The sequence below is a fragment of the Robertmurraya mangrovi genome, from assembly GCF_034427655.1.
Lineage (GTDB): Bacteria > Bacillota > Bacilli > Bacillales > Cytobacillaceae > Robertmurraya_A > Robertmurraya_A mangrovi.
Map to the genome: position 1 here is coordinate 1 of NZ_JAXOFX010000013.1, position 115,343 is coordinate 115,343.

The 115,343-nt window shown below is 37.1% G+C and carries 107 protein-coding genes and 1 rRNA gene (1 of these 108 running past the window's edge); 4 read left to right on the forward strand and 104 right to left on the reverse strand.

The genetic code is table 11. The features are described from left to right. The 6 genes from SM124_RS16790 to hflX all read right to left on the reverse strand — a co-directional run. A 16S ribosomal RNA gene (locus SM124_RS16790) occupies positions 1 to 102 on the reverse strand; the annotation flags it as partial. Positions 103 to 475: 373 nt separating this feature from the next. After that, complete coding sequence (locus SM124_RS16795; RefSeq protein WP_322447677.1) at positions 476 to 1,069, reverse strand: cell wall hydrolase; 594 nt, start codon at positions 1,067 to 1,069, stop codon at positions 476 to 478. Positions 1,070 to 1,436: 367 nt separating this feature from the next. Continuing rightward, on the reverse strand, positions 1,437 to 2,771 hold the full coding sequence (gene glnA, locus SM124_RS16800) for a type I glutamate--ammonia ligase (protein ID WP_322447678.1): 1,335 nt from the start codon (positions 2,769 to 2,771) through the stop codon (positions 1,437 to 1,439). A 121-nt stretch (positions 2,772 to 2,892) separates the two neighbouring features. Next, entirely contained in the window at positions 2,893 to 3,297 is a 405-nt protein-coding gene (locus SM124_RS16805) for a MerR family transcriptional regulator (protein ID WP_322447679.1), read from the reverse strand. Positions 3,298 to 3,540: 243 nt separating this feature from the next. Then, positions 3,541 to 4,812: a methionine gamma-lyase family protein gene (locus SM124_RS16810; RefSeq protein ID WP_322447680.1), complete on the reverse strand. Its 1,272-nt coding sequence runs from the start codon at positions 4,810 to 4,812 to the stop codon at positions 3,541 to 3,543. A 13-nt stretch (positions 4,813 to 4,825) separates the two neighbouring features. After that, positions 4,826 to 6,079 carry a GTPase HflX gene (hflX, locus tag SM124_RS16815; RefSeq protein ID WP_322447681.1) on the reverse strand — a complete coding sequence of 418 codons (1,254 nt, stop codon included), beginning with the start codon at positions 6,077 to 6,079 and terminating at the stop codon, positions 4,826 to 4,828. A gap of 231 nt (positions 6,080 to 6,310) precedes the next feature. On the opposite strand from hflX, the gene SM124_RS16820 reads away from it, so the two are divergent. Next, positions 6,311 to 6,919, forward strand: a complete 609-nt coding sequence (locus SM124_RS16820) for a trimeric intracellular cation channel family protein (RefSeq protein ID WP_322447682.1) — start codon at positions 6,311 to 6,313, stop codon at positions 6,917 to 6,919. A 35-nt stretch (positions 6,920 to 6,954) separates the two neighbouring features. Here the strand turns inward: SM124_RS16820 and spoVK are convergent, their stop codons facing one another. The 3 genes from spoVK to miaA form a co-directional block, all read right to left on the reverse strand. After that, positions 6,955 to 7,905 (reverse strand): stage V sporulation protein K, encoded by a 951-nt coding sequence (gene spoVK, locus SM124_RS16825; protein ID WP_322447683.1) that lies wholly within the window; start codon positions 7,903 to 7,905, stop codon positions 6,955 to 6,957. Positions 7,906 to 8,199: 294 nt separating this feature from the next. Next, positions 8,200 to 8,433, reverse strand: a complete 234-nt coding sequence (hfq, locus tag SM124_RS16830) for an RNA chaperone Hfq (RefSeq protein ID WP_322447684.1) — start codon at positions 8,431 to 8,433, stop codon at positions 8,200 to 8,202. Positions 8,434 to 8,601: 168 nt separating this feature from the next. After that, entirely contained in the window at positions 8,602 to 9,552 is a 951-nt protein-coding gene (gene miaA, locus SM124_RS16835; protein ID WP_322447685.1) for a tRNA (adenosine(37)-N6)-dimethylallyltransferase MiaA, read from the reverse strand. A gap of 573 nt (positions 9,553 to 10,125) precedes the next feature. Here miaA and mreBH point away from each other — a divergent pair. Then, positions 10,126 to 11,133: a rod-share determining protein MreBH gene (mreBH, locus tag SM124_RS16840; RefSeq protein ID WP_322447686.1), complete on the forward strand. Its 1,008-nt coding sequence runs from the start codon at positions 10,126 to 10,128 to the stop codon at positions 11,131 to 11,133. Between the two features lie 40 nt (positions 11,134 to 11,173). Here the strand turns inward: mreBH and SM124_RS24120 are convergent, their stop codons facing one another. Then, on the reverse strand, positions 11,174 to 11,716 hold the full coding sequence (locus tag SM124_RS24120; protein ID WP_407691419.1) for a hypothetical protein: 543 nt from the start codon (positions 11,714 to 11,716) through the stop codon (positions 11,174 to 11,176). 288 nt (positions 11,717 to 12,004) lie between these two features. Here SM124_RS24120 and SM124_RS16850 point away from each other — a divergent pair, with 288 nt between their 5' ends. After that, entirely contained in the window at positions 12,005 to 12,922 is a 918-nt protein-coding gene (locus tag SM124_RS16850) for a class I SAM-dependent methyltransferase (protein ID WP_322447687.1), read from the forward strand. A 118-nt stretch (positions 12,923 to 13,040) separates the two neighbouring features. Here SM124_RS16850 and SM124_RS16855 read toward each other — a convergent pair whose 3' ends face one another. From SM124_RS16855 to mutS, 4 genes are all read right to left on the reverse strand, one after another. Further along, on the reverse strand, positions 13,041 to 13,319 hold the full coding sequence (locus SM124_RS16855) for a hypothetical protein (protein ID WP_322447688.1): 279 nt from the start codon (positions 13,317 to 13,319) through the stop codon (positions 13,041 to 13,043). A gap of 91 nt (positions 13,320 to 13,410) precedes the next feature. Beyond that, entirely contained in the window at positions 13,411 to 13,854 is a 444-nt protein-coding gene (locus SM124_RS16860; RefSeq protein WP_322447689.1) for a hypothetical protein, read from the reverse strand. Positions 13,855 to 14,029: 175 nt separating this feature from the next. Then, positions 14,030 to 15,919, reverse strand: a complete 1,890-nt coding sequence (gene mutL / locus SM124_RS16865; RefSeq protein ID WP_322447690.1) for a DNA mismatch repair endonuclease MutL — start codon at positions 15,917 to 15,919, stop codon at positions 14,030 to 14,032. A 196-nt stretch (positions 15,920 to 16,115) separates the two neighbouring features. Beyond that, complete coding sequence (gene mutS / locus SM124_RS16870) at positions 16,116 to 18,749, reverse strand: DNA mismatch repair protein MutS (protein WP_322447691.1); 2,634 nt, start codon at positions 18,747 to 18,749, stop codon at positions 16,116 to 16,118. A 139-nt stretch (positions 18,750 to 18,888) separates the two neighbouring features. Between mutS and SM124_RS16875 the strand changes: the two genes are divergently transcribed. Beyond that, positions 18,889 to 19,533 carry an alpha/beta family hydrolase gene (locus SM124_RS16875; RefSeq protein ID WP_322447692.1) on the forward strand — a complete coding sequence of 215 codons (645 nt, stop codon included), beginning with the start codon at positions 18,889 to 18,891 and terminating at the stop codon, positions 19,531 to 19,533. A gap of 52 nt (positions 19,534 to 19,585) precedes the next feature. Here SM124_RS16875 and SM124_RS16880 read toward each other — a convergent pair whose 3' ends face one another. The 90 genes from SM124_RS16880 to fliF form a co-directional block, all read right to left on the reverse strand. Continuing rightward, positions 19,586 to 20,002 carry a VOC family protein gene (locus SM124_RS16880; RefSeq protein ID WP_322447784.1) on the reverse strand — a complete coding sequence of 139 codons (417 nt, stop codon included), beginning with the start codon at positions 20,000 to 20,002 and terminating at the stop codon, positions 19,586 to 19,588. A gap of 1,000 nt (positions 20,003 to 21,002) precedes the next feature. Beyond that, positions 21,003 to 21,548: an outer spore coat protein CotE gene (locus SM124_RS16885; RefSeq protein ID WP_322447693.1), complete on the reverse strand. Its 546-nt coding sequence runs from the start codon at positions 21,546 to 21,548 to the stop codon at positions 21,003 to 21,005. 293 nt (positions 21,549 to 21,841) lie between these two features. Next, positions 21,842 to 22,270 (reverse strand): YlbF/YmcA family competence regulator, encoded by a 429-nt coding sequence (locus SM124_RS16890; RefSeq protein WP_322447694.1) that lies wholly within the window; start codon positions 22,268 to 22,270, stop codon positions 21,842 to 21,844. 1 nt (position 22,271) lies between these two features. Then, entirely contained in the window at positions 22,272 to 23,813 is a 1,542-nt protein-coding gene (miaB, locus tag SM124_RS16895) for a tRNA (N6-isopentenyl adenosine(37)-C2)-methylthiotransferase MiaB (RefSeq protein ID WP_322447695.1), read from the reverse strand. Between the two features lie 262 nt (positions 23,814 to 24,075). Further along, positions 24,076 to 24,942: a 2-oxoacid:ferredoxin oxidoreductase subunit beta gene (locus SM124_RS16900; protein WP_322447696.1), complete on the reverse strand. Its 867-nt coding sequence runs from the start codon at positions 24,940 to 24,942 to the stop codon at positions 24,076 to 24,078. Positions 24,943 to 24,944: 2 nt separating this feature from the next. Continuing rightward, positions 24,945 to 26,678 (reverse strand): 2-oxoacid:acceptor oxidoreductase subunit alpha, encoded by a 1,734-nt coding sequence (locus tag SM124_RS16905; protein ID WP_322447697.1) that lies wholly within the window; start codon positions 26,676 to 26,678, stop codon positions 24,945 to 24,947. Between the two features lie 371 nt (positions 26,679 to 27,049). Next, entirely contained in the window at positions 27,050 to 27,310 is a 261-nt protein-coding gene (spoVS, locus tag SM124_RS16910) for a stage V sporulation protein SpoVS (RefSeq protein ID WP_003181955.1), read from the reverse strand. Between the two features lie 244 nt (positions 27,311 to 27,554). Further along, positions 27,555 to 28,352: a 2',3'-cyclic-nucleotide 2'-phosphodiesterase gene (ymdB, locus tag SM124_RS16915; RefSeq protein ID WP_322447698.1), complete on the reverse strand. Its 798-nt coding sequence runs from the start codon at positions 28,350 to 28,352 to the stop codon at positions 27,555 to 27,557. 355 nt (positions 28,353 to 28,707) lie between these two features. Continuing rightward, positions 28,708 to 30,273: a ribonuclease Y gene (rny, locus tag SM124_RS16920; RefSeq protein WP_322447785.1), complete on the reverse strand. Its 1,566-nt coding sequence runs from the start codon at positions 30,271 to 30,273 to the stop codon at positions 28,708 to 28,710. Positions 30,274 to 30,617: 344 nt separating this feature from the next. After that, positions 30,618 to 31,658: a recombinase RecA gene (recA, locus tag SM124_RS16925; RefSeq protein ID WP_322447699.1), complete on the reverse strand. Its 1,041-nt coding sequence runs from the start codon at positions 31,656 to 31,658 to the stop codon at positions 30,618 to 30,620. 327 nt (positions 31,659 to 31,985) lie between these two features. Next, positions 31,986 to 33,218: a competence/damage-inducible protein A gene (locus SM124_RS16930; RefSeq protein WP_322447700.1), complete on the reverse strand. Its 1,233-nt coding sequence runs from the start codon at positions 33,216 to 33,218 to the stop codon at positions 31,986 to 31,988. 18 nt (positions 33,219 to 33,236) lie between these two features. Beyond that, positions 33,237 to 33,815 (reverse strand): CDP-diacylglycerol--glycerol-3-phosphate 3-phosphatidyltransferase, encoded by a 579-nt coding sequence (pgsA, locus tag SM124_RS16935; RefSeq protein ID WP_322447701.1) that lies wholly within the window; start codon positions 33,813 to 33,815, stop codon positions 33,237 to 33,239. 141 nt (positions 33,816 to 33,956) lie between these two features. Beyond that, a complete protein-coding gene (locus SM124_RS16940; RefSeq protein WP_322447702.1) occupies positions 33,957 to 34,865 on the reverse strand; it encodes a helix-turn-helix domain-containing protein in 909 nt (302 codons plus the stop codon). A gap of 11 nt (positions 34,866 to 34,876) precedes the next feature. Continuing rightward, positions 34,877 to 35,668 (reverse strand): DUF3388 domain-containing protein, encoded by a 792-nt coding sequence (locus SM124_RS16945; protein WP_322447703.1) that lies wholly within the window; start codon positions 35,666 to 35,668, stop codon positions 34,877 to 34,879. Positions 35,669 to 36,172: 504 nt separating this feature from the next. After that, the gene (locus tag SM124_RS16950; RefSeq protein WP_322447704.1) at positions 36,173 to 36,436 is read right to left on the reverse strand and encodes a DUF3243 domain-containing protein; all 264 of its coding nucleotides are present in this window, start codon (positions 36,434 to 36,436) and stop codon (positions 36,173 to 36,175) included. Between the two features lie 103 nt (positions 36,437 to 36,539). Further along, complete coding sequence (gene ymfI, locus SM124_RS16955; RefSeq protein ID WP_322447705.1) at positions 36,540 to 37,265, reverse strand: elongation factor P 5-aminopentanone reductase; 726 nt, start codon at positions 37,263 to 37,265, stop codon at positions 36,540 to 36,542. Between the two features lie 78 nt (positions 37,266 to 37,343). Beyond that, positions 37,344 to 38,630, reverse strand: coding sequence for an EF-P 5-aminopentanol modification-associated protein YfmH (gene yfmH / locus SM124_RS16960; protein ID WP_322447706.1), 1,287 nt, complete (start codon positions 38,628 to 38,630; stop codon positions 37,344 to 37,346). Beyond that, complete coding sequence (yfmF, locus tag SM124_RS16965) at positions 38,630 to 39,910, reverse strand: EF-P 5-aminopentanol modification-associated protein YfmF (RefSeq protein ID WP_322447707.1); 1,281 nt, start codon at positions 39,908 to 39,910, stop codon at positions 38,630 to 38,632. The genes yfmH and yfmF overlap by 1 nt, the downstream gene beginning before the upstream one ends. A gap of 422 nt (positions 39,911 to 40,332) precedes the next feature. Further along, positions 40,333 to 41,427, reverse strand: a complete 1,095-nt coding sequence (locus SM124_RS16970; RefSeq protein WP_322447708.1) for a GGDEF domain-containing protein — start codon at positions 41,425 to 41,427, stop codon at positions 40,333 to 40,335. 187 nt (positions 41,428 to 41,614) lie between these two features. Further along, the gene (locus SM124_RS16975; RefSeq protein WP_322447709.1) at positions 41,615 to 42,574 is read right to left on the reverse strand and encodes an ABC transporter permease; all 960 of its coding nucleotides are present in this window, start codon (positions 42,572 to 42,574) and stop codon (positions 41,615 to 41,617) included. 1 nt (position 42,575) lies between these two features. Next, positions 42,576 to 43,634, reverse strand: a complete 1,059-nt coding sequence (locus SM124_RS16980) for an ABC transporter permease (RefSeq protein WP_322447710.1) — start codon at positions 43,632 to 43,634, stop codon at positions 42,576 to 42,578. Further along, on the reverse strand, positions 43,634 to 45,163 hold the full coding sequence (locus tag SM124_RS16985; protein WP_322447711.1) for an ABC transporter ATP-binding protein: 1,530 nt from the start codon (positions 45,161 to 45,163) through the stop codon (positions 43,634 to 43,636). Before SM124_RS16985 ends, SM124_RS16980 begins: the two co-directional genes overlap by 1 nt. A gap of 186 nt (positions 45,164 to 45,349) precedes the next feature. Then, positions 45,350 to 46,441, reverse strand: a complete 1,092-nt coding sequence (locus tag SM124_RS16990; RefSeq protein ID WP_322447712.1) for a BMP family lipoprotein — start codon at positions 46,439 to 46,441, stop codon at positions 45,350 to 45,352. 85 nt (positions 46,442 to 46,526) lie between these two features. Continuing rightward, a complete protein-coding gene (locus SM124_RS16995) occupies positions 46,527 to 47,252 on the reverse strand; it encodes a GntR family transcriptional regulator (RefSeq protein WP_322447713.1) in 726 nt (241 codons plus the stop codon). A gap of 306 nt (positions 47,253 to 47,558) precedes the next feature. Then, entirely contained in the window at positions 47,559 to 49,916 is a 2,358-nt protein-coding gene (locus tag SM124_RS17000) for a DNA translocase FtsK (protein ID WP_322447714.1), read from the reverse strand. 215 nt (positions 49,917 to 50,131) lie between these two features. Further along, on the reverse strand, positions 50,132 to 50,347 hold the full coding sequence (locus SM124_RS17005) for a YlzJ-like family protein (RefSeq protein WP_322447715.1): 216 nt from the start codon (positions 50,345 to 50,347) through the stop codon (positions 50,132 to 50,134). After that, positions 50,344 to 51,093, reverse strand: coding sequence for a ClpP family protease (locus tag SM124_RS17010; RefSeq protein WP_322447716.1), 750 nt, complete (start codon positions 51,091 to 51,093; stop codon positions 50,344 to 50,346). Before SM124_RS17010 ends, SM124_RS17005 begins: the two co-directional genes overlap by 4 nt. A gap of 156 nt (positions 51,094 to 51,249) precedes the next feature. Beyond that, positions 51,250 to 52,929 carry a ribonuclease J gene (locus SM124_RS17015; RefSeq protein ID WP_322447717.1) on the reverse strand — a complete coding sequence of 560 codons (1,680 nt, stop codon included), beginning with the start codon at positions 52,927 to 52,929 and terminating at the stop codon, positions 51,250 to 51,252. 251 nt (positions 52,930 to 53,180) lie between these two features. Further along, positions 53,181 to 54,047 (reverse strand): 4-hydroxy-tetrahydrodipicolinate synthase, encoded by an 867-nt coding sequence (gene dapA, locus SM124_RS17020; RefSeq protein ID WP_322447718.1) that lies wholly within the window; start codon positions 54,045 to 54,047, stop codon positions 53,181 to 53,183. Positions 54,048 to 54,116: 69 nt separating this feature from the next. Next, positions 54,117 to 55,358 carry an aspartate kinase gene (dapG, locus tag SM124_RS17025; RefSeq protein ID WP_322447719.1) on the reverse strand — a complete coding sequence of 414 codons (1,242 nt, stop codon included), beginning with the start codon at positions 55,356 to 55,358 and terminating at the stop codon, positions 54,117 to 54,119. A gap of 70 nt (positions 55,359 to 55,428) precedes the next feature. Then, positions 55,429 to 56,478: an aspartate-semialdehyde dehydrogenase gene (asd, locus tag SM124_RS17030; protein WP_322447720.1), complete on the reverse strand. Its 1,050-nt coding sequence runs from the start codon at positions 56,476 to 56,478 to the stop codon at positions 55,429 to 55,431. Positions 56,479 to 56,797: 319 nt separating this feature from the next. After that, positions 56,798 to 57,391 carry a dipicolinate synthase subunit B gene (locus tag SM124_RS17035; RefSeq protein ID WP_322447721.1) on the reverse strand — a complete coding sequence of 198 codons (594 nt, stop codon included), beginning with the start codon at positions 57,389 to 57,391 and terminating at the stop codon, positions 56,798 to 56,800. Beyond that, positions 57,388 to 58,290, reverse strand: a complete 903-nt coding sequence (dpaA, locus tag SM124_RS17040; RefSeq protein WP_322447722.1) for a dipicolinic acid synthetase subunit A — start codon at positions 58,288 to 58,290, stop codon at positions 57,388 to 57,390. Before dpaA ends, SM124_RS17035 begins: the two co-directional genes overlap by 4 nt. Before the next feature lie 307 nt (positions 58,291 to 58,597). Continuing rightward, positions 58,598 to 58,852, reverse strand: a complete 255-nt coding sequence (locus SM124_RS17045; RefSeq protein WP_322447723.1) for a YlmC/YmxH family sporulation protein — start codon at positions 58,850 to 58,852, stop codon at positions 58,598 to 58,600. 355 nt (positions 58,853 to 59,207) lie between these two features. Next, entirely contained in the window at positions 59,208 to 60,443 is a 1,236-nt protein-coding gene (locus SM124_RS17050; protein WP_322447786.1) for a M16 family metallopeptidase, read from the reverse strand. Positions 60,444 to 60,520: 77 nt separating this feature from the next. Then, positions 60,521 to 61,474, reverse strand: a complete 954-nt coding sequence (locus tag SM124_RS17055; RefSeq protein WP_322447724.1) for a polysaccharide deacetylase family protein — start codon at positions 61,472 to 61,474, stop codon at positions 60,521 to 60,523. A gap of 164 nt (positions 61,475 to 61,638) precedes the next feature. Continuing rightward, positions 61,639 to 63,759 (reverse strand): polyribonucleotide nucleotidyltransferase, encoded by a 2,121-nt coding sequence (gene pnp / locus SM124_RS17060; RefSeq protein WP_322447725.1) that lies wholly within the window; start codon positions 63,757 to 63,759, stop codon positions 61,639 to 61,641. Between the two features lie 285 nt (positions 63,760 to 64,044). Further along, complete coding sequence (gene rpsO / locus SM124_RS17065; protein ID WP_322447726.1) at positions 64,045 to 64,314, reverse strand: 30S ribosomal protein S15; 270 nt, start codon at positions 64,312 to 64,314, stop codon at positions 64,045 to 64,047. A 126-nt stretch (positions 64,315 to 64,440) separates the two neighbouring features. Then, entirely contained in the window at positions 64,441 to 65,391 is a 951-nt protein-coding gene (gene ribF / locus SM124_RS17070; RefSeq protein WP_322447727.1) for a bifunctional riboflavin kinase/FAD synthetase, read from the reverse strand. A 78-nt stretch (positions 65,392 to 65,469) separates the two neighbouring features. After that, positions 65,470 to 66,381 carry a tRNA pseudouridine(55) synthase TruB gene (gene truB, locus SM124_RS17075; RefSeq protein ID WP_322447728.1) on the reverse strand — a complete coding sequence of 304 codons (912 nt, stop codon included), beginning with the start codon at positions 66,379 to 66,381 and terminating at the stop codon, positions 65,470 to 65,472. A gap of 321 nt (positions 66,382 to 66,702) precedes the next feature. After that, positions 66,703 to 67,074 carry a 30S ribosome-binding factor RbfA gene (rbfA, locus tag SM124_RS17080; RefSeq protein WP_322447729.1) on the reverse strand — a complete coding sequence of 124 codons (372 nt, stop codon included), beginning with the start codon at positions 67,072 to 67,074 and terminating at the stop codon, positions 66,703 to 66,705. Between the two features lie 99 nt (positions 67,075 to 67,173). Continuing rightward, positions 67,174 to 67,455: a DUF503 domain-containing protein gene (locus SM124_RS17085; protein WP_322447730.1), complete on the reverse strand. Its 282-nt coding sequence runs from the start codon at positions 67,453 to 67,455 to the stop codon at positions 67,174 to 67,176. Further along, entirely contained in the window at positions 67,455 to 69,665 is a 2,211-nt protein-coding gene (infB, locus tag SM124_RS17090; RefSeq protein ID WP_322447731.1) for a translation initiation factor IF-2, read from the reverse strand. The genes SM124_RS17085 and infB overlap by 1 nt, the downstream gene beginning before the upstream one ends. A 19-nt stretch (positions 69,666 to 69,684) precedes the next feature. Then, positions 69,685 to 69,987 (reverse strand): YlxQ family RNA-binding protein, encoded by a 303-nt coding sequence (locus tag SM124_RS17095; RefSeq protein ID WP_322447732.1) that lies wholly within the window; start codon positions 69,985 to 69,987, stop codon positions 69,685 to 69,687. Beyond that, a complete protein-coding gene (gene rnpM, locus SM124_RS17100) occupies positions 69,987 to 70,268 on the reverse strand; it encodes an RNase P modulator RnpM (protein ID WP_322447733.1) in 282 nt (93 codons plus the stop codon). Before rnpM ends, SM124_RS17095 begins: the two co-directional genes overlap by 1 nt. 15 nt (positions 70,269 to 70,283) lie before the next feature. Further along, positions 70,284 to 71,423, reverse strand: a complete 1,140-nt coding sequence (gene nusA, locus SM124_RS17105) for a transcription termination factor NusA (RefSeq protein WP_322447734.1) — start codon at positions 71,421 to 71,423, stop codon at positions 70,284 to 70,286. A 150-nt stretch (positions 71,424 to 71,573) separates the two neighbouring features. Then, positions 71,574 to 72,044, reverse strand: a complete 471-nt coding sequence (gene rimP / locus SM124_RS17110; RefSeq protein ID WP_322447735.1) for a ribosome maturation factor RimP — start codon at positions 72,042 to 72,044, stop codon at positions 71,574 to 71,576. 490 nt (positions 72,045 to 72,534) lie between these two features. Then, positions 72,535 to 76,857 carry a PolC-type DNA polymerase III gene (locus tag SM124_RS17115; RefSeq protein WP_322447736.1) on the reverse strand — a complete coding sequence of 1,441 codons (4,323 nt, stop codon included), beginning with the start codon at positions 76,855 to 76,857 and terminating at the stop codon, positions 72,535 to 72,537. A 158-nt stretch (positions 76,858 to 77,015) separates the two neighbouring features. Beyond that, positions 77,016 to 78,719, reverse strand: a complete 1,704-nt coding sequence (locus SM124_RS17120; RefSeq protein ID WP_322447737.1) for a proline--tRNA ligase — start codon at positions 78,717 to 78,719, stop codon at positions 77,016 to 77,018. Between the two features lie 88 nt (positions 78,720 to 78,807). Further along, a complete protein-coding gene (rseP, locus tag SM124_RS17125; RefSeq protein ID WP_322447738.1) occupies positions 78,808 to 80,067 on the reverse strand; it encodes an RIP metalloprotease RseP in 1,260 nt (419 codons plus the stop codon). Positions 80,068 to 80,080: 13 nt separating this feature from the next. After that, positions 80,081 to 81,226, reverse strand: a complete 1,146-nt coding sequence (locus tag SM124_RS17130) for a 1-deoxy-D-xylulose-5-phosphate reductoisomerase (RefSeq protein WP_322447739.1) — start codon at positions 81,224 to 81,226, stop codon at positions 80,081 to 80,083. A 74-nt stretch (positions 81,227 to 81,300) separates the two neighbouring features. Further along, positions 81,301 to 82,089, reverse strand: a complete 789-nt coding sequence (locus SM124_RS17135; RefSeq protein WP_322447740.1) for a phosphatidate cytidylyltransferase — start codon at positions 82,087 to 82,089, stop codon at positions 81,301 to 81,303. 19 nt (positions 82,090 to 82,108) lie between these two features. Next, on the reverse strand, positions 82,109 to 82,891 hold the full coding sequence (uppS, locus tag SM124_RS17140) for an undecaprenyl pyrophosphate synthase (protein WP_322447741.1): 783 nt from the start codon (positions 82,889 to 82,891) through the stop codon (positions 82,109 to 82,111). Positions 82,892 to 83,243: 352 nt separating this feature from the next. Then, positions 83,244 to 83,801 carry a ribosome recycling factor gene (frr, locus tag SM124_RS17145; protein WP_322447742.1) on the reverse strand — a complete coding sequence of 186 codons (558 nt, stop codon included), beginning with the start codon at positions 83,799 to 83,801 and terminating at the stop codon, positions 83,244 to 83,246. Continuing rightward, positions 83,801 to 84,526 (reverse strand): UMP kinase, encoded by a 726-nt coding sequence (pyrH, locus tag SM124_RS17150; protein ID WP_322447743.1) that lies wholly within the window; start codon positions 84,524 to 84,526, stop codon positions 83,801 to 83,803. The genes frr and pyrH overlap by 1 nt, the downstream gene beginning before the upstream one ends. A gap of 278 nt (positions 84,527 to 84,804) precedes the next feature. Then, positions 84,805 to 85,686: a translation elongation factor Ts gene (gene tsf, locus SM124_RS17155; RefSeq protein WP_322447744.1), complete on the reverse strand. Its 882-nt coding sequence runs from the start codon at positions 85,684 to 85,686 to the stop codon at positions 84,805 to 84,807. A 257-nt stretch (positions 85,687 to 85,943) separates the two neighbouring features. Continuing rightward, entirely contained in the window at positions 85,944 to 86,645 is a 702-nt protein-coding gene (rpsB, locus tag SM124_RS17160; protein ID WP_322447745.1) for a 30S ribosomal protein S2, read from the reverse strand. 145 nt (positions 86,646 to 86,790) lie between these two features. Continuing rightward, positions 86,791 to 87,384, reverse strand: coding sequence for a hypothetical protein (locus SM124_RS17165; RefSeq protein ID WP_322447746.1), 594 nt, complete (start codon positions 87,382 to 87,384; stop codon positions 86,791 to 86,793). 9 nt (positions 87,385 to 87,393) lie between these two features. Next, positions 87,394 to 87,705 carry a hypothetical protein gene (locus tag SM124_RS17170; protein WP_322447747.1) on the reverse strand — a complete coding sequence of 104 codons (312 nt, stop codon included), beginning with the start codon at positions 87,703 to 87,705 and terminating at the stop codon, positions 87,394 to 87,396. 36 nt (positions 87,706 to 87,741) lie between these two features. Beyond that, complete coding sequence (locus SM124_RS17175; protein ID WP_322447748.1) at positions 87,742 to 89,100, reverse strand: flagellar assembly protein A; 1,359 nt, start codon at positions 89,098 to 89,100, stop codon at positions 87,742 to 87,744. 30 nt (positions 89,101 to 89,130) lie between these two features. Then, complete coding sequence (locus SM124_RS17180) at positions 89,131 to 89,895, reverse strand: FliA/WhiG family RNA polymerase sigma factor (protein ID WP_322447749.1); 765 nt, start codon at positions 89,893 to 89,895, stop codon at positions 89,131 to 89,133. A gap of 252 nt (positions 89,896 to 90,147) precedes the next feature. Beyond that, the gene (locus SM124_RS17185; protein WP_322447750.1) at positions 90,148 to 90,480 is read right to left on the reverse strand and encodes a hypothetical protein; all 333 of its coding nucleotides are present in this window, start codon (positions 90,478 to 90,480) and stop codon (positions 90,148 to 90,150) included. After that, complete coding sequence (locus tag SM124_RS17190; RefSeq protein WP_322447751.1) at positions 90,480 to 90,977, reverse strand: chemotaxis protein CheD; 498 nt, start codon at positions 90,975 to 90,977, stop codon at positions 90,480 to 90,482. Before SM124_RS17190 ends, SM124_RS17185 begins: the two co-directional genes overlap by 1 nt. Next, entirely contained in the window at positions 90,970 to 91,611 is a 642-nt protein-coding gene (locus SM124_RS17195; RefSeq protein WP_322447752.1) for a chemotaxis protein CheC, read from the reverse strand. The genes SM124_RS17190 and SM124_RS17195 overlap by 8 nt, the downstream gene beginning before the upstream one ends. Positions 91,612 to 91,615: 4 nt before the next feature. Beyond that, positions 91,616 to 92,086 (reverse strand): chemotaxis protein CheW, encoded by a 471-nt coding sequence (locus SM124_RS17200; RefSeq protein WP_322447753.1) that lies wholly within the window; start codon positions 92,084 to 92,086, stop codon positions 91,616 to 91,618. Positions 92,087 to 92,160: 74 nt separating this feature from the next. Continuing rightward, positions 92,161 to 94,212 carry a chemotaxis protein CheW gene (locus tag SM124_RS17205; RefSeq protein ID WP_322447754.1) on the reverse strand — a complete coding sequence of 684 codons (2,052 nt, stop codon included), beginning with the start codon at positions 94,210 to 94,212 and terminating at the stop codon, positions 92,161 to 92,163. 20 nt (positions 94,213 to 94,232) lie between these two features. After that, positions 94,233 to 95,336 carry a protein-glutamate methylesterase/protein-glutamine glutaminase gene (locus SM124_RS17210; RefSeq protein WP_322447755.1) on the reverse strand — a complete coding sequence of 368 codons (1,104 nt, stop codon included), beginning with the start codon at positions 95,334 to 95,336 and terminating at the stop codon, positions 94,233 to 94,235. 8 nt (positions 95,337 to 95,344) lie between these two features. Then, positions 95,345 to 96,211 (reverse strand): MinD/ParA family protein, encoded by an 867-nt coding sequence (locus tag SM124_RS17215; protein WP_322447756.1) that lies wholly within the window; start codon positions 96,209 to 96,211, stop codon positions 95,345 to 95,347. Then, a complete protein-coding gene (flhF, locus tag SM124_RS17220; protein WP_322447757.1) occupies positions 96,195 to 97,409 on the reverse strand; it encodes a flagellar biosynthesis GTPase FlhF in 1,215 nt (404 codons plus the stop codon). Before flhF ends, SM124_RS17215 begins: the two co-directional genes overlap by 17 nt. After that, entirely contained in the window at positions 97,406 to 99,442 is a 2,037-nt protein-coding gene (gene flhA / locus SM124_RS17225; protein ID WP_322447758.1) for a flagellar biosynthesis protein FlhA, read from the reverse strand. The genes flhF and flhA overlap by 4 nt, the downstream gene beginning before the upstream one ends. 30 nt (positions 99,443 to 99,472) lie before the next feature. Continuing rightward, complete coding sequence (gene flhB, locus SM124_RS17230) at positions 99,473 to 100,555, reverse strand: flagellar biosynthesis protein FlhB (protein WP_322447759.1); 1,083 nt, start codon at positions 100,553 to 100,555, stop codon at positions 99,473 to 99,475. 2 nt (positions 100,556 to 100,557) lie between these two features. Beyond that, complete coding sequence (gene fliR, locus SM124_RS17235; RefSeq protein ID WP_322447760.1) at positions 100,558 to 101,334, reverse strand: flagellar biosynthetic protein FliR; 777 nt, start codon at positions 101,332 to 101,334, stop codon at positions 100,558 to 100,560. 4 nt (positions 101,335 to 101,338) lie between these two features. Continuing rightward, positions 101,339 to 101,608 (reverse strand): flagellar biosynthesis protein FliQ, encoded by a 270-nt coding sequence (gene fliQ, locus SM124_RS17240; RefSeq protein WP_322447761.1) that lies wholly within the window; start codon positions 101,606 to 101,608, stop codon positions 101,339 to 101,341. 15 nt (positions 101,609 to 101,623) lie between these two features. Then, on the reverse strand, positions 101,624 to 102,289 hold the full coding sequence (fliP, locus tag SM124_RS17245; protein ID WP_322447762.1) for a flagellar type III secretion system pore protein FliP: 666 nt from the start codon (positions 102,287 to 102,289) through the stop codon (positions 101,624 to 101,626). Beyond that, on the reverse strand, positions 102,286 to 102,957 hold the full coding sequence (locus tag SM124_RS17250) for a flagellar biosynthetic protein FliO (RefSeq protein WP_322447763.1): 672 nt from the start codon (positions 102,955 to 102,957) through the stop codon (positions 102,286 to 102,288). Before SM124_RS17250 ends, fliP begins: the two co-directional genes overlap by 4 nt. A gap of 25 nt (positions 102,958 to 102,982) precedes the next feature. After that, positions 102,983 to 103,345, reverse strand: a complete 363-nt coding sequence (locus SM124_RS17255) for a response regulator (RefSeq protein WP_322447764.1) — start codon at positions 103,343 to 103,345, stop codon at positions 102,983 to 102,985. A 21-nt stretch (positions 103,346 to 103,366) separates the two neighbouring features. Further along, the gene (fliY, locus tag SM124_RS17260; protein ID WP_322447765.1) at positions 103,367 to 104,674 is read right to left on the reverse strand and encodes a flagellar motor switch phosphatase FliY; all 1,308 of its coding nucleotides are present in this window, start codon (positions 104,672 to 104,674) and stop codon (positions 103,367 to 103,369) included. Next, positions 104,664 to 105,662: a flagellar motor switch protein FliM gene (gene fliM, locus SM124_RS17265; protein ID WP_322447766.1), complete on the reverse strand. Its 999-nt coding sequence runs from the start codon at positions 105,660 to 105,662 to the stop codon at positions 104,664 to 104,666. The genes fliY and fliM overlap by 11 nt, the downstream gene beginning before the upstream one ends. Positions 105,663 to 105,707: 45 nt before the next feature. Beyond that, positions 105,708 to 106,130, reverse strand: coding sequence for a flagellar basal body-associated protein FliL (gene fliL, locus SM124_RS17270; protein WP_322447787.1), 423 nt, complete (start codon positions 106,128 to 106,130; stop codon positions 105,708 to 105,710). Next, complete coding sequence (locus SM124_RS17275; RefSeq protein WP_322447767.1) at positions 106,117 to 106,341, reverse strand: flagellar FlbD family protein; 225 nt, start codon at positions 106,339 to 106,341, stop codon at positions 106,117 to 106,119. Before SM124_RS17275 ends, fliL begins: the two co-directional genes overlap by 14 nt. 48 nt (positions 106,342 to 106,389) lie before the next feature. Further along, positions 106,390 to 107,625 (reverse strand): flagellar hook protein FlgE, encoded by a 1,236-nt coding sequence (locus SM124_RS17280; RefSeq protein ID WP_322447768.1) that lies wholly within the window; start codon positions 107,623 to 107,625, stop codon positions 106,390 to 106,392. 71 nt (positions 107,626 to 107,696) lie between these two features. After that, entirely contained in the window at positions 107,697 to 108,083 is a 387-nt protein-coding gene (locus tag SM124_RS17285; protein WP_322447769.1) for a TIGR02530 family flagellar biosynthesis protein, read from the reverse strand. Between the two features lie 13 nt (positions 108,084 to 108,096). Then, positions 108,097 to 108,741, reverse strand: a complete 645-nt coding sequence (gene flgD, locus SM124_RS17290) for a flagellar hook assembly protein FlgD (protein WP_322447770.1) — start codon at positions 108,739 to 108,741, stop codon at positions 108,097 to 108,099. Positions 108,742 to 108,750: 9 nt separating this feature from the next. Further along, positions 108,751 to 109,923 (reverse strand): flagellar hook-length control protein FliK, encoded by a 1,173-nt coding sequence (locus SM124_RS17295; protein ID WP_322447771.1) that lies wholly within the window; start codon positions 109,921 to 109,923, stop codon positions 108,751 to 108,753. A gap of 29 nt (positions 109,924 to 109,952) precedes the next feature. Beyond that, positions 109,953 to 110,549 carry a MotE family protein gene (locus tag SM124_RS17300; protein WP_322447772.1) on the reverse strand — a complete coding sequence of 199 codons (597 nt, stop codon included), beginning with the start codon at positions 110,547 to 110,549 and terminating at the stop codon, positions 109,953 to 109,955. 8 nt (positions 110,550 to 110,557) lie between these two features. Continuing rightward, positions 110,558 to 111,001, reverse strand: a complete 444-nt coding sequence (fliJ, locus tag SM124_RS17305) for a flagellar export protein FliJ (RefSeq protein WP_322447773.1) — start codon at positions 110,999 to 111,001, stop codon at positions 110,558 to 110,560. Between the two features lie 4 nt (positions 111,002 to 111,005). Beyond that, a complete protein-coding gene (gene fliI / locus SM124_RS17310; RefSeq protein ID WP_322447774.1) occupies positions 111,006 to 112,319 on the reverse strand; it encodes a flagellar protein export ATPase FliI in 1,314 nt (437 codons plus the stop codon). A 1-nt stretch (position 112,320) separates the two neighbouring features. Beyond that, complete coding sequence (gene fliH, locus SM124_RS17315; protein WP_322447775.1) at positions 112,321 to 113,097, reverse strand: flagellar assembly protein FliH; 777 nt, start codon at positions 113,095 to 113,097, stop codon at positions 112,321 to 112,323. Next, positions 113,081 to 114,097: a flagellar motor switch protein FliG gene (fliG, locus tag SM124_RS17320; RefSeq protein ID WP_322447776.1), complete on the reverse strand. Its 1,017-nt coding sequence runs from the start codon at positions 114,095 to 114,097 to the stop codon at positions 113,081 to 113,083. Before fliG ends, fliH begins: the two co-directional genes overlap by 17 nt. Before the next feature lie 14 nt (positions 114,098 to 114,111). Next, positions 114,112 to 115,343, reverse strand: the 3' portion of a protein-coding gene (fliF, locus tag SM124_RS17325; protein WP_322447777.1) for a flagellar basal-body MS-ring/collar protein FliF. It continues 370 nt past the right edge of the window; 1,232 of the gene's 1,602 nt are visible here — the last part of the coding sequence; its start codon lies off the right edge, out of view; it ends in the stop codon at positions 114,112 to 114,114.

A 115,343-nucleotide genomic window follows, 5' to 3' on the forward strand; every position in this document is an offset into this window, starting at 1 on the left:
GCCGCTAAGTTTCAAAAGCAAGCTTTTAAAACTTCGCTCGACTTGCATGTATTAGGCACGCCGCCAGCGTTCGTCCTGAGCCAGGATCAAACTCTCCAATAAAGAGTAAGATTTAGCTCTTAAAAAATAAAATTAAACGTTGACGTATGATTTGTTCAGTTTTCAAAGAACAATCTTTGCTATCTTCTCTCGAAGACAGCTTAACTATAATAACATTTTGCTTAACACTTCGTCAATAACTTTTTTCTGAACGTTAAATTCAGTAAGTTGTTCACCGAAGCAGATTTACATCTTAACACCCCAAACATAAAGAGTCAACGAATTATCCGTGGTAATAAAAACCATCTACCACTTAGAAGAATTCAATTAAAGCAATATATATTATAGAAGTAAACTTTTAATCAACTTAAAAATAAATGCACCACAATTGTACTAGAAACATACAATTGAAGTGCATTGTAAAGAACACCCTAATTTATTTCGCAAATCTATGATTACCAATCGTCACTGTTACTTCACGCGAAAACACCCATTTACTTGATGCTGTTTTTGGATTAAAGAAATATAAAGAGCCTCTTCCTTGTCCTCTAAAAGCAATCGCTTCTTCTACAGCTTTTTTAGAGTCTGCATCTGCCGCTAAACTAATTGTTCCATTTTGAACTGGTTCAAAGGCATAGTGACCTTTTACATTTTCATAAATAACTCCCTTAATTGAATTAGGGAAGTCCTCGCTGTCAACTCTATTCAGGACCACCGTTGCAACTGCAACTTTTCCAGCGTAAGGTTCACCCTTAGCCTCAGCTGACACTAGGCGTGCTAGAAGTTCTTTATCCGCATTAGAGATAGATTTCGGAATCACGATTCTTTCCCCAGCAAACAATAAATCACTAGTTTTGTTATTAACCTTCTTTAAGTTATTTACTGATACACCAAATTTATTTGCTACAGTCCAATACGTTTCCCCTGCTTTTACTTGATAAGATGACGCAGCCGAACCAGTCTCCGCATTAAAGCTAAATAATGATAAAGATAGAGTTACACCTACTAATAGTTTTTTAATTTTTTTCATCCAAATAACCTCCTAATATACTCACACATGAATTTACTAGAAGGTTAACAGATGTAATATTGTAATACATGTTCTAAAATATGGTATCAGGTTGTACATTGAGACAATCAACCAATATAACAACAATCCCAGAAGCCTCGCAGTTATAAATTACCATGAATTCTAAGCATAAAATCTACTAAAAACCTTAATATTACTGATGTTACAGTACTATTACAACACTTATCCAGCAGATTCATCCTTAATGCCGGACACGAAATCTGCACTCTCGATACTCATTCCCATAAAATTAAACTCTCTCCATTAATTCTTCCAACTACAAACAAACCCCTTAACACAAATTGTGCAAGGGGTTTGTTGATGGTTATTAGAACATTTGCATATATTGTTCTCTTTCCCAAGGATGAACTTGCGTACGGAACATATCCCACTCAATTTCTTTCGCCTCAACAAAGTGTTCGAAGATATGTTCACCTAAAGCAGAGATAATAACCTCATCCGCTTTTAGTTTATCTAGAGCTTGAGCTAATGTAGCTGGTAGATCTTCAATTCCTTCAGCTAAACGCTCTTCTTTATTCATAACATAGATGTTACGGTCAACTGGAGCTGGAGGAGTTGCATTATTTTTAATTCCGTCAAGACCAGCTTTTAATAGTACTGCCATTGCTAAATAAGGATTAGCTGCAGGGTCTACACTACGCACCTCTACACGAGTACTAACTCCACGTGAAGCAGGGATACGAATTAACGGCGAACGGTTTTGAGCTGACCAAGCAACATAACAAGGTGCTTCATAACCAGGAACTAAACGCTTATAAGAGTTTACCGTTGGGTTTGTTACCGCTGTAAAGTTTGGAGCATGCTTTAGGATACCAGCGATAAATTGACGAGCCGTATTACTTAGCTCAAGGTTTCCTGTTGTATCATAGAATGCATTTTGTCCTTCTTTAAATAAGGAAACGTTACAGTGCATTCCTGATCCATTTACTCCAAATAGTGGTTTTGGCATGAACGTTGCGTGTAAACCGTGTTTACGAGCGATCGTTTTAACCACTAGTTTGAATGTTTGAATTTGGTCACATGCAGTTAAAGCATCTGCATATTTAAAATCGATTTCGTGTTGTCCTGGAGCTACTTCGTGGTGAGAAGCCTCAATTTCAAAGCCCATTTCTTCTAACTCAAGAACGATATCACGACGGCAGTTTTCCCCTAAGTCTGTTGGAGCTAAGTCAAAGTATCCACCATTGTCATTTAACTCTAATGTAGGCTCCCCTTTTTCATCTAACTTAAATAAGAAGAACTCCGGCTCAGGCCCTAGGTTGAAATCAGAGAATCCTAAGTCTTCCATTTCTTTCAGAATGCGTTTTAAGTTATTACGTGGATCACCAGCAAACGGTGTACCATCCGCATTGTAGATATCACAAATTAGACGAGCTACCTTTCCTTTTTCAGCTGTCCAAGGGAATACTACCCAAGTATTTAAATCAGGGAAAAGATACATATCAGACTCTTCAATACGTACAAAACCTTCGATAGAAGAACCATCAAACATCATTTTATTATCAAGTGCTTTTTCAAGCTGACTGATAGGAATCTCAACGTTTTTGATTGTTCCTAAAATGTCTGTGAATTGAAGGCGAATAAATTTAACGTTTTGCTCCTCTGCCAATCGTTTAATATCTTCTCTAGTGTACTTAGCCATTTTACAATCTCCTCCTGTTATATGCTTATTAAAATATATTTAGACAGTTTTCGTACCAAGTGTTTCGCAAGAGAAAAACTCTTCTAAACTAGCAACAACATCGTTTACGAAAAAAGCTATATTAATGAAAAAAGCGGGACATATCTCCTTGACGCAATGATGAACGATTAAAACGCCCTGCTTGCATTAATTCTGATCTTAAGATTTTTCTTAGTTCTTCATCTGTTAAATTTCGTTTTGCTTTTTCAGCTGCTTTTAAATCTTCATTTAGTTGTTGTTGATGTTTCAAATTAAACAGTTCTTTGATTCCAGCAAGGTTGATCCCTTGGTCAATCAAATCTTTTATTTCTAATAACTTATCAATGTCATTCAAAGAAAACATCCTTCTGTTTCCTTCTGTTCTAGCTGGAGAAATCAATTGGTGTTCTTCATAATAGCGAATTTGACGAGCTGTAAGTTCAGTTAGTTGCATTACGATACCAATCGGAAACAATGGCATTGAACGACGAATTTCACTCCCTGTCATCCAACCTCTCCTCCATTCATTTTCGCTTTCTTGTTTTTTATTATATGTAATGTCAGATATTCTGTCAACGATATGTAAGGTTTTCTAACATGGTTTTTTATAAATTTTTTTTGATAGAAAAAAATGAATTATACTTTCATGCTTTGTTGATGTATTTATCCTTAAAACACCTAATTAAACCTTTATTTTTACAAAAAAAATACAAGAACAGCTCATCATATAGCTATCCTTGTATAGATTGACTCAATTTAAGTGAATTAATTCTTTTTCTAATAACTTATTCAAAGCAATGCAAATCGCAATTTTCACGTGTGAGTATGTTAGACCACCTTGAACATAGGCCACATACGGAGGTCTTGTTGGACCATCTGCTGTTAATTCAATACTTGCACCTTGAATAAATGTACCTGCAGCCATAATAACATCATCCTCATAGCCTGGCATATAAGCTGGATATGGGGTCACATGAGAGTTAACGGGTGAAGCAAATTGAATCGCCTGGCAAAAGGCCACCATTTTGTCTCGGTCATCAAATTGCACAGACTGAATTAAATCGGTTCGATTTGCATCCCATCTCGGATTTGTATTCATGCCTAATTTCTCTAACATTGCAGCTGTAAAAATAGCTCCTTTTAAAGCCTGCGCCACCACATGTGGTGCTAAGAAAAATCCTTGATACATTTCCTGAAGACTGTAAAGGGAGGCCCCTGCTTCTGCCCCAATCCCAGGAGAAGTCATTCGATAAGAACAAGCCTCCACATACTCTTTCTTTCCTACAATATATCCACCTGTTTTGGCAATCCCGCCACCAGGATTTTTGATAAGAGAACCGGCCATAAGATCCGCACCTACATGACAAGGCTCTAAGTCTTCAACAAACTCGCCGTAGCAGTTGTCCACAAACACAACAACATCCGGTTTAATTTCCTTTACAAACTGAATCATTTCTCTTATTTCTTCTATTGTAAAAGAAGGTCGGTTAGCATACCCTTTTGAACGTTGAATACCAATCATTTTTGTATTCGGTTTAATAGCCTCTTGAACGGCCTTATAATCGATTTGCCCTTCTTCCGTTAATGGAACGGTATTATAAGAAATACCAAACTCTTTTAAAGACCCTGAACCTGTACCTCTAATTCCAACAATCTCTTCAAGCGTATCGTAAGGCTTCCCAGTCATATATAGTAGTTCATCACCTGGGCGTAAAACCCCAAACAGAGCAATCGAAATCGCATGCGTTCCAGAAATTATTTGCGGACGAACTAAACCTAATTCCCCTCCAAATACCTCTGCATAGATTTTTTCCAGAGTGTCACGTCCAATATCATCATATCCATAACCCGTAGTTGGAATAAAATGAGAATCACTCACTCTGTTTTGTTGGAAGCTACTTAGAACTCTAAATTGATTTCTTTCCACTCTTTGGTCAATTTCTTTATGTAAAGGCGCTACTTGTTCCTCTACTTCATTCACTAACTGTTTTAATTTATCCCCAAAAGTTAAATGTTCGTACATGTTGTTCTCCTATCTAAACGGTATATCTATTTAACTGACCATAAATTTGATGGTCTTTTAACGCGTACCCTTTACAAGTATACACTTGTTTTTCTTCATGAAAAGAGAGCTCACGTAAAATCGTTTCATTTTTTAATTGTGATAGCAATTTTCCTTCTGTTGAAGGGACTTCCACTTGATACGGCTCCATTAGGCCAATCACCGTTTGTTCAATCTTTTGCTTTAATTTCAATCGATCGTCTTCTTCAAAAGCACTTATTAAAACCGTTTCTGTTTTTGCTGTAGGAACAAAATCAGGATGCTGACTGTCCCTTTTATTATAAACGGTAATCTGTGGGATTTGTTGGATTTCAAGGTCCTCTAACAGCTTTTGGACCGTTTGTTCATGTTGAAAATAATCCGCATTAGACATATCGACTACATGAAGCAGCAAGTCCGCTTCTCTTACTTCTTCAAGCGTTGAACGGAACGCTGCAATTAAAGTAGTCGGCAAATCTTGAATAAATCCTACTGTGTCGGTCATAAGTGCGCCAAAACCACTCGGTAAAATCATTTTTCTAGTCATCGGATCAAGCGTGGCAAACAATTGGTTTTCTTCATAAGAGTCGGCTTCTGTTAAACGATTAAATAATGTGGATTTCCCTGCATTCGTGTAACCAACGAGAGCAATTTGGAATGTTTTATTCTTTTTACGTCTTTCTCTATATCGATCACGATGCTGAACCACAACAGAAAGCTGCGTTTTAATATCATCAATTCTTCTTCTAATGTGACGGCGGTCGGACTCTAGTTTCGTTTCCCCTGGTCCCCTCGTACCAATCCCCGCCCCTAGTCTCGATAACTGTGTACCTTGACCTCCTAAGCGAGGTAATAAATACTGAAGCTGGGCTAATTCAACTTGAAGTTTCCCCTCTTTTGATCGTGCCCTTTGAGCAAAGATATCAAGAATTAACTGCGTACGGTCGATAATTCTGGCGCTGATCGAAGAAGACAAATTCCTCACCTGACTCGGAGATAACTCATCATTAAAGATAATTAAATCCGCTTCTAATTGTTCTTCAAGCGCTTGTAACTCCTCTACTTTCCCTTTTCCTATGTATGTGGCCGGATGGGCTCTATCCCTTTTTTGTGTAAGAGTTGCTAACACTTTCCCTTTGGCCGTTTCCGTTAAAGATTCTAATTCTTCTAATGAATATTCATAATGGAGGTCATCCTCTACCGTCTGACATCCAACTAAAATGACTTTTTCAAATTCCTTTTGTTCCAAATGAGACTCCTACTTTCTATTTAAATGTAGAATTGACCATTTTTTAAAATCATATCAAAAATATATCAATAATCCTAATTTGATTTATGAAGTATCGTACAACGTATAGCTTGAATACTTTAGTTTTAGAGAGAAAAAGTCTTGAATTTCTTTATATGCATGATAAAATCATATAGGTTTGTTCTGATTATTACCATTATAGAGAAAACAACTTAGAGGAGAAACACGAGAATGACTTGGGATGTATTAAGTATGATTGGTACCGTCGCTTTTGCTATCAGTGGAGCGGTGATTGCCATGGAAGAAGAATATGATATTTTAGGAGTCTATATCCTTGGAATTGTAACCGCTTTTGGCGGTGGAGCGATTCGTAATTTACTCATTGGAGTTCCAGTATCTGCTTTATGGGAACAAGGAATCTTTTTTCAAATTGCCTTATTATCGATTACAGCCATCTTTTTATTTCCTAATAACCTACTAAAACATTGGCAAAAATGGGGTAATTTCTTTGATGCGATCGGTCTTGCTGCTTTTGCTATTCAAGGTGCCATTTATGCATCGAATATGAACCATCCATTAAGCGCGGTCATCGTTGCTGCCGTTCTGACTGGTAGCGGAGGAGGAATCATCAGAGATTTACTAGCCGGTAGAAAGCCTTTAGTATTAAAGGCAGAAATCTATGCTCTTTGGGCGATTATCTGCGGATTTGCCATTGGTTTGAAAATAGCGAATACACCAACAGAGCTCTACACACTGTTTGTGTCAGTTACCGCACTACGAGTTCTATCATATACCTATAACTGGAAACTCCCTATAAAGAGATTATCCGCTCATTCATAAGAAGAAGACTCAGTACCGACCCTGAGTCTTCTTTTTTACATATCTTCTTCAAACATTAAATCATTACTTCTTAACGTCAATAAATCATGTCGATCATAATTATTTTGCATGAGCAATCGCATCGCTTGAGAACGGATTGATTTTTCGATTACATTTCGGATATATCTTCCGTTCGAGAAACTCGATTGTGCCACCGTAGATTTGTACCAAATCAAATGCTCACGTAATTTCTTCTCTGCCTCATGACTGAGAACATACTCTTTTTCTTTGAGCATTCGTTTTCCAATTTCCATTAACTGATCGGTTGTATAATCCGGGAAATCAATTACGAGTGGAAATCTAGAATGAAGCCCTGGGTTAAGAGTTAAAAACTGATCCATTTCTCTCGAATATCCAGCGAGGATTAAAATGAAATCATGCTGTTTGTCTTCCATATGTTTAACCATCGTGTCGATTGCTTCTTTTCCGAAATCCTTTTCTCCCCCTCTTCCTAAGGAATAGGCTTCATCTACAAAAAGAATTCCTCCAATGGCCTTTTTAATTAAATCCCGCGTTTTTTGAGCCGTGTGACCAATATACTCTCCTACTAAATCAGCCCGCTCAGCCTCAATGAGATGCCCCTTTGAAAGCACATTCATTTTTTGAAATAGCTTTCCAATCAATCGAGCCACGGTTGTTTTACCTGTTCCTGGGTTTCCTTTAAACATCATATGAAGAGCCTGTTTTCCCGCTTTCAGTCCAGCTTCTTCTCGTTTTTTATTCACATATATCCAAGCATAAATTTCTTTTATCATTTTTTTCATTTCATCCATTCCAACAAGGGCACCAAGCTCGTTTTCAATCTCCTTTAAAGCTGCATGCTCTGGAGGAATGACCTTTGGAGCCACATGAGTCTCTGGAAGTTCCCTTGGTAAAGGCTTTCTCTTTTGTGAGTTTAGTACGATGCTAATTTGTCCATTATTTTTCATACGAATGGGTTGGTCCAAAGCTTTCACCTCACATTTATAAACAGTATACGCTCTAGTTGTATTGCTTGTGACAAAAGCCTAGTTGCTTGTAATCAGATCTATTCAAGCACTTTCATTAATAGAGAATTATTCATCATTTGTCGGTTTATGCGGTTTCCCGAGAAATAGGCATTTATTCTATATGTATTCAGCTAAGTCCATTTTCAGTAGGTACTTTTTATTTTATTTTTTTCGAGGAATGTTGAATGTTATTTTTCTAATCCCACTAAAAAAGCCCGCTTCTTTATAGAAGGGGCCTAAGTGCATGTAAATTTATTGTTGTGCTTCCATATCAATTTGAACATTACGTTGCGGGGCAAAAGTAGAAATAGCATGTTTATATACAAGCTGTTGCTTCCCTTCCGATTCGAATAGAACCGTAAAGTTGTCAAAGCCTTTAATTTGTCCTCTAAGTTGGAAACCGTTTAACAAAAATACGGTTACACCTGTTCCGTCTTTACGGAGTTGATTTAAAAATTGGTCTTGGATATTAATGGATTGTTTCATAGTAGATCCTCCTCTTTTATCTCTAAAAATGATTCTCCCATGATTATTGCTTTTTCGTAAACAGCCTCTAGTCCATTTTAGAAATAGAGATGTTTGTGATAAAAGTACTCTTCCTTCTTTATTATGAACGATTATCAACGACAAAAGCAACTTTGTAAAATACTAATACTATGTATTCGATTTTATTTCGAGCTTTCCTTCAATATACATGGAAATTTCGTTAATTTTTTTCTCAAAATCCACTTCCGTCATATCAAACCACTTGACTTCCATTTTATTTCTAAACCAAGTTAACTGCCTTTTAGCATAACGACGGGAGTTTTGTTTTAAATTCTCAACTGCATCATCCAAACTAATTCTCTCGTAAAAATAGTCATACAACTCTTTATATCCTATCGCCTGGATAGATTGACAGTCTTTAAGCCCAGCTTGAAACAACTGTTCTACTTCTTCTAGTAACCCCTCCTTAATCATAAGATTCACTCTACCATTAATCCTGTTGTACAATTGTTCCCGGTCCATGGTTAATCCTATTACAGCCGTATCATAAATCAGTTCTGGACTTTGTTCCTTCTGGTACTCAGTCATCGTTTTACCTGTGCAATGAAAAATCTCCAATGCACGTATGACACGTCTCACATTGTTCGGATGTAATTTCTCCGCGCTCTCTGGGTCCACCTTTTTCAGCTGTTCAAAAACCACTTCATTTCCTTCCAAATCAGCTTGAATCTCTAATTCTCTACGGAAATGTTCATCTGAAGGAGCATCCGAAAACTGATAGTCATATATAACGGATTGTATATACAAGCCCGTTCCACCAACGATCATCGGAAGCTTGCCTCTGTTCGTGATATCTGTGATTTTTTCTCGGACTAATTGTTGGAACTCGGCGACCGAAAAGGATTCTTCAGGATTTTTTATATCGATTAAATGGTGAGGGATCCCTTCCGTTTCCTGTGGTTTAATTTTTGCCGTCCCGATGTCCATACCTTTGTATATTTGCATCGAGTCCCCACTGATGATTTCAGCATTGTATTTTTTAGCTAGTTCAATACTCATTTTTGTTTTCCCAACCGCCGTTGGTCCAATCAGTACGACTAATTTCTCTTTGTTACTCAATTTTTCCACACTGCCTTTACTAGACTACTGAATTTTAATCCAGAAATCATACATATGTATTAGCTAATTTTTAAAATCGGAGTGATTTTCCCTCCATCATCAAGAACTAGCCTTCTGTTTTAATATCGTAACATAAATCTATAAAGCAGTTGAACATCTATATATGATGCCCAATTTTATTTCACTTTATTCAATTAGGTGTTTGTTTTATTTAATGTAAGTGGGTTACCTCTATAAAATTGGGTATGTAGGGAGCCATTTAGATTACTTAGCTGTGTTGATTGGAGCGGATGGTGCTTGACTCCTGCGGGAGCAGCGGTGCAGGGGAGACCCCGCAGGTGCTAGCACCGAGGAGGCTCCCCGACCGCCCCGCGGAAAGCAAGCACCAGGAGCGGAAATCAACACTCGAACTTCGAAGAGCCAATATATCTCACTCTTAACATTCATACCAAAGTTTTCTTGTTAGATTACAAATTAATTACCGTTCGATAACATTCGTCAAAATACCCCCATATTCGTGTTAAGGTATTAGAAAAATTTAAAGTGAAATATTATTCGAATGGTGGGAATGGCATGTTAACGAGTTCTGAGATTGGTATAGATTTAGGTACAGCTAATATATTGGTTTACAATAAAAATAAAGGAATTACTTTAAATGAACCTTCTGTTGTTGCTATAGATACTATTACAAAAAAAGTATTAGCGGTCGGGCACGAAGCAAAAGAGATGATTGGAAAAACGCCCGGCAGCATTGTAGCGATTAGACCGTTAAAAGACGGCGTAATTGCGGATTACGATGTAACGACAGAAATGTTAAAGCATATTTTAAGAAAAGCAGCAAAGAAGAACGGGATGGCAATTCGAAAACCTAATGTCGTTGTTTGTACTCCATCTGGATCGACAAGTGTGGATAGAAGAGCGATTCATGATGCTGTAAGAAACGCTGGGGCAAAGAAAGTCCATTTAATTGAAGAGCCTGTTGCAGCCGCACTAGGAGCAGGGTTACCAGTAGATGAGCCGGTAGCTAACGTGATTGTAGACATTGGTGGCGGTTCAACCGAAGTAGCGATTATTTCATTCGGCGGGGTTGTTGCTTGTCATTCGATTCGAATTGGCGGCGACCGTCTGGATGAAGACATTATTCAATATATCCGAAAAGAATATAATGTACTTGTTGGAGAAAGAACAGCCGAAAATATAAAAATGGAAATCGGCTACGCTTTAGTTGATCATGAAAAACTGACGATGGAGGTAAGAGGTCGAGACTTAATGACAGGCTTGCCAAAAACGATTACTTTATCATCCTTCGAAATTCGTGATGCAATTAAAGAATCTTTATTGCATGTATTAGAGGCTATTCGAGCAACTCTAGAAGACAGCCCTGCTGAACTAAGTGGAGATATCGTTGACCGTGGGGTAATTTTAACAGGTGGCGGTGCCTTATTAAATGGAATGGAAGAATGGATTAGTCAAGAAATATTCGTTCCAGTACATTTAGCACCAAGCCCATTAGAATCAGTAGCGATTGGAACTGGTCAAGCACTTAAGTTTATAGGACGCCTGCAAACTGTTGTAAAATAAATTGGTAAAGCACCCAACTATTAGAGGGTGCTTTTGTTGTTTACCAATGATAGTATCCTCTATTCGGGCCAGGTCCATCATTAAGGAGTGCTCCCCCTAGTAACCCTGCTCCAAAGCCTAATAATCCTGTGCCTAAAGGACTCAATCCTCCAAGTCCATAACCTGGGTAACCGAAGCCGAAGCCAGGTCTTGGTGGAATTCCTCCGCCAAAGCCTACTCCCGGATAGCCTCCTCCATATCCTGTGCCCGGAAAGCCACCGCCAAAACCTGCCCCTGGAAAGCCTCCAAAGCCAGCCCCTGGGTAGCCTCCTCCATATCCTCCTCCAAAACCGGTACCTGGGTAGCCCCCGCCGTATCCTCCTCCAAAACCGGTACCTGGGTAGCCCCCGCCGTATCCTCCTCCTGGAAAATCGCCTCCAAAACCGGCACCTGGATAGCCTCCACCGTAGCCGCTTCCCGGAAATCCAGAGCCAAACCCTGGGTCGTATTCTGTAAGATCCACATCATATCCAGAACTCGGAAAACCCGAACCAAATCCAAACTGTCTATTTTTCTCTTGAATTCCATTTGTATATAGATTCATCAACAGGCACTCTCCTTCTATTTTATAACGACGTATTTATAAACCCCCGGAAATTCATACACTATTACATCCTTAGTATATGTACCTATAATTGAATGGGAAGGTTAGTACGAGCTAAATGGGCATGTGTCATATGTGCTTATTGATTTAAGTAACTGATTAATAAAAAGACATTAAATTTGACAAAAAAAATTATTTATGCTATAATTTACCAATATTATCATTCCGTGTATAATGAGATTCTCCTGGCCAGGGGAATCTCATTTTTTTATATCCGGAGGACTTTGAATGAAGAAAAATGAATCAAGCTTAACTTCCTTAATTTCAGCATTTGGTCGTGCATATCATAGTAAATTTGATGAACCAAAAATTTTTGATGATTTTATATCTGCAGAATTAATTACGGAAGAAGAATTTGCTGGGATTAGCAAGAATATGATTAATGGAATTTCATTCTATAATCAGGAAATCGCCGCAAAATTTCAAGATAACCCAGATGAAATTTTAAAATGGGTCACACAAGTTCAGCTATCTCCCACTCCTTTAGCACGTGCAGCCTACTCTGAAAGTGTGTTACTTCACGAAATATTACTAGGTGTGAAACAATATGTTATTCTAGGAGCCGGATTAGATACCTTTTGCTTCCGACACCCTGAGTTAAGTGACAAGCTAGAAATATTTGAAGTAGATCATCCAGCCACACAAGACTTTAAAAAGATAAGGTTAGCAAACGTAAATTATCCAATTCCAGAGCATCTACATTTTGTACCAATGGATTTTACGAAAGGTTTTTCACTTCAAAATCTCATCTTACAAGGTTTTGACCCTAACAAAAAGACCTTCATTAGTCTGCTAGGTGTTACTTATTATTTAACAAAAGAAGAAATCGCTCAATTAATCAACGAACTATTTACCAAATTACCATCTGGAAGCTCCATTGTATTTGATTATGCAGACGAGAGACTTTTTGAAGAAAAAGGCACCTCTAATCGTGTTCAAAATATGGTTCAAATGGCTGCAGCAAGTGGGGAATCAATGAAATCTTGTTTTACCTATGACGAAATGGAAAAAATGTTAGAAGAATCTAGTCTACTAATTTATGAACATTTATCCCCTGATGGAATTCATAATAAATTTTTCCTTAACCGAACAGACTATTTATCTGCATTCGAAACCATTCATTACTTTCATGCGGTAAAAAAATAGATTTTAGATTAAAACCAGACTCTACTTTGATTAGGAGTCTGGTTTTATCAAAAAATAGAAAAAACAGCACCCCTCATTATAGATGCTGTCTTTCACCAAGCTATTGGACGATTAGAAACTAAATGAACAAAAATGGTAGGATAGTTAATCCAACAACTCCTGCATAAGGATATCTTCTGAATCCTGGTCTGTAACCGGGTCTACCATAAAAACCTCTTCTTGGTCCAAAGAACCAATAGCCGTGTCCATTATAGTCAACAGGTGTGTTTAATTCTTTGATTTCAATTCCTTCTTCGTCGACATTTACCACTTTTCCAGTAACCATACGACCTTGTTCATTGCGAAATTGAATCACTTTCCCCTTGTACTGTAAAGCTTGTTGATAATCAAGTTTCATTCCTCTAGTCCTCCCTTCATGAGCTTGCTATAGCTTATGAAAAGTTACTCCATTCTGGGAAGGCATGTATCATGTAAACAAGCGCACATTCCTACTCTATATTTCTTTTTCTCATTCGATTGAAATAAAGGAAGATTGGCAGTGGAATGACGATAAAACCAAGGCTTTTGATAATTTGATTTTTAGCATTGATTTGTTGTCTCTTTTTTTCATCTTCAATCACTTGCTCATACTCGGCTCTTAATTCTTCTTCGCTAACAGTCTCTTTTTGACCCTCTACTTTTTCATGCTGTTTCATTGTTTTAAAATCAGTATACGTTTGGTAATATCCAGGCGGGCTGACTAAATCAGCTGCTCCCATGAATATAGAAACACCACCACCAATAACCATCATAAGCGTAGCAAATAGCACTAAATACGTATATAAATGACGAATCACGTTTTCTTCCCCCTCTTTATTCTTCGCAACATAAGCAATGACAAAAATAACGATTACAACTGGAATAATAGCAGTTAATAATGAAAAAACAAACACGTATGCACCCTCCCATCCTCAGGTAATGTATTTCTTATATATAATAGACGTATAAAAACGGACTTAGTTACTCTAAAAGTTACATTTTTCATAATTTTGTATGATTTCCCTAGCGAATTAGGTAAAAAAAGATCCGAGAAACATTTCCCGGACCCTTGAAATATAAATGCCTTTCTTACATCACTCGCTTAAACATTTTCTCCATTTCATAGGCAGAATAATGAATGATAATCGGCCTTCCATGTGGACAAGTAAATGGATCAGTTGTTCTTCTTAATTCATCTAGTAATGCTTGAATCTCATCATTTCGTAAAAATTGATTTGCCTTGATTGAAGCTTTACAGCTCATCATAATAGCCGCTTCTTCTCTAAGCTTCTTAATATCTACTTTTCTCATTAAAAGAAGCTGTTCAATCATATCCTCAATCATTTGCTGTTCTTCCCCTTTTGGAAACCACTGAGGATGAGACCTTATAATATAGCTATTGTGACCAAAGGTCTCTAAAAACACACCCACTTTTTCTAACTCATGTTTGTACTCATTTATTTTCAGACATTCATCTGTTGAATATTCGATTGTGAGCGGTACAAGCAATTCCTGTAGTTCACTTTCCACTTGACCCACTTTTTCCTTATAGTATTCATACTTAATCCGTTCTTGTGCGGCGTGCTGGTCGATGATATATAGCCCTTTATCGTTCTGAGCAAAAATATACGTTCCGTGCATTTGACCAATTGGATAGAGAGGGGGTACTCGAGACTCTTCTTCCTCTAATTCGATTGCAGCATCCGTTGGCTCTTCCAAACTAGGAACTTCTTGAACTGGAGGGGGGATTGTTCCCCTATTCAATAGGCCATATGTTTCTTCTATCTCAAAATCTGGAGAACTCTCATACTCTACGCTAGGATGAATCGTTTCATGCTGTTCCTGTGAAAGAAGAAGAGGGTATTCCTCTTTGACCATCGTTTGTAATGGAGGATACTCGACTCTACTAACAGGTGGAGCGATATGATCAAGCTCCATCGAGGTCTGCTCGATCACTGGACGCTCTTTTTTCGGAATCACACCAGAAGGAATTAGTTGCTTCGTTTTAAAAGCCGCTTTTATACTCCCGGAGATGAGTTCAAACAACTCACTTTCCTTACTTAAACGAACCTCCATTTTAGAGGGATGAACGTTTACATCTACTAGGATTGGATCCATTTCTATATTTAACAATACAATCGGATAGCGACCAATAGGTAGTAGTGTATGAAAACCTTCAGAAATTGCTTTAGCTAGTGAATAGTTTTTTATGAACCTGCCATTAATCATCGTAGAAATATAGTTTCTTGATGCTCGAGTAATTTCCGGAAGGGACACCCAACCTTTTAAAGTGAAGTCGAGCGTTTTTTCTTCAATCGGAATCATATTTTTAACAATATTCATTCCATAAATGGCCGCTAGAACTTGTCTTACGTCGCCATTCCCTGTTGTATGAAGGAGCTTTCGATCATTATGAACTAAACGAAACGAAATCTCCGGATGTGACAAAGCGAGTCGGTTCACGACATCCGTTATATTTCCAAGCTCGGTGTGTACCGTTTTTAAATATTTCAAGCGAGCAGGAGTGTTATAAAATAAGTCAGAAATCGTAAGGTCTGTCCCTTTTCGACTGGAAGCTTTCTCGAATATCTCTACTTTTCCACCGGCAATAACGACTCTCGTTCCCGCATCACCTGTCGATGTTTTCATTTCTAGACGAGATACGGATGCAATACTCGGAAGTGCCTCACCGCGGAATCCAAGAGTTCTGATACGGAAAAGGTCCTTATCGTCTTTAATTTTACTCGTTGCATGTCGTTGAAAAGCCATTAAAACATCTTCTTCTTCAATTCCATCCCCATTATCGATAATTCTGATTTTGGATAGTCCCGCTTCCTCAATCTCGATTTCAATAATGGTACTAGCTGCATCAATGGCATTTTCGACTAGTTCTTTCACCACCGATGCTGGTCTCTCCACCACTTCTCCGGCGGCAATTTTATTGGATAGGTCGTCATCTAGTTGAATAATTTTTCCCACCTGACAGTACACCTCCTTTGGGCTCTATTAAGTTTGAGTGTTGATTTCCGCTCCGGGTGCTTGCTTTCCGCGGGGCGGTCGGGGAGCCTCCTCGGTGCTAGGGCACCTGTGGGGTCTCCCCTGCACCGCTGCTCCCGCAGGAGTCAAGCACCCTCCGCTCCAATCAACACGGCTTAAAAATCCAGATGGTTCTATATTACCCCTTAACCTTTTTATGCAAATCATAAAGCATATTCAATGCTTGCATTGGCGTCATTTCTAGAATATCTAATTCTTTTAATTTGTTAATCACTTTTTTATCCTTTGAATCGAGAGCTGGCTCTGACTTTCTCACAGGCGCTTCATCGAAAAATGATAGTTGAGCATCATTTATGGTTTCAACTGGGGCTGGTACTACCACTGGTTCAGGTCTGGTTTCTTTTATGTGAGAAACTGGTGGCACAATTGCTTCTTCTTTTTGTTCGAATGCATGTAAAAGCTCATTTGCACGACGAATTAGATCAGCAGGTAGTTCGGCTAACTGCGCTACATGAATACCATAGCTTTTATCCGCTGCCCCTTCTTTAATTTTATGAAGAAATACCACTTTCCCATTTTGTTCGATGGCACTAACATGAATGTTTTTAACTTTATCCAGTTCTTCCTCTAACACGGTTAATTCATGATAGTGTGTAGAGAATAACGTTTTCGCTCCAATTCGGTCATGAATATATTCAATGATTGCTTGAGCAAGAGCCATTCCATCATAGGTCGACGTCCCTCTCCCGATTTCGTCGAAAAGGATTAAGCTATCCTGTGTCGCATGGGCAATGGCATTGTTAGCTTCTAGCATTTCAACCATAAACGTACTTTGTCCCGAAATAAGATCATCCGCTGCCCCGATTCTAGTAAACACTTGATCGAAAATCGGCAAAACGGCCTCTCCAGCGGGAACATAACAACCAATCTGAGCTAAGATGGCTGTAAGTGCAATTTGTCTCATATACGTACTTTTACCCGACATATTTGGACCCGTAATTAATAGGACTTCCCTCTCACGGTCCATATAACAGTCATTCGGAACATACTCCTGTGCGTTCATTACTTTTTCAACAACCGGATGACGACCATCTTTCACCACAATTTTTCTATCGCTAGAGAACTGTGGCTTTACATAATGTCTCGTTTCACTAATCGTTGCAAAGCACTGCAGCACATCGAGTGCACTCACCGTTTTCGCCAAAGCTTGTAATCTAGGAATATACTCTTTTACGACTTCACGAATTTCGGTAAAAAGGCTATATTCAAGCTCTACGCTTTTCTCTTCCGCTTGCAGAATTAATGTTTCCTTCTCCTTTAGCTCAGGAGTAATAAAACGTTCCGCATTGGCCAATGTTTGCTTTCGCTCATATTGTCCTTCTGTTAAAAGGTGAAGGTTAGCCCTCGTTACTTCGATATAGTAACCAAAAATGCGGTTATAGCCTATTTTCAATGACTTGATTCCAGTTTTATCACGCTCTTGTCGTTCCAACTGAGCAATCCACGTTTTACCGTTTCGGCTGGCATCTCGGTAACGGTCTAACTCCTCGTTATAACCATCGTTTATGATATTCCCCTCTTTAACCGATAAAGGAGGATTTTCTTTAATCGCTCTTTCTAGTAAATCTGTTAAGTCCTCACATGGTTCCAAGCGGTCGGATAAATCTTTTGCCTCATCGTTCGGTAAGGAACCAATCATTTCTTTTAAAATAGGAATTTGATATAACGACCTTTTTAGCTGCAGAAGGTCACGTGCATTCACATTTCCAAACGCCACTCGACCGGCTAGTCGTTCTAGATCATACACTTCTTTTAACTTTTCACGAAGCTCTTCTCTCTCAAAAAAGTGATGAATGAGCGTTTCGACAAGCGAATGACGTCTTTCAATTTCCTCTTTTTGAATAAGAGGGCGGTCAATCCATTGTTTTAGTAAACGTCCACCCATAGCCGTTTTCGTTTCATCTAATAACCACAATAACGATCCTTTTTTCCCTTTGGAACGAATTGTTTCCGTTAGTTCTAAATTACGTTTTGAAAAATAATCAATTTTCATGAACTGATTAATCACATACGTTGAAACGGGCTGGAGATGGTCTAAATTTCTCTTTTGTGTTCGATATAAATAATTAACCAATCTAGTAACCGTAGTTTTTAGACGATCCTGATTTAGTTCCGCCAATAAATGACGATATGAATCTTTCATCGATTCGTCATCTTCAAAAGAGAGAGTGGCATTCGTACGGTCTTTTATTTTCTTCTGAAGCTCTTTATGAAGAGTAGACTGGATGACCACTTCCTTTGAACCAGAAATCGCTAGTTCATTTAGAACCTCATCAAATCCACCGCTTAATAGAGTAACCTTGCTTTCACCCGTTGATAAATCATTGTACGCAAAGCCATAGTTTCTCTCATCAAACATCGTGATGGAGGCAATATAGTTATTTTCTTTTTCACTTAGTCCGCGACCCTCCATCATCGTCCCTGGAGTAATCAATTGAACAACCTCTCGTCTGACTACGCCTTTCGCTTGCTTCGGGTCTTCTGTTTGCTCACAAATAGCTACTTTGTAACCTTTTTCTACTAATTGTTCTATATAATTGGGAGCGGAATGGTAAGGAACTCCACACATCGGAATGCGCTCTTCTCCTCCACCTTCTCTGCTTGTTAAAGTTATCTCTAAAAGTTGAGATGCTCGAATGGCATCCTCAAAGAACATTTCATAAAAATCACCTAATCGAAAAAATAAAAAGGCATCTTGATAATCTGCCTTTACACGTAAGTATTGTTGTATCATTGGCGTATATGTGGCCATAATATCCTCCAGAAATTCATTCAATCTTCGACAATTATTATAACATAAAAAAGTTTGTTCGAGTGTAATCCCATTTGAGCAACAAATTATTCCCAATCGCTTAATAACGCATTATAATTTTTAAAAAGGAGTTGTTCATATGATAACTGTAGAAAAAGGCATATTAGAGGGCTATAAAGGTTCAAATGTACCCTATTCATTTCTAAAACAAGAATCAAGCTCAAAGGTAGCTGTTATTTTTCCAGGCCAAGGATATACGAATCAAGCACCTTTGCTTTATTACTCTACTAGTTTACTAGTAAGTGAGGGCTACCATGTTCTACATATGAACTATCAGTACCACACAGAGCCATATACTTCTTTTAGCGATGAGGAAAAGAAGGCTTGTATCAGGTATAACGCTGAAAAAGCTTTTACTGAGATCCTTTCACAGACAGATTTTAGCGAGCTTTTAATCCTAGGAAAATCCATCGGAACCGCTTCGATTGCTTCCATTCTAGGAAAACTAACGGAGAATACGAAAGTCGTTTGGTTAACACCACTACTGACTCGTGACGAGACCTTCCATGCCATGATGGACTGGAACGGCCCATCTTTAAGCATAATTGGGGATGAAGATCCTATTTACAGGAGCGAGAGATGGAAAGAGTTAGAGGAGAAGGCAAATTATAAGACCAAATTATACAGCGGTGCAGACCATAGTCTAGATTTAAAAAATAAACCTGTTGAATCCATTCAACTGATGGAGAAAGTCATACAAACAATTAAAGAGTTTTTACAATAACGGAAAAAGCTATAAGAAAGGTGTCGATGCCACTTCCTTATAGCTTTAAACCTCAAATACCCGCACTATTCATCAAAACGATACGATACCCATCTGGATCCTCTATTGTGACTCCGCCTCTCCCCCAATATGGATTCTCAGGCTCTACTTCGTTATAACCCATCATTTTAAGTCTATTGACCATTTCATCCCTTTTAAATCGATTAGGCATGTAAAATACAAGAAGATGTTCTTTTGTCGGCTGAGGCAATTCTACAAGCTCTTTAGTCTGGGTAAATTCCAAATGATACCCTTGATTCGGTAATCCCATCATCACCCCGTCATAACCTTCGTGATCCCTAAACTCCCCTATTTTCTTTAATCCCAAACCATCTACATAAAATCGGATAAGCTGTTCAATTTGGTTCGTCGGACGCGCCAATCGAAATTGAACAGCTGGAAATGATTCTTCCCATTCTTTTCGAACAATTACTTCATAAGAGAATTCTTCATCGTTGAAATATGCCCCTTGTTCCCCAGACACAAATACTTTCAAAGGATGAATTGTTGCTCCCCTTTCGGTCGGATACCAAGGTCTTCCTTCCTTAACTAAAACAAATACCCCTTCTTGATTTCCGTAAAAAGAAAATGTTTCACTTTCACTTACATATCGATTAGCAACTACCTTTTCCAGTTTGGACTTCATTTCTTGAACATTTTTTGTAGGTAAACCGATTTCACCTACATCAAACCAGCCCATCTGACTTTTTTCTGCATGGATACAAGGTCTTTCCAGTATCTCTAATATATTTCCGTCAGGGTCTGTAAAATAAGCCTGCTTCCCCTCCCAAAACATACTGTACTCTCCCTCCTCATTCGCAAGTAGTACACTTTCTTGCCCTAGCTTCAGATACATATATTCATAAAATTCTACGTTCGTTCTAAAGCAAACATGGTAGAAAGGAGTGGTATCATCTTTTTCAAAAACGAGTTTCGTTGTCCCTGCCATTACCGTAAAATGATTTTCCGACTCATTAACTAAACTCATTTCTAGTACATTTGTATAGAATTCTTTCATTTGACTCAAGGCAAAACATTTTAAGTTTAATTGGTATATTTTCATTCGAATCTTCCTCCTTAGTTAACTTCATTATAGAAACAGAGGGAAATTTTGTATTCAGTCAATAGTTGTAGAACGTATCCTTCATTGGTATGGAGCCTGGATGTATTATCTATATTTGAGCTAATACGTTCTTTATAGAGTGGCTTCAGAAGTTTGTCCGTTGAATTCCGCTCCAGGCACTAGCTTTCCAGGGAGCGTTCGCCGAGCCTCCTCGTCGCTCGCGCTTCTGCGGGGTCTCGTCTGAAACGCTAATCCCCCAGGAGTCAAGTGCCTTCCGCTCCAATCAACTTAGTCCATAAATATAGCGAACAAACTTACGCAAGAAGTCAATAAAAAAAACTAGGAAGCTTAACCTCCTAGTTTATCTTTACTCTTCTTCAGTTCCAAGTAAGAAATCAGGATCTAGATCCTCGAATTCTTCGTCGTCAATATCTGCTCCCCAATCGTCATCATCGCAATCGCACTGACCTGGATGAACAGCTACACATACCTTCGTCTCACCAATTACTTCTACTAGAAACTCTCTTTCAACGTGTACAATAATTTTGTTGCCATTTGGAGAAATAACGGCTTCTACGCAGTTTGGTTGCTGCAGTACACGTGCAATTACATCATGGTCGTCTAAACAGTCAGGGTCACGATATTTTAGTTTGATCACGTCACAATATTCAACGCGCTCCGTTACAACTTCTGTTTTTGTATTATCGTTAAAGGAATACCAAACGTTTACATCATAGTAACCGTGGACTTCAACTGTTTTGCCGACCTTTTTCGCCTCGTACTTATGGTTAATGATCCAACAGCCGAGGATGCTGGTTGGATTGTGTGTAGGGCAAATCGTATGATTGGACTGTGTAAATTTACGTCCTTTCGCTACGACCGCTTTAGTAATAATCTCTCTGTATTCTCCCATTGCGAGCGAACCCTCCTCAATCATTTTCACTTCATCCTATGCGGGATATTAGACTAGTGTGCTTTATTTTTTATCATCAATTGGCTTCTAGAATTAGGTACGGTATAGTGTCATACTATGCGTTTACCTATAGATATGTGTCACGACTTCAAGAACGCATTCTTGCCTACACTAAGAAATTAGTCTAATTAGAAGTATGAAAATTGAGTTAGAGAGGTTACTCAAAATGCCTTCATTTATATTTAAAAAACAAAAAACGACCCAGGCAAACTAGCCATAGGTCGTTTTTGATATTAATGGTGTGAACACTCTGTATTTTTAATTTGAGCACCTGTTTCACCACTTAAAATGTTTCCACCTGTTGAAGTGACCACTTCATCTGTCACTTTATTAGAAATCGTTGTAGCCACTAATTGCAGGAGCTCATTTACTTCTACTTGAGATTGCTTGAACTCTTGTACAACTGGAATAGAATCTAGTTCAGCTTCAATAGCAGCGATTTTCGCTTCCGTTTTCTTTAAGCCCTCTTCTTTTCCATAATGGTGTAAATTAACGGCTTGTTTTTGAAGTCCTTTAATTTGAGAAATTAGAGAAGCTACTTTTTCATTGCCATGAATTTGCGCTTCTGCTTTTTTGAAAAAGTCTACTTCTTCTGTTTCTGCAATCATTCTTGCTAATTCTTGTGCACGTGCTACGATATCATCTTTAGTATATTTCCCCATCTTAGTTCACCTCTATAGCTTCTAGTTCCTCAATCATTTCTCCGTTTAATGACCAAGTTTTTGCATCTGTAATTTTTACTTTAACCAATTTACCAATAGCTGATTTTGGTCCTTTAAAGTTCACAAGCTTACTATTGCGAGTATAACCTGCTAAAACTTCAGGGTTATTTTTACTTTCACCCTCAACAAGAACCTCTACCACTTGATCTTGGTACTTTTTCATTGCTGCAGCAGAGAATTCGTTTACAAGCGCATTTAAGCGTTGTAGACGCTCTTTCTTCACTTCCATAGGAACATTATCCTGCATTTTGGCAGCTGGTGTTCCTTCACGTGGAGAGTAAATGAACGTATAAGCTCCTTCGAAACCAACTTCGCGATACAAAGATAAAGTCTCTTCGAATTGCTCGTCTGTTTCGTTTGGGTAACCTACAATAATATCTGTTGTAAAAGAAGCATTTGGAATGGCTGCTTTAATTTTACGAACAAGCTCTAAATATTCTTCTCTTGAATATTTACGAGCCATGATTTTAAGAACTTCCGTTGAACCTGATTGAACTGGAAGATGGATATGTTCTAGTAGGTTTCCACCTTTAGACAGCACCTCGATTAAGTGATCATCGAAATCACGTGGGTGACTCGTCGTGAAACGAATACGCGGAATATCAATCTTACGGATTTCATCCATTAAATCTCCAAGGCCGTATTTTATATCCTCAAAGTCTTTACCGTACGCGTTAACGTTCTGACCAAGTAACGTAATCTCTTTATAACCTTGTGCAGCTAAATGACGTACCTCTTGGATAATGTCTTCTGGTCGACGGCTACGCTCTTTCCCACGAGTATAAGGAACGATACAGTACGTACAGAATTTATCACAGCCATACATGATGTTAACCCATGCTTTAATATCGCCACGGCGCACTTTAGGAAGGTTCTCAATGATATCCCCTTCTTTTGACCAAACTTCAATTACCATTTCTTTAGACATATATGCTTCTTGAAGAATGTTTGGCAGACGGTGAATATTATGAGTACCAAAAATCATATCCACTTGGTTATACGTTTTTAAGATTTTGTTAACAACAGACTCTTCCTGTGACATACAGCCACAAACACCGATTAAAACATCTGGATTTTTTTGCTTTAAGTGTTTTAAATGACCAAGCTCACCAAATACTTTGTTCTCCGCATTTTCCCTAATAGCACAAGTATTTAAAAGAATAACATTGGCATTTTCCACACTGTCAGTAGGCTCATATCCTAAGCCGATAAAAATACCAGCCATTACTTCCGTATCGTGCTCGTTCATTTGACAGCCGTACGTACGGATATAGAAATGACGGCCTTTACCCATATTTTTAAATTCTTCAGGAATCGCAAAATCCTGATATTGAACATCTTCTTTTCCACGCTTTTTTGCATCTTTCAATGATGGTGGAGTATATACGCTCTCAAAGTACTTACTGAAATCCTTTTCGGATTTTTTGTCCGATGAATTAGCTGCTTGTACTTGTTGACTTTCTAATCTTTGTTTTTCGTTCATTTCAATACCCCTTTCACCCATACTTTTTCTATATAGTAGGAAAAACTTAAATTAATCATTGGGTAAATTTCACATACGCATAGAAGTGCATGCAAATGTGCACATTAACTAAGTATAATGCCTATACTTAACGAAAACAATAGTTATGTTCCTATAGTGTATACTAAGAAACTACTTTTACGAAAAACGTTAACAAACTATACATATTTCTTTAATAACCAAAAATGAACCCCTGAGATTTCCTCAGGGGTTATTTTCTATATTACATAAATTCAGCTACTAATTTATCAAAATGAGCTTGATCTAGTTTAAGATCTGCATCTACTAATGGTTTATCTGAATATCCAGTTAATAACTCTTGGTATGATGGACGCTCAGTGTTTTGATAAATTAATCCAGTAACTAAACCGCTGTGTTTCATTAATGTTTGCATTGCTTGCTCACGGTTTGAAGAATCATAGCCTTCTACGTCAGCTAGCTTTGTTAAGTTTTCTTTGAACCAATCGTAAGTGTTTACTTTGTTGTAAGTTACACATGGGCTAAATACGTTGATTAAAGAGAAACCTTTATGGTTAATACCAGCTTCAATTAAAGCCGTTAAGTCTTTAAGGTCAGTTGAGAAGCTTTGTGCTACGAATGTTGCACCAGCAGTTAATGCCATTTCCATAGGAGAAATAGGCTGTTCAATTGAACCCATTGGAGTAGACTTCGTTTTGAAACCAGTAGCTGATCTCGGTGAAGTTTGTCCTTTAGTTAAACCGTAAATTTGGTTATCCATTACGATGTAAGTGATATCCACGTTACGACGAATCGCATGGATAGTATGACCCATACCGATAGCGAAACCGTCACCGTCTCCACCAGAAGCGATAACTGTTAAGTCGCGGTTAGCCATTTTTACACCTTGTGCGATTGGTAATGCACGACCATGAATTCCATGGAAACCATATGAATTAATATATCCTGAAATACGTCCTGAACATCCGATACCTGACACTACCGCTAAGTTTTCAGGCTCAAGCCCAACGTTTGCTGCAGCACGTTGAATTGCAGCTTGTACTGAGAAATCGCCACAACCTGGGCACCAGTTAGGCTTTACGTCGTTACGAAAGTCTTTAAATGTTGCCATTTTTAAAACAGCTCCTTGCATTTTGTATGAATTTCATGTGGCAAGAACGGATTTCCGTCATATTTTAAATGATTGTAGACTTTTTCTGCGTGTCCTACATTCATTTTTAAAATGTTTGCCAGTTGTCCAGTTGCATTGTTTTCAACAACAACAACCTTCTTAGCTGATTTAACAAGCGGTAGAATTTCATTAGTTGGGAACGGATGGATTAAGCGAATGTGAGCATGGTTCACTTTGATTCCATCTTTCTCAAGACGAGTCATTGCTTCTTCAATTGCACCACGAGTTGAGTTAAATCCAACTAGTAAAATATCAGCTTCTTCATGTGGAGCGTTAACATGAACTGGTGTATTGAACTTAAGGTTTTCAACTTTACGGAAACGCTTATCCATTTGAGCATTACGGTTAGCTGCAGACTCAGATGGTTTTCCTGTTTCATCATGCTCAACACCTGTAACGTGGTGGATACCATGTTTCATACCAGGGATTACACGTGGTGAAACTCCATCTTCTGTCACTTCATAACGTTTGAAATAGCCTTTTCCATCAATTTCTGGAAGGTCACCAGAAGCTAATTTACCACGGCGAATTTCAACTTTATTTACATCTAAAGGTTCAACTGTTTGTTTACCTAAAGATAATTGTAAGTCTGTTAATAGGATAACTGGAACTTGATACTCCTCAGCAAGGTTAAATGCTTCAGCTGCATCATAGAATGCTTCTTCAACTGTACTTGGAGCCATAACGATTTTTGGAATCTCTCCGTGAGTTCCATAAATCATAGCCATTAAGTCAGATTGCTCTTGTTTTGTAGGTAATCCAGTTGACGGACCTCCACGTTGTGTATCAACGATAACTAAAGGAGTTTCCGTAATACCTGATAAACCGATTGCTTCCATTTTTAATGAAAGACCAGGACCTGCAGAAGCAGTAATTGTACGAACACCTGCATAGTTAGCACCAATTGCCATTGTAGCAGCAGCAATTTCATCTTCTGTTTGGATTACTGTTCCACCTAGTGTAGGTAGCTTTTTAATTAAGTACTCCATAATTTCAGAAGCAGGAGTGATTGGGTATGCAGCCATGAAACGGCATCCAGCAGCTACAGCACCTAGTGCGATCGCATCGTTACCGATCATGAACATACGTTTTTTACCGTCTGCTTTATCTAATACCATTAAAGAGTTATCAGATAGTTTTTCCTTCATGAAGTCAAAACCAGCTTTAACTGCTTCCATGTTTTTATCAACAACTTGTTGACCTTTACGTCCAAAAATCTCTTGAACTACTTCTTCAAATACTTTAATATCAAGGTCTAAAACCGCACATGTAGCCCCAACAGCAACCATGTTCTTCATTAAAGAAGTACCAAGCTCAGTAGCAAGATCCGTAAATGGAACCGCATACAATGTTGCATTTGTATCTTCTGGTTGAACTGGGTTAAATTTAGCGTCAGCAATAATAACTCCATTGTCATGAAGTTCTTTATAGTTCAAATCTACTGTTTCTTGGTCAAACGCAACTAAAATATCAAGATCGTCTGAAATAGAACGAACTTCAGTCGTGCTTACGCGAATTTTGTTGTTAGTATGACCGCCTTTAATACGTGATGAAAAGTGGCGGTAACCATATAAGTAGTAGCCTAAACGATTCAGAGCAATAGAGAAGATTTCTCCAGTACTTTCAATACCTTCCCCTTGTTGCCCGCCAACTTTCCAAGAAAGTTGATTGATCATGTCTTACACCCCTTTGGATACGTTAAGAAATATGTAAAAACGTTTTATTTGAATAAGTATAGTACTCTTACCTTCGCTTCCATAATAAACTAATGAATTAGCCACTTTTAGGAATTTTAGATGGTACTAAACGCTTTCAATTCTAGACCTATGTGGTAAAAAAAGCAACCCTTTATGCGCATTTATTGGCGAAAATATGAATATTTTTTTATTTTTTGAAATATAGTAGATAAGTTTGATAATTCTAGCTTTCTCTTAAACTACCTTTATAAATGTATCCACGTTCTCCATAGTGCTTTCCATTATTTTCCCTAACAAAAAAATACCTGTCTACTAGGGTAGCAAACAGGTACCTTCTTAACCATTGTGTCTTATCTTGGCTCTACGATTAATTTGATAGCTGTACGTTCTTCCCCATCAATCTGAATATCTGTAAATGCTGGGATACAAATTAAATCAACTCCGCTAGGTGCTACAAACCCTCTTGCGATCGCTACTGCCTTCACCGCTTGATTTAATGCACCCGCTCCAATCGCTTGGATTTCCGCAGCACCTCTTTCGCGCAGAACCCCCGCAAGCGCACCAGCTACAGAATTAGGATTAGATTTTGCTGAAACTTTTAATATTTCCATTCCTAGCTCCTCCTTGTTTAACCCCTCCTGATGTTCTCGTTTTGAACAAGTCAGGTATATATGATTCCATTGTTACTATATTCGCAAATGAAATCACATATTCCAGCTTGGACAAAAAAATGGAAATTTTGTGGCTGAAATTTTTTTCAAGTTGAAGCTAAGTAACAGCCACTTTAGTGAAGAAATTAGCCAGTAGAAACCTAAAGAAGCCTCCAAATGGAAGGCTTCTCTGATTATTTCCATATTAAAAAGTTAAAGGCTGATCATCATTAATTAAAATTCGCTCAATTTTCTTAGCTAGACCTGTTTTCTTATTCAGCTCTATATAAACCCCATTCAACTGATTACGACCTGTTTTAGGCACTTCAAAACGCACAGGTAGATTGTTTATAAATCTTTTAATAACAGCTTCCTTCTCTACTCCTAAAATACCGTCATATGGACCTGTCATTCCTGCATCAGAAATATAAGCGGTACCACCTGGTAAAATTCGATTGTCAGCCGTTTGAACATGTGTATGGGTACCAACTACAGCTGATACTCTTCCGTCCAAATACCACCCCATAGCTTGCTTCTCACTTGTTGCCTCACCATGGAAGTCTACAAAAATAATGGGAGTACGTTTTCTAGCCTCTGCAATCAGCTCATCTGCTTTTTTAAACGGGCAATCACTTGGCTGCATAAACGTACGTCCTTGTAAGCTAATAACAGCCACTTCATCCTCATTCATTTTGAGATAAACGATTCCCTTCCCGGGATTCTCCTCTGGAAAGTTGGCGGGCCTCACCATATATTTAGCATCGTCAATAAATTCAAAAATCTCTCGATTATCCCAAGTATGATTTCCAAGTGTGACAGCTTGTGCCCCTACTTCAAGAAACCCTCGATAAATCTCGCTCGTAATCCCTTTTCCACCCGCAGCATTTTCCCCATTAATAATCGTTACTTGCGGACGATACTTTTCTTTTAACTTTGGAACATATTCACGTACCATATCTCGTCCAGGTGATCCAACTACATCACCGATAAATAAAATATTCATTTGTACTTCCTTCCTAACTATGTAAATTTACTAAAGTAATCATTGTTTTATCAGGTTAATATGTCCTTATTTAATTGTAACACATTGATTGATGATTCTATACAGTCTGGATTGGCTTTGTTAAAGTATGATTTTCAGAACAAAAGCGCAAGCGCCTCGATCAGCCCCGACAAGCAAATGTTCTTCAACCCTAAAAGTCTGCCTTTCGACTTTTAGGGTTGAAGGTTATTTGTCCTCGAGGGGCTAGGCGCTGGAGCTGGACGGGGACACTCAATGTTAAAGAGTTATCCACAATGCGAAGAATTTTATAAATTCCTATACGACAAAAAAATAAAGCAGTGCACAATGCACCGCTTTATTTTGCATATTCAACAGCTCTCGTTTCACGAATAACTGTAACTTTAATATGACCTGGATAGTCAAGTTCTTCTTCGATTTTCTTTCGAATATCCCTTGCTAATCGGTGTGCTTCTAAATCGTCAATTTGCTCCGGCTTAACCATAATACGAACTTCACGACCAGCCTGGATTGCAAAGGACTTTTCAACACCATCATAGGATTCAGAAATCTCTTCAAGTTTTTCTAGACGACGAATATAATTTTCAAGTGTTTCACGTCTTGCTCCTGGTCTAGCTGCTGATAGAGCATCTGCAGCTGCAACAAGAACAGCAATAACTGAAGTTGGTTCTGTATCTCCATGGTGAGAAGCAATACTATTAATTACAACTGGATGTTCTTTATATTTTGTTGCAAGTTCAACACCAATTTCTACGTGGCTTCCTTCTACTTCATGGTCAATGGCTTTACCAATGTCATGTAGTAATCCAGCACGACGAGCTAATGTCTCGTCTTCACCAAGTTCTGCTGCCAATAATCCTGCTAATTGAGCAACTTCCATTGAATGTTTAAGAACGTTTTGACCATAACTTGTACGGAACTTTAAGCGACCGAGAATCTTAATAAGATCTGGGTGAAGTCCATGAACTCCAACTTCAAAAGTAGTTTGTTCACCAATTTCACGAATATGCTCATCCACTTCACGGCGCGCCTTATCAACCATTTCCTCAATGCGAGCTGGATGGATACGTCCATCCTGAACAAGCTTCTCTAATGCTAGACGAGCTGTTTCTCTACGGATTGGATCAAATCCTGATAAAATAACCGCTTCCGGAGTATCATCAATGATTAAATCAATACCTGTTAGAGTCTCGAGAGTACGAATATTACGACCTTCACGACCGATAATACGACCCTTCATTTCATCATTTGGTAAAGTTACAACTGATACCGTCGTCTCTGCAACATGATCAGCTGCGCATCTCTGGATTGCTAGTGACAAGACTTCTTTCGCTTTCTTATCCGCTTCCTCTTTAGCTCTATTTTCACTCTCTTTTATCATTAAAGCGACGTCATGAGCTAACTCCTGCTCCATACGATCTAAAATGATGGACTTTGCCTCATCGCGAGTTAAGCCTGAGATCCGTTCGAGCTCCGCTTTTTGCGTTTTTACGATCTCGTCCACTTTGCTTTCCATCTCTTCAATATGCTGTTGTCTTTTGTTAAGAGAATCGTCCCTCTTTTCTAAAAGTGCTTCACGTTTATCTAAAGATTCATCTTTTCTATCAAGATTTTCCTCTTTTTGTAGTAAACGATTTTCTTGTTTTTGCAGTTCACTTCTTCGATCACGCACTTCACGTTCAGCTTCTGTACGAAGCTTGTGAATTTCATCCTTCGCTTCAAGCAAAGCTTCTTTTTTCAAAGATTCTGCTTCACGTTTAGCATCCTCTAGAATTTGCTCTGCTGCACTCTTAGCGCCAGTAATTTTTGCTTCAGAAAAGGATTTACGAACAAAATAGCCAACAACTGCACCGACGAATAGGCCAAGCAAAATGGAGATGATTTCGAAAATACCAATACCCATCATTACACCTCCTCTTGCTATGAACTTTTTGTTACGTTTTCTAAAGTGTCAGCATGTACATTGTCAACATACAACCCTTAGGCTTTTTAAACGTTTTAATAATCATAAAAATGTAAAATATACATATTAATTGTAAAGCTGTGTATTTTTATTGTCAAGGGTTTGTCCCATCAGTCTTTTAGCTAAAAACTTGTATTTCAGACTTTTAATCAGGATATTCCTCATTTTAGTAAACAATCCAGAAAGAAATAGTAATACAAATCATATTTTAATAGTATCTTCTCCAACTATTCCTACTAATAAAAAAACAGCAAAGCACTAGACTTAGCTGTTTTTTCTACAAATTAATCTATTAACTCAAACTCTTCTTGATCTTCTTCATCGCTAATGGTCTTTACTCCATCTAGACCATAGTGCGCGCGAATTTTCTGTTGAATTTCTAAACGAATCTCTGGATTTTCCTTTAAGAATAGTTTAGCATTTTCACGACCTTGACCTAGACGCTCATCATTATAAGAGTACCAAGAACCGCTTTTTTGAACGATGTCGATTTCAGAGCCTAAATCGATAATTTCTCCCTCTTTAGAAACCCCTTCACCGTACATGATATCTACTTCAGCCACACGGAATGGTGGTGCTACTTTGTTTTTTACTACCTTAATCTTTGTTTTGTTTCCAACCATTTCGTTTCCTTGTTTCAACGTTTCAGCACGACGAACTTCTAAACGTACAGAAGAGTAGAATTTCAATGCACGTCCACCAGGAGTTGTTTCTGGGTTTCCAAACATAACTCCTACTTTTTCACGAATTTGGTTAATGAAAATAGCAATCGTCTTCGATTTATTGATTGCACCTGATAGTTTACGAAGTGCTTGAGACATTAGACGTGCTTGAAGACCAACGTGTGAGTCTCCCATTTCCCCTTCAATCTCTGCTTTTGGTACAAGAGCAGCAACCGAGTCAATGACTAGAATGTCTACTGCACCACTTCGTACAAGTGCTTCAGCAATTTCTAAAGCCTGTTCTCCTGTATCTGGTTGAGAAAGAAGTAGTTCATCAATGTTAACTCCTACTTTTTGAGCATAATCAGGGTCTAATGCGTGCTCAGCATCAATAAATGCTGCTTGGCCTCCGTTTGCTTGAACTTCAGCAATAGCATGTAGAGCCACAGTCGTTTTACCTGAACTTTCAGGTCCATAGATTTCGATAATACGTCCACGTGGATATCCACCTACCCCAAGAGCTGTGTCCAACGCTAATGATCCACTTGGTGAAGTAGAGATTTGACGGTCTGTTTGCTCTCCAAGCTTCATGATGGATCCTTTACCAAATTGCTTTTCTATCTGTTTCAACGCCATTTCAAGGGCTGCTTGACGATCACTCACACAATTTCCTCCTTATATGAAACGAATATACTTTTTGAATTCGTTATCTGCTTATAATCTATCTTTACTATAACTGTTTTTTTATTGTTTGTCGAGCAAAAAATCGAACATTCATTCGTTTTTTTTAGAGTTGCTAGGAATGCTTAAAACTAGATTTTCTCTTAGTAGAAAAACTAGTTTTAACACTCATGAATAGTCTTAAAATAGACATTTCACTGTATTGACTGAAATTTTTCCGGCAAGAAAAGATAAAATCTAATGAAAATAAAAATCACAACATACACGAATGAGTATCTTGTGATTTTCATCTCTATCCACTATACATAATTATGACAACATTTTTAAGAGTAAATGACTACCATGTTTGACTGCACGAATTCGGTTCTGCTCTCTTGAACCGCCAAAGATAAACTTCTCAACTTTCGTTTTACCTTTTATTGAAACTCCAATATAAACGGTCCCTACAGGCTTGCCTTCCAATTCACCAGGACCAGCAACACCTGTAAAGCTAATTCCTACATCTGCATCTAATAGTTCACGAACATTTTCAGCAAGTTCAGAGGCACAGGCTTCACTTACTACACCTTGTTTAGCAATGGTTACTTTACTAACCTTTAAAACTTTTTCTTTTACCTCGTTTGTATAGCAAACAACTCCACCTTTTAATATGTTCCCCGCACCTGGAAAATGGGTGAACTGCTGCTGGAACATTCCTCCTGTTAAGCTTTCTGCACAGGCAAGGGTTAGATCCAACTGTTGTAACTTCTTGAAAAGCTCTTCCATTAGAGAAGTTTGATCGTAACCGTAAAAATAGTCCCCTACTCGGTCAAAAATTTTCTTTTCTACTTCATCTATCAAACTACTAGCTACATCAGGTAAAGAATGCTTAGCGGTTAGCCTAAGGGTGACTTCACCGTCTGAAGCTAATGGCGCAATAGTAGGATTCTTCTGTTCATCAATCAAATCCTCGATTTCCGTTTCAAGTGTAGCTTCTCCAATTCCAAAGAAGCGGAGAACTCGAGAGAAAATCTGTTCATTTGAATCTAACTTCCCTAATAGTGCTGCTTGTCCATATTGCAAGAACATCGGCTCCATTTCTTTAGGTGGCCCTGGCAACAGCATATAGCTATGGGTATCGGTTGAAAGTAGCATTCCCGGTGCCATACCATGGTCATTCTGCAGCACTAGTGATCCCTCTAATATAAGTGCTTGCTTACGGTTATTGTCTGTCATCAACCGGTTCGTTTTTTTAAAATAGTTTTCAATAGAAGTAAGCGCATATTCATCGAGAACGAGCTTCTTCCCTAAATGATTTGCAATTGTCTCTTTCGTTAAATCATCCTTAGTCGGTCCAAGACCACCAGTAAAAATTATTAAATTCGACCTCGATTCAGCTATTTCTAATACAGATCTAAGTCGGTCTGGATTATCACCCACAACTGTATGATGGTAAACATTTATTCCAATTTCAGCTAATTGCTGGGATAAAAATTTGGCATTCGTATTTACAATTTGCCCGAGAAGAAGCTCGGATCCAACTGCGATAATTTCTGCATTCATGTAAAAACCGCCTTCAAATTATTTTGAATGAATGAAAGAATGTCTGTTTTTATAAAAATAATCCCATCCTGACCAAATCGTAAAGAACAATGCAACCCATAGAGAAATCATATCAAACGGGATCGAAATTAATTCAAAAATGATGTTATGTAATAATAAAGCGGATATGGCTACAATTTGAGCCCAAGTTTTAATTTTTCCTAATTGGTTTGCGGCAACAACTTCTCCCTCACCTGCTAGAACAAGTCGTAATCCGGTTACAGCAAATTCACGACTAATAATAATAATCACAATCCAAGATGGAGCTAGCTGCATTTCCACTAAAATAATTAGAGCAGCAGATACTAATAATTTATCTGCTAGAGGATCTAAAAATTTCCCTAGATTTGTAACAAGGTTGTATTTTCTAGCGTAATATCCGTCAACCCAGTCCGTTGAAGCGGCTATAATAAAAATTAATGCTGCAATAAAATGTGCAACTGGTAAAGTTACACCTAACAACCTCAAATCCCCCCAAGAAAAGGGATCGAAAACAATGATCATAAATAATGGTATGAGAAAAATACGAGATATCGTTATCTTATTTGGTAAGTTCATTAATCTATTTCCTCCAAAAGCCTACAATTATATATATGAAGGCTGTTTTCTCAATATTAGGTTCTTAATTTCCATCGGACCATAAAAAGTTATGTATAAAGACCTAACGTGAAAAAATAGTCATCTAATAAAGATGACTATCTATTCATTCGTTTTAACAAAGCGAATCGTGATATCCTGACGAACTTGTTCAGAAGGTGAAACGGCGTACTCGATTTTTTGGTCATTTACATAAATCTCAGTTGCTAGTGAATTACCAACAACGATAAAAGCTTCTGTTTCTTTTGAATAATCAATGGTCTCGCTTTCCTTTTCTCCACCCTTTTTAAGAAGGCCTTGGAAGAAAGAATAGCCCTTACCATTTTTCATATTTACCCAAGTTTCACCAGTTGAAACTAGCTTTACTTCAAACTTCTCAGCATTCTTTAATTCGAAAGTCGTTTTACTTCCATTTGCTTCAACCACCGCTATCTCTTGAGCAGGAACTTCTGGTTCAGTCTCTTCGGTTGTATCTTCGGTCTCTTCCGCCGTCTCCTCGTCTGTACCGTCTGTTTCATCCGTTTCGTCTGCTTTCGTTAAATCCTCTGAGGTTTCATATGTGATCTCTTGGTTATCTTTATTAACTGGTTCCTCTGATTCATCTCCAGCACTTTTCTGGACAAAGTAATAAATCAAAACTAAGGCACCAATGACAAAAGCAAAAATGAGGATTTTCGGAAGCAAGTCTAGAATCTTTGAACTTCTCTCGCCCATGTCTTTCCTTGTTTGAACTCTTGAAAGTTTATCAGGCAGATCATCATTATATGTACTAGGAATATCTTGGCTGTATGCTTGAAAAAGTTCTTCCGGGTCTAGGTTGACAGCTTCAGCATACTGCTTAATAAATGCACGAACATAAAAGGATCCGGGCATCACTTTGTAATTACCTTCTTCAATTCCTGTTAAATACCGCTTTTGTATTTTAGTTACAGCTTGTAAATCGTCTAAGCTCATTCCCTTCGCTTGGCGAGCTTCTTTTAGTCGATTCCCTAATTCCGTCAACGATAACACCTTCCAATGTATTAAAAATCAAATCCACCAAAATCAGAATCGGAGAACATGTTATTTCGTTCGACCACATCATACTTAATGACTTCATCATCATCATTTCGGAGTTCAATAATATAATCAAAGTCTGACAATGAATACTCGGTATTTTGAACAAAAATATCCGGATGTTCTACCACTTTTACCGCAGGCAGACGCATAATTTCACGAACTAATTGCCAATGACGTTCGTTGGCTCTTCTCGTTGATACGATTCCATCAAGTATGAATAGGTTGTTCTCATTGTATTCATCCTCAATTAACTGGTTTCGAATCGTTTGTTTTAATAAAGTTGAAGATACAAAAAGCCATCTTTTATTCGCACAAACACTAGAGGCAACAATAGATTCTGTCTTCCCCACTCGAGGCATTCCTCTAATTCCGATGAGCTTATGACCTTCCTGCTTAAATAATTCTGCCATAAAATCAACTAATAGTCCAAGTTCGTCCCTGACAAATCGGAACGTTTTCTTATCATCTGCATCCCTTTGAATATAACGACCATGTCTAACAGCTAAACGATCTCGTAATTTAGGCTCACGAAGCTTAATTACTTTTATTGTATCCATCGTTTTCAAAATAGACTCTAATCTTTGGATTTGTTCGTAATCTTTTGCCAAAATTAACAATCCACGACGTCCCTCATCCACACCGTTTATGGTCACAATATTAATAGATAGCATTCCCATTAAGGACGCGATGTCACCTAGTAGACCAGGTCGATTTTTCATTATTTCATATTCTAAATACCATTCTATTTTCTCCATGGAAAACCTCCTTAGTAACTAGAAAGAAAAAACACTCAAAATATAAATCAGAAGTAACGCCTGATGTACAAGCGACAATTTTTAGCAAATTTTTATCTAGCTACTATAATATATGATTTTCTATGAAGATAAAAGGAAAAAGGGTGAAGAAATCGCTTGTTCTTAAAAGGTGGCTCTTTTTTTGAAATCGTGGTGTACTTTAAATTCATCATTTACCTAGCAAAAACATGTCCTACGTAAATTCTAGGCATATTTGTTTTAGACCAATTAATGTCTAATTACACCGCGCTTTCCTAATTTAACCATCCCTATTTATGAAAAAAGAGAGAGATATTTCACCTCTCTCTTGATGCTGAATTATAGAATAAAGCTTCATGCGAATGAGCTTGGCCCATAGCGAAATCTATACTCTAATAGTAGAGTCGGGGCGACTTAACCGAAAGAGTAGAAACTACCCTTTATGAATGGTAAAAAAGTTGGAGTCGCCCCAAAAAGTTCCTATGGTTACGCTTTTGCGCCACCATCGTTTTGAACAAGTTTCACCATCATATTCGCAATAGCGTGTTGCTCTTCAGGTGAAGCAACTGACCAAAGATCAGCTAACACTTTTTCTTGATCATTTTTAGCTTCAACTTGGCTAGCTAAATAATCTCCAATTTGATAAGCAAGATCGTTAATAACATCCTTGCTCATCCCTTCATTTTGAGCATGGTGAAGGCGATCACCTAAGAAGTCTTTCCATTGTTCCCAGTTATCTAAAACAGACATGGTATAACCTCCTTTAATAGTAGTACAAGTTTATTTTGTATCTTCAAGGGTAAATTATACATACTGTTAGCAATAAAAATAGTGAGTTGAAACTAAATAGTGATTAGGTATACCATCCGCCGTTAACACCGATGATTTGGCCAGTTATATACTCGGCCTTTTCTGATAAAAGAAAATGAACCGTATCAGCTACATGTTCAGGTTTCCCAACTTTACCTAAAGGAATATCTTGCTTTAGTTCTTCCATTTCATCCTCCGTAAATGAACTTAGCATAGGCGTTTGAATGGCCCCTGGAGCCACTCCATTTACTCTAATGCCATTTAAAGCTAATTCCTTGCTAAGTGCCTTCACAAAAGAAATTTGCGCACCTTTGACTGTTGAATAAAGAACTTCACAAGCAGCACCTGTTTGACCCCAAATAGACGATATAACAACAATGTTTCCATGATGTTTTGGTAACATTTTAGGCAGCAGTTGCTTTGTTAATAAAAGCGGACTAGTCACATGAACGTTAATCAGAGTTTCAACCGTACCCTCATCTAGGTCAAGCAACAAACCGTAATGACTCACTCCACTATTATGAATGATTGCATCCAAAGAAAAAATGTTTTCTGCTATTTTTTTATATCCTTCTTTAGAGGCTAGATCAGCTTGTATAGGTATATATTCACGACCATATGTATTCTCCAGCTCACCCACGAGCTTAGAAATAGAATCTCTATTTTCATTATAGTGAAGGTAAAGGGAATACCCCTCCTCAGCTAATTTTCGAGCAATCGCTTGTCCAATTCCCCCACTTGCCCCCGTTACTAACGCAAACTTCTCCATTTTTATTCTCCCCTAAGTTCTATTTATTTCAATTGTATAAAAGGAAAAAGCGTCGTAAAAACCGACGCTAACTAATGTTTATTTTGGTACCACTTGGCATACCGTAAAACGGTCTTCAGCAAAGAACTCATTCGCTACATTTTGAACATCTTCTAAAGAAATGCTTTCAAGAGTAGGAACGACCCCAAATAAGTCCATCTCATTAAAAGCATAACGAGTAAATTGGTTGGCAATATACTCTGGTGAGTTAATCGCACGTAAGAAAGCACCAATTTTCTTCTTTTTCGTCCGCTCTAGGCTTTCCTCTGTTAACAATCCGCCATTTTTCACTTCTAATACCATTTGTTGAAGGACTTCTGCTAAGCGGTCCGGATCACGTGTATCTCCACCAATCATAGCAAATCCAAAGCCTTGCTCTTGAGTATAATCAAAAGAAAAAGTCTCGTCAATTAAGCCCTCTGTATACAGCTTATTATAGTTCTCTGAGCTCTTTGAAAATAACAAATCAAGTAAAACATTGGTGGATAATTCATTTTTCAACATCTGTTCTCCGCTTTGGTCTACATTTAATGCTTTAATACCAAACAGACACTTGGAAGTTTGCACGTTCATTTTTAAAACTTGTTTCTTCTCAGCCACTTCTTGGACTTCATCTTCAAATTGACGTTTAATTTCAACTTTCACATCAAACTTCTTTTTCGCTTGATTGTCTTTCACTTGCTTCATCATTTCCTCTACTTGAACAGGACCCACAATAAATAAAAGCATATTACTTGGGTGGTAGAAAGTATGATAGCACTCATATAGCATATCTTTCGTAATATGAGAAATGGATTCAATCGTTCCCGCTATATCAATTTTCACAGGATGATTTTTATACATGTTTTGAATGACACCAAAGTACAGTCTCCAATCAGGATTATCGTCATACATCGTAATTTCCTGACCGATAATTCCTTTTTCCTTCTCAACTGTTTTTTCCGTAAAATAAGGCTCTTGAACAAAATCCATTAATGTATCTAAGTTTTGCTCCACATTGGATGTACTTGAGAAAAGGTAAGCCGTACGTGTAAAGGAAGTAAAGGCATTTGCCGATGCGCCTTGGCGACTAAACTGTTGAAACACGTCACCATCTTCTTTTTCAAAAAGTTTGTGCTCTAGAAAGTGAGCAATCCCATCCGGAACCTTAACAAGCTCTTCTTTCCCTAACGGAACGAAATGATTATCGATAGAGCCATACTTTGTTGTAAAAGTAGCGTATGTTTTATTAAACCCTTTTTTCGGAAGGATATAAACATCTAGCCCATTTTCAAGCTTTTCATAATAAAGCTCTTCTTGTAATTGCTCGAATGTAATCTTTTCCATTAGCTAATCGCCTCCGTTCCCGTTAAGAAATATATCGTATCTTGTTGAACTTTATTTGCCACACCGACGATGGATTCTTTTGATACTTGCTCCATTTTTTCAAGCCATTCATCTAATGTTATGTTTTTCTTAGCTACCACATTATGATATAGAATTTCAACCATTCCTCTAGCTGTATCAATCGTTTCTAACAATTGATTTCTAATCACAGCCTTAGTCTGTTCAATTTCTTGATCAGTGAAATCACCTGACTGCATTGCTTGCATTTGCTCATTAACAATACGGACAGCTTGCTCGTAATTCTTTTCATCAATCCCTGACATGACCATCATAAGTCCTTTATGGCTTTCTAAACGGCTTCCTACGTAATAAGCTAAACTAGCTTTTTCACGAACATTTAGGAACAGCTTAGAATGAGAGAAACCACCGAAAATGCCGTTAAATACCTGCAATGCATAGTAATCTTCGCTTCCATAAACGACATTTGTTCGATAGCCAATATTTAATTTCCCTTGCTTTACATCTTGCCTCTCCTTAACTTCATTCACTTGAGAAACACTTCTAGAAATTTGATTATCATTTAAACTAGGTATTCGAGCTTCAAATTGGAGAAGTTCTTTGCTAAAGCTTATTACTTCTTCTTCTTCCACATCCCCAATGATATATAAATCTAGTTCATCCTCAGCCAGGGCTCTTTCGTAATACTGAAATAAACTTTCTGGTGTAATTCCTTCTACATCGTTTAACTCACCGTGTACATGTAAGGAGTAAGGTTCTTCTTTACACATTTCTTCAACTAGTCTAGAACTAGAATACTTCATCTTATCATCAAAAACCGATTGAATTCGTTGAGCTAATGCTCTCTTTTCCTTTGTCACTGTTTCTGACTCAAAGGAAGATCCATCACTATTAGGATTAGTAACGATTTCGGATAATAACTCAAGTCCTTTTTTAAGTAATGGAGTAGGATCTGATAAGAACTTTTCATTCGCAATTTCTATAGAAATGCTGATTACGTGATATTCACCTTTTTTAGATAAATCAATGAACATGGATGCTCCGTATAAATCATCTAAATAAGATCTCAATTTTGTTGTAGTTGGATAATTTTTTGTACTGCTTTGTAACACATATGGAAGTAAGGCTCTTTGCGTAACGTCCTCTTTGCTTAATGGAGCTTTCATTTTCCATACGATTGTATTGGTTTTGTATTTTTCTGTTTTTACGATGTGTAGTTTATATCCATTAAGTTCATGGACTGCCTCAGAGATAACCGTCATGAATCCATCCTCCTTTAAATCTGTTTTCTAAATAGTATGTTGCACCTTAAAAGGATATCGTTATTATTCTTCCCTTAAAGAAGTATTTTTCATTTACATAATCGTTTTTCGTTGGCGGAAAACCTTAAACTTGCGTAACCTTAACCGGTAGCTATTTTATACTATACCCTTTTTGCTTTTTCAAGTTTTTGGGGGATTTGTTGATAAAATCCATTGTACAATGCCCGTTGATTTCCGCTCCGGGCACTTGCTTTCCGCAGGGAGTGGTGGGAGCCTCCTCGGCGTTACCGCCTGTGGGGTCTCCCATCCACTCTGTTCCTGCAGGAGTCAAGTGCCCTCCGCTACAATCAACTCAGTGTTCAAAGTTAAATCCTATTTTTTAAAAAAAACATCATTAGTTTTACCACATATAAAAAACTCCATTAAAAAATGGAGTTGACGGCTTGTAAGTTTGAATATTGTTCATGATTGATAAGATGTTTCCCGTCTTCAAATAATGCACGATTTTTGCCTTGCTTTTTGGCATCGTATAAGAGACGGTCTGCCTTGGATAGAAGTTGGTCACGAGATTGTAGACTGGTTGATTCGGATACACCAAAGCTCATGGATACCTTCCAATGATCGTCAGTGAATGATAATTCATTCAATCCATTAAATACTTGCGAGAAAATCTCCACTAACTGTCTTTCTTCACAGTATGGAAAGATAAATGCAAATTCTTCTCCACCATACCTGAATGCCTTTCCATTGTTTGATGAAGCAACTTCTTTAAATAGCTTTCCAATTTGACTTAATACTTGGTCCCCCATCATATGTCCGTAACGATCATTAATGAGTTTAAAGTAATCGATATCCCCCATAATGAGAACAAACGGCTTCTTTTGGTCAAGGGTATACTTTAATTCTTCCTGGAAGGACTTGTGATTATATAAACCAGTTAAATAGTCGGTGACCATTAATTCATAAAACTGTTCTTTTTCTCTCAGATGTTTTCTTTCTCTGACTACAATCATAGAACCGAATAAACCAACGACCCAAATAAAACAAAGATTTAATGAAAAAAGAATGACTGTCGTAAAGGAAATATTACTTTCTAATGCTAGAATCATAGAATATCCAAGAGTGGAAAATATGGATGAAACAAATGCTCCCTTTGTTCTCCAATAAATCGTAGAGTGAATAATTAACAAGTAGGTAATAGGAAATAAAGGACTCGTCACCCCACCTGTTAAAATTAGTAACCAAATAAGTGCTACATAATCAAATACAATTCCTGCTTTTAATATAAAGGAAAAATATTTATTTTTTGAATTCATTCTCATTAAGGCTATATGTGCAAACGTCATATAAACCAAACCAACCGTTAAAAGTACAGGAAATGATGTATGGTTAAAATGAAGAAGTTCAGAAAACGGTGGAACATAAAATAAGATGGAAGCAACCGCTAAAAAAATCCAACGTAAATAGGAGAAAATCTTTTCAGTTTCATAATCATCTAAATATAAGGAAAGTCGCATATTATATACCCCGATAGATTGTTCGAATTACTCTTTAACATTTTACCATATTAAGGATGTAAACGAACAAACTTTCATTAGACAAGGTTCGTCAAACTTCCCATCTGTGCCTTCTCTTCAGAAAAAAAGAGATGTAATAATTGATCTACTTTTAGTAGAACTTTATTACATCTCTTTAATATAATTATTATCTCTTCCCTTTTTCGTAAGGAGTTCCAAGAGCTTTCGGAGCTTCTGCACGTCCTACAAATCCAGTTAAAGCAAGGATAGTTAATACGTAAGGAGCAATAATTAGGAAAACAGATGGAATTTCCTTAAGTAGCGGAATTTGTGCTCCAGTTATACTTAAAGATTGAGCAAATCCAAAGAATAAGGCTGCTCCCATCGCACCAAGTGGATGCCATTTACCAAAAATCATCGCTGCTAGTGCTAAGAATCCTTGTCCTGAAATTGTTCCACCTGTGAAGTTACCTGAAATCGATAGAGCATAAACCGCTCCACCAATACCCGCAAATACACCTGAAATCATAACCCCGATATAACGCATTCTTGTAACATTAATCCCCATCGTGTCTGCTGCCATTGGATGTTCCCCAACTGCACGCATTCGTAAACCAAATGGAGTCTTATAAATAATGTACCAAACTAATATAGCAATGAGTATTGCTAAGTAAGAAGTATAAGGAATACGCGAGAAGAAAATATCACCAATTACTGGTATATCTGATAAAAATGGTACATCCGATTTATTAATACGGAATTGTACGAAATCTGTTTGACCTTTATCAAAAATCTTCTTAATCAAGAATAAAGATAAACCAGCAGCTAAAAAGTTAATTGCCACACCACTTACCGTTTGGTCTGCTCTTAACGTGATACTTGCAACTGCATGCAGTAAAGAAAAGAGACCTGAAGCAAGTGCAGCTGCTAGAATGGCAATCCAAGGTGATGCTGCTCCTACTGTGTCTTGAATCATTAGTGTTGTTAATACACCTGTAAATGCTCCAAATAACATAAGCCCTTCCAAGCCAATATTAACGACCCCAGAACGTTCACTAAATACTCCTCCAAGAGCAGTAAAAACTAGTGGAGCAGCTGTATATAAGGCAGCAGGAATAATAATTGCTAGAATTTCTAAGAAACTCATATTATTTCCCCTCCTTACTAAAACGAGTTAGTATTAATCGGATTAAATAACTTGATGCAACAAAGAAAATAATTAAAGCAATGATAATATCAATTAACTCTGAAGGTACATTAGCATCAAAGTTCATTTGTGGAGCTGCAGTACTTAATCCACCGAAAAGAACAGCTGCAATAATAATACCAAATGCATTATTAGCTCCAAGTAAGGCAACAGCAATTCCATCAAATCCTGTTCCAGTAAATGCTGATAATACTGTCATGTTTTGGAAAGTACCTAGTCCTTCCATTGCTCCAGCAGTACCTGCAAACGCTCCTGAAATAACCATTGACATCATGATATTTCTTGGAACATTCATCCCCGCATACATGGAGGCATGCTGGTTGATACCAACTGCACGCAACTCATAACCAAGTGAAGTTTTTTCAATAATGAACCACATAATAATGGCTGCAATAATTGCCACAACAATACCCCAGTGTAAACGAGAACCTTCTGTTAGAGAAGAAAGGAAAGGTGAAGCTAATGATGCTGTTCCATCTACTTTGTACGATTTTTCATTTCCTGCATATAAATACTTTTTAATTAATGCAGCTGTAGTATAAAGAGCCACATAGTTTAACATAATCGTTACAATAACTTCGTGTACTTTAAATCTTGCTTTTAAGAAACCAGGAATTAGACCCCAGAAGCCTCCAGCTAGAGCTGCAGCTAAAATAGCTACGGGAATATGAAGTACAGTAGGTAAATCGAAAGCATAGCCAACCCAAACAGAAGCAAGCCATCCTACTAATAATTGACCTTCTACTCCGATATTAAATAACCCTGCCTTAAAAGCAAAACCAACTGCTAATCCAGCTAAAATAAGAGGAGAAGCAGCACGAATGGTTTCTCCTACCGCTTTAGGACTTCCAAACATTCCGTTAAATAAAGCGGAAAAGCCCGCTACAGGATCGTAATTACCTAGTAGCATGATAATCGCACCTACAACCATTCCTAGCACAGCAGCTATTACTGGCACAATCGTGTTGAAGAGTTTTTCATTTTTTAAGAGCTTTTGCATTATGAAACACCTTCTCTTTCTTTCTTACCACCAGCCATGAGTAATCCTAGTTCCTGCTCGTTTGTTTCTTTCGGATTTACAATAGCAACGATTTTCCCTTCATAAATAACCGCAATTCGGTCACTTAAGTTCATAACTTCTTCTAATTCAAAGGAAACTAGTAGGACTGCTTTACCCTTATCTCTTTCCTCGATTAGTTTAGAATGAATAAACTCGATAGCTCCTACATCAAGTCCCCTTGTTGGTTGAGCTGCAATTAAGAAGTCTGGGCTACGATCAACCTCGCGAGCAATGATGGCCTTTTGTTGGTTACCACCTGAAAGTGCTCTAGCAGGTGTAAATTCTGAAGGAGTTCTAACATCATATTCAGAAATTAACTTTCTAGCTTTATCATAGATTTTCGTGAAATTTAACTTACCTGAATTTGAATACGGTTTTTGATAGTACGTTTGTAATACCATATTCTCACCAATGCTAAAATCTAGTACTAAACCATGCTTATGTCGATCTTGCGGGATATGTCCAATTCCTGATTCAGTCACTTTACGGACAGGTAAGTTAGTAATATCCTTACCATTTAGCTTCACTGATCCGGATTTTACTTTACGGAGACCAGTAATCCCTTCAATCAGTTCCGTTTGTCCATTTCCATCGACACCAGCGATTCCTAAAATCTCACCAGCTTTAACATCTAATTTTAATCCATTTACACTCGGTATATTTCTAGAATCTAGAACAACGAGTTGATCTATATCTAAAACAACATCTTTTGGTGTTGCTTCTTTTTTCTCTACTTTAAAATGAACTTCACGGCCCACCATTAAGGCTGCCAATTCATCAGGGTTTGACTCTGAAACATTTACGGTACCGATCCCTTTACCTTTACGGATAACCGTGCATCGGTCACAAACTTCCATAATTTCCTTTAATTTATGGGTAATTAAAATAATGGATTTACCCTCTTCCACAAGTCTAGACATAATTTGTATCAGTTCTTTAATTTCCTGAGGAGTTAACACAGCTGTTGGTTCATCAAATATTAAAATTTCTGCACCACGATATAATGTTTTTAAAATTTCCACACGTTGCTGCATACCGACTGAGATATCTTCAATCTTCGCATAGGGGTCAACCGCTAATCCATAACGCTTTGAAAGGTCAGCAATTTTTTCTGCAGCTTCATCAATGCTAATTTTGCCACCTTTAGTAGGTTCACTACCTAAGATGATATTTTCCGTTACAGTGAAGTTATGAACTAACATAAAATGTTGATGAACCATTCCAATTCCGAGTTCATTAGCAATATTAGGGTTAGTAATGTTCACCTTATTACCTTTTACACGAATTTCGCCTTTTTCCGGTTGATATAATCCAAAAAGGACGTTCATCAAAGTGGATTTCCCTGCTCCATTCTCACCAAGTAAAGCATGAATTTCACCTTTTTTAACTTGTAAAGTTATATTATCGTTGGCAACAATGCCTGGAAATTCTTTGCGAATGTTTAACATTTCAATAACAAAACCTTGCATTATAATCACTCCCAAATCGCAAAGGTAGTTGAGTAAATTTCACCATGCTTATAAAAATAAATAAGTTTGTTTTCACATGACTTTAGTATCAGTAAAATCTATTTGTTAAATAAGACATTCATTCTAAAATATTTGAAAAGCAAAGGCTAGTAGTGATCCACTAGCCTTCGCACAATCATTTATATATTACTTAAAGTTTTTAAACTCATCATCTGTTTTTGGAACTGTAATTTCACCTGATAAAATTTTCTCTTGGTACTCTTTAACTAAATCAAGAGCTTCTTGACTTACGTTTTCAGTTGTTGGAGAGATACCAACTGCTTCTTGTTCAAGACCGAAAACAGTTTCTTTACCACCAGGGAATTGTCCATCAAGAGCCATTTTAGAAAGTTCGTAAACAGCTACGTCAACACGTTTAATCATAGATGTTAAAGTAACGTTTTCAGGCATACCTTCTTCATGTTGGTCACGGTCAACACCGATTACCCATACATCTTCACCGTTAGCTTTACGGTTTTTCGCTTCAGTGAATACACCGTTACCAGTACCACCAGCAGCATGATAAATAATGTCAGCGCCTTGAGTGTACATAGTAGAAGCGATACTTGTTCCGATTTCTGGTTTGTTGAAGTCACCAGCATATTGAGCGATTACTTCGATATCAGGATTTACTGATTTAACACCAGCTTTGAATCCGTTTTCGAATTTTTTGATTAATGGAGAGTCAACTCCACCTACGAAACCAACTTTACCTGTTTTTGAATGTTTAGCTGCTACAACACCTACTAGGAAAGAACCTTGTTGCTCTTCGAATGTTACGTTTGCAACGTTATCTAACCATACAGTGTTCCAGTTTTCATCAGCTAATAGGCTATCAATTAAAGCGAAATGCGCTTCTGTGTTTTGCTCAGCAGCTGTTTGAACAGCATCTTCTAGTAAGAATCCTGCTGCGAAAGTTAAGTCGTAACCACCATCAGCAAATTTGCTTAAGTTAGGAATGTAATCTGCTTCTTTTTCAGATTGTAAGTAACGGAATCCTTTACCTTCTTCAAGGTTGTGCTCAGCACCAAACTTTTTAAGACCTTCCCAAGCTGATTGGTTGAAAGATTTATCGTCAACCCCACCAGTATCAGTAACTAGTCCAACTTTAATGTTTGCTGCTTCTTTATTAGCACCGCCACCATCTTCTTTTCCTTCATCCGTCTTTCCACAAGCACCTAAAATAGTACCTGCAGCAAGAACCAATGAAAGAGCTAAACCAAATTTACGTTTTTTCATGGTTTTGACCCCCATATCTTTGTGTTATTAGTAGAAATGTTTTAAAGATTTCTAAATGTTTTCGTTTTCATTTTTGAATAAGAAATTAAATTCTTTTTCTTAAAACATGAAAACTAAATTTGTCGGCTTTAAAGTAGTTTACCGAATAAAGGATTGGTTCATCCATTTCATCGAAGTGCATTTGCTTTAATACAAGCAATGCCGTTTCAGGATCACACTCCAAGATAGGAGAAATTTTTTCGTGATATCCGATTGGTTCAATTTGAGCAACCGCATAGGTTATTTTTTTGTTTGCTTCTTCCTCTAGTATGTTGAAGATGGACTCTTCTTCATGTGAGAAAGTTTCTGGTAGAATCTTATTAGGAACTTTATCTACGCAGTAAACAACTGGCTCTCCATTTGCGGTTCTAACCCTCTCCATCACAACAATTTCTTCATCAATGGAACATGTAAAACGTCTGACATCCTCTTCGGTAGCGCCTTGAGTTACTGAACTTAAGAAAATGGTACCTGGTTTCATCCCTGCTTGTACAATCATATTGGTCACACTATTTAACTGCTCGATACCTGAAGTAAACAAAGGTTTTGAATTAACAAATGTCCCTACCCCATGACGTCTAATAATCACATTTTCTTCTTCAAGAATACGTAATGCCTCACGGAGAGTGGCTCTACTCACTCCAAGTTGTTTTGCAAGATCAAATTCGGAAGGTAATTTTTCTTTTTCCTTATACAATCCTTCTTCAATATCTTGCTTTAAACGATCGATTACTTGTAAATATAGATGTCTACTATCTGACTTAATTGACATTGACATGCAGGCTCCTTCAACCAATTTCTCAAGACATCAGACCTCTGATGTTCAATCATTCCTACTAATCGAAAATACTATAACACTTTTCTAATAAGAAATAAATAGTGTATTTCTAATTTGTCGAAAAAAGGTGAATTATATAAGTTATGTTTGACATTATTGATTTTTAATGATTGATTTTTGCTATATTAATAGGATGTAAGCGTTTTCTCCAAAATATAAGGTTATACTATTACAGAACAATTGGGATACACAAAAAAGAAGAAGCCTGTTCACTGCTTCTTCTCTATAAATGAGTGTTTTTTATGAACTAGCTTCCTCAGGAGGTTTTGCCATTAATACCGCTCTTGGCTTACTTCCCTCATAAGGCCCAACCACTCCTCTTAGCTCCATTTCATCGATTAACCGTGCAGCACGGGTGTAACCAATTCTAAATCTTCTCTGAAGCATAGAAACAGAGGCGGTTTGCATTTCTAATATTAAATCTACGGCTTCATTGTATAGTTCATCTTCAACTTCCGCTGTAGTTTCCGGAATTTCATCAGGAATCATTTCTTCTTGGTATTGAGCCTTTTGCTGTTCAATGACAAAATTAACAACTTCCTCTACTTCGTCATCTGATAAGAAGGCACCTTGAACTCGAATGGGCTTTGAAGCACCTACTGGAAGGAATAACATGTCTCCCCTACCTAACAGTTTTTCAGCACCACCCATGTCTAAAATAGTCCTTGAATCTGTCATTGATGATACAGCAAAGGCAATCCTTGAAGGAATATTTGCCTTGATAACCCCTGTAATAACGTCAACAGAAGGTCTTTGGGTAGCGATAATTAAATGTATTCCTGCTGCACGAGCCATCTGTGCTAATCGAGTAATAGCATCTTCTACGTCAGAAGAGGCAACCATCATTAAATCAGCAAGCTCATCGACAATAACCACAATGTAAGGTAATAAAGGTTGTTTTGCCTCTTCCTCAGCATTATGTCTGCGAACATATTCATTATACCCTTCAATATTTCTCGTTCCTGTGTGCGAAAAGAGCTCATACCGACGTTCCATTTCACTAACCACTTTCTGAAGTGCCTGTGAAGCTTTCTTCGGATTCGTCACAACAGGCGCAAGCAAATGAGGGATTCCGTTATACACATTCAACTCGACCATCTTAGGGTCAATCATCATCATTTTCACCTCATGTGGCTTTGCCCTCATGAGAATACTAGTAATAATTCCATTAATACATACACTTTTCCCACTTCCTGTTGCACCGGCAACTAGTAAATGGGGCATTTTATTTAATTCAGCTAAGACAGCTTCACCCGTAATATCCCTTCCAAGTCCAATCATCAATTTCGAATCAGGTTTGTCATTTTGCTTGGATTCTAGTACTTCTCTTAAGCTAACCATGGCAACCTCAGAGTTTGGTACTTCAATACCAATAGCCGATTTCCCTGGAATAGGAGCTTCAATTCGAATATCTTTAGCCGCAAGTGCCAGTGCCAAGTCGTCATTCAGACTGACAATCTTACTTACTTTCACACCTACATCAGGATGTACTTCATATTTTGTTACAGCAGGACCTAAATGTACCTGAGTTACACGTGCCTTTACACCAAAGCTCTGAAACGTTCTTTCGAGCTTAGCTGCATTGGCATGGATTAATTCATACTCTCCACTTTGGTCGGTTTTTCTAGGTTGCTTTAAGATTTTAATAGGAGGTAATTCATAATCAACGTTCTCTACTTCTGTAAAAGTAATCGGTGGAGCTAGTTCCTCTACAGGCTCTTCTTCTATATTTTTCACCTTGCGATTTGAGGCAGAAGAAATAACGTTTGGGTTTTCATCTTCGTAAGCTCGCTCTGTAAAGCTTGAGATAAGAGGTTCTGAAGGTTGGATTGTTTCTTCCTCTATTTGGTTTGAGCTCGAAATCGTAACAACCGGGCCTGATGCTTCTTGCGCCGCTTCCTCGGCAACACGTTCCATTTCTGCTGCAGCTCTTTTTGCTTCTCTTTTTTCTCTTCGGTCTTCTTTCCATTTCGCTAAATCATCTAAAAAGACATTCCATTGTTTTTTAGAAAACTCAAAGAGCGAAAGACAAATCTTACCGACCGCTTCTCCTACTGTCTTACCAGTTAATAAAATCAGCCCTATGATAATAAGTACAATAGCGATGATTTTCGTTCCCGCTTCATCAAACAAATAATAAAAAAGGGCAAATAAAACGGACCCGATCATTCCTCCACCTAAATCAGTTGTGCTCGTTTCCCCTCTAACTTCCATCCAGAATAATTCTAGTGTATTGGCAATAACACTAGGATTATCAAATTTCCCACCATTAGAGAGAAGCTGAAATAAAGTGACATGACTTAGTAGTAATAAGGAGGAAAGGATTAAATATATACCTACTAACTTGGAATGTAATACATATGGAATAGTCCTTTTCCACATTAAATATACACCTAATACAATTAACCCTACTAAGCTAAGCATATACCATTCACCCGTAAAGAAACGGAAAAATAATACGGTTGCCTTACCGACAGCTCCTAATTTCGCCATGGATATAGCTGCAATCGCAATGAGTACAAGTCCAATCAATTCAAATTTAATCGTTCTCTTAAAGTTTTCGTTTTTACTAGATTGTCTTCTTTTTCTTTTGGCCATTTTATCACCTTAAGATATTTTATCTGGATATGCATATGTAAGATTTCTATATACAAATCGATGGAACCTCTTTTTTTCGTTCCGTTCATCAAAAACATTTTATCCTTATGTACGTACTGAGCATATAGAACGAAGGAGGCAGCCAATAAAGGCTGCCCCCCAGAAGTTAACCTTATTATACCATAAAGGTTGTCCATTCAGCGATAATCCAAACCTTAAGGAAAAGAAATTTTTGATCCAGGGCAACATTTTTCGTTTAAATAGTGGGCGGGATCTGTACTCATGACCCTCACTACTCGGTATGAATGGTCTTCATCCCTTTCCACTAAAACTGGAATCCCTTCATAATGCATCATCATTTGCTCCTGCTTATTTTCCTCTGCATGACCTTGAAAAATGAGTTCTTGTGGCATGGTTGTATATAAAATCATTGTACTAGTCCTTCGTTATCATCTTTACTTAGTTCAATTAATTCATTTAATTTTTTTATCGCTTGACCAATACCACCCACTTCATCAATTAACCCATATTCAACTGCGTCACGCCCAACCACATTAGTCCCAATATCTCTCGTTAAGTTACCTTTCTCAAACATTAACTCTTTAAATTTTTCTTCTGTTATGTTTGAGTTTTTTGTAACAAAAGTAACGACTCGCTCTTGCATCTTATCTAAGTATTCAAAAGTTTGAGGAACCCCGATTACTAACCCTGTTAAACGAATCGGATGAATGGTCATAGTTGCTGTTTCCGCAATAAAGGAATAATTACATGAGACGGCAATTGGAACACCAATCGAGTGACCTCCTCCTAATACGATAGAAACAGATGGCTTAGATAAGGAAGCAAGCATTTCCGATATTGCTAAACCTGCCTCTACATCTCCACCAACAGTATTTAAAATGACTAAAAGACCCTCAATCTTTGGATTTTGCTCAATGGCGACCAACTGAGGGATTAAGTGCTCGTATTTGGTCGTTTTATTTTGAGGTGGAAGTTGAAGATGTCCTTCAATCTGTCCAACAATAGTCAAACAATGGATTTTAGAATCTTGTGATAGCTGTGGTACATTCGTTTGACCGAGTTGTTGAATTTTTTCTATTAGTGCAGAAGGTTTATCTTCTTTAGGTTGCTGTTCTTCCCCGCCTCCGGGATTGTTTTGCGCATTTTCGAGATTCATTTTCTTTCTCCCTTCACACATGATAATCATAGTATTGAACGCACCGATACATTTCATGCGAAGGATTATGAATGTTAAAAGCTCTTTTCTAAACAAGTGAATATCTATGAACAAAAGACAAAAAACGGCACGTGCTTTACGTGCCGTCAATATAGCCTAATAACGTCCATTAACCTCCATTATAATTGGAAGGATCATTGGTCTACGTTTTGTTTTTTCAAACAAAAATTGATTTAATTCATCTCTCATGGACTGTTTGATACTTGCCCAATCAAACGAATCTTTTTGTAAATTTCTTTCTACAATGCTTTTGACTAAGTCGGTTGAGTCTTCCATCAACTTTTCTGATTCTCTTACGTAAACAAAGCCTCTAGAAATAATTTCTGGTCCTGCACTAATTTTTCTTTCGCCCTTGCTTAAAGTAACAACCACTATAAGAATTCCATCTTGTGAAAGTAATCTTCTGTCTCTTAGTACGATGTTTCCTACATCCCCTACACCGCTGCCGTCAATTAATACATTTCCAGACGTTACTTTTCCTGATAGTTTAAAACGATCTTGTTTTAACTCAAGTACATCCCCTTTTTCAGGGATGAAAATTTGGTCGTCAGATAAACCACAAGACTTTGCCACTTTTGCATGTGCCTTTAACATACGGTATTCCCCGTGAACAGGTACAAAGAAGTCAGGTTTCATTAAATTGATCATAAATTTTAATTCTTCTTGACTACCATGACTAGACGTATTTACAATGCGTTTTCCTGAAATGACGCTTGCCCCTGCACGGTATAACATATCAATTGTTTTATAGATGAACACTTCGCTTCCTCTTAGTGGTGAGGCTGCAATTAACACCGTGTCTCCAGGTTTAATATTAACCTGCTTGTGTGCCTGCTTGGCCATTTTTTGTAAAGCTTCAATCGGTTCACCTTGAACACCTGTCGTAAGTATGACTAACTCGTCATCTGAGTAGCTTGAGATTTCTGTAATCGGGATGATTAGTTCATCGTGAACATTTAAGTATTGCAATTCAAGAGCAATATCAAAAATACGTTGTAGACTTTTTCCTACAACAGCGATTTTCCTTCTGCTTTCATATGCCGCATCAAATACATGTTGAATACGATTTAAATCAGAAGCAAAGCAAGCTGCAATAATTCTTCCTTTTGCATTAAAGAACGCATCTGTCATTTCTCTTGCAACATCCGCTTCTGAAGGAGTGTAACCTGGGTGTTCAGCTTCCATGCTATCAGATAACAAACAAAGAACCCCTTTTTCTCCTATGGCTGCCATTTTCCCTATTTCAGGCTTATAAAGCTCTGTAGCGGCTTGATCAAACTTAAAGTCACCTGTATGTACAATGCTTCCTTCTGAAGTTTCGATACAAATCCCTACTGAATCTGGAATACTATGATTTGTTCTAAAGAACGTAACTTGAGCTGTATCAAAATCAATAACCGAATTAGAGGTTACTTCAATAAAGTTCGCTTTTCCTTTAAATTCTTGTTCCTTCATTTTCGCTTTAGCCAAAGCTATGGTTAATCGAGTACCATAGACAGGTACCTGTAAGTCTCTTAATATGTATGAAAGTGCTCCAATATGATCTTCATGTCCATGAGTTAGGAAAATCCCCTTTACCCTGTCATGGTTTTGTATCAAGTAGGAAATATCAGGTATGACAATATCAATACCAAGCATTTCGTTTTCTGGGAACATTAAACCGGCATCGATGACAAAGATATCCTCGTCCACTTCTACTAGGTGCATGTTCTTACCGATTTCCCCTACTCCCCCCAGAGCAATAAGCTTGATACTCTCGTTCTTTCTCTTGTTCAATGTTGGTCTCCTCCTATGTTGATTTAAGCCGACCGTAGATCAGTTAACACTATTATACTTGAATTTAGAAAACCTTTACAACCAAATTTATGTAATCGCTCTTTTTCAAAACTTTGTTACTATATTGTATTGAATAAGTAAGATTGGAAATTTATCACTAAACAAAAACAGACCTATCAATAGGACCTAATAATTGCGAACCCGCAAGTTATTACATCCTGCTTTACTGACGGTCTGTCTTTTATACATTATTATTTTAAAAGCTCAGCTAAAGTCGTTCTTTCTTGCTCAGTTAGTGGTACTAGAGGTAGTCTTACTGAACCTACATCCATCCCTTTTAATTGTAATGCCGTTTTAACAGGCGCAGGGCTTGGAGCTTTGAATAGCCCTTCCATGACTGGTAGGAGTTTTTGGTGAATTTTTGCAGCCTTGGCGTTCTCACCGTTTAAAAATGCTTGAACCATCTCTTGCATTTCATTTCCAATGACGTGGGAAGCTACTGATACAATTCCAGCTCCTCCAATTGCTAAAGCTGGTAATGTTAATCCATCGTCTCCACAGTATAAAAGGAATTCCTCATCGGTATTAGCAAGTATGGTAGTCATAGCGTTAAGATCTCCACTTGCCTCTTTTACCGCTACGATATTGCTAACTTTAGATAAACGTACAACGGTTTCCGGTAAAATATTCACTACGGATCGACCAGGAATATTATAAATCATAACAGGTAATGAAGTATTTTCTGCAATTGTTTTAAAGTGCTGGTATAGGCCCTCTTGGTTTGGCTTGTTGTAGTAAGGTGCCACAAGCATCACAGCGTCAACGCCAAGCTCTTCAGCCTTCTTTGTTAATTCAATCGACTCATACGTGTTATTGCTTCCAGTTCCTGCAATAACAGGTATCCTTTTATCCACAACTTTTACAACATGCTTGAATAAAGCAATTTTTTCTTCTTTCGTTAGAGTCGGTGATTCACCTGTTGTACCAGCAACGACGATTGAATCAGTTCCGTTTTCTATCAGATGGTTAACTAATTGTGTTGTTTTTGAGAAATCGATATGACCCTTATGATCAAATGGTGTCACCATCGCGGTTGAAACTCTTCCAAATAAAACCATTCTATTACTCCTCCTGAAAAAAAGCTGCGTATTAATCTATTGCAGTACTCGTATAGATTATTTCAAAATCTATTCGATTGACTCGTACTCTAGATTTTCCCTTTCTAATTGAAAAGCATCGTGTAAAACATTGACAGCAGTTACTAAGTCATCTTGTTTTACTAGAACCCAAATCGTTGTATGACTATCTGCAGATTGAAGAATCCTAATCCCGTTTTCTGACAGAGGCGTAACAATTCTCGATGTAACTCCAGGTACACCTGCAATACCAGCACCAACAACGGAAACTTTGGCACACATTCTTTCCACTACTGGTTCATGCCCTAAATTTCTTAAAACCTCGATAGCTTTATCCGTCATATCGTTTGAAACAGTATAAGTGACTCCGTTTGGAGAAATATTGATAAAATCAACACTAATTTTTTCATTAGCCATTGATTTAAACACTTCAGCCTGTAGGTTATACTGGTCTTTTTTAGCAAAAACTTTAATTTGAGTAACTGGTGAAACGTGAGCAATTCCTGTTACCGTACGTTCTTTAATGTCACTACCACGCTTATTCTTATTTATCGAAGTAACTAGAGTACCCAAGCCATCTGAATAAGTAGAACGAATACGGATAGGAACATTTGCTTGCATCGCGATTTCGACTGCCCGAGGATGAATGACTTTTGCACCTTGGTAAGCCATATTACAAACTTCAGTATAGGTTACAACCGATAGTGGTCTCGCATTTTCAGCAATCCTTGGATCGGCCGTCATAATTCCTTCTACGTCTGTAAAGATATCAATCCATTCAGCCTGTAGTGCCGCACCTAAAGCAGAAGCTGATGTATCACTGCCACCTCGACCTATTGTAGTAACATCCCCATTGCTTGCTGCCCCTTGGAAACCTGCTACAACCACCACATCATACTCTTTTAATTCGGATAACAATCTTTCGCATTTCATATCTACAATTTTAGCATTTGTATGATCGTCATTCGTTCTAAATCCAGCTTGAGGACCTGTTAACGAAGTAGCTTTAATGTCTTCATCTAAAAGCATTCCGGTAAAAACAACACTAGAGATTGCTTCACCACAAGAAAGCAATAAATCTTGCTCTCTCTTCGTTATTTTTCCAAATGATCCACCTACTAATGAAAGTAACGTGTCCGTTGCATAAGGGTCTCCGCTACGGCCCATCGCCGATACCACTACTACCACTTTGTAGCCTTCTGATAGAGCTTTTTTCACATGATCAATTGCATGCTTTCGACTTTTTTCATCTTTAACAGATGTGCCGCCAAATTTCTGCACAATTATTTTCATTGTAACACCTCAAGTTTACAACATAAGGAAAAATTATTTCCTATTTTTTATGAAGTTAAAAATACCTATCTTATTTTACGATTCCTAGGTTCACTAAGCTCTCAGCAATTTGTACTGAGTTCCATGCTGCTCCCTTTAAAAGGTTATCAGAAACGACCCACATATGGAAACCTTTTGTATTGTCTAAGTCATGACGGATACGACCAACAAACACATCATTTTTACCAACACAATCAGCTGGCATTGGATAGACTTGGTTCGCTGGATCGTCTTGAAGCACCACTCCAGGAGCTTTTTCTAATAAAGCCTTTAGTTCTTCTGCACTTACTCCATCACTTTCCACTTCAAAATAAAGTGATTCAGAGTGGCCAGTTGCAACTGGAAGACGTACACAAGTAGCTGCCACAGGAAGCTCTGGTAAGCTCATGATCTTTTTCGTTTCGTTAATCATTTTCATTTCTTCAAATGTATAACCATTATCTTGGAATTTATCAATCTGAGGAATCGCATTAAAAGCAATTTGATAATGCTTCTTATCCGAACCTACAGGTAAGATTTTTGGTTCAAAGCTTTCATTGTTAATGATCGCTTTCGTTTGTCTGTTTAATTCTTCAACTGCCGCAGCACCTGAACCGGAAACTGCTTGGTATGTTGAAACAATAATTTTGTTAAGACCATATTGCTTACGAATCGGTTGAAGCGCAACAACCATTTGAATCGTAGAACAGTTAGGGTTAGCAATAATTCCGTTATGGTTGAGAAGTTCCTCTTCGTTTACTTCCGGTACTACTAGTGGTACATTTTCATCCATACGGAAAGCACTTGTATTATCCACGACAATAGCTCCACGCTTTACAGCTTCTGGAGCAAGTTCTTTTGAAACACTGCCTCCAGCACTAAATAATGCAATGTCCACACCCTCAAAGCTTTCTGGTGTTGCCTCTTGAACTGTAAATTCCTGACCTTTGAATACAACGACTTTTCCAGCTGAACGTGCTGAAGAAAGAAGTGTTAATTTAGAAATAGGGAAATCTCTATTTTCTAATGTTTGTAACATTTGTTGTCCTACCGCTCCAGTTGCACCAACTACAGCTACATGAAAAGCATTTCTTACTGTCATTTTTGTTTCCCCTTCCAGTTTTCCTCTATTTGATGTTAATTTTTAGTTACTTGTAAAAGATCATGTTAATATTAGTAGATTCTAAAGATAAGGTAGAAGTGAATAAATCATACAAATTCCCACTTAGTAAAAAACATCTTAGCTAAGTGGGAGTATATTTTACCTAAGTCACATAAGCTGTATTTTCAGCTTTAGTGTACTAAATATAACAACTGTATTCTGTCTACAACACTCTACTAATAATAACATTTATTTTAACATATTCATGCATTAAAGAAATACTCTTTTTGCACGTAACTAGAAAAAGAAGGGGGGTAAATTAATCTCGGAATTTTTCAATAATCACAGGTTGTAATTGTTTCCCATTGATAGCCGCTTCAACAGTATCAGATAACAACGTCATTCGTGCAACCATAGAATTTGGTTTCTTTTCAGGATCATCTTGACCGTATGGGATAAAGAAGATATTCTTCGTCGACATTAATCTCATTAAATTCACTCCATTTAAACCTAATGCGTCGTTTGTTGAGATTCCTACCACTACTGGTTTTAAGTTTCTTAGAGTCGCTTTGGCTGCCATTAAAACGGGCGAATCCGTTAATGCATTAGCAAATTTGCTCATGGAGTTACCAGTTAATGGAGCGATAACCATACAATCTAACGGAATTTTGGGTCCAAGTGGTTCTGCTCCTACGATGGAGTCAATCACTTTGTTTCCTGTTAGATCCTCAATTCTTTCTACCCAATCCTCCCCTTTACCAAATCGAGTAGTCGTATTTTTAACAGTATGGGTTACGACTGGTAAAACTTCAGCGCCAGCGTTAACTAGTTTTTCAATCTCCGGAAATACAGCATCATATGTGCAATGAGAACCTGTTAATCCAAATCCAATTCTTTTTCCATTTAAACTCATTCTTCTTTCCCCTTTCGCTTTTGTAAATCATCACTTAGTAATTGAGAAAGAACGTTAGCCAATATTTGCCCTGCAGTCTTTGGAGCTACAATCCCAGGTAAACCAGGAGCTAATAATGCTTTAATTCCCCTTTTTTCTGCGTATCTGAAATCTGTTCCTCCTGGTTTTGATGCCAAGTCAATAATTAGCGTGTGTACTGGCATTTTTGACAGGACAGATGCACTTACAATTAAATGCGGGATGGTATTGATACAAATATCTACATCCTTAACATTTTGCTCGAGCTCATTTAAGGTAAAAGGGGTTAGCCCCATTTCCGTAATCCTCGCGATATGCTCACTTTTTCTAGCACCGACCTTAACATTGGCACCTAAAGCAGCAAATGTCCTCGCAACGCTCATTCCTACTCTTCCTAAACCGAGAACGACAATATTAGAACCATGAATGGTAAAATCCGTGTGTTGAATTGCCATCATAATTGTCCCTTCAACCGTAGGAATGGAATTATAAATGGCTACATCATCTCTTTCAAAAAGCTGCACCAACCGTCTATTAGACTTTTTGGTAATTCCATTTAAATAGGAATTGGTAATACCAGAGTAAACCGTACAGTGCGTAGGGGTTTTCATTAACATATCTTCGCTTAAGCATACTTTTTCATTTGAAAAAATGGTTTCTACATGCCCCTCTAGATTGGTACCTGGTACCGGTAAAATAATAGCGTCTATATTTGAAAAATCTACTTCATCTAATTTTTCCTTTGTTGCCCCTGAAAAGGCGTGATCGAGTTGCTCAAAGCCAATCAATGATAGCTTGGCGTCAAGTTCCGTTAATTTACGGACGATTTCAAGCTGTCTTGCGTCACCACCGATGATTGCTATTTGCATCCCTGTCAGCATAAAACATTCACCTTCTTTACCTGAATAATTCTAAACAGGAATTCCATATGACGATTACTTCAACATCTTATGTAGCAAACATGGAATCGGTGAGTTTTCCTTTGCAATCATCTGAGAAAAATGCCTAGTTTTTTAACAAATAGGGGGAAATTACTGTTTTGTAGAGGTTTTTTTGAGAGGAAGTACAGATAGGATAATATATGTAAGAGTATTTTTCTTGTTTCTAATTATTGGTAAACTCTTATAAAATAGGCATTTACACAATTTCTAACTCGAGAAATATAAAAAGATTGGCATGAACCAATCTTTAGTCGTTATCTTCTTCATGGTCGGGGATGTCGATAATGATCATATCTGTTCCGATTTTTTTGATATGGTTCCATGGCACACGAACTTCTCCACCTTGTCGTTTTAGACCAAACCATTTTAATGAAGGTATGAGTAGAGCTTGTATTTGTCCTGTTTTTTCGTTTATTTCTAGATCGGTTTGCCCTAATATTCCTAGTCTTTCTGCTTTTTTTACATCGACAATTTCTTTCCCGCTTAATTCGCTAAGTCTCATGAAGATTCCTCCCTTTTATTTTGACCCTTTCTAAATAAATTGCAGATATAATTATGCCCGTTGATTTCCGCTCCGGGCACTTGCTTTCCGCAGGGAGGAATGGGAGCCTCCTCGGCGTTCCGCCTGTGGGGTCTCCCATTTCCTCTAATCCTGCAGGAGTCAAGTGCCCTCCGCTCCAATCAACTCAGATTGATATACAAAAGAGCTGTATAAAATAAAAAACTTTATGAGAACAGCCAATTTAATATCTTTGTCCTCTTTATATGTGTATCGTTCTAGGGAAGGTTTTAGACTAGTAACTCGAATAAATAAACAACAAAAATAGCCTATGCTTATACATAGACTATTTCTGATATTACATATTTTTCGGTAATTCCCCGTCTGGACTGATTAGGGCTACTGAGTATTTGTCTGTAAATACTTTATTGGCTAGGTCGTTTACGCCTTGTTTGGAGACTTGGTCGATTTGTTCGACGATTTCGTCTAGTGAACGATGGCGCCCAAGTAGTAGCTCGTTTTTACCGTTTCTGCTCATTCGGCTGTTTGTGCTTTCTAAGCTTAGCATTAAGCTACCTTTTAATTGCTCTTTGCTGTTGCTTAATTCTTTGTCCGTAATACCTTCAGCTTTTAATTTCGTTAAAGTATCTTGGATGGTATCAAATAGAACATCTAGTTGTTTAGCGCCTGTTCCGCCGTATAGAGTTACTATTCCTGTATCTTGGAAAGCTGAGTGATAAGAATATACAGAGTATGCTAATCCTCTTTGTTCCCTTACATCCTGGAATAAGCGGCTGCTCATGCTTCCACCTAGGATGTTATTTAGAACGATTAAACTATAAACATCTTCATGTCCTACTTGCAATCCTTCATATCCAATACAAAGGTGAGCCTGTTCCGTTTCCTTTTTTCGGGACACACGATTTGAGAAGAACTCAGGCTTGTCATTCGTAGATTCAGCTTTTCCAGCCTCATATGAACCAAAGTATTTTTCAACTTGTGAAATGAACGTCTCATCAATATTACCTGCAATAGAAATAACGACATTTTCCGGTGTGTATGTATCATGCATGTATTGTTTTAGCGTGTCACTAGAAAATGTAGCTAAAGTCTCTTCCGTACCTAAAATGGGATAACCTAGAGAGTGGCTTTCAAATACGGCTTTACTTAATAAATCATGAACAATATCATCTGGAGTATCTTCGTACATTTTAATTTCTTCATAAACGACATTCTTTTCTTTCTTCAGTTCTTCTTCAACAAAGCTAGAATGAAAGAACATATCTGATAGCACATCTAAAGCGATGTTAGCATGAGTATCAAGAACTTTTGCATAATAGCAAGTATATTCCTTAGATGTAAAGGCATTAACCTGTCCACCAATGCTGTCAAATGCTTCCGCAATTTCCCTAGCCGATCTTGTTTTTGTCCCTTTGAAGAACATATGCTCTAAGAAATGTGAAATTCCGTTGTTTACAGGTGTTTCATTTCTTGATCCAGTACCAATCCAGACTCCAATTGCTACTGATCTGACCGTTGGTATATTTTCTAAAACAATTCTAACACCATTTTGGCAAGTATATTTTTTTATCACCATTATTCCTCCTGTTCTAGAACGACTGCTGCATCTTTTACTACATATCCAATTACTATTAGTTTCTCCCATAAAAGCTATTTCACATTCGTTATTATACGATCTTCACTTAATAGTTCGGAGACTGTATCGATTTCTAAATCTTTTGCTTGGATTTGCTTGATTAATTGATCTAGCGCTTTTGCTGTAGAATCAGTAGGGTGCATTAAAACCATTGCTCCATTATGAATCTTACTAACTACTCGGTTAATAAGTACATCAGGAGAAGGTTTTTGCCAGTCAATTGTATCAACACTCCACATCACGGTCTTTAACTTTTCTTGTGAAGCTATTTGTACCACTTCGTCTCTGTAACTCCCACTAGGTGGAGCAAACCAAGTTGGCACTTTTCCAGTCGTAGCTTCAATTACCTGATTTGTTTTTTGTATTTCTTCTCGTGCTCTACCAGCAGAAATAATTTTCATATCAGGATGAGAATAAGAATGATTCCCTACCTCATGTCCTGCATCAACAATCATTTTAGCTAGTTCAGGATTTTCCTTCACCCATCTACCTTCTAAAAAGAAGCTAGCCTGAACGTTATTCTTTTTTAACGTTGCCAAAATAGGAGATATGTACTCATTTCCCCACGCTACATTTATGATAAAACTTACCATTGGTTTATCCGGATGTCCTTTATAGATAGCATTCGGGGGAAGATCATCAAGATGGACGTTTGGAGAAACCTCCTTGAAAACAAGTTTTTCAGGATTAAATTCTTTGTCCTTCTTCATTTTTTTATATGAAGCCTCAATATCTACTTTTAAACCATTAAGCCCCGGCATTGCTTTCCAAACAGGATCTATTTTAGCATCAGAGGGCGGTACCTCATACTCCTTCGCCTTGAGTTCAATTTCATCCATCAATGTATTAGCTGCAGAAGCAGGAACACTCTGTCCTTTTAAGCTCGCTACATACTGGTCAGATAACGGGTTATTTACCACGAGAAGAGCAAGTAAACTTATCATAACAATATAAAATATATTTTTCATTCTATATGCCTCCTTCATTACAAATTATGTAATGATAGGACAAGGTAGAACGAATTAAACATTCATATTTCTAAAATCAATAAAAAGTCAGGGTTTCCCCTGACTCGTCATTCGAGCACATGTAAGTCTATATGGTCCACTTCCTGCGCTAATCACTCTTTATATTACTTTTGAGCTTGTTCTTGTTGCTCACGTTGCTCTTTTAATACGACTTTTCTAGATAGGTTTACACGACCTTGTTTGTCAATTTCCATGACTTTAACTAAGATTTCATCGCCAATCGCAACAACATCTTCTACTTTACCAACACGTTCTTCAGCTAGCTCAGAAATATGAACAAGTCCATCTTTACCGCTGAATAGTTCAACAAATGCACCGAATTTTTCAATTCGTTTTACTTTACCTAAATACATTTGTCCCACTTCTACTTCACGAACGATATCTTCAATAATTTTCTTCGCTTTTTGGTTCATATCTTCTTCAGTTGAAGAAATGAAGATTGTACCATCTTGCTCAATATCGATTTTAACGCCTGTTTCTTCGATGATTTTATTAATTTGTTTACCACTTGGTCCAATAACATCACGAATTTTATCAGGGTTAATCGCCATTGTTAGGATTTTCGGAGCATAACGAGAAAGCTCATTTTTCGGCTCAGAAATCGTTGCCATCATCGATTCTAGAATTTGCATACGCCCTACTTTTGCTTGTTGTAATGCTTCTTCTAAAATTTGACGAGATAAGCCTTCAATTTTAATATCCATTTGAAGTGCTGTAACACCTTTTGAAGTTCCAGCTACTTTAAAATCCATATCTCCAAGGTGGTCTTCCATTCCTTGAATATCAGTTAAAATTGTATAATGCTCACCCGATTTAACTAATCCCATCGCAATACCAGCTACTGGTGCTTTAATCGGTACACCCGCATCCATCATCGCTAATGTACTAGCACAAATACTTGCTTGTGAAGTTGAACCATTAGATTCTAATACTTCAGATACAAGACGAATGGTGTAAGGGAAGTCTTTTTCACTTGGAATAATTGGCTCTAAAGCACGTTCTCCAAGAGCACCGTGTCCGATTTCACGACGACCAGGGCCACGGATAGGTCCTGTCTCCCCAACGCTGAATTGAGGGAAGTTATAGTGGTGCATAAAGCGTTTTTCTTCTTCAATCCCTAGACCATCAAGTATTTGAACATCTCCCATTGCTCCTAATGTACAAATACTAAGAGCTTGAGTTTGGCCACGTGTGAATAGGCCTGAACCATGGGTACGAGGTAAAATATTGATTTCTGAAGACAGTGCACGAATGGCATCTGGGTTACGGCCATCTGGACGTACTTTTTCTTCTGTAATTAATCGACGAACTTCACCTTTAACAATTTTGTCAAGAATTTGCTTTACTTGTTTTAAGTCTTCGTCTTCTGCTTCTTGCTCTTCATATTTAGCTATTACTTTTTGCTTTACTTCCGTAATCGCTTGTTCACGAGCATGCTTTTCTTGAACTTGGATAGCTTGTACTATTTCAGTCTCGCACATGCCACGAATCTCCGCTTCAAGTTCTGCATCCAGTTCATATAAAGTAATTTCTAATTTTTCTTTTCCAACTTTAGCTACGATTTCTTCTTGGAACGCAATTAATCGTTTAATTTCATCATGACCGAACATAATTGCTTCTAGCATCGTTTCTTCAGGAACTTCATCAGCACCTGCTTCAACCATGTTAATCGCATCCTTTGTTCCTGCAACAACTAGGTGTAGATCACTATTTTCCATTTCAGTTACGGAAGGGTTAATAATAAAGTTACCATCTACACGTCCTACCGTTACACCCGCAATTGGTCCTTCAAAAGGAATGTTTGAAACAGACAATGCTAAAGAAGATCCAAACATAGCAGCCATCTCTGATGAACAGTTTTGGTCTACACTCATGACGATACTGATTACTTGAACTTCATTACGGAATCCATCTGCGAATAATGGACGAATAGGACGATCAATTAATCGGCTCGCTAAGATCGCTTTTTCACTTGGACGACCTTCCCTTTTAATAAATCCTCCTGGTATTTTACCAACCGCGTATAAACGTTCTTCGTAGTTAACCGTTAACGGGAAAAAATCTAACTTCTTTGGTTCCTTTGATGCGGTTGCTGTACTTAATACAGCAGTGTCTCCGTAGCGAACTAAAACAGCACCGTTTGCTTGCTTTGCTAATTGTCCTATTTCAACTGTTAATGGACGTCCAGCCCAGTCAATAGAAAAGACTTGTTTATCTTGTCCCATTTGTGAACCCCTCTCTATGTTTTCCATTCAATTTATTATAAAAGAAGATTGGTATGCCCTTGTATCTTCCAGTAAGCTAAGTATGGAACTGCATTCTTATGTAGTATTAACATTTTCACTGATACTTAAAATAAAGGATATGTATAATTGTATTACCATTTAGCTCTTTTTCAATTTAGTAAAGATGAAAAGAGGACCTTTTCTAGAAATAAAAAACAAAAAATACACGAAAATCCATCTATTTTAATGCTAACAAAAAAGCGGGATATATCCCGCTTCTTCAAATTATCGACGTAAACCAAGCTTAGTGATTAACTCACGGTAACGAGAAACATCTTTGTTACGAAGGTAAGTTAATAGGTTACGACGTTTACCTACCATTTTTAAAAGACCGCGACGTGAGTGGTGATCTTTCTTATGAGTACGTAAATGGCCATTTAAGTTGTTGATTTCTTCTGTAAGGACAGCGATTTGAACTTCTGGAGATCCAGTGTCGCTTTCGTGAGTTCTGTACTCACTGATAAGTTCGTTTTTACGTTCTTTAGTGATTGCCATCCGGTTCACCTCCTAATATTATCAATCCCCTGTTTCTGAGCAAGCGTCGGTGATTCGACTTGCCAAGAAAAGGTTCATTTTTTGTTACGCTTATAAGAATACAACTTTTTATGACAAAAAGCAAGACTAAACGTTGTTTTTTTCAAAGTAAGAAAGGCTTTCTAGCTTATCTCGTTCAATTTGTGCCACTAACTCATCAATTCCTGAGAACTTCTTCTCACTTCTTATATGTTTATGCCATTCAACTGTAACTTTCTGGTCATAAATTTCTTTGTTGAAATCAAAAATATGTACTTCTACTGATGGTTTGTGTCCTTGTTCCTTATTAAACGTCGGCTTATAACCTATATTGCATACTCCTTCATACCACAGGTCTTCAACCAATATTCTTACAGAATATACTCCAAGTGGAGGAATTAAATATTCGTCATGAATTTCAATATTAGCAGTTGGAAAACCAATGGTTCTTCCCCTCTTGTCCCCGTGGATGACAATTCCGCTTGTCGTGTAATACCTACCTAATAAGGAGTTTAGCTCAAGCATTTTTCCTTCTTTAATAAAAGAGCGAATGAGTGTTGAACTAACCTTTTCATTACCGTTTGTGAGCTTCGGAACGGTTGTATAGTCAAACTTCCCTCTAGAGTGAAATGAAATTGTTTCCATCGTCCCTTTGCCCATTTTTCCATATGAATAATCAAATCCAGCAATGAGATGAACCACGTTTAATCCAATAATGTACTGGTCTATAAATTCTTGTGGTAAAAGGTCCGCAAATTGATGTGAAAATTTCACAACAAAAAGGTAATCAATTCCCAGCTTATTGACTAACTCCATTTTCTCTTCTAATGGAGTGATATATTCTACATGTTGTACTTCTCGACGAAGAATGACGGACGGATGAGGATCAAAAGTCATGACGGCACTTTTGATACCCTTTTCTTTTGCTACACTTTTAGCCGTTTGAATGACCCTTTGGTGACCTAGATGTACTCCATCAAAATAACCAAGTGCCATAGCCATTGGTTCAAAGTCTTCTTTTTGTAAATTGTGGGGATGATGAATCGTAATTACTTCCACGCTGATACTCACCTTTTTCCTATCAATCCTAAAAAGCTTATTCTATATGATTTGTATAGATTGATTAATTTGCATCCCCTAGATTTTCAATACCTTAGTCGGCTTCATTAAGCCAACTTTATGGGGATGATGCTGATAAATGGCCAATGCTGTACCTTTAGAGTCCTGTACAACAATGGGTCCTGACACTTCCGTTAGTTCTTCTGGAATATTTAGGACTGAACCATTTAAAACTTTCTCACTTAATTTATCACTTATTTCATATTTCGGCAAATGTAAAAGCGCGGCCTCCATTGGTCTAATAAATTCCTGAATTGTGCCTTCTTCAAGCTTTTTGCTCACCTCTTCAAGAGTTAAGCAATCTTCTAATGAAAATGATGCTGATTGAATTCGTTTTAGATCAGACATATGGGCTGGGTAACCTAAAGATTCTCCAATCATAACGGCAAGTGTTCGAATATATGTCCCTTTGCTGCACGCTACTTTAAATCTAAATTGAATCGTTTCACCTTCAAATTCTTCTCTATCATCTAGGAGCTCAATTGAATAGATAGTAACTTTTCTCGATGGTCTCTCTACTTCGATTCCCTGTCTCGCATATTCATAGAGCCTTTTACCGTTAACTTTAACGGCTGAATACATAGGTGGTGTTTGAGTAATTTCTCCTGTTAAGCTCGACAAGACTTCTAAAATTTCTTTCCTTGTGAAGGTTCTATCTACTATTTTTTGTTCAACTACTTCTCCAGAAGCGTCTTCTGTTGTGGTTGAGAATCCAATCGATACTTCCCCTTCGTAAGATTTACCTGCATCTGTAATGTATTCTGCTACTTTAGTAGCTCGTCCTAAACAAATCGGTAATACTCCTGTTACATCAGGATCTAGAGTACCTGTATGACCGATTCGTTTCATTTTTAAGATTTTTCTGAGTTTAAATACGCAATCGTGGGAGGTCATACCTTTTTCTTTATAAAGCGGTAAAATTCCTTCCATTTGTAATCCTCCGTTCAAGTTGTCATTATATGTATGAATTCATCGTTATATTAAGAAAAGGATAGACAAAGTATGTCTATCCTTTTATCCATATTGTATCTGAATGGAGATCCAAGGTATTATAAAAGTTTCTTGCTATAGAAGCCCGTTGATTTCCGCTCCGGACACTTGCTTTCCGCAGGGAGGGATGGGAGCCTCCTCGGCGTTCCGCCTGTGGGGTCTCCCATTCCCTCTACTTCCTGCAGGAGTCAAGTGTCCTCCGCTCCAATCAACTCGGATTAGTTTAAACAACAACTATAACAAAAGTATTTAAATTAACCTTTAAATTTCCTGCTCACTATCTTTTGTTTTGTCTTCTCTTTGAATTTGGTGTAGGAGTGTGTCGATACGGTTTCCGTAGTCGATGGACTCGTCGAATTCAAAGATGATTTCTGGAGTTTTTCTTAAGCGGATTCTTTGGCCAATTTCTGAGCGAATGAATCCTTTTGCTTTTGCTAAACCTTTAAGCGTGTTTTCTTTCTGTAGGTCATCACCTAGAACAGAAATAAACACTTTTGCTTGTTGGAGATCTCCTGAAACTTCCACATCTGTTACAGTAACAAAACCGATGCGTGGGTCTTTTATTTTTCGGCTAATAATCTCGCCTAATTCTTTTTTCATTTGTTCTCCAACACGATTAGATCGAAGGCTCATAGTATGTCACCTCTTTGTTCAGTTCTTATGAGCAGTACGATAAAAATGAAAATCGTATTGGTAATTTTATTTTTACCTCTCAAAGAACAAAAAATGTATTTAAAGCCACTCGATATCCGTGATGGTTCGTTCTATCTCCGGAAACGAGTCAATAAAACTTAGAGCATGTTGTAATTCTCTTTCTGTTGACACCCCAGAGGAAGATACAACCACGATTGCAAGCTTCGTTCTCTGCCATACATCTTGAAAGTCAACCTCTGAAACAGAAACATTATATTTCTGCTTCAGACGTGTCATAATCCTCTGTAACACAGCTCTTTTGTCTTTTAAAGAATGTGCATCGTAAATGATACATTCACAGGCTGCTAAGCCAACTATCATTAACGTTCCACTTCTTCCATAATATATGCTTCAATGACGTCTCCTTCTTTTACATCATTAAAGTTTTTAATGGTAATTCCACATTCGTACCCTTGGCTTACTTCTTTTGCATCATCTTTGAAACGTTTTAATGCATCGATTTCGCCTTCGAATACCACGATTCCATCACGAATGACACGAACACCGCTGCCACGAGTGATTTTACCATCTGTAACGTAAGAACCTGCAATTGTTCCAACTTTAGAAACTTTGAATGTTTGACGAACTTCCGCTTGACCAGTAATTTTCTCTTGGAACTCAGGATCAAGCATTCCTTTCATCGCTGCTTCAATTTCTTCAATTACTTTATAAATGATTCTGTGTAAACGGATATCTACTTCTTCTGTATCAGCTGCACGCTTAGCGTTGTTATCTGGACGTACGTTAAATCCAATAACAATAGCATTTGAAGCAGAAGCTAAAGTGATATCTGATTCGTTAATCGCACCTACGCCAGTGTGAATGATTCGAACATTTACACCTTCTACGTCAATTTTTTGTAAAGCAGCAGCTACTGCTTCAACAGAACCTTGAACGTCACCTTTAACAATTAAGTTTAAGTCTTTCATTTCTCCTTGTTTCATGTGCTCAAACAGATTTTCAAGACTAACTTTTGTTTTCTCACTTCTCTGTGCTTGTAACGCTTGTTGCGCACGAGTTTCCCCGATAGAACGAGCAGTCTTCTCGTCTTCAAATACAACGAAACGATCTCCCGCAAGTGGTACATCATTTAATCCAGTAATCTCTACAGGAGTGGATGGACCTGCTTCTTTAACACGACGCCCAACATCATTTACCATTGCACGTACACGTCCAAACGTTTTACCAACAACGATTGGGTCTCCAATACGAAGTGTTCCGTTTTGAACTAGAAGTGTTGCGACTGAGCCTCGACCTTTATCAAGTTGAGCTTCAATAACGGTACCGATTGCTTTTCTCTTAGGGTTAGCTTTGTATTCTTCGACTTCACCTACAAGAAGAATCATTTCTAAAAGAGAATCAATACCCTCGCCTTTTAAAGCTGAAAGTGGTACGAAAATCGTATCTCCACCCCAAGCCTCTGGCACTAAACCATGCTCTGTTAACTCTTGCATCACACGGTCAGGATTGGCAGACTCTTTATCCATTTTATTAACAGCTACGATAATTGGTACCTCTGCCGCTTTAGCGTGATTAATAGCTTCAACTGTTTGAGGCATTACTCCATCATCTGCAGCTACAACTAGAACAGTGATATCCGTAATTTTCGCTCCACGAGCACGCATCGTTGTAAAAGCCGCGTGACCTGGTGTATCAAGGAAAGTAATCTTTTTACCGTTCTCCACTACTTGATATGCACCGATATGCTGAGTGATACCACCCGCTTCGCCAGCTGTTACTTTCGTGTTTCGAATAGAGTCTAATAAAGTTGTTTTACCGTGGTCAACGTGACCCATGATTGTTACTACAGAAGGTCTTTCAACAAGGTCATCTGATTCGTCTTCCGTGAAGTAAACCTCTAAATCTGTCGTATCAATTTTGATTTCCTCTTCGACTTCAACGTTGTACTCAGCACAGATTAACTCAATGGCATCTTTGTCAAGAACTTGGTTAATCGTAGCCATAACCCCAAGTAAGAATAATTTTTTAATGATTTCTGAAGGCTCTAAGTGTAGCTTTTTAGCTAGTTCAGCAACCGTTAAAGATTCGCTAAAAGTAATTTTAGCAGGTAATTCTTTCTTTTTAGGTGGTTGTGGTTGGTGTTGTTGTCTAGATCTGTTTTGATTTTGGTTATTGTTTTTATTTTTGTTTTTATTTTTATTGAACGCTTTGTTTTCTTTCGACTGGTACTCTTGTGCACCTTTTTTACTATCATTTGCTTTAACAACATTAGTCTTAACTTTTACTACAGCAGGTGTTGAAGCACGGTCATCGTCTTCGAAAGCAGCTGCCTTTGTTTTAGGTTGAACATTTTGTTGAGGCTTTTGTCCTTGAGGTTTTTGTTGCTCTTTAGCCGGAGCTTTCTTTTCCTCTTTTTTATTAAATAAGCTATCTAATTTTTTCACTGTATCATCTTCTATTGTAGTCATATGGTTTGAAACCTCGATATCCATGTCTTTTAATTTTGTAATAATTTCCTTGCTGGAAATATTATGTTTTTTTGCATATTCATATACTCGCATTTTACTCATTAATACACCCCCGCTAGATTTAATCGAGCAACGTCATTAGCTTCTTGGCAAATCCCTCATCTAGAACAGCCACTACTACGCGGGCTTCTTTACCGATCGCTTGACCGAGCAAAAAACGGTTTTCTACTAATTTATAAGGAATATTATAGGATTTGCATTTGTCCGTTACTTTTTTGTTTGTATTAGCAGATGCATCCGCTGATAACAAAACAAGTTTCGCTTTACGGTTCTGAATTTCCTTAACAGAAAGTTCTTCACCAGAAATAATTTTACGCGCTCGATTGGCTAAGCCAAGCAATGACATCCACTGATTTCCGTTCATTAGGATAGTCGTTTCTCCTTCTCAATGAGCTCTATAAGCTCTTCATATATACGATCATCCACTTTGACTTCTAAGTGGCTAGATAAAACATTCTTCTTCTTTGCTTTTTGTACAGCTTCCTCTGTTTTAGAAAGATATGCTCCACGACCTGATTTTTTTCCAGTTAAGTCGATGGAAACCTCTCCCTCTTTAGAACGAACGATGCGAACCAAATCTTTTTTTGGCCTCATTTCACCAGTAGCTACACATTTTCGCATAGGTACTTTTTTACGAGTGTTCACGATCATTCACCTCAATTATTCGTTATCTTCAACATAATCTAGATTTAGATTAGTGTCATCAGTTTCAGGCTCATCATCGTTAAAGGATAAAATCCCTTCTTCACGAGGAAAAATACCTGCTTCTCTCGCATCTGTTTCAGACTTTATGTCAATTTTCCATCCTGTTAACTTAGCAGCAAGGCGGGCATTTTGTCCGCGTTTACCGATAGCTAAAGATAACTGGTAATCTGGTACGATAACCGTTGTCGCTTTCTCTTCTTCGTTCACCATTACATCTAAAACCTTTGATGGACTTAGAGCGTTTGCTACGAAAACAACTGGATCTTCTGACCACTTAACGATATCAATTTTTTCACCTTTTAATTCGTTAACAACAGCTTGAACACGAGTTCCTTTTGGACCTACACAAGCTCCTACTGGATCCACTTCTGGATTATCCGAATGAACAGAAATTTTGGAACGGTCTCCAGCTTCACGAGCAACAGATTTAATTTCAACTGTTCCGTCGTAAATCTCAGGAACTTCAATTTCGAATAACCTCTTTAATAATCCAGGATGAGTTCTCGATACAAAAATTTGTGGACCTTTTGTTGTTTTCTCCACTTTAGTGATGAAAACTTTAATACGGTCATGTGGCTTGTATCTTTCATTAGGCATTTGCTCGTTAGCTGGTAAAATAGCTTCAATTTTCCCAAGGCTTACATAGATAAATTTAGAGTCAAGACGTTGAACAATCCCCGTCATAATGTCTTCTTCTCTATCAATGAACTCAGAATAAATGATTCCTCTTTCAGCTTCACGAACGCGTTGAGTGACAACTTGTTTCGCTGTTTGAGCTGCGATACGTCCGAAGTCTTTAGGTGTAACCTCTAACTCTACTACGTCTTCTATCGTATAATTTGGGTTAATTTGTTGAGCATCCGCTATCGAAATTTCAAGACGAGGATCAAATACTTCGTCAACAACCTCTTTACGTGCGAAAACTCTCATCGTCCCCGTACCAAGATTTAAGTCAATTCTTACATTTTGTGCTTGATTAAAATTGCGTCGGTAAGCGGAAATTAATGCTGCTTCAATGGCTTCAATGATTACGTTACGCGATATTCCTTTTTCTTTTTCAAGCAACATCAGAGCATCTAACAGTTCACTGCTCATGAGTTGTATCCCCCTTCATACTTTATCAATCTTACTTTTAGTAAAATTTTTAGTAAAATTGTTCAGGCTATTTATTTTTAAAGATATGAATAAAAATCTTATACATACTAGAGAAGCTCTATTTTTAATAAATAGAGCACCATTAAAAACTTATGAGAAAGTCACAGCTAATCTGGCACTAGCTACCTTATTAAATGGGATCACAATGGACTTCTTTCTCGTTTTAATCTTTATTTCAACGGTTACTGTCTCACCATCAAAGCTAGTTAAGACACCCTCAAATACTTTTTCACCGTCAATCGGTTCGTACGTTTTTATATACACATTTTTACCAATGGACTTTTCATAATCTGTTGCTTTTTTTAAAGGGCGTTCAGCACCAGGAGATGATACTTCCAGGAAGTAGTTATATGGAATAGGATCTAGCTCGTCTAGTTTCTCACTTAACCGTTCACTTACGATTCCGCATTCCTCAATGTCAATTCCCGTATCTTTGTCTACAAATACGCGAAGGAACCAATCTCTTCCTTCTTTCACATACTCAACATCGACTAATTCTAAGTTAAGATCATCTAGTATCGGAGTAACTATGTTTTCAACCACTTCAATCACTTTGCTCATTTTATCCCTCCTTAAACATACACTCTGCTTGCCCGTGATTAAAATCTATATATTGTAAAAACACAAGGCTGTTAACGTAACTTGTTGACTGCTAAGGTCTATTGTCTTAGCGGGAAAAATTACGATAAAGAGCTTTATTATTAATAATTTTGTTCGTAGACCGGTTTCCTATTCGAATAACGAGTCAACCTTATGCTTTAAGGATGTAACGATTTGATAAGAACTAATTATATCGTTCCCTTTTATTATGTATGTGTTCAAAAGAAATCGAACAAAAAAACCGTGCATGATTAAAAGCATATGAAAGAAAATAGGTGTAAACAAACGAAAGAGTGGGGTGACCCCACTCTTGTCTACGAGAGTTATCTTTAGTATTTCCAATAAAACTATAACATAACCAAATATTTAATGCAAATGGAATAGCTGTTGTAGCCATTTTTTTGGAAGGAGGTTCAACTAAAAGGTTAGTGAAATTTTCACTAATTTTTTACTAGAAAAGTGACAACTGATTTTGATCTGGCAGTGCCTCTAAACAACCGTGGTTGTCTAGGAATTCTATAATGGTCTTCGAGACCTTACCTCTTTGCTGTAAGTCCTCTTTAGAAAGGAACTCTCCCTCTTGTCTTGCTTTAACAATGTTAATCGCCGCATTCGTACCTAACCCTGGAATAGAATTAAACGGCGGTATTAATGAATCTCCATCAATAATAAACTCTGAAGCACTTGAGTTATAAAGATCTACTTTTTTAAACGAAAAACCTCTTTGACTCATTTCTAGAGCAATTTCCATAACGGTTAAAAGGTTTTTCTCTTTAGTAGAAGCTTCAAGCCCTTTATCATTAATTTCTTCTACCTTCGCTCTAATGGCTTGTGGGCCTTTTACCATGGCATCAACATCAAAGTCTTCCGCACGAACCGTGAAGTATGCTGCGTAATATAAAAGCGGATGATGGACTTTAAAGTAAGCAATACGTACTGCCATTAAAACGTATGCGGCAGCATGGGCTTTCGGGAACATGTATTTAATTTTCTTACATGAATCGATATACCACTCTGGAACTTCATTTTTACGCATTTCTTCTTCCATTTCATCACTTAAGCCTTTACCTTTACGAACAGACTCCATAATTTTAAAAGCAAATGACGGTTCTAGTCCTTGGTAAATTAAATACACCATGATGTCATCACGACAACCGATTACTTCACTTAACGTACAAGTTTTATTATAAATTAATTCCTGTGCATTCCCTAACCAAACATCCGTACCATGTGACAATCCTGAGATTTGAACAAGTTCAGAGAACGTACTTGGTTTTGTGTCCTCTAGCATTTGACGAACAAATCGAGTACCAAACTCAGGAATCCCTAGAGTACCTGTTTTACACATAATTTGTTCTTCTGTTACACCAAGCGCTTCTGTTCCGCTAAAAATTTTCATCACTTCTGGATCATCCGTAGGAATCGTCTTTGGGTCAATTCCACTTAAATCTTGAAGCATACGGATAACGGTCGGATCATCGTGTCCTAGTATATCAAGTTTTAACAAGTTATCATGGATGGAATGGAAATCAAAGTGCGTCGTTTTCCATTCTGATGTCTTATCATCCGCTGGAAATTGAATTGGAGAGAAATCATATATATCCATATAATCTGGAACAACAATGATACCCCCTGGATGCTGACCAGTTGTTCTCTTAACACCTGTACATCCGGAAGCTAACCTTTCCACTTCCGCACCACGCAGTTGAAGGTTGTGATCTTGTTGATATGCTTTTACATAACCAAAAGCTGTCTTATCGGCAACTGTACCAATCGTTCCAGCTCGATAAACATACTCCTCACCGAACAGTACTTTCGTATAGTTATGGGCACGAGGCTGATATTCACCTGAGAAGTTTAAGTCAATATCGGGTACCTTGTCTCCTTTAAATCCTAGGAATGTTTCGAACGGAATATCGTGACCGTCTTTTTTATATCTGCCGCCACAGTTCGGACAATTTTTATCAGGCAAGTCAAATCCTGAGCCTACTGAACCATCATTAAAGAATTCAGAATGCTTACAATGTGGACAAACATAATGCGGAGGTAATGGGTTTACCTCTGTAATTTCTGTCATCGTCGCCACAAATGAAGAACCTACCGATCCACGAGAACCAACAAGGTATCCATCATCTAGCGACTTTTTAACAAGCTTGTGAGAAATCAAGTAAATAACCGCAAACCCGTGTCCAATGATACTTTTTAGTTCTTTTTCTAAACGTGCTTCTACAATTTCTGGAAGCGGCTCACCATAAATTTGTTTAGCCATAGAGTAACTCATATTACGCATTTCTTCATCGGCGCCTTCAATTTTAGGCGTGTAAAGATCGTCCCTAATCGGTTTAATCTTTTCAACCATATCAGCAATTTTATTCGTGTTCGTAACAACAATTTCTTTTGCTTTTTCTTTTCCTAAAAATTGAAACGCGTCTAACATCTCATTCGTCGTTCTAAAATGGACATCAGGTAGCTCATGACGATTTAATGGATTGGCTCCACCTTGAGAACTTACTAATATTTTTCGATAGATCTTGTCGTTTGGATTTAAATAATGGACATTTCCTGTGGCAACCACCGGGATTTCTAGCTTATCTCCTAAGTTAACCACATTTTTAATAATATCCTCTAAAGAAGCCTCGTCACGAACTAATTCTAATTCGATTAGATGTGAATAAACTTCTTTTGGATGAACTTCAATATAATCATAAAATTTAGCAGTCTCTTCAACCTCATCTGGGGATTTTTGCATCATTCCTTCAAAAACTTCCCCTTTATCACAGCCTGATCCTATTAAAATCCCTTCTCGATGCTTGACTAAAACAGAACGAGGAATTCTAGGAACACGATAGAAGTAATTCATATGTGATATAGATATTAGCTTGAATAAATTTTTAAGTCCGACTTCATTTTGAGCTAGTAACGTACAATGATAGGGACGAGCACGTTGATAAGCGTTTCCTTGACCCATATTATCATTTAATTGATTATGATATTCGACACCTTTTTCTATCACATCTTTTAACATAATCATTAATAAATAACCGGTAGCTTCTGCATCATAAATGGCACGGTGATGCTGAGTTAGTTCAACTTTAAACCTTTTTGCTAGAGTATTTAGACGGTGGTTTTTCATATCTGGGTAAAGAAAACGTGCCAGTTCCAATGTATCAATGACTGGATTTGTCGCTTTGCCTAGTCCACATTGTTTGTAACCAACATTTAAAAATCCCATATCAAAGGATGCATTATGGGCTACAAGAACCGAATCTCCAATCCAATCATGGAATTTCTTAATAACTTCTACCACTTCTGGAGCATTTACGACCATGTCGTCCGTAATCCCTGTTAACTCAATGGTAGTAGCTGATAGTGGATGATGTGGATTCGCAAACGACTCAAATCGATCAATGATTTCACCTTGCCTAATTTTAACGGCGGCTAATTCGATGATCGTATCATAGACAGCTGATAAACCAGTCGTCTCAACGTCAAAAACAACATAAGTATCATCTACTAGTAGTCGGTTGGAATCGTTATAAGCAATCGGTACTCCATCATTCACTAGATTAGCTTCTAATCCGTATAACACTTTAATATCATGTTTCTTACCTGCCCCAAATGCCTCAGGGAACGATTGAGCAACCGCATGATCCGTAACGGCTATGGCTTTATGGCCCCATTTTTTTGCTTGTGCTATTAAGGAACTAACAGATGTAACAGCATCCATTTGACTCATAGGGGTATGAAGATGTAACTCTACCCTTTTTTCATCCTCTGATGCTGTATCTTTTCGCTCAACTGGTTTTATCTCATTAATGTCATTACCAATCATCACTAGGTCGCGAACAAAGGTGTCGTTTTGAATACTTCCTCTAACCTTTACCCACATACCCTTTTGAACTCTTTCAAAAAGAGCGGCATCTTCTTTATCACGAGAAAACATTTTGACCATAATGGAACTCGTATAATCTGTAACTTTAAAGGTTAATAGGGTACGACCACTGCGAAGTTCTCTCGTTTCCGCTGCAAAAATGTAACCCTCTATCGCCACGCGACGCTCTTCATCCACAATCTCTTCAAGCTTTCTATAATCCGCATCATCTTTGATCGTTAAACCAATGGTAAGCGGGCCCGACATATCTACCCCATCAGCTGAGTCTTTCTCAGCTTCTTGCTTCTCCATTTCTATTAACGCCTGAAGTCCTTTTTCTTGATCTTCTCTTTGTTTCGCTAGTAAAAATTGTTCATACTCCGCGTTTGATGAACTTTCATTAACTTCAGTATCCACATTTAATAATGGAAAACCATAGCCTTGATAAGCATCGGTAAGAATATTAACGTATTTTCGTTTAATAGCTAAACCTTCTAATTCATTATTTACATTGATAATAAGCTTCGTTCCTTGAACTTTCGGAACTTGCTCATTTAGTAACTTCGCTAAAGGAGGAGAAATGCCATCTATTTCTTGAATACAAACTCTCCAATAATCTATAATCAGCTCTTCTGTACACCCTTGATCTCTAACTTTTAAAGAAAAAGTTGTAGCAGCAATATGGGAAAAGGTCTTCTGTAATTGGACCGTCAACTGATTTAGTACAGAATAAGGCAATATTTTTTCAAACATGAAATGAAAATGCCATTTCTTTGCCACTTTTTCTATTACTACTTTTTCTATTTCCCCTTGTGCAAAATATGGAACAAGGGCATCATCTGTAAGTTGAAGCTGCTGGAGTAGTAGTTGGAACCTCTCTCTTTTACTAGAGGTATCACTCATCAACCCATCTCCCCTCTTTATCTATTTATTTATCTATTTAAAATTTGATTAGTTAAAACAAGCATAGGTTATTATATCATAAAAGAATCTACCTGTTCTTATGAATTTATTCCATATAAAAAGCGGGAACCAAAGAACTTGGGAACCCGCTTTTTATTTTATAGTGTAGTGATAATTTGAGAAATAGTTTCTAGAAGTTGATCTTTATGAACTTCCTGCATTTCTCCTGTTTTACGAATTTTCACTTCAACAATACCTTCTGCTGCTTTCTTACCAACTGTAACACGAATTGGTAAACCTATTAAATCTGAATCAGCAAATTTAACGCCTGGTCTTTCTTGTCTGTCATCTAAAAGGACATCATAGCGATTTTGCTTGAATAACGAATACAGTTCTTCAGCAAGAGCAGATTGGTTCTCGTCCTTCATGTTAATAGCAATTAAGTGAAGGTCAAATGGCGAAACACTTGTTGGCCATACTAGACCGTTGTCATCATTGAACTGTTCTGCCACAGCAGCCATCGTTCTAGAAACCCCAATCCCATAACAACCCATAATCATATGCTGGGATTTGCCGTTTTCATCTAAGAATGTAGCACCCATTGATTCACTATATCGAGTTCCTAATTTGAACACATGTCCAACTTCAATCCCTTTAGCAAAAAGAATAGTACCTTGTCCATCAGGAGAAGCATCCCCTTCTTGGATAAAACGAAGGTCTGCAAAAAGGTTTACCTTAAAGTCTCGTTCAACATTTACATTTACGTAGTGATAATGCTCTTCATTTGCACCGCAAACACCATTCACGATTGCTTCAACAGCATGATCCGCTACAACATCAACCTTTGTTACATTAACCGGACCGATAGAACCTACTGAACAGCCTAATACTTCTTTTGTTTCCTCAGCCGTAGCAAGCTCAACTTGGCTTGCTTCTAACACGTTTTTAAGCTTAATATCATTTACTTCATGGTCACCACGCACTAACACTAATACATAACGCTCGTCCACTTTAAAAAGTAATGATTTAATACAAGCTTGAGGTGAGACAGATAGGAAGTTTGTTACTTCTTCGATTGTTTTAATATTTTCTGTATGGACTTTCTCCATAGCTTTAAGTTCTTCATTACTTTTTTCATATTTTGCAACAACAGGCGCCATTTCAATATTGGCTGCATATTCAGATGTGTCTGAGTAAGCAATCGTGTCCTCTCCAACATCAGATAATACCATAAATTCATGTGTATCTTTACCGCCCATTGCACCAGAATCAGCAATTACAGCGCGGAAATTTAATCCACAACGTCTAAAGATGTTGGAGTACGCAGTAAAAATTTTATCATAAACGTCATCTAAACTTTCTTTTGTTGAGTGGAATGAGTAAGCATCCTTCATGATAAATTCTCGCCCACGTAATAATCCAAATCGAGGACGTTTTTCATCACGGAATTTTGTTTGAATTTGATAAAGAGTCAAAGGTAGTCTTTTGTAAGATTTTACTTCATCACGGATCAAGCTAGTAATGACTTCTTCGTGTGTAGCTCCTAAAGCAAAATCTCTTTCGTGACGATCCTTCATTCTCATTAATTCAGGACCATATGTATACCAACGTCCAGACTCTTGCCATAATTCAGCTTGTTGCAGAGCAGGCATTAATAATTCTACTCCACCGGCATTGTCCATTTCTTCACGTACGATCGATTCAACCTTTTGAAGTACTCGTTTAGCAAGAGGAAGGTAGCTATAGATTCCACTTGCATTTTGTTTCATAAAACCTGCTCTTAATAGAAGTTGATGGCTTTTAATTTCAGCATCGGCTGGTACTTCTCTAAGAGTAGGAATAAATGTCATACTTTGTTTCATTTTCTGCACCTCTAATTAATATATAAAATTATGTTGGCTATCCCTATTAGAGATAGCCAACACTAACACTTTCGGAAATAATTGATTTTTATAAGAAAAATCTTTGAATATCGTTCCAAGTAACGACTAGCATTAATAACATTAGTAGAGCAAACCCGATAAAGTGAACCATACCTTCTTTATGTCTATCAATTGGTTTCCCTCTTAATGCTTCAACAGCAAAGAACATTAATCTTCCGCCATCTAATGCAGGGATTGGAAGTAGGTTCATAATACCTAAGTTAATACTTAAAATTCCTGCCCATTTCATTAGGTAGTAAATTCCCGATTTTGCTACTGTATCAGTTGACACATAAATACCAACGGGACCTGATAGTGCATCGATTGAGAACTGACCTGTGATTAATTTTCCTAGCATTGAGAAAATTTCTATAGTCCAGAAATAAGTCTCTTTTGCCCCATAGGTAACGGCTTTAATTGGTGATTTTTCCATCGGGCTGTAGACACCAATAATTCCGATTTTTTCTCCTTCTACTTCTTGTTCTTTAGGAGTAACAGGAATCGTTATTTCAGAACCTTCACGCTCAACAATAAAATCCAGTTGTTTTTCTGGGCTCTTACGGATAATTTCCACTACATCAGCCCAGCTAGAAACCTCTGCTCCTCCAACACTTTGAACGATATCCCCTTCTTTTAGTCCGGCTTCAAGTGCCGCGCCTTCAGGAGTGATTTTTCCAAGTATCGGTTCATTTGTTGGAATACCTTGCATAAATGCAATGATAACAAAGACAACAAAAGCAAGGATAAAGTTCATCATCGGACCAGCAAAGATAGCCATTGTTCTTTGTCCTAATGTTTTAGAAGCAAATTGACGATCATAAGGGGCGATAACCGTTTCAACATTATCTTCAACTAGATGTGCCGTTCGACTAATATGGAAGGTCTTCAACTCTTCCTCTTCGCCCTCTTCGTATCCTTTAATAATAAGGTCATGTTCGATATCAGCGTACTCGACTTCAATAATTCTAGCATTAGGATGTTTTTCTTTGTTATTTAGTAGAATTTTACTTACTTTTTCTTGTTCATCAAATAATAATCCAATTCGGTAACCAGGTTTGATCTCAACCATTTCAGGATCTTCCCCTGCCATTCTAACAAATCCACCGATTGGCAATAATCTGATCGTATAAATCGTTTCCCCTTTTCTATGAGAGAAAACCTTTGGCCCAAAACCTATAGCAAACTCTCGACATAGGATTCCTGCTCTCTTCGCAAAAACAAAATGTCCAAGTTCATGGAAAAATACTAATGCCCCAAAAATAACGATAAAGGCTATTACTGTACTCAAATGATGACCACCTTTATTTTAGAAGTGTATTTACATAGTTCCTTGTTTCCTGATCTATTTCTTGAATAATTGGAAGACTAGGATTGTTGATGTTGTCATGGTTAGTTAAGGCTTTTTCAATTAAGTCCTCAATTTGTAAGAAGGTAATCTTCCCTTCTAGGAAATGAGCAACTGCTGCCTCATTAGCAGCATTCAGCACCGTTGGTAAAGTTCCCCCTGCCTTCCCTGCTTCATAAGCAAAACGTAGACAACGAAAACGCTCAAAATCCATCTCTTTAAAGTGCAGTTTACCAATCTCGGCCAAGTTTAATCGATTGGCTGTTTTCAATGGCAAACGATCTGGAAACGTAAGAGCATACTGTATAGGCACTCTCATATCAGGTGTACCTAATTGAGCCATAATACTACTATCATGGAACTCAATCATAGAATGAATAATGCTTTCTCTATGTAATAACACATCTATTTTTTCATAACTAATATTAAAGAGCCAATGTGCTTCAATGACTTCTAATCCTTTATTCATCATGGTAGCTGAATCAATGGTAATTTTAGCACCCATCGACCAGTTTGGATGATTTAATGCTTCCTGAACGGTCACGTCTTTTAATTCATCCCTCGTTCGATCTCTAAAGCTACCACCAGATGCTGTTATAATCAGCCTCTCAATGTTCTTTTCTCTTTCACCTTGTAGAGCTTGGTAAATTGCAGAATGCTCACTATCTACCGGTAAAAGAGAAACGCCATTCCGGTTTGCCGCTTCCATGACTAAATGACCAGCAGTAACAAGTGTTTCTTTATTTGCAATAGCAATCGTTTTTTTCGCTTCAATTGCTTGCAAAGTTGGTTGAAGACCAACACTTCCTAATACAGCGTTCACAAGTATACTAGCTTTCTCATAAACCGCTACTTCCGTAAGACCCTCGTGACCATATGTAAAATTGACCTGAGGAAATTCTAGTTTTAAAGTATCCGCTGCTGACTTTTCCATTACAGAAACAAGTTCAGGTTGATGTTCAGCAATTATTTTACGGGTTAGAGGTAGGTTTCGTCCAACAGAAAGAGCTACTACCTTAAACTCTGTAGGATGTTCCTTAACGACATCTAGAGTTTGTGTTCCTATAGAACCCGTTGCTCCTAATAAACTAATGTACTTCATGTCCATTCAACTCCTATTGCAAAAGAGCAAGCTCTAAGGCTTGTTCTATTATAGCCAGTTATTAATATCCACACCTATAGGAGGTGAAAAAAGTGCAATAATGGCCAAACAAATAATAAACTGTCAAAACGATCTAGGATTCCACCATGTCCCGGTAAAATACTTCCAGAGTCTTTTACAGAATAGTGACGTTTTAAAGCAGACTCAACTAAATCCCCCACTTGACCAAAAATGGAAAGGAGAATCGTAATAATAATCAGTTCGAAAAGAGTTGCATTAATATCCGTCGTAAATACAAAAATTAAGGCAACAATAACGGCACATATAATTCCGCCTATAAAGCCTTCTACTGTTTTATTAGGGCTAATTTCTGGCCATAACTTGTTTTTCCCAAACTTCCTACCAATAAAGTAGGCACCTGAATCAGTAGCCCAAATGATAAATAAGGAATAGAAAATATATAACAGGCCTGCCTCGCGAGTTTCAATAAAATAAAGGAAGCCCATCCCTATGTATAGGATTGCCATTGTAGAGAATGCAACATCATCAAATGTAAATCGATTTTTTGTACCAACCGTATAGGTTAGAAATAACAATACGGCTAGTAGCGCAAACTCAACTTTTGAATAGTGAAGCACATCTAGAAATTCTTGAAATTGCTCAGGTAATAGAAAAATCCAAAGCACCGCTAAAGAAATTAATCCTGGAATAGACAAGAGCTTAAGATTGCGCATTTTAAGCAATTCATAAAGAGCAACAGAAGCTAGTACATATGCAAGGATGATAAAAGGTACTCCTCCCCAAATAACGATAGGGACGAAGACAGCTGCTGCGATTATTGCTGTAATAATTCTTTGCTTCATTAATTTTTCAACACCTTTATTAAACTCCTCCAAAACGTCGTTGACGATTTTGGAATACTTCTACTGCTTCAACAAAATGCTCCTCTGAGAAATCTGGCCATAATACATCAGTAAACCAAAATTCAGTATAAGCTAGTTGCCAAAGCATAAAGTTACTTAACCTGATTTCACCACTAGTACGTATTAATAAATCTGGATCCCCTAAGCCTTTCGTCATAAGATAATTAGAGAAAACATCTTCATTAAGGTTTTCTTCATTCAGTATACCACTTTTACAGTCATTTAAGACGCCTTTAACAGCCTCTAGTATTTCTGCTCTACTTCCATAGTTAAGGGCAAAGTTTAACACTAGTCCATCATTGTCCTTTGTTTCTTCCATGGCTCTTCCTATTGCACCAAGTGTATGAGGAGGTAAGCTCTCTTTATAACCCATCATTTCCACACGAACATTTTCTTCAACTAACTCAGGCAGAAAAGTACCTAAGAACTCTTCAGGAAGCTTCATTAAGAAATCTACTTCCATCTTCGGTCTCTTCCAGTTTTCTGTTGAAAAAGCATATAAAGTTAATGTTTTAACCCCTAGTTCGTTAGCTAGTTTCGTGATTTTGCGGACAACTTTCATACCCTCATGATGTCCGGCAACACGCGGTAGAGCCCTCTTTTTTGCCCATCTCCCGTTCCCATCCATGATAATCGCTACGTGATTAGGAATGAATTGTTCCTTTAGTCTAGTTTTTCGCTCTTCTAAATTATCATCAGAAGACGTAGGTTTATTCTTCCAAATTTTCATTTTATCTAACATGACTCGGGTCCTCCAAATAGATTAATGTAATCCTCCGATATACGATTAACCTTTTTATATGTGATGAATATGTACGTTTTCTATTAATGATCTTTTCATTAAAATGGAGTTAAACATTTATGAAAAGTCGTTTAAAATGTAACTCATTGTAACTGCACTTCACCTACATATAAACATAATACCAAAAATAAGAAAAGATATCTCTATAAAAGAGTATGTACTGACATAAAAATTAAGAAGAGAAAACAAGTGACTAAACCATAAATAATAAAAATCCATCCAAATACATGAGCTATAAAAAGAGAAAAACCCCCTAATCATAGAGGGTTTTTTATATGACTGGATTAATTGATTAAACTTCCATAATTTCTTTTTCTTTATCTTTTGTTAAAGAATCAACTTTATTAATAAACTCATCCGTTAGCTTTTGAATATCGTCAGAATAACCTCTTTGGTCATCTTCTGTAATCTCACCGTTTTTCTCTAACTTTTTCAAATCATCATTAGAATCACGACGAATATTACGGATAGCAACTTTAGCATCTTCTGATTCTTTCTTAACTAACTTAGCTAAATCTTTACGACGCTCTTCCGTTAGTTGAGGAATCGTTAAACGAATTAAACTACCATCGTTAGAAGGAGTTAAACCAATATCCGATTTTAAAATTGCTTTTTCAATGTCACCAAGAATGGATTTATCGTATGGTTGAATCACAAGTAAACGGGCTTCAGGTACTGAAACACCAGCTACTTGGTTGATTGGAGTAGGTGCTCCGTAGTAATCAACCGTAATTCTGTCTAATAGCGAAGCATTAGCACGACCAGCACGGATACTAGCTAGTTCACGTGTGTAGGCAGCAATAGCTTTATTCATACGATCTTTAGCATTTTCAATTACTTGTTTTGGCATTATTTTTTCCCCCTTACAATTGTTCCGATTGTTTCACCCATTACAGCTCGCTTAATATTTCCTTGCTCCATGATTGAAAATACAATTAAAGGAATATCATTATCCATACATAAAGAGGATGCTGTAGAGTCCATAACTGCTAAGCCTTCTTTTAATACATCTAGATAAGAAAGCTCATCATATTTTTTCGCGTTTTTATCCACTCGTGGATCTGCGGAGTACACACCATCAACATTATTTTTTGCCATTAAGATGACTTCAGCTTCTACTTCAGCAGCACGTAAAGCAGCAGTAGTATCAGTTGAGAAATAAGGATTACCTGTTCCAGCTGCAAAGATCACTACTCGTTTTTTCTCTAGGTGACGAATTGCTCTTCTACGGATATATGGTTCAGCAACTTGACGCATTTCGATAGAAGTTTGTACCCTAGTTTCAACTCCTGATTGCTCAAGACTATCTTGTAAGGCTAGTGAATTCATTACAGTAGCCAGCATACCCATATAATCGGCATTCGCACGGTCCATACCCATTTCTTCACCGATTTTACCACGCCAGATGTTTCCTCCACCAACTACGACAGCCACTTCAACGTTTAGGTCGGCAATTTCCTTTACTTGTTCAGCAACTGAGCGAATAATTTTTGGATCAATTCCAAATCCTTGCTCACCTGCTAATGCTTCTCCACTTAACTTCAAAACAACTCGTTTATATTTAGGACTGCTCATTAGAACCTCCATATATATGTATGTAAAATACTTGACTATTTCTTCTTCAAATGCTGTTTTACTCAATGAATTCTATTCTTGGTAAAAATCCTAAAGCCGATTTTTACCCCTATCGTAGCTTATGAGTGCTACAAATATAAATAGAGAGGCTTTTTTAAAACAAATAACTTTTACTCTAAAATTAATTATAAATAAGATAGGAAATAAGTAATAAAGTTTTAAAAAAGCCTCTTTAAAAAAGGGAACACTTAGTGTTCCCTCTTAATTTTTCATCAAAATTATTTTCTTACTTGGTTCATTACTTCTTCAGCAAAGTTATCTTCGCGTTTTTCGATACCTTCTCCAACTTCGTAACGAATGAACTCACGAATTGTTCCGCCTTTAGATTCAACGAATTGACGAACCTTTTGATCAGGATTTTTCACGAAAGATTGATCGTTAACACAAACATCTTCGAAATACTTGCTTAAACGGCCTTCAACCATTTTTGCTACGATGTTTTCTGGTTTACCTTCGTTAATCGCTTGTTGCGTTAACACTTGACGCTCACGCTCTACTTCATCTTGAGATACTTGGTCGCGAGAAACGTATTTAGGATTTAAAGCTGCAATGTGCATTGAAACATCTTTAGCCGCTGCAGAATCAGTAGTTCCTTCAAGAACTGTTAATACTCCAATACGACCGCCCATGTGTAGGTATTCACCAAAAGCATCATTGTCTGTTTTTGTAACAACTTGGAAACGACGAAGACTTAGCTTTTCACCAATCTTAGCAATTGAAGCATTGATATGAGCTTCAACTGTAGAACCATTTTCCATCGTTTGACCAGCAGCTTCTTCAACAGAAGCTGGTTTATTCTTTAATAAGTGCTCACCTAATTCTCTAACAAGACCTTGGAAAGCTTCGTTTTTAGCAACGAAATCTGTTTCAGAGTTAACTTCTAGAATTACAGCTTCATTACCTTCAACTAATACAGAAGTTAGTCCTTCTGCAGCGATACGGTCGCCTTTTTTAGCAGCACTTGCAATTCCTTTTTCACGTAAGAAGTCAATTGCTTTTTCCATGTCACCATCAGTTTCTTGTAAAGCCTTTTTACAATCTAGCATTCCAGCGCCAGTTTTTTCACGAAGTTCTTTTACCATTTGTGCAGTGATTGCCATAATGAGTAACTCCTCCTTAAATATGTATATGATTATTTTTTGCAAGCTTACATAAAGCTAAACTATTTTTTGTTAGACTCTTTTATAAAATTTATTGCCATTACTTAGGTAAACCACAAGGATTATGTTTAAACAAAGAACAATAATTTATGTAAAAGCAGTCTTACTCACTTTAAAAAAAGGTGATAAAAGGTAAACCCTCTTATCACCTTTATCCAATCATGGTGGTAACGTTGCATTAATATTCTAATAGAAAATTAAGCAGTAGTTACTTCTTCACCTTGTTTTGCTTCTAGAATAGCGTCAGCCATTTTAGCAGTTAATAGTTTAACCGCACGAATAGCATCGTCATTAGCAGGAATTACTACATCGATCTCATCTGGATCACAGTTAGTATCAACGATTCCTACGATAGGAATATTTAATTTGTGTGCTTCAGCAACTGCGATACGCTCTTTACGAGGGTCGATAATGAATAGAGCATCTGGAAGCTGTTTCATATCTTTAATTCCGCCTAAGAATTTTTCTAAGCGTTCTAATTCTTTCTTTAATTGAACTACTTCTTTCTTAGGAAGTACTTCGAAAGTACCGTCTTCTGACATTCTTTCGATATCTTTTAAACGTGCAATACGTTTTTGGATTGTTTCGAAGTTTGTTAAAGTACCACCTAACCAACGTTGGTTAACGAAGTATTGACCAGAACGGATCGCTTCTTCTTTAACTGAATCTTGAGCTTGTTTTTTCGTACCAACGAAAAGAATTGTTCCGCCATTAGCAGCTAATTCTTTAACCCAGTTATAAGCTTCTTCCACTTTTTTAACTGTTTTTTGTAGGTCGATGATGTAGATACCGTTACGCTCAGTGAAGATATATTTCTTCATTTTTGGGTTCCAACGGCGAGTTTGGTGTCCGAAGTGTACACCAGCTTCAAGTAATTGTTTCATTGAAATTACTGACATTTGTATTTCCTCCTAATGGTTTTGATTTCCTCCGCTCATTTCATCTTTAACCAAAAACTGTTTCAACAGCACCATTTGATTAAATCCATCAGCGTGTGTATTAACACCAAGTGTTAATATAGCATAAGTGACATATACAATCAAGCTATTCTTGCATTTTTCGATTAAATTTGAGTAAAAGTTCGATTTCAGTCTTTCCTTTATTCAATTTCTTGGCAATTTCTTCATATGACAAACCTTGTTCACTTAGAAGTATTGCTTGTTCAATTAGTGAATCCGACTGAGATACTTGAGGAATAATTTCCTCATCTCGTTTCTCTTTGTCTATAGGAGGTAGAGCGACTTCATCTTCATCAAAATTAATAGGCTGTGTTCCTGTAATCGGTTGTTTATAAGCTTTTGTCGCTTGGTAGACCGTTGCAGAGGCAAAACGTTTTTGTCCAGCAGAATTCTTTTTTAAAGGAGGAAGTTCAACCGTTTCTTCCAATTGATTATTTTTTACTTCTGCCCCTATTTTAGGACTTCTACGATTTACTTCTATAATTTTATTTATAAACTGTTCATTTTCTTCCTGCATTTGCATGAGGTAGGTTGAAATGGTTTCTTCCATTTCATGTAACATTTTCTCTTGTTTTGTTTCCATATTTGCAAACCGGTTTTGCCTTAAGTACAATATGATAATCGCAAATAACGCAATAATATTTAATATTAAACTAACCAGTAATAAAAAGTTCGTCATAACTTCCCTCTATCCACTAAAATCAACATAGTTACCTTTATATGGATGTCGTTCTTTTTCTTTTATTTGTATTTCTTCCTTCTGCTTTTGCCTTTTCTTTTGCTCAGAATCCTGTTTTTCTTTTTCTTTATGGGATAACTGCACATGGTCTGTTTCTTCTTGTTTAATAACGGAAGTTCTTTTCTTCTCCTCTTCCTTATGAACACTATGAGAAGCCAGATCATTCTGTAGTTGTCCACGTTGTTGTATCTGTTCCTGTAATTTACCTGCATCATGTGTTCTTGGAAGTGCAATTTGCATTTCAATCGCTTTTAAACTCAAGCCACCACTTCCATTTCTTTTTATTAGTCAAAAACATTATCCTAATGGTTCAAATTCAATATCTCCATTTAAATAGTGAAATTTCACATAAGAATGTTTTTGTTGAAGAATTTTTGAATATCTACCGAAGTGTATGGCCGTATTGGGGTAGACTATATCGTAAATAAATAGTCCAGCCTCTAATTGCTCTTTCCTTTCATCCTCTAGTACAGCCATATCATTATTAAGTTTTTCTAGTTGAGTTAATAAATGTTGTTTAGTTGCTCTTTGTTTCATGATCATTTCCTTTTGATCTGGAGTAAAATGACCCTTAAGCCTACCAATCTCTATTAGTTTTGCTTCAAGAACATCTATTTTCTTTAAATTCTCTGATACACTAATAAGTTCATTTTTAAGCTTCTTTTCATTTTCATCAATAGAAGGATCATGTGCCAGATAAATGTCCGTTCTAGTAAAGAGGTGGTTCCCCAACTCTTTAATGTGAACATCTTTACCCGAAATTAAGGAACCACCAATGACATGTCCAGTTTTACATATGATGTTACCTGCTGCATGAACTTTGCTATGTAATACGGATGTATCAATAATAATATCTTGATCAGACTGAACATTTGCCTGATTCAAATAAGCTGCATGAATAATCCCTTTGGCTATCACACTTCCCCGATTACCACCAGTGACCCCACCTGAGATCATAATATTTCCTTCGGCCGCTATCGTTGCACCTTCCACTAGGCCATGAATCTTTATATCTCCTCCAGCTCGTACTTCATATCCAGTGGGCACATTCCCTTTAATGACCACGTTCCCAATAAAATTGATGTTCCCAGTTTTTAAATCCAGATCCCCCTTTACTTCAAAAACAGGGTTAACAGTAATCATTTGATTCGTAATACTAACCTGGCCATCTATCGAAGAGATGAACTGGTTATCTGATAAAATGACATTTTTGCCCGCTTTTATTCTTAACGGTTTCCCACTTTTAGCTAATATAGGCCTACCCGACACATCTGTACCATTTTCCCCTGTGGTAGCGGGTGTGATAGTAGCTATTAATTGTCCGATTTTTACAGAAAGGATGTTCATAACATTTCGGAAGTTAATCTTCCCCTTCTTCACTTCATTTTGTTCCTGAATTTCTGCTACTATGTATGCATCTTCCCCATTTTTAGCAGGAATTCCCTTTGCTACCACTAATGGTTTTTTTAAAATCAGAGGATCTTGAGATATTTGGAGTAACGTATCCTGGTTTAGACCAAATACAATTTGCTCTTTTTTCAACCATTCAACAAGCGCAGTCATCGAAATAGAGAAACTCTCATCAGGTATTTGAGCAAGCTCCATTTGTGCAGTCAAACGGTCCTTGGCTATTATAACTTTAAAAGGCAGTTCCATTGTGTTTCTCCCCTTGTTCAATCTATCTATTTAAACGATCTTCTGTAATGCCTGTCTAAGTTTGAAAATAGCTTTTGAATGAATTTGTGAAATTCTAGAAGTAGATAAATCCATTACCTGGCCTATTTCTGTAAGTGTTAATTCTTCTTGATAAAACAAACTTAACACAAGCTGTTCTTTATCATTTAAGTGGGAAATCATTTCGGCCATTTCTTTAATTAGCTCGTCTTTCACCACTTTATCTTCAGGTATCTCTGCCTTATCATCCTTTAAAACAAAGGTTTGACCTTCTTTATCATCTTGTTCATTTGGTTGTTCATCTATCGAAAGTATGTTAGCAAAAAAGTGTTCATTCATTACTGTACATACTTCATCCTCAGTTAAATCCAATTCTTCAGCAATCTCTTTAGCCGTTACATTCCGCATATATCTTTGTTCAAGCTTTTCAACGGCTGCTTCTATTTTTTTTGCCTTATCTCTCGTACTTCTTGAAAGCCAATCCTCTTTTCTCAATCCATCAATAATCGCTCCACGAACACGGAAGGAAGCATATGTATCAAACTTTAAGTCCCTAGTAGGATCGAATTTTTCAAGAGCATCGTACAAGCCTATCATCCCAAGACTTCTTAAGTCGTCTCTAGAAACATTTCTTGGAAGACCGACTGATATTCTCTGTACATGATAACTTACAAGAGGCATATACTTCTTCACTAAGAGATCTCCTGCCCCTGTATCACGAGTGGAAATCCACTTTTTCCAAATTAATTGTTCCTCTGTCGTAGATCCCTGTACCATGGCTTCCTCCTTACAAACGTACCATTTCTTTCCCTTTTATTATATCAGATATAATAGAGTGATAATAGAAAGGTTGAAGATTTCCTCGAATTATGTCTAATTATTGTCCCCTGAAAATCATCGTTTAGCTAAGTCAATTCAAGATAGTAAAAAAAAAAACAGCCCTCTCTAATAGATGGCTGAATGTTATATATGCAAGTCCTAACACTTTATCCTAAGAAGTGGTTTCTTAGTAAGTTAGAAAAGTGGTTATTAATCATTGATTAAATTTTTAATGTATTCCGATGCAAGTGCTATTTGTCCATCCTCTAAGTTTATCTCAGTGTCTTTAGGGAGTGGAACAGGATCTTGTATTTCGTTATTAATTGAAACATCATTTGTTTCAATCATATCCTTTGTGGAATGCTCTTGCATTATGTAATGAATAGCCCATCTAAACAGATAACTAATTAAAAATATCATAATGCCTGCTAGTAAAGCCTCAATGATAGCTCTTTGTAAAGTTTGATAAAAAAACGCAATGGTAAAATAAACAGTAAGGCCTATAAACGAGAAGATTAGATTAAACATCCAAGTACTATACATTATAATTCTCGAACACCTTTATTTACTGTACGTATATTTAGAATACCAGTCTTTGGGTCAAATTCTATTGTTCGACCACTATTCCCACCGACATCTTCTGCAACTAGAGAGATATTAAGTGCTGATAATTCTTTTTTTACTGCCTCTACATTCCTAGGCCCAATTCGCATCATATCATTTGAATTAGCAAACTGAAACATCTGTGCGCCTCCTGCAATTTTCGCTTTAAGCGCCATTTGCTTTGCTCCAACTTTAATTAGTCTGTTAACTAATTCCTTTACTGCTGTATCAGCATATTTCGCAATATTCATCGAGCCAGCCTTTGCTAGTGATGAGTCTGGAAGCATCACATGTGCCAAACCTGCAATTTCCCTAGATTGATCGTACACAACCACACCCACACACGAGCCTAAACCGGAAGTACGGATATGGTCCGACCCCTTAACAATATTCATGTCAGCAATACCTACTTTTACGACTTGAACACAATCATTCATTTTGCGCAACTCCTAATGATTTGAAAATGATATCAAAAGAAGTAGGATCTGGTAGTAAAAAGAAGTGTCCGTTCACACTTTCGGATTGTATGATCTCATCTTCATTGATAGCCGTATCAATGACAATCGCATAATCACTTACTTGGGATAATTCAATTAAACCAAAGCTAATGATGGCTCCAACCATATCAATACTTAATGCAGGTACAGATGGGTATAAGGATAATTGGGTAAAATCAGATAAAGAAGATAAGTATGACCCCGATAAAATATTGCCAAGTTCCTGTAAAGCGGATAAAGCCAATTCACTATACGGAGGCTCGCCAAATGAAAAACTGTCGTCCCCAATCATTTGTTGAATGAACGTATTCGCTTGTTGTAAGGATAATACGAAGAACATACTCCCAGGTGCATCTCCTTCAATCCTTAAGAAAACGCTAGCTACAATATTATCTGGTCCTCCAGCCATGTCCATCATTTCGTCAAAAGACACAACTTTAACATTAGGAACATTCATATCAATCTTTTTATTTAGTAGCTTAGATAGGGCAGTTGCAGCATGCCCTGCCCCAATATTTCCTATTTCTTTTAGAATGTCTAGGTGCATGGTTGAGTATTTATCTAAAAAAGTCATAGTATTATCCTACAAATTCATTTAGAGTTTTTACTTCTTCTGGATTCAATACTTTTGATAAATCTAGAAGTATTAATAATCTTTTATCTATTTTTACTACACCATTTATGTAGTCTGCTTCTTTCATCCCTACAATCTCAGGTGGTGGCTCAATTGAATTGGTTGCTACATCAATAACATCATTTGCTGCATCAACAATCAATCCAACCTCCATGTCCTCTAGTGCAACGATAATAACTCGAGTACTGTCTGAATAATTCACTTCGTCAATATCAAAACGACTGCGCAAATCGATAATAGGTGTAACTACTCCTCTTAGGTTAATAACCCCTTTGACGAACGGAGCAATACCTGGTACTCGTGTAATATGTTGTACTTTTTCGATGGAACGAACTTGACTCACTGGAATAGCATATTCTTTCCCTTTTAACTGAAATATAATTAATTTTAAATCTGCTGCTAGTGTCTCAGTCATGTTGGGCCCACTCCTCTACCAATCTATTTTTCTTTAGGCTTGGATCAATACTAAATCCAAGCCTTTAACATTTATTATTTAATTAAAGCATTACAATCAACTATTAAAGCAACTTGACCATCACCAAGTATCGTAGCACCTGAAATGGCAAACACACTTGTTAAATAGTTACCTAATGATTTTAATACAACTTCTTGTTGACCAATAAACGAGTCTACCACTAGTCCTGCCATTTTATCGCCTTTTCTAACGATTACAACAGAATAAAATTCGTCTCCTTCTTCATAAACAGGAACATTAAAGATGTCCTTTAAGAATAATAGAGGGACTACTTTTCCTCTAAAATCAATTACTTGTTGATTATGTGCATTCATAATATCTTCTTTTTTAACAATCGCAGTTTCAATGATAGAAGACAACGGAATCGCATATTTCTCTTGTTGGCTTTCAACAAGCATAACTGAAATGATCGATAGTGTTAGTGGCAACTGAATAGAGAATGTAGAGCCTACCCCTTCTTTTGAGTCAATCGATACGCTTCCACCAAGAGATTCAATCGTATTTTTTACTACATCTAAGCCTACACCACGGCCCGAAACATCAGAAATTTTTTCTGCTGTTGAGAAACCTGAAGCAAAAATGAGTTCATAAACTTGCTTGTCTGTTAAAGTAGCAGCCGTTTGCTCATTAACAATGCCATTTTTCAATGCTTTTTTAAGAACTTTATCTCTACTAATTCCTGCACCATCATCATCAATTTCGATAAATACGTGGTTTCCACTATGGAAAGCTTTTAATATTACCGTACCTTCTTCCGCTTTTCCTTTTGCTTTTCTGATATCCGGTGTTTCTACTCCATGGTCTAGAGCATTACGGATAAGGTGGACAAGCGGATCACCGATTTCATCAATTACAGTACGGTCAAGTTCCGTCTCAGCACCAATGATTTCAAGGTTAATTTTCTTGCCCAGATCTCTTGCAAGTTGTCTAACCATTCTAGGAAATCTATTAAAGACAGTTTCGACTGGAACCATTCGCATATTTAAAATAATATTTTGTAAATCTCCTGAAATACGTGACATTCTCTCAACTGTTTCATGAAGTTCTTGATTGTTAAGATCCCTAGAGATTTGTTCTAGTCTACCTCTATCGATAACTAACTCCTCAAACAAATTCATTAGAATGTCTAATCTCTCAATATTAACACGAATAGTTTTGTTATTAGCTTGCTTAGCTCCCGTTTGCTTTTTCTTTTCTTCCGGTTGATTTGGAGCCTCCGCCAATGTGTTAACCGTTTCTTCAACTACTTGTAACTGCGATACTATTTCTTCCTCTAACAGTTCTTGTTTTTGACGAACATTGCTTAGTGTAATGACCTGTACATCTACTTTATTAACCTCAGAAACTTTCAATACTTTTTTATGAATATCTTCTTTTGGTTCTTTAGAAACTAGTGTTACGGTAAATTCTTGGTCAAATTGTTCTTCTTCCAATTGATCGACAGAAGGAGAAGATTTAATAACTTCACCGATTTTTTCTAAAACCTCAAAGACCATAAAAACTCTTGCTGCTTTCAATAAACAATCTTCTCGTAAAGAAACTGTAATTTCAAAAGCCTCAAAACCTTGTTCCTTTGACTGTTGAATAACCGTATATTCAAACTCATCGTAATCACTTTTTGCTGTACTTGTTTCTTCTGCAACCGCAACTGCTACCTCTGCTTTTGATTGTGCTTGAACAGGACTTTCACCTTTTTCAATTAGCTTTAACTTGTCTACCGTCACCTTAACGTCTCTTTTCCCGTCTCCACCTTCGGAAATGGAAAGAACCATTTCCTCCAAATGATCAACTGATTCAAAGACAACATCTAAAATTTCTGCATTTACAGAAATTTTCTGGTTACGAATGGCATCTAATACATTCTCCATTTGGTGAGTTAGACTGGCTAAATCCTCATAACCCATAGTTGCTGACATACCCTTTAATGTATGAGCAGATCGGAAAATTTCATTTACAATCGTAAGATCACTTGGGTTTTTCTCTAATTCTAGTAAACGCTCGTTACAAGATTGTAAATGTTCTTTACTTTCTTCAATAAATACTTCTAAATATTGATTCATCTCCATCGCCTTCACACCCCTCGGCATTAAACATATTTCAAAATAGATTCCGCAATGCTTTCTACGTTCTTCACTTCATCAACCAACTGAGTAGCAATAGCAGCCTTTGGCATTCCAAATACAATTGATGTTTCACTTGATTCTGCAATTGCCTTAACAGCTCCATGTTTCTTTAATTCTACTAACCCTTTAGAACCATCTGCTCCCATACCAGTCATAATAACCGCTATCTTTGAGTAGTCTCTTAATTCACTAACAGATTCAAACATCACATCAACTGACGGTCTATGACCATTTCGTGCATCCGTTTGATCTAGTTTTATAGCAAGACTTGTACCAACATTTATTACTTTTAAGTGGTAGCCACCTGGAGCAATATAAACGGTTCCTTTTTTTATTATTTCTCCGTCTTCTGCCTCTTTCACTGATATCTCTGATAAAGAATCTAGACGATTAGCTAAACTCTTTGTAAATCCAGCAGGCATATGTTGAACCACTAATACAGCTGCTTGTAGATTTTTAGGCAGTTTAGTGATTACATGTTGTAATGCTCTTGGCCCTCCAGTTGAAGTTCCTATACAAATTAATTTTTTTTGCGTTGCATTCCAAATTGTGCTGCTGGATTGAGAAATTTTGGTGTCGAAAACTCTTGGTTCTATTTTACTATAATCCCTCACAGAAATAGTAGTACTTTTTACATTTGTATGAGATTTTAACAGTTGTTTCAGGTTTGCATGGCTAGCTGAAAGTACTTTTTGAATCAATTCTTCTTTCACTTTATGTAAATCTAAGGAGATAGCACCAGAAGGTTTAGCAATAAAGTCAGCAGCACCATATTGAACTGCCAGTATGGTATTTTCAGCACCTTCTTTAGTAGTACTTGATAGCATGACAACAGGAACAGGATGCTCTTTCATAATTCTCTTTAAAGCTTCAAGCCCGTTCATAACGGGCATTTCAATATCCATTGTCACGACATCTGGTTTGAGCTCTTTAATCTTTTTTATTGCATCCTCACCATTTCTTGCTGTTCCTATGATGTTCATTTTAGGGTGTTCGGATAAAAAATCTTGAATAAGCTTTCTCATGAAGGCTGAATCATCAACTATTAGCACTTTGATTTTTTCCATTCGTAGCACTACCTTTCAAAGAGAAATCGCTTTAATTTTGATGCAAAATTAAACACTTTAGTCGTTGGTGCATCTTTAAACTGTTGTCTTTCATAAAGATCGGTAATCTCTGATAAAGCTTTTGCAGCATTACTTTTCCCGTTATAAATAAAAGGAACTTGCTTAATAACTGCTTGCATTAAAGCGCGGTCATCTGGCAACATTCCGAGTGCCTTTGCTTCACGCCCAAGGAACTTTTGAACCACACTTTGAATTCGGTTATATATTTCTTGTCCTTCTTTTTCATTAGAAACACGATTTACCACGATATAAAATGGTAAGTTAGACTGATCATTTAAATGAATAAACTTCATCATGGAATAAGCATCTGTAATAGACGTCGGTTCAGGGGTTGTTATGACAAAAATTTCATCCACAGATAAAATAAATTTTAAAGATTCCTCACTTGCTCCTGCACCCATATCAAAAATAACGTATTCATATTCAAAAAGTAAATCTTCTAACTCTTCGAAAAATCTTTCAATTGTATGATCTTCTAATTTGATTAATTGAGATAAACCTGCTCCACCTGCAATATAATGAAGACCATCCAATCCCTCTGAAACGATATTCCTCAACGACTCTTTGCCATTGAAGTAGTCGACAATAGAATATCGTGAGGTTTTACCCATTAAGATATCAATGTTTCCCATACCAACATCCATATCGAATAACAATACTTTATGTCCTCTTTTTGTTAAGGAGATTGAAAAATTCAATGAAAAGTTAGATTTCCCCACTCCACCTTTACCGCTTACCACTGCTAATGTCTTTGTGTTTTTTTGACTGTCAATCTTTTTCATTTTTAACCTTAAAGCCTCAGCTTGATCTTTCATGTTGTTCGACTCCAAGAATCAATTTCGAAATTATTTCACTATTAGCAGACATCATGTCATCTGGAACATCTTGTCCATTTGTGATATATGCAACCCCTATTTTATATTTATCAATTAAATTAACCATTGCACCAAAGTTAGAGGTTTCATCTGCTTTGGTAAAAATAAACTTATTAATTTTTATAATAGAAAATTGCTTATAAATGTCTTCCATATCCCTTTGTTTAGACGTTAAGGCTAGTACTAACAAAGTTTCCATTTCCTCATCATAATTAATAACCTTTTTTAAATCTTCAACATATTGTTTATTTCGAAAGTTTCTACCAGCTGTATCAATTAGCACAACATCAAAATCTCTAAAAGTATCACAAGCATTTTTAAAATCTTCAAGGTTATAACAAACTTCTAGAGGAATGGATAGGATTTTCGCATAAGTCTTTAGTTGTTCAATTGCTCCGATTCGATACGTATCAGTGGTGATAAGCGCAACCTTCTTTTTATATTTCAAAGCACAATCGGCTGCTATTTTTGCTAAAGTAGTGGTTTTTCCCACTCCCGTAGGACCTACTACATTTACATACTTTTTCTCAAAAGTGATTTCGCCATAACTGTATGGGGAAAATCTGTTATTTAATTCATTTTTTGCCCATTCAATTATGACCTCATCTGTATGATTGGCACCGTCTACATACCATTTTTCTAAGAGTAAAGATAATAATTCATCTTTTATATGAGGACTAACTTCTTGGTCCGCTAGTCGTCTATTTATCTTTTGTATCGGTTCAGGATATAAAAATTGAACGGATTCTTGACCATTTGTATTCGGAATGTTTTTTACTAAATCCTTTAAATCCGCTAGTTCTTTTAATAAATCCGTTGAGGATTTATCTAGTGAAGTAGGGGAAACATTTACGTTACTCTGCTTGATTGTATCAGCAACTATTGTTGGCTCTTTAATAAAATCAATCTTAGGCTGTTTAACAGGTGGTAACTTTTGTTTCTCTTTCACTTTTGGTACAGCTTTAGGTGTTGGATCCACCGCTGCTATCACTTCAACACTTCTCTTTTTAAAGAAACCTAGAAAACCACCTGTTTGGATTACCTTTGAATTTAATATAACTGCATCGTTCCCTAGTTCTACTCGAACCAAGTTCATTGCCTCAGACATTGTGGGAGCAATATATTTTTTTACCTTCAATCAATGTTCACCACCCCAACGCTTTGTACTTCCACGTTCGCTTCTAATTCGTTATAGGAGAGAATTGGAATTTGCGGAAAATATCGTTCTGATAATTGTCTGACATACATTCGAACAGCCGGAGAGCATAAAACAATAGGTGTTTGCTCCATAAGTGATAACTGCTCTACATGTGCTGCTAATGACTCTAAAATAGATTGTGAAACGGTTGGATCGAGTGATAAATAATTGCCATGCTCCGTTTGTTGGATCCCTTCAGCAATCATTTTCTCTACCCTTCCTGACACCGTTACAACTTTTAAACTATCACCGCCAGAGCTATATTGATTAGTAATTTGTCTGGCCAGCGCTTGCCTAACGTATTCAGTTAAAACATCAGTATCCGATGTTACTTTTCCGAAATCAGCTAATGTTTCAAATATAATAGGAAGATTTCTAATAGAGACATTTTCTCGTAACAGCTTTCCTAACACCTTTTGAACTTCCCCTACAGAAAGAGGATTAGGAGTAACTTCCTCAACTAAAATCGGATAGCTTTCTTTTATATGATCTATTAATTGTTTCGTTTCTTGTCTTCCTAATAGTTCGTGTGCATTTCCTTTAATAATCTCTGTTATATGTGTAGAAACAACTGACGGAGGATCGACAACTGTATAGCCAAAGATTTCAGCTTGTTCCTTCATTTCCTCAGTTATCCATTTAGCTGGCAGACCAAATGCAGGTTCAACGGTATCGATTCCTTCAATCGAGTCGTCTTCAATACCAGGGCTCATGGCAAGATAATGGTCTAAAAGTAACTCACCTCTAGCCATTTCATTCCCTTTTATTTTTAGACGATATTCATTAGGTTGTAGCTGAATATTATCTCGTATTCGAACGACAGGAATCACTAACCCCAATTCAATCGCAAGCTGCCTTCTGATCATGACGATACGATCCAGTAAGTCTCCCCCCTGATTGGAATCAGCTAATGGAATTAAACCATATCCGAATTCAAACTCGATTGGATCGACATTTAGTAAGTTAACAACACTCTCCGGACTTTTCATTTCATCCGATTGAATTTCTTCTTCTATATCTTGTAATTGTTCTTTGTCCACACTTGGAGCCCGAGACATCATGTAACCACCGAAAATAAATAATCCTGCAATCGGACCTGTTAACAAAATACCAATTGGGGTGAATATCCCTAATAATAGGATTGTCACACCTGTTACATAAAGCATTTTAGGATAGGCAAGGAGCTGTGCAGTAATATCTTGCCCTAAATTTCCATCTGATGCAGCACGAGTAACTACAATCCCTGTTGCTGTTGAAATTAATAGTGCTGGGATTTGACTAACGATTCCATCCCCGACTGTTAACATAGAATATTTTGTAGCTGCATCTGCAATAGCTAAACCTTGCTGTGTCATTCCAATGACAATACCAAAAATTAAGTTGATGATAACAATGATGATACCCGCAATAGCGTCCCCTTTAACGAATTTACTGGCACCATCCATTGCTCCGTAAAAGTCTGCTTCTTTTGATACTTTTTCACGGCGTTCTCTAGCTTCATGTTCGGATATCATCCCTGCATTTAAATCGGCATCAATACTCATTTGTTTACCTGGCATAGCATCCAATGTAAAACGAGCCGCTACCTCAGAGACACGTTCAGAACCTTTTGTTATTACAACAAACTGAATGATAATGAGGATTAAGAATACTACTAATCCGACTACTACATTTCCGCCAACAACGAATGTTCCAAATGTTTCTACTACTCCCCCTGCTTCCCCTTTGGAAAGTATGGATCTTGTAGTTGATACGTTCAATCCTAAGCGAAATAGTGTTAATAATAATAACAAGGACGGAAAGATAGAAAATTGTAGTGGTTCATTCATATTCATGGACGTTAAGAGCACCAGTAGTGCCAAAGAAATATTGACTATAATTAACACACTCAATAACCATGATGGAAATGGAATAATAAGCATTGCAACAATTAAAATAACACTGAGCAATACAGATAGGTCTCTGGCTGACATGATTTTCTCCCCTAACTTGCCATAAAATACTTAAATCTTCCTTTTTGTCTTATATACATAAGCAAGAATTTCTGCTACTGCTTTAAAAAATTCTTCTGGTATGGCGTTTCCTATTTCTACTTGACTATAAAGAGCTCTTGCCAATGGTCTGTTTTCAACCATAATGACATCATTCTCTTTAGCTATTAATTTAATCTTTTGAGCGACAAAATCCACACCTTTAGCAACAACAAAAGGTGCATCCGATTTGTTTTCGTCATATTTGAGTACGATCGCGTAATGGGTTGGGTTCGTTATAACCACATCGGCTTTGGGAACCTCTTGCATCATTCTTCTCATTGCCATTTCCCTTTGGCGTTGCTTAATCTTTGATTTGATGAGAGGATCCCCTTCTGAGTTTTTATGTTCATCCTTTATGTCTTGTTTGGACATTCGGAGATTTTTTTCGTAGTCATATTTTTGATAAAAATAGTCTAAAGCTGATAAAAATAGTAGAGCTGCAGAAGCAATTAAACCCATTTGAACAGTAATACTCGCAATCGTTGCTAAAGAGTCCCAAATAGATTTTTGAGAAAGGATTAAAATCTCTTCTTTTCTAATCCAAAGGATTGAAAAGGCAACAACTCCAACAAAACTTATCTTTAAAATGGACTTAAAAAGCTCGACTATGGCTCGAATGGAAAAAATTCTTTTTGCCCCTTTAATGGGGTCTAATTTTTCTAATTTAGGTTGAATTGCTTCAGTTGAAAATAGAAGACCAAACTGCATATAATTAGCTGCTACACCAGCTATTAATGCAACAATCATAATGGGTCCTAATAGTAACATCAGTTCATTTAATATATCCATAAAAATAACAAACACGTTTTGCTCAGTCAGTTCCATTTTCATATAATCTTGAAAGGAATGACGAAATAAATAAAAGATAATCTCCAAAAAGTAACCACCAGCAAAAAATAAAAATAGAAAGACAGCCAATAACCCGATTGCCGTATTAACATCCTGACTTTTTGCCACTTGTCCTTTTTTACGAGAATCTTGACGCTTTTTAGGGGTTGCTTTTTCCGTTTTCTCACCGGCAAAGAATTGTAAATCTAATTTCACCCAGGTCATTGTTAAGAACCTCCAATAAGAGTCATTAGACCTCTCATAGTGGTTAACATTGTTTCAAATAATTGGGAAACAACCACCATCATGACACTCATGACAAGAATTAACACGATAAAACTCACACCAATTTTAACCGGTAGCCCTACTACAAAGACGTTTAATTGTGGTACCGTTCTGGCAACAATCCCCAATGCTACATCAACGAGAAACAAACTACCCACTACCGGGAGAGACATCTGCAAAGCAATCATAAACATGGAACTAAAGGCCTTAAGGATATACTCAATCATTGATTCTTTTCCGAAAGGGATCCACGCTTGATCCAGCGAAATAAATTGATAGCTATAATAAATTCCATCAATCATTAAATGATGTCCGTTCACAACTAGTAAAAAAAATAAAGCGATTGTATATAAATATTGACCCATTAAGGGACTTTGAGCACCCGTTTGGGGATCAATTACGTTTGCTATTGCAAATCCCATTTGAAAGTCAATAAAACCACCTGCTATTTGAATAGCTGCCAGAATTAAATACGCTATAAAACCAATCATGATACCAACTAATGCTTCTTTTATGATTAATAAAAAGTATGCACCGTTTATTTCTAGAACCGGTGCATCAATCGTATAAAACATAATCCAAGCTAGAAAGAAACCAAACCCAATTTTATGAGTAGTAGGAATAGATTTATATGAAAAAAGAGGCATCATTAAAAAGAATGATGTTACTCTTACAAAAACCAATAAAAACGTAGGAAACTCTGAAAGTAAATCTAGCATATGCTTAGCCTACATACCTAGTTAAATTAGAAAATATTTCGGAAGCATATGAGAGCATATGGTTTAACATCCATGGTCCAAATACGACTATCCCAAGTAAAACCGCTACAATCTTAGGAACAAAAGCAAGTGTTTGTTCTTGAATCTGAGTTGTAGCCTGAAAAATACTAACAATTAAACCGACAACCAGTGCTAGTATCAGCAAAGGACCACATATTATAATTACTGTCCATATCCCTTGTTCTGCTATTGCAATTACACCGTCTCGAGTCATTATCATTCACCTGCTTTAAAAACTATCTAGTAGAGACTTTACAACTAAATACCAACCATCTACTAAGACGAAGAGTAAAATTTTAAATGGCAATGAAATCATTACTGGTGGTAACATCATCATCCCCATTGACATAAGGATACTCGCTACAACCATATCAATAACTAGAAATGGAATGAATATCATAAATCCAATTTGAAAAGCTGTTTTAATTTCACTAATGGCAAACGCTGGAACAAGAGCCGTTAAAGGAATATCCTCAATAGATTTTGGTCGTTCTGCTTTTGAATATTCTAGAAACAAGGCTAAGTCCTTCTGTCTCGTATGTGCACTCATAAATTGCTTAAAAGGTATAACTGCACGTTCATAGGCTTCTTCAAGGTTAATCTCTTCATTAAACAATGGTGTTAACGCTTGTTCATTTACTTGTTGGAATGTTGGAGCCATGATAAAAAAGCTTAAAAATAAGGCTAATCCTAGAATTACTTGATTAGGAGGCATCTGCTGTGTAGCAAGCGCCGTTCTGACAAAAGAAAGAACAATCACGATTCTTGTAAAGCAAGTCATTAATACGAGAATACTAGGAGCGATGGAAAGGACGGTGAAGAGTAATAGTAATTTAACAGATGTGGCAACATTCGTTGGAGAACTATTGTTAAAAAACTCCATAAATTCATTCATCGTTCGTCTGACCCTTTCTTCTCCATCTCATCAAATAACTTTTTTCTACCTTTTGAAATCTCTTCTAGTTGTCCTTTTAACATAGATGTAAATGAGTTATTTTCTGTTTGTTTTTTTTCTAGATTCATATTCTTTGTTCTTTGGATGACCTTTGTCACAATATCGCTTGGTTGTACAAGCTGCTCTATTTTGCTGTTATAGTCGGAGATGATTTGACTCGTTTCTTCTTCATCATCAATTTCTTTTAACAGCTGGATATTCTCACCTACACCCAACACAAGTACACGTTTACCTACTTTTACAATCTGTACGGAGCGATTAGCACCTAAAGTCGTTCCTCCTAGGTTTTCAACTAATTGAGAACTCTTAAATGAACGGCTTTTTTTGTTAATAAATTTTAAAATGAAATAAAGAAGAGCAATTACAAAAAAAGTAGCGAAAATCATTTTAAAGAAATCCCAAGCATTTAACCCCACACTATTGCTAGTTTCACTTTTTACTTGTTTCTCATCTGTTTGAGGAGATAATTTTGTATCTCCACATTTTTCAGGTTGTTCATAACAATCTTTCACACTGTTTAATTGCTCTGCAGAGGCTCCTGATATGGAGCCTATCAGAGCAATCGTAGCAAGAAGCAACACCTTTATCATTAGCTGTAATCTTTGCAACGGGCTGCACCTCAAATACTGTTTATTAGCCTAAAGTTTTTGAAATAGCTTCAATTACGCGATCCGCTTGGAACGGCTTAACAATGAAGTCCTTAGCTCCTGCTTGGATAGCATCAATAACCATTGCTTGTTGACCCATTGCAGAACACATGATGATTTTTGCAGCTGGGTTAATTTTTTTGATTTCCTTCAAAGCTGTAATTCCATCCATTTCTGGCATCGTAATATCCATTGTAACTAAGTCAGGTTGAGTTTCTTTATATTTTTCAACAGCTTGTACGCCATCTGCTGCTTCACCTACAACATCGAATCCATTCTTTGTAAGAATGTCCTTAATCATCATTCGCATAAATGCTGCATCATCTACGATTAAAATTTTCTGTCCCATTACTTATTACCCCCAAATGTGTTATCTAAGTTTTTTAATACGATCCGTTTGACTAATAATGTCTGTGACACGAACACCAAAGTTCTCATCAATGACAACCACTTCACCCTTAGCAATTAATCGGTTATTGACTAAGATGTCAACAGGTTCACCAGCGAGCTTATCGAGTTCTATAATTGATCCCGCTGATAACTCTAAGATTTCCTTAACAGAACGTTTTGTTCTCCCAAGCTCAACAGTCACTTGTAAAGGAATATCAAGTAACATATTTAGGTTCTTAGACTCCGATTCCTGAAGTTGATGTTGCTCAAAACTTGAGAACACTGCAGGTTGAACATTCGGCTGTGCAACTCCTGGATATGGCGACCCAAAATGTTGTGGTGCCATTTGATACCCCGTGCCTTGAGGCGGCATTTGGTATCCTTGATTTTGCATTGGATAGCCTTGAGGTGGTTGTTGTTGCCAGTTTCCTTGATTCATAGGTTGGTTGTCGAATGATGGGTACACAGGTTGTCCCATATTTGGTTGTTGATAGTCAGTAGGATTTGGTTGCGGAGTAAACTCCGGTACATTACTACCTATATCATTCGGAGTAACTGGCTCCGTTTCCTTCTTTTGACCCATGTCATTTTGACTAGAACTTCCTGGATTTAATAATTCGTTTACTAAACTTTTAGCGAAATTTAAAGGTAGAAGCTGCATAATATTAGAATCAATTAACTCTCCAACCTTTAAGCGGAAGGATACTTTAACTAGCATATCCTCTCCAGGAATTCTTTCTGTACCTTCTCCTTGTTGAACATCTAATAAATCAATGGACGGGGGTGAAATGTCTACTTTTTTACTAAAGATTGTCGACATGGAAGTTGCCGAAGAACCCATCATTTGATTCATGGCTTCCTGTACGGCACTTAGCTGAATCTCACCCATTAAATCTGCTGGATTTAGACCGTCCCCACCTAACATTAAATCAGCAATGATAGCTGCGTCTGTCTGTTTTATCACTAAAAGATTGGTACCAGAAAATCCTTCTGTATAGCTAACTTGTATAGCAACATAGGGCTGTGGAAATTCATCCCCTAGTTTATCCTTAGGCAAAACACTAACAGTCGGTGTTGTAATATCAACCTTTTGATTTAATAATGTAGAAAGCGCGGTTGCAGAGCTACCAAAAGAAATATTACCTATCTCTCCCAAAGCATCCTGCTCCATTGACGATAAATAATCTTCTACATTTATTTCTTCTACTTGGCTATCAAAGTCATCGTCATCTGTTCCTCTTAATAGAGCATCTATTTCATCTTGAGAAAGCATGTCATCACTCACCATCGTCGTCGCCTCCCTTCAACGTATCCAAAACTTGTATGGCAATTTTCTTGTTTAATTTTCCTGGTTGTCCTAAGAATTTAGGGATATCGCCAATTTTCATTAATAGTGGCTGGTCGATTTGCTGGTTAAGCTCAATAACATCCCCTACATCAAGCATTAAGAAATCATTAACTGATATATCTGCAGTCCCAAGTTCAACCGAGACTGGTATGGTCGCACTTTGAATCCTCTTCTCCAGCACCGCGATTTCCTCTGGCTTCCTTTCTTTCTTATCCGTCTGCATCCAGTAATGGACAGAAAGCTTAGGTATAATTGGTTCAAGGACCACATGTGGAATACAGATATTAATCATACCTGTCGTTTCTCCAATAGTAGTGTTTAAAGAAATGACTACTACTGTCTCGTTAGGAGAGACCATCTGTAAAAACTGAGGATTTACTTCAAAGTCAGACAACATAGGATCAATGTCCGCGATGGTCGACCATGCCTCACGCAAATGTTCGAAGGAACGTTCAAATGTGTTAGACATAATCCTCGTTTCGATTTCGGTTAGATTTTCAACCTTATTAATACTAGCACCTTTACCTCCTAGCATCCGATCCATCATGGCATATGCAATGTTTGGGTTAACCTCCATTAGTATCCTTCCATCTAATGGTGGTACTTCAAAAACATTTAATACGGTCATTTTTGGGATAGACCGAATAAATTCTTCATAAGGAATTTGATCGGCAGATGCTACGGAAATTTGCACATACGTTCGTAATTGTGCTGAGAAAAAAGTAGTCAGTAATCTAGCAAAGTTTTCATGTATACGTGTTAAACTTCTAATTTGGTCCTTAGAAAAACGTAAAGCTCGTTTAAAGTCATAAGTCTTTACCTTTTTCTCGGATTGTTCTTTTTTCAGTTCATCGGCATCCATTTCACCTGTTGATAAAGCCGACAACAGAGCATCTATTTCACTTTGTGATAAAACCTCTCCAGACATGTATCCTCACCTCCTATGGTAGTGACTTCTAATTTTAGCTGTATTCTATTGGAGGAGGGCTTCTGTAATATAAACTTTCACTACTTTACCTTCTTGCATTAGAGTGGTAATTTTATTTTTCAATTCTTCTTCAAACTTCAGCTGTGCTTCTTTACCTTGTAGATCCTCTGATTTTTTCTCAGACAACTCAAGAATAATGACGTTTTTCACTTGGAAATCTCTTTTTGTTAATTCTTCTGCAGACTTCTTACTATCTGTTTGAATTTTAAAAGAAATACGAATTAGTTCATCGTCTGCTAAGTTAGTCGTAATTTGTGGTACATCTACAGATGACTTCAGCACTTCATCAATTGTAGGTTCCTTTTCCTCTCCAGTGACCTTTAACACAACCACTAGTGCAACAGCTCCAACGAGAGTTATAGCAACAAGCAATATTAACATAATCATTAACAGCTTATTCTTTTTCATCATCAATATCCTCCAACTGTGGATGTCCTAGAAGGTTAACAGATTGATAGAAGCTTTTAATAAGCTCATATACTTGGTCCTCTGTCTCCCTTACAAAATACTTTCTTCCATTTGTAAGTGTGATGGTCGTGTCAGGAAAGGATTCAATCGCTTCTATATAGATAGCATTCAACATGAAGCTTTTACCATTTAATCGAGTCACTTTAATCAATGTTCTTATCAGGGCTAAATGCTAATTTAGCCCTGTCCCTCCCTTAACCTATCGTTTTAAGTTTACTAACTCTTGTAAAATCTCATCAGATGTTGTGATGATACGAGTGTTTGCTTGGAAACCACGTTGAGCTGTTATCATTTCTGTGAATTCTTCTGATAGGTCTACGTTGGACATTTCTAGTGTACCAGATGCAATTACACCTCTACCGTCTCCGGCGGCACCAATATTAGCGGCACCAGAGTTAATAGACTCTTGAAAAGTGTTATTTCCACTTTTAAGTAATCCAGAACTATTACTGAATTTGGCTAGTGCAAGACGACCTAAAGTTAATATTTGTCCATTTGAGTATATACCACTAATATCCCCACTCATACCTACACTAAAGCTCTCAAGTTTACCTTCTGTGTTTCCGTCAGGTTTTACTAATGCAGTAGTAGAACCATTTAGTTGGGTTATACTAGAAAAATCAAACTTTATGGGTAAATCATCAGTACCAGCACCGTTACCTAACACATCCACTGTAAAGTTAGTATTTTTATCAGGAGTTTGTGTAGCTAAAGTACCGTTAGCATTAAAAGTAAGAGCAAGACTAGCAGGAGTAGGTGAAGCATCAGGGTCAGTGTTTACAAAGACATTCCACAAATTTGTAGTTGTTCCATGCTTTTTAAATGTAATATCAACTGATTGAGGGTTACCATCCTTATCAATAACTCTTATAGTTTGTTTAAAGGTAGTCCCTCCATTAGCATTTGCAGCAAGGTTCTCAGAAACCATAACTGTTTTAGTAGTTACAGGAGGTAATACAGCATTCACATTAACAGCCACATCCCCATAAGTATTTGTTAATGTCTTTCCATCTGCAGCATACTTATATGCCTGTACTTTTAGACCATCTGCTGTCACTAGAGTCCCATAATCATCTAAATAGAAGTTTCCTGCTCTTGTATAGAATTGTGCATCACCTTGCTTGACAACAAAATATCCATCCCCATCAATCCCTAAATCTAGAGGGCGGTTAGTTGTTTGTAAACTAGACCCTGTATGAATTGTATCAATAGTTGCAAGTGTTGAACCTAGTCCAACTTGCATAGCGTTTTTGCCCCCACGGTTTTCAGTAGCTGCACTAGCACCAGCAACCATCTGATTCATAGAGTCTTTAAAGGTCACACGGCCTTTTTTGAAACCAGCAGTATTTACGTTTGCAATGTTATTACCAATTACGTCTAATTTTGTTTGAAAGTTTTTCATCCCGCTAATACCCGAAAACATCGAACGTAACATTAAACATTTCTCCTTTCAGATAAGCTGCTTCTATCTATCCGCAGCTTCGGCTTCCTATATAGGTCCAGCCCTTATTCTAAAATAATTGTACCATTAATATTTGTGAAAATCTGAGATGAAGCCTCTTCCCTGTTCATTGCTGTAATCACTGTATTGTTTTTTGCACTAACAATTAAAGCAACATCTTTTAGTAAAACAAGTGATTCTTTAACACCCATTTTTTTCGCTTCGTGAATTTTCTCCTCAATTCTTTTCCAACTTTCGTTATTAATATCAATTCCTCTTTGACCTAATCTTTCTTTCGCGTGTTTGCTCACAACTAATTTGTTATTCGAGTGAATTGCGTTTTGAAAATGCATACCGAAAGATGGTTTATTTAATCTATCAGGTTTTATTGGTCGTATTTTTTGAGTATTTACAGTTTGTGATTGTACCGAATGAAAAACGGGTTTAACCAATCAATCACTCCCTTTAATTATCTGATATTTTAGTAATTTGTGAGGATATAATCTTTGAATTTGTTTCATCACCTAATTCAAATAAAGTTTTTCCATCCTTAAATGAAACAGATTTCACAATTGCGTTTTTTTCTTCTTTTTGGTCATTAAGGAATGTGACTCTCTTACCTATTAACATACTTGCCTGAAGCATATTATTATCTTTAGACAATTCGTTGATTTGAGATATATTTGCTGGTTCAAGCTTAGTACCATCTTCAAGGATTAACAACACAGTATTGTCTTTGAATTGAATGGACTTAACCTTTCCTGTTCCTTCAACGATTGTTTCTGGTTCATTAGGATTGTTTGACTCAGTTATTTTATGCCATGTTATCTCTTTCCCAACAAATTGATTATAAGAAATTAATTTACTTTGTTCTTGAACCGCTACAAACTTGTCAATTGATTTCCCCATATTTGTAATCTGCTCTAGGCTAGTGAATTGTGCCATTTGGGCAATGAATTCCTTATCCTGCATTGGATTTAAAGGATCTTGATTTTGAAGTTGGGTCATTAAGATTTTTAAGAAGTCATCTTTCCCCAAAATATCTGACCCTGTTTTTCTCTCTTTTTGAAAATTGGATAAGTATAAAGATGGATTAATTGTATTTGTCACATTCATCACCTAAATTTCTGTATTAATAAGTGCTTCCCCAAAGGAAATATTAAAGTCTTGGTCATTATTCTGTTTATCGTTATGCTTTTTTTGTTCCTCTGATTGATGTTGTTGACCTTGTCCTCCATCTCTATTTAAGAAACGCTCTTGTTGTGACATCTGGTGTGATATTTCAATTCTTTCAACTTGAATATTCTGTGATTGAAATGCCTGTCTTAACCCATTCAATTGGGATTCCATTACATCCTTTGCAGTAACAGTGGTTGTCAATATTTTAGCAACAAGCATTGATTCTCTCTGGATTAATTCAATTCTTAGTGATCCTAAATGCTCAGGATTTAATTTTATTAATAACTTTTGTGTGCCATTTAGATTAGAGAATTGGCTTTTTGCTAAAATACTCTCAAACTGCTTAATTAATTGCTCAGTTGAAATTGGTTTTCCATTTGAACTTAACATCATTTTTATTTGCTCTGCTTTAGAGAACTGCGGCAGATGTAGTACACCATTTAGTAACTCTAACTTTGATTGTTGTATATTAGAGTCTTTTATATTACCTTCATCAGAAATTTGACTATTAACACTCGAGACAAGGTCACTGAATGTTTTATGCAAAAATTCATATCTTGATAACTGTTTATGCCCCTTCTGTAATAGCTCTAACTTACTAGTTAGATCAGATAATAATTCTTTAAGTTCGGACTTCCCATCCGAAGAACTCTGATGTTTTGAAAGTAAATCGATTAGCTTAATTGCTTTAGCAATATCGGTAAAATCATTACTTAACAATTGGTTTATACTAATCGCTGGCTGTTGTATGAGCGCCCTCATCTTTTCTATTAGATTTTGAAACTCTTCTACATCATACTTGTTTTCTAGACCTAAGTAGCTACTTACAATTTCTAAAATATCCGATTGATTACCAGATAATACTTGATCCAAAAGTTTATAACCATCTTCTAATTCAAGTAGGTCTTCTACCTTTAAGAAATCCATAAGCTCAGAAATTTCTTCTTCTGTAAGCTGGAGAGTTAATGAAGAGTTTATACCACCTTCAGCAGCAGGAGACTCGCCTATTATTGAACCTAGTAGTTGAGAAAAACCATTGCCACCCTCACTAGGTAATCCTTTACTCCCAGAAGAAATCATCGTATTTATCGCACCTAAGTTACCAATGTTCAATGTTTTCACCTCCTTTAAATGGCATTTATTTATTCTTCATTTGTCAATTTTTCCGTATATTTAGCCGCTTTTGCTGCATCCATGTTTTCTAAAACGGAAGCAAGTGTATCAGCCTTTAAATTCGATAAAATCTTTAAGGCCTCTTTGTCTGTCATTTCAGCAATAATAGGAGCTGCTTTTTTAGCTGACATGGTCTCATAGGTTTTGACGATATCTTTGAAGGCTCGTTTATTTTCTTCCTGTATGGACAGTAATTCATCGATTTGGATTTGAAGCTGTTCTTTCTCCAATTTACCCCGTTCAACTTCTTTTACTTTCCCGTCTATTTCTAATTCTAGTTGTTCTATTTTCGCTTCCCGGTCTTTAATCTGGGCTTCCAAACTAATGATATTTTTTTCAAACTCCTCTACCGATTTGACCTCTTCTTCTTTAAATAAAGAAGAAACAAAAGGGAGTTTTTGACCATACTCTTTTGAGGTTTCGAACACATTTATTCCTGCTACAGTCGCAACGATTAAACCTAACGTAATAGCAAATAATAGCGGAATCAATACGACGAATAAAAACCATTGAAATTTATTGAATTTTTTTTCTGTTTGTTCTTGTTCTTCTATTACGTTTGCCATTTAATCACCTAACTTCCTCGGTTCACAAAAAGTTGAATCGAGATATCATCCATTTGTTTCCCTTCAAGGCTTTTAACTGCCTCAAGGAACTGTATCGAATCTTTTTCGCGAATTTTTTCGTATTTTTTTACCTCAATATTTTTTTCCATTAACTTTTCTTGAAAATAGCTCATCCGGTTTCTTGCATTGATTACCATTTTTTGTTGATGTTCAATTGTTTTTTCTAGGTTACCGATAAATTGCTGATGATGCCTAATTTCTTGGACGGACAAACCGTTAGTTAATTTAGTTGATTGATAGAGTTCTAAGTCTTCTTTCTTTTTTAAAAGCTCATATAGTTTCTGGGCGACGTCTTCAAACTTTTTAACCGAATCATTATAAGTGCTGAATGCTTCGTCCTTTTCCCTCTCTTTTAGAGAAAGAATTTTATTGAACTTAAATGCATATCCCATAAAATTAGTCACCTTCTATTAATGAATACAAAGTTTGTCTACTTTCTTCCATAGAAACTTTTTCGTGAGTTTCTTGTTTTAAAAAGCTAATGATATTGGGAAATTGTCTGATGGCTTCATCAATTTCATATGACGATCCCTTTTTATATGCACCAATATTTATTAAATCTTCCGAGTTCATATAAACACTTAAAAGGTTCCTAAGTTTTTCAGCAGATTTTCTATGGCCTTCTGGGACGATATTATTCATGATCCGACTTATACTTTTTAACACGTTAACAGCTGGGTATTGTCCTTTGTTTGCAAGGTTACGATCTAAAACAAAGTGCCCATCTAAAATTCCTCTAACGGTGTCAGCAATCGGCTCATTCATATCATCTCCATCTACTAAAACCGTATAAAACGCCGTTATTGAACCTTGCATATTAGTACCTGTGCGTTCTAGTAATTTAGGTAACTGAGCAAAAACAGAAGGTGTATATCCTTTAGTTGTTGGAGGTTCACCAATGGCTAGTCCTACCTCACGCTGTGCCATAGCAACCCGGGTTACCGAATCCATCATTAACATGACGTCTAGACCTTTATCACGAAAATACTCTGCAATGGCAGTTGCTGTAAAAGCCCCTTTAATCCTCATTAGCGCTGGTTGATCAGATGTTGCTACTACGACAATTGAGCGAGCTAATCCTTCGGGACCAAGGTCTTTTTCAATAAACTCTCGAACCTCTCTACCACGTTCTCCAACTAGTGCGATTACATTTAAATCAGCGATAGTATTTCGAGCAATCATACCTAGAAGTGTACTTTTCCCCACACCACTTCCTGCGAAAATTCCGACCCTTTGACCTTTACCGACAGTTAATAAGCTATCTATCATCCTAACGCCAACTTCCATTGGCTCTGAAACAGGGGGACGACTCATCGGGTTTGGAGGCTGTTGGTCTGTTAAAACTGGCGATAATCCTTTAGGAAGTTGACTTCCATCGAGCGGTTGTCCCAATGAGTCAACCACACTACCTATTAGACCAGGTCCTACTTTTACTTCCAATGGTTTTAGTGTTGCTTCGACTAAGCTTCCTGGTGAAATATCACTTATCGTTGTATAGGGCATTAAGATAATATTTTCATCCTTAAACCCAACTACCTCAGCAAGGATTTTTCTTTTCTGTTTGCTACCTACATGAATATAGCAAACGTCACCAATGGAACTTTCAGGCCCTTGGGACTCAATCATTAGTCCGACTACCCGCTTAATTCTTCCAAATCTCTTATAAGTGTCGATTTGATCTATTTCGTGCATTAGGTCAATAACATTCATGTTATTCACTCTCCAATAGTTCAAACAGTTTTCTTCTGATTTCTTCTAGTTGTTGATCGACACTTGCATCAATTCTTCCATTGGCAGATTCAATAATACAACTGCTTTCAAGTAATTCATCATCTGGATAAATATACAACTCAGTTTCTTTAGGAAATATTTTCACTAAATCCTCTTTTTGTGATAAAAGAAAGCCGAAGTGAATAGGATTAACATGTAATTGCACTTCTCTATATTCTCTTGCCTCTTTTAAGGCACGCTTTACAATAGAGAGAAATTGTTCAGGTTTTCCGCTAATTTTGTCGCCAAGTATTCGTTCAGCCACTTTTAAGCCAAGACGTAAAATCTCACTCTCAGAAGATTCAATTTTATCTATATAGTCTTGCTTTGAAGCTTCAACTACTTGCTTGGCCTGCTCAATTTGTTCTTTGAATTCTTCATATCCAACTTGTTGACCTTGAGCAAATCCTTCTTCAAAACCCATTTCCTTAGCTTGATTAGTTAATATGACTTTTTCTTCATCCCAAGCCATCTTTTCCTCAGCTAACTGTTGGTAGAGCATATCCGAATGGTGCTTGGCTTCGTTGATAATAAGCTGAGCTTCACTTTTGGCTTCTTCAATAATTTGCTCTCTCTCTTCCATTCCTAATGACAGGATTGGTTGTGGCTCTGGAAGTTCTTCATTTTGTTTCAATACTTTAATAGAAATAACTTTATTTTTTTGTTGCCCGCTTGGAGGTGCCCACTGTGACTTTATCAGTCTAGACAATGATATCATCTCCTCCGCCACGTGCTACGACGATTTCACCAGATTCTTCTAATCTACGAATAATTGCCACAATTCTAGATTGTGCTTCCTCTACGTCACGAAGTCGAACTGGACCCATGAACTCCATTTCATCCTTAAAGGTTTCAACCATTCGACTTGACATATTTTTAAACACAATATCTTTAACCTCGTCACTTGAAACTTTAAGTGACAGCATAAGATCCTCATTTTCACAATCACGGATAATGCGTTGAATCGCACGATTGTCAAGGGTGACAATATCCTCGAATACAAACATTCTCTTTTTAATTTCTTCTGCTAATTCAGGATCTTGGATTTCTAATGCATCTAAAATTGTGCGTTCAGTTGCTCTATCTACACCATTTAACACTTCAACTACCGCTTCAACTCCACCAGTTTGAGTGTAATCTTGAGTAACAGTAGATGATAATTTTCTCTCAAGTATCTGTTCAACCTCGTTGATTATTTCTGGTGATGTACTATCCATGACAGCAATCCTTCTAGCAATATCAGCCTGCATCTCTTGAGGTAATTCTGATAAAATCTGCCCGGCCTGCGTCGCATCTAAATATGAGAGAATTAGAGCAATGGTTTGCGGATGTTCATTCTGAATAAAGTTTAAAATTTGAGCTGGATCAGCTTTTCTTGCAAAATCAAACGGTCTTACCTGTAAAGAAGATGTTAAGCGGTTAATGATAATAGCAGCTTGGTCTGCTCCAAGTGCCTTTTCGAGAACAGTTTTAGCATATCCAATACCACCTTGAGTGATATAGTCTTGAGCCAATGCTATGCTATGAAATTCTTCTACTATACTTTCTTTTGCACTTGAATCTACTTTTTTAACGCTTGATATTTCTAATGTTAACTTTTCAATTTCCTCTTCACTTAAATGCTTATACACAGATGCAGAAACATCTGGACCAAGCGAAATAAGAAGAATGGCGGCCTTCTGTTTCCCAGTTAACTCTTTTTGATCTTTTTTTGCCATCTTTCATACCTCCCTTAGTCTTCAGCAATCCAAGTTCTAAGAAGCTTCGCAAAATCTTCTGGTTTCTCTTTAGCCATTTTCTCTAGTTGTTTTCTACGTAATGAACTTTCTGTTTCTTGCTCTTCATTTACATCTGGTACCTCAATAGCAGCTGCTTCTTCCATCATTAATAACTCTTCTTGCTCTTTTTCTTGCTTCTTACGTGCACGTAGGAATAAGTAGATTAATAGAGCAATAATAGCTAATAACACACCGCCAACAACATATGCCCACCATGGCAAAACTGATTTTGGTTCTTGGTTGAACTCAACTTTTCCGTTGAATGGTTGGACAGAAACTACAATTTTTTCTTGAATACTTTCTTCAGTTAATTGCTCTTGTCCCACATTTTTGTCAATCGTTGTTCGAACGATCGCAGAAAGCATTTTTGTTATGTCGTCTACTCTCTCTTGTGGTAAAGAGTTCGGATCATCTGCAACTGGAGGCTCGACCATAACTTGAATACCAAGATCTCTTACTTTATATGGACTCTCTACAATTTCTTTTCTGATTTTATTAACTTCATTATTAATCGTCTCTTCAATACGTTCATAATCCCCGTTTCCAGCACTTCCTTCTAAGTAACTTGCACCTAATGAATCTGCTGGATCTTCCCCTTGTGGTACTCCTCCTGCTTGCGCACCATTTCCAGTAAAGGTTTCTGTAATCTTTTGAGCACTAATAGCAATACCCTCAAGGTTTTCTTCATCCACAGGCGATACTAAATTTTCTTCACGATTTTCTTGAGTAAAATCTATATCAGCAGTTACAGCAACAACCACTTTTTCTTGGCCCATTAAAGTCCCTAACATACTTTGAACTTGACGTTGTACATCACGCTCAATTTGCTTTTTTATTTCATGTTGAGCAGCAAAAGTGGAACCCGTATAATTTTTTTCATTATTTTTTAAATCAAAGTACTCAAAAAACTGATTAGTAATGACGATATTATCAGTAGGAAGGTTAGGAACACTCTTAGACACAAGGTGATACAATGCTTTTATTTGATTCTCTTCAAATTGGTAGCCAGGCTTCGTATTAAGAACGATAGATGCAGAAGCTGCCTCCTCTACATCGGTCACGAAAATTCCCTTTTCAGGAAGATTAATCATAACCTTAGCGTCATTAATACCATCTATCCCCTTCATTAGTTCTGCTATTTCGGTTTGCATAGCATCTAATTTTAGAACATTGAATTCATTTTCAG

Coding starts and splice junctions, on each gene's coding strand:
- SM124_RS17095 (WP_322447732.1), bottom strand. CDS start 69,987: ATGAACGGAAATCAGTGGATGTCATTGCTTGGCTTAGCCAATCGAGCG.
- SM124_RS17185 (WP_322447750.1), bottom strand. CDS start 90,480: ATGTATAGTACTTGGATGTTTAATCTAATCTTCTCGTTTATAGGCCTT.
- SM124_RS17300 (WP_322447772.1), bottom strand. CDS start 110,549: ATGGCAAACGTAATAGAAGAACAAGAACAAACAGAAAAAAAATTCAAT.
- fliL (WP_322447787.1), bottom strand. CDS start 106,130: ATGAAAAAGAATAAGCTGTTAATGATTATGTTAATATTGCTTGTTGCT.
- SM124_RS16970 (WP_322447708.1), bottom strand. CDS start 41,427: ATGCGACTTTCCTTATATTTAGATGATTATGAAACTGAAAAGATTTTC.
- fliR (WP_322447760.1), bottom strand. CDS start 101,334: ATGCTAGATTTACTTTCAGAGTTTCCTACGTTTTTATTGGTTTTTGTA.
- pyrH (WP_322447743.1), bottom strand. CDS start 84,526: ATGAGCAGTCCTAAATATAAACGAGTTGTTTTGAAGTTAAGTGGAGAA.
- fliI (WP_322447774.1), bottom strand. CDS start 112,319: ATGAATGTTATTGACCTAATGCACGAAATAGATCAAATCGACACTTAT.
- SM124_RS17010 (WP_322447716.1), bottom strand. CDS start 51,093: ATGAATCTCGAAAATGCGCAAAACAATCCCGGAGGCGGGGAAGAACAG.
- SM124_RS24120 (WP_407691419.1), bottom strand. CDS start 11,716: ATGAATCTATATACAAATGGAATTCAAGAGAAAAATAGACAGTTTGGA.
- rpsO (WP_322447726.1), bottom strand. CDS start 64,314: ATGGCAATCACTAAAGAACGTAAAAACGAACTTATCAGTGAGTACAGA.
- SM124_RS17180 (WP_322447749.1), bottom strand. CDS start 89,895: ATGGTACAGGGATCTACGACAGAGGAACAATTAATTTGGAAAAAGTGG.
- dapA (WP_322447718.1), bottom strand. CDS start 54,047: ATGGTTTTATTTGGAAGAGTTTCAACCGCGATGGTGACACCATTTGAT.
- flhA (WP_322447758.1), bottom strand. CDS start 99,442: ATGTCAGCCAGAGACCTATCTGTATTGCTCAGTGTTATTTTAATTGTT.
- fliG (WP_322447776.1), bottom strand. CDS start 114,097: ATGGCAAAAAAAGATCAAAAAGAGTTAACTGGGAAACAGAAGGCCGCC.
- SM124_RS17255 (WP_322447764.1), bottom strand. CDS start 103,345: ATGGGACAGAAAATTTTAATCGTAGATGATGCAGCATTTATGCGAATG.
- fliH (WP_322447775.1), bottom strand. CDS start 113,097: ATGATATCATTGTCTAGACTGATAAAGTCACAGTGGGCACCTCCAAGC.
- fliJ (WP_322447773.1), bottom strand. CDS start 111,001: ATGGGATATGCATTTAAGTTCAATAAAATTCTTTCTCTAAAAGAGAGG.
- SM124_RS16980 (WP_322447710.1), bottom strand. CDS start 43,634: ATGCAAAAGCTCTTAAAAAATGAAAAACTCTTCAACACGATTGTGCCA.
- SM124_RS17035 (WP_322447721.1), bottom strand. CDS start 57,391: ATGAGTTTAAATGGAAAAAGAATTGGATTTGGATTAACAGGTTCTCAT.
- yfmH (WP_322447706.1), bottom strand. CDS start 38,630: ATGGAAAAGATTACATTCGAGCAATTACAAGAAGAGCTTTATTATGAA.
- ymdB (WP_322447698.1), bottom strand. CDS start 28,352: ATGAATATTTTATTTATCGGTGATGTAGTTGGATCACCTGGACGAGAT.
- asd (WP_322447720.1), bottom strand. CDS start 56,478: ATGACAGTAAGAAATGCTTTTCATGTAGCTGTAGTTGGTGCAACTGGA.
- SM124_RS16900 (WP_322447696.1), bottom strand. CDS start 24,942: ATGGCAACATTTAAAGACTTTCGTAACGACGTAAAGCCTAACTGGTGC.
- SM124_RS16945 (WP_322447703.1), bottom strand. CDS start 35,668: ATGGAGAAAATAGAATGGTATTTAGAATATGAAATAATGAAAAATCGA.
- SM124_RS17165 (WP_322447746.1), bottom strand. CDS start 87,384: ATGACGAACTTTTTATTACTGGTTAGTTTAATATTAAATATTATTGCG.
- SM124_RS17130 (WP_322447739.1), bottom strand. CDS start 81,226: ATGAAGTACATTAGTTTATTAGGAGCAACGGGTTCTATAGGAACACAA.
- SM124_RS16985 (WP_322447711.1), bottom strand. CDS start 45,163: ATGCAAGGTTTTGTTATTGAAATGTTAAACATTCGCAAAGAATTTCCA.
- miaB (WP_322447695.1), bottom strand. CDS start 23,813: ATGAACGAAAAACAAAGATTAGAAAGTCAACAAGTACAAGCAGCTAAT.
- SM124_RS17175 (WP_322447748.1), bottom strand. CDS start 89,100: ATGGAACTGCCTTTTAAAGTTATAATAGCCAAGGACCGTTTGACTGCA.
- SM124_RS17195 (WP_322447752.1), bottom strand. CDS start 91,611: ATGACTTTTTTAGATAAATACTCAACCATGCACCTAGACATTCTAAAA.
- SM124_RS17120 (WP_322447737.1), bottom strand. CDS start 78,719: ATGAAACAAAGTATGACATTTATTCCTACTCTTAGAGAAGTACCAGCC.
- SM124_RS16795 (WP_322447677.1), bottom strand. CDS start 1,069: ATGAAAAAAATTAAAAAACTATTAGTAGGTGTAACTCTATCTTTATCA.
- tsf (WP_322447744.1), bottom strand. CDS start 85,686: ATGGCAATCACTGCACAAATGGTAAAAGAACTTCGTGAAAAAACTGGC.
- SM124_RS17190 (WP_322447751.1), bottom strand. CDS start 90,977: ATGAATGATTGTGTTCAAGTCGTAAAAGTAGGTATTGCTGACATGAAT.
- SM124_RS16990 (WP_322447712.1), bottom strand. CDS start 46,441: ATGAAAAAACGTAAATTTGGTTTAGCTCTTTCATTGGTTCTTGCTGCA.
- pnp (WP_322447725.1), bottom strand. CDS start 63,759: ATGGGACAAGATAAACAAGTCTTTTCTATTGACTGGGCTGGACGTCCA.
- SM124_RS16875 (WP_322447692.1), top strand. CDS start 18,889: ATGATAACTGTAGAAAAAGGCATATTAGAGGGCTATAAAGGTTCAAAT.
- SM124_RS16820 (WP_322447682.1), top strand. CDS start 6,311: ATGACTTGGGATGTATTAAGTATGATTGGTACCGTCGCTTTTGCTATC.
- rpsB (WP_322447745.1), bottom strand. CDS start 86,645: ATGTCAGTAATTTCAATGAAACAATTACTTGAAGCTGGTGTACACTTC.
- SM124_RS17205 (WP_322447754.1), bottom strand. CDS start 94,212: ATGGAGATGAATCAATATTTAGAAGTATTTATTGAAGAAAGTAAAGAA.
- SM124_RS16855 (WP_322447688.1), bottom strand. CDS start 13,319: ATGAAACTTGATTATCAACAAGCTTTACAGTACAAGGGGAAAGTGATT.
- rny (WP_322447785.1), bottom strand. CDS start 30,273: ATGGGTATTGGTATTTTCGAAATCATCTCCATTTTGCTTGGCCTATTC.
- dapG (WP_322447719.1), bottom strand. CDS start 55,358: ATGAAAATAATTGTGCAGAAATTTGGCGGCACATCTGTTAAAGATGAA.
- flhB (WP_322447759.1), bottom strand. CDS start 100,555: ATGACCTGGGTGAAATTAGATTTACAATTCTTTGCCGGTGAGAAAACG.
- infB (WP_322447731.1), bottom strand. CDS start 69,665: ATGAGTAAAATGCGAGTATATGAATATGCAAAAAAACATAATATTTCC.
- uppS (WP_322447741.1), bottom strand. CDS start 82,891: ATGTTAGATAAAATGAAAATTTGGAAGAATAAACCTACGTCTTCTGAT.
- SM124_RS16850 (WP_322447687.1), top strand. CDS start 12,005: ATGAAGAAAAATGAATCAAGCTTAACTTCCTTAATTTCAGCATTTGGT.
- dpaA (WP_322447722.1), bottom strand. CDS start 58,290: ATGCTGACAGGGATGCAAATAGCAATCATCGGTGGTGACGCAAGACAG.
- SM124_RS17135 (WP_322447740.1), bottom strand. CDS start 82,089: ATGAAGCAAAGAATTATTACAGCAATAATCGCAGCAGCTGTCTTCGTC.
- SM124_RS16805 (WP_322447679.1), bottom strand. CDS start 3,297: ATGACAGGGAGTGAAATTCGTCGTTCAATGCCATTGTTTCCGATTGGT.
- yfmF (WP_322447707.1), bottom strand. CDS start 39,910: ATGACGGTTATCTCTGAGGCAGTCCATGAACTTAATGGATATAAACTA.
- mutS (WP_322447691.1), bottom strand. CDS start 18,749: ATGGCCACATATACGCCAATGATACAACAATACTTACGTGTAAAGGCA.
- SM124_RS16950 (WP_322447704.1), bottom strand. CDS start 36,436: ATGTCTGTTTTAGATAACTGGGAACAATGGAAAGACTTCTTAGGTGAT.
- SM124_RS17055 (WP_322447724.1), bottom strand. CDS start 61,474: ATGAAAAATATATTTTATATTGTTATGATAAGTTTACTTGCTCTTCTC.
- fliY (WP_322447765.1), bottom strand. CDS start 104,674: ATGGTGAGTGATGACATGCTTTCTCAAGATGAAATAGATGCTCTATTA.
- SM124_RS17005 (WP_322447715.1), bottom strand. CDS start 50,347: ATGATTTTATATACAACCATGCCACAAGAACTCATTTTTCAAGGTCAT.
- SM124_RS17280 (WP_322447768.1), bottom strand. CDS start 107,625: ATGTTACGTTCGATGTTTTCGGGTATTAGCGGGATGAAAAACTTTCAA.
- SM124_RS16995 (WP_322447713.1), bottom strand. CDS start 47,252: ATGTCAATTAAGTCAGATAGTAGACATCTATATTTACAAGTAATCGAT.
- rimP (WP_322447735.1), bottom strand. CDS start 72,044: ATGAGCAAAGTGATTGAAGTGGTTGAAAACATAGTTACTCCGATACTA.
- hfq (WP_322447684.1), bottom strand. CDS start 8,433: ATGAAACAATCCATTAATATCCAAGACCAATTTTTAAATCAACTCCGT.
- nusA (WP_322447734.1), bottom strand. CDS start 71,423: ATGAGCAGTGAACTGTTAGATGCTCTGATGTTGCTTGAAAAAGAAAAA.
- glnA (WP_322447678.1), bottom strand. CDS start 2,771: ATGGCTAAGTACACTAGAGAAGATATTAAACGATTGGCAGAGGAGCAA.
- ymfI (WP_322447705.1), bottom strand. CDS start 37,265: ATGGAGAAGTTTGCGTTAGTAACGGGGGCAAGTGGGGGAATTGGACAA.
- SM124_RS17085 (WP_322447730.1), bottom strand. CDS start 67,455: ATGATAGTTGGCTTAGCAGCCTGTGAATGTATCATTTACGATGCACAT.
- SM124_RS16810 (WP_322447680.1), bottom strand. CDS start 4,812: ATGTACGAACATTTAACTTTTGGGGATAAATTAAAACAGTTAGTGAAT.
- spoVS (WP_003181955.1), bottom strand. CDS start 27,310: ATGGAAATATTAAAAGTTTCAGCAAAATCTAATCCTAATTCTGTAGCT.
- frr (WP_322447742.1), bottom strand. CDS start 83,801: ATGCCAAAACAAGTAATTGAAAATGCTAAAGATCGTATGAATAAAGCT.
- mreBH (WP_322447686.1), top strand. CDS start 10,126: ATGTTAACGAGTTCTGAGATTGGTATAGATTTAGGTACAGCTAATATA.
- SM124_RS17215 (WP_322447756.1), bottom strand. CDS start 96,211: ATGAAAGATCAAGCTGAGGCTTTAAGGTTAAAAATGAAAAAGATTGAC.
- pgsA (WP_322447701.1), bottom strand. CDS start 33,815: ATGAACTTACCAAATAAGATAACGATATCTCGTATTTTTCTCATACCA.
- SM124_RS17045 (WP_322447723.1), bottom strand. CDS start 58,852: ATGAGACTTAGCGAATTAAGCGGGAAAGAAATTGTCGATGTAAAAAAA.
- SM124_RS16930 (WP_322447700.1), bottom strand. CDS start 33,218: ATGAATGCAGAAATTATCGCAGTTGGATCCGAGCTTCTTCTCGGGCAA.
- truB (WP_322447728.1), bottom strand. CDS start 66,381: ATGGAAGGAATTTTACCGCTTTATAAAGAAAAAGGTATGACCTCCCAC.
- SM124_RS17000 (WP_322447714.1), bottom strand. CDS start 49,916: ATGGCCAAAAGAAAAAGAAGACAATCTAGTAAAAACGAAAACTTTAAG.
- SM124_RS17200 (WP_322447753.1), bottom strand. CDS start 92,086: ATGACTGAGACACTAGCAGCAGATTTAAAATTAATTATATTTCAGTTA.
- fliM (WP_322447766.1), bottom strand. CDS start 105,662: ATGTCTGGAGAGGTTTTATCACAAAGTGAAATAGATGCTCTGTTGTCG.
- SM124_RS17210 (WP_322447755.1), bottom strand. CDS start 95,336: ATGGAAAAAATCAAAGTGCTAATAGTTGATGATTCAGCCTTCATGAGA.
- fliQ (WP_322447761.1), bottom strand. CDS start 101,608: ATGACTCGAGACGGTGTAATTGCAATAGCAGAACAAGGGATATGGACA.
- SM124_RS17115 (WP_322447736.1), bottom strand. CDS start 76,857: ATGAGTGATACCTCTAGTAAAAGAGAGAGGTTCCAACTACTACTCCAG.
- fliP (WP_322447762.1), bottom strand. CDS start 102,289: ATGAATGAATTTATGGAGTTTTTTAACAATAGTTCTCCAACGAATGTT.
- SM124_RS16905 (WP_322447697.1), bottom strand. CDS start 26,678: ATGATCAATCAACTTTCTTGGAAAGTTGGCGGGCAACAAGGGGAAGGT.
- SM124_RS16975 (WP_322447709.1), bottom strand. CDS start 42,574: ATGAGTTTCTTAGAAATTCTAGCAATTATTATTCCTGCTGCCTTATAT.
- rbfA (WP_322447729.1), bottom strand. CDS start 67,074: ATGAGCCTTCGATCTAATCGTGTTGGAGAACAAATGAAAAAAGAATTA.
- SM124_RS16885 (WP_322447693.1), bottom strand. CDS start 21,548: ATGGGAGAATACAGAGAGATTATTACTAAAGCGGTCGTAGCGAAAGGA.
- SM124_RS16890 (WP_322447694.1), bottom strand. CDS start 22,270: ATGGGGAAATATACTAAAGATGATATCGTAGCACGTGCACAAGAATTA.